At 64.0% G+C, this 114,685-nt stretch carries 104 protein-coding genes and 3 tRNA genes (2 of these 107 cut by a window edge); 79 read left to right on the top strand and 28 right to left on the bottom strand.

Annotation, left to right across the window (positions count from 1 at the left end; translation table 11 throughout):
* Window positions 1-834: the 5' portion of a LysR family transcriptional regulator gene (locus tag IFU00_05530; protein MBD8541747.1), read on the bottom strand. Its footprint begins 63 nt before the window's first position; only the first 834 of its 897 coding nucleotides appear in the window; the start codon lies at window positions 832-834; its stop codon lies off the left edge, out of view.
* A gap of 183 nt (window positions 835-1,017) precedes the next feature.
* Between IFU00_05530 and IFU00_05535 the strand changes: the two genes are divergently transcribed.
* Both IFU00_05535 and IFU00_05540 read left to right on the top strand, forming a co-directional pair.
* On the top strand, window positions 1,018-1,971 hold the full coding sequence (locus tag IFU00_05535; protein ID MBD8541748.1) for an aromatic alcohol reductase: 954 nt from the start codon (window positions 1,018-1,020) through the stop codon (window positions 1,969-1,971).
* 465 nt (window positions 1,972-2,436) lie between these two features.
* Window positions 2,437-3,105, top strand: coding sequence for a PEP-CTERM sorting domain-containing protein (locus IFU00_05540; GenBank protein MBD8541749.1), 669 nt, complete (start codon window positions 2,437-2,439; stop codon window positions 3,103-3,105).
* A gap of 258 nt (window positions 3,106-3,363) precedes the next feature.
* Here the strand turns inward: IFU00_05540 and IFU00_05545 are convergent, their stop codons facing one another.
* From IFU00_05545 to IFU00_05565, 5 genes are read right to left on the bottom strand one after another with little or no spacing between them, the layout of a single operon-like run.
* The gene (locus IFU00_05545) at window positions 3,364-4,707 is read right to left on the bottom strand and encodes a flavodoxin domain-containing protein (GenBank protein ID MBD8541750.1); all 1,344 of its coding nucleotides are present in this window, start codon (window positions 4,705-4,707) and stop codon (window positions 3,364-3,366) included.
* Window positions 4,704-5,711 (bottom strand): FAD:protein FMN transferase, encoded by a 1,008-nt coding sequence (locus tag IFU00_05550; protein ID MBD8541751.1) that lies wholly within the window; start codon window positions 5,709-5,711, stop codon window positions 4,704-4,706. Before IFU00_05550 ends, IFU00_05545 begins: the two co-directional genes overlap by 4 nt.
* Window positions 5,712-5,726: 15 nt before the next feature.
* Entirely contained in the window at window positions 5,727-6,545 is an 819-nt protein-coding gene (locus tag IFU00_05555; GenBank protein MBD8541752.1) for a DUF4198 domain-containing protein, read from the bottom strand.
* Window positions 6,546-6,566: 21 nt separating this feature from the next.
* Complete coding sequence (locus IFU00_05560; GenBank protein MBD8541753.1) at window positions 6,567-7,076, bottom strand: DUF2271 domain-containing protein; 510 nt, start codon at window positions 7,074-7,076, stop codon at window positions 6,567-6,569.
* Window positions 7,077-7,108: 32 nt separating this feature from the next.
* On the bottom strand, window positions 7,109-7,741 hold the full coding sequence (locus tag IFU00_05565) for a PepSY-associated TM helix domain-containing protein (GenBank protein MBD8541754.1): 633 nt from the start codon (window positions 7,739-7,741) through the stop codon (window positions 7,109-7,111).
* A 411-nt stretch (window positions 7,742-8,152) separates the two neighbouring features.
* Between IFU00_05565 and IFU00_05570 the strand changes: the two genes are divergently transcribed.
* The 6 genes from IFU00_05570 (at window position 8,153) to IFU00_05595 (ending at window position 16,114) form a co-directional block, all read left to right on the top strand.
* Window positions 8,153-11,008 (top strand): 2-oxoglutarate dehydrogenase E1 component, encoded by a 2,856-nt coding sequence (locus IFU00_05570; protein ID MBD8541755.1) that lies wholly within the window; start codon window positions 8,153-8,155, stop codon window positions 11,006-11,008.
* Window positions 11,009-11,083: 75 nt separating this feature from the next.
* Window positions 11,084-12,355, top strand: coding sequence for a 2-oxoglutarate dehydrogenase complex dihydrolipoyllysine-residue succinyltransferase (gene odhB / locus IFU00_05575; protein ID MBD8541756.1), 1,272 nt, complete (start codon window positions 11,084-11,086; stop codon window positions 12,353-12,355).
* 54 nt (window positions 12,356-12,409) lie between these two features.
* Window positions 12,410-12,763 carry a PspC domain-containing protein gene (locus tag IFU00_05580; GenBank protein MBD8541757.1) on the top strand — a complete coding sequence of 118 codons (354 nt, stop codon included), beginning with the start codon at window positions 12,410-12,412 and terminating at the stop codon, window positions 12,761-12,763.
* A gap of 15 nt (window positions 12,764-12,778) precedes the next feature.
* Window positions 12,779-14,209 carry a dihydrolipoyl dehydrogenase gene (gene lpdA, locus IFU00_05585; GenBank protein ID MBD8541758.1) on the top strand — a complete coding sequence of 477 codons (1,431 nt, stop codon included), beginning with the start codon at window positions 12,779-12,781 and terminating at the stop codon, window positions 14,207-14,209.
* A 91-nt stretch (window positions 14,210-14,300) separates the two neighbouring features.
* The gene (locus IFU00_05590) at window positions 14,301-15,398 is read left to right on the top strand and encodes an AFG1 family ATPase (protein ID MBD8541759.1); all 1,098 of its coding nucleotides are present in this window, start codon (window positions 14,301-14,303) and stop codon (window positions 15,396-15,398) included.
* A 29-nt stretch (window positions 15,399-15,427) separates the two neighbouring features.
* Entirely contained in the window at window positions 15,428-16,114 is a 687-nt protein-coding gene (locus IFU00_05595) for a hypothetical protein (protein ID MBD8541760.1), read from the top strand.
* Here IFU00_05595 and IFU00_05600 read toward each other — a convergent pair.
* Entirely contained in the window at window positions 16,111-16,875 is a 765-nt protein-coding gene (locus IFU00_05600) for a serine/threonine-protein phosphatase (protein MBD8541761.1), read from the bottom strand. The genes IFU00_05595 and IFU00_05600 overlap by 4 nt on opposite strands.
* Before the next feature lie 193 nt (window positions 16,876-17,068).
* Here IFU00_05600 and IFU00_05605 point away from each other — a divergent pair, with 193 nt between their 5' ends.
* The 7 genes from IFU00_05605 to rlmD all read left to right on the top strand — a co-directional run bounded on the left by IFU00_05605 (window position 17,069) and on the right by rlmD (window position 24,617).
* Window positions 17,069-17,269 carry a DUF465 domain-containing protein gene (locus IFU00_05605; protein ID MBD8541762.1) on the top strand — a complete coding sequence of 67 codons (201 nt, stop codon included), beginning with the start codon at window positions 17,069-17,071 and terminating at the stop codon, window positions 17,267-17,269.
* A gap of 120 nt (window positions 17,270-17,389) precedes the next feature.
* Window positions 17,390-19,420: an ATP-dependent DNA helicase gene (locus IFU00_05610; protein ID MBD8541763.1), complete on the top strand. Its 2,031-nt coding sequence runs from the start codon at window positions 17,390-17,392 to the stop codon at window positions 19,418-19,420.
* A gap of 184 nt (window positions 19,421-19,604) precedes the next feature.
* Complete coding sequence (surE, locus tag IFU00_05615) at window positions 19,605-20,354, top strand: 5'/3'-nucleotidase SurE (GenBank protein MBD8541764.1); 750 nt, start codon at window positions 19,605-19,607, stop codon at window positions 20,352-20,354.
* Window positions 20,351-21,199 (top strand): protein-L-isoaspartate(D-aspartate) O-methyltransferase, encoded by an 849-nt coding sequence (locus tag IFU00_05620; protein MBD8541765.1) that lies wholly within the window; start codon window positions 20,351-20,353, stop codon window positions 21,197-21,199. The genes surE and IFU00_05620 overlap by 4 nt, the downstream gene beginning before the upstream one ends.
* Before the next feature lie 53 nt (window positions 21,200-21,252).
* Window positions 21,253-22,131, top strand: a complete 879-nt coding sequence (locus IFU00_05625) for a peptidoglycan DD-metalloendopeptidase family protein (GenBank protein ID MBD8541766.1) — start codon at window positions 21,253-21,255, stop codon at window positions 22,129-22,131.
* A 6-nt stretch (window positions 22,132-22,137) separates the two neighbouring features.
* Window positions 22,138-23,133 (top strand): RNA polymerase sigma factor RpoS, encoded by a 996-nt coding sequence (rpoS, locus tag IFU00_05630; protein MBD8541767.1) that lies wholly within the window; start codon window positions 22,138-22,140, stop codon window positions 23,131-23,133.
* A 113-nt stretch (window positions 23,134-23,246) separates the two neighbouring features.
* Window positions 23,247-24,617 carry a 23S rRNA (uracil(1939)-C(5))-methyltransferase RlmD gene (gene rlmD, locus IFU00_05635; protein ID MBD8541768.1) on the top strand — a complete coding sequence of 457 codons (1,371 nt, stop codon included), beginning with the start codon at window positions 23,247-23,249 and terminating at the stop codon, window positions 24,615-24,617.
* A gap of 269 nt (window positions 24,618-24,886) precedes the next feature.
* Here rlmD and IFU00_05640 read toward each other — a convergent pair whose 3' ends face one another.
* A complete protein-coding gene (locus IFU00_05640) occupies window positions 24,887-25,570 on the bottom strand; it encodes a Bax inhibitor-1/YccA family protein (protein MBD8541769.1) in 684 nt (227 codons plus the stop codon).
* 252 nt (window positions 25,571-25,822) lie between these two features.
* Between IFU00_05640 and ndk the strand changes: the two genes are divergently transcribed.
* The 18 genes from ndk to IFU00_05730 all read left to right on the top strand — a co-directional run bounded on the left by ndk (window position 25,823) and on the right by IFU00_05730 (window position 45,428).
* A complete protein-coding gene (gene ndk / locus IFU00_05645) occupies window positions 25,823-26,248 on the top strand; it encodes a nucleoside-diphosphate kinase (protein MBD8541770.1) in 426 nt (141 codons plus the stop codon).
* A 126-nt stretch (window positions 26,249-26,374) separates the two neighbouring features.
* The gene (gene rlmN, locus IFU00_05650; protein ID MBD8541771.1) at window positions 26,375-27,544 is read left to right on the top strand and encodes a 23S rRNA (adenine(2503)-C(2))-methyltransferase RlmN; all 1,170 of its coding nucleotides are present in this window, start codon (window positions 26,375-26,377) and stop codon (window positions 27,542-27,544) included.
* Complete coding sequence (gene pilW / locus IFU00_05655; GenBank protein ID MBD8541772.1) at window positions 27,544-28,353, top strand: type IV pilus biogenesis/stability protein PilW; 810 nt, start codon at window positions 27,544-27,546, stop codon at window positions 28,351-28,353. Before rlmN ends, pilW begins: the two co-directional genes overlap by 1 nt.
* 27 nt (window positions 28,354-28,380) lie before the next feature.
* Entirely contained in the window at window positions 28,381-29,379 is a 999-nt protein-coding gene (locus IFU00_05660) for a helix-turn-helix domain-containing protein (GenBank protein MBD8541773.1), read from the top strand.
* 23 nt (window positions 29,380-29,402) lie between these two features.
* Window positions 29,403-30,704: a flavodoxin-dependent (E)-4-hydroxy-3-methylbut-2-enyl-diphosphate synthase gene (gene ispG / locus IFU00_05665; protein ID MBD8541774.1), complete on the top strand. Its 1,302-nt coding sequence runs from the start codon at window positions 29,403-29,405 to the stop codon at window positions 30,702-30,704.
* A 46-nt stretch (window positions 30,705-30,750) separates the two neighbouring features.
* Complete coding sequence (gene hisS / locus IFU00_05670) at window positions 30,751-32,103, top strand: histidine--tRNA ligase (protein MBD8541775.1); 1,353 nt, start codon at window positions 30,751-30,753, stop codon at window positions 32,101-32,103.
* Between the two features lie 47 nt (window positions 32,104-32,150).
* Window positions 32,151-32,834: a tetratricopeptide repeat protein gene (locus IFU00_05675; protein ID MBD8541776.1), complete on the top strand. Its 684-nt coding sequence runs from the start codon at window positions 32,151-32,153 to the stop codon at window positions 32,832-32,834.
* 85 nt (window positions 32,835-32,919) lie between these two features.
* The gene (gene bamB, locus IFU00_05680) at window positions 32,920-34,074 is read left to right on the top strand and encodes an outer membrane protein assembly factor BamB (GenBank protein MBD8541777.1); all 1,155 of its coding nucleotides are present in this window, start codon (window positions 32,920-32,922) and stop codon (window positions 34,072-34,074) included.
* A 6-nt stretch (window positions 34,075-34,080) separates the two neighbouring features.
* Window positions 34,081-35,418, top strand: a complete 1,338-nt coding sequence (der, locus tag IFU00_05685) for a ribosome biogenesis GTPase Der (protein MBD8541778.1) — start codon at window positions 34,081-34,083, stop codon at window positions 35,416-35,418.
* Between the two features lie 147 nt (window positions 35,419-35,565).
* Window positions 35,566-35,805, top strand: coding sequence for an RNA chaperone Hfq (gene hfq / locus IFU00_05690; protein MBD8541779.1), 240 nt, complete (start codon window positions 35,566-35,568; stop codon window positions 35,803-35,805).
* Window positions 35,806-35,810: 5 nt separating this feature from the next.
* Entirely contained in the window at window positions 35,811-37,061 is a 1,251-nt protein-coding gene (gene hflX, locus IFU00_05695; GenBank protein MBD8541780.1) for a GTPase HflX, read from the top strand.
* A gap of 4 nt (window positions 37,062-37,065) precedes the next feature.
* Window positions 37,066-38,352 (top strand): FtsH protease activity modulator HflK, encoded by a 1,287-nt coding sequence (gene hflK / locus IFU00_05700; protein MBD8541781.1) that lies wholly within the window; start codon window positions 37,066-37,068, stop codon window positions 38,350-38,352.
* Window positions 38,352-39,230: a protease modulator HflC gene (hflC, locus tag IFU00_05705; GenBank protein ID MBD8541782.1), complete on the top strand. Its 879-nt coding sequence runs from the start codon at window positions 38,352-38,354 to the stop codon at window positions 39,228-39,230. The genes hflK and hflC overlap by 1 nt, the downstream gene beginning before the upstream one ends.
* 271 nt (window positions 39,231-39,501) lie before the next feature.
* Window positions 39,502-40,656, top strand: coding sequence for an ATP phosphoribosyltransferase regulatory subunit (locus tag IFU00_05710; GenBank protein ID MBD8541783.1), 1,155 nt, complete (start codon window positions 39,502-39,504; stop codon window positions 40,654-40,656).
* Between the two features lie 3 nt (window positions 40,657-40,659).
* Complete coding sequence (locus IFU00_05715) at window positions 40,660-41,976, top strand: adenylosuccinate synthase (protein MBD8541784.1); 1,317 nt, start codon at window positions 40,660-40,662, stop codon at window positions 41,974-41,976.
* A 24-nt stretch (window positions 41,977-42,000) separates the two neighbouring features.
* The gene (locus tag IFU00_05720) at window positions 42,001-42,540 is read left to right on the top strand and encodes a phosphoribosyltransferase (protein ID MBD8541785.1); all 540 of its coding nucleotides are present in this window, start codon (window positions 42,001-42,003) and stop codon (window positions 42,538-42,540) included.
* A gap of 171 nt (window positions 42,541-42,711) precedes the next feature.
* Entirely contained in the window at window positions 42,712-43,308 is a 597-nt protein-coding gene (locus IFU00_05725; protein ID MBD8541786.1) for a MarC family protein, read from the top strand.
* Window positions 43,309-43,406: 98 nt separating this feature from the next.
* Window positions 43,407-45,428 (top strand): PAS domain-containing protein, encoded by a 2,022-nt coding sequence (locus tag IFU00_05730; protein MBD8541787.1) that lies wholly within the window; start codon window positions 43,407-43,409, stop codon window positions 45,426-45,428.
* Window positions 45,429-45,449: 21 nt separating this feature from the next.
* Here IFU00_05730 and uvrB read toward each other — a convergent pair whose 3' ends face one another.
* Entirely contained in the window at window positions 45,450-47,537 is a 2,088-nt protein-coding gene (uvrB, locus tag IFU00_05735) for an excinuclease ABC subunit UvrB (protein ID MBD8541788.1), read from the bottom strand.
* Window positions 47,538-47,656: 119 nt separating this feature from the next.
* Here uvrB and IFU00_05740 point away from each other — a divergent pair, with 119 nt between their 5' ends.
* The 4 genes from IFU00_05740 (at window position 47,657) to IFU00_05755 (ending at window position 50,028) form a co-directional block, all read left to right on the top strand.
* On the top strand, window positions 47,657-48,868 hold the full coding sequence (locus IFU00_05740; GenBank protein MBD8541789.1) for an aspartate/tyrosine/aromatic aminotransferase: 1,212 nt from the start codon (window positions 47,657-47,659) through the stop codon (window positions 48,866-48,868).
* A gap of 116 nt (window positions 48,869-48,984) precedes the next feature.
* Window positions 48,985-49,060, top strand: a tRNA-Asn gene (locus IFU00_05745).
* A gap of 76 nt (window positions 49,061-49,136) precedes the next feature.
* On the top strand, window positions 49,137-49,895 hold the full coding sequence (locus IFU00_05750; GenBank protein ID MBD8541790.1) for an alpha/beta hydrolase: 759 nt from the start codon (window positions 49,137-49,139) through the stop codon (window positions 49,893-49,895).
* 57 nt (window positions 49,896-49,952) lie between these two features.
* A tRNA-Asn gene (locus tag IFU00_05755) sits at window positions 49,953-50,028 on the top strand.
* Window positions 50,029-50,084: 56 nt separating this feature from the next.
* On the opposite strand, the gene purT is transcribed toward IFU00_05755, so the two are convergent.
* On the bottom strand, window positions 50,085-51,296 hold the full coding sequence (gene purT, locus IFU00_05760; GenBank protein MBD8541791.1) for a formate-dependent phosphoribosylglycinamide formyltransferase: 1,212 nt from the start codon (window positions 51,294-51,296) through the stop codon (window positions 50,085-50,087).
* Window positions 51,297-51,428: 132 nt separating this feature from the next.
* On the opposite strand from purT, the gene IFU00_05765 reads away from it, so the two are divergent.
* Window positions 51,429-51,504, top strand: a tRNA-Asn gene (locus IFU00_05765).
* Window positions 51,505-51,566: 62 nt separating this feature from the next.
* Here IFU00_05765 and IFU00_05770 read toward each other — a convergent pair.
* A complete protein-coding gene (locus tag IFU00_05770; GenBank protein MBD8541792.1) occupies window positions 51,567-51,881 on the bottom strand; it encodes an HNH endonuclease in 315 nt (104 codons plus the stop codon).
* Between the two features lie 165 nt (window positions 51,882-52,046).
* Between IFU00_05770 and IFU00_05775 the strand changes: the two genes are divergently transcribed.
* Window positions 52,047-53,696 (top strand): response regulator, encoded by a 1,650-nt coding sequence (locus IFU00_05775; protein MBD8541793.1) that lies wholly within the window; start codon window positions 52,047-52,049, stop codon window positions 53,694-53,696.
* Here the strand turns inward: IFU00_05775 and IFU00_05780 are convergent.
* Window positions 53,678-54,133 carry a response regulator gene (locus IFU00_05780; GenBank protein MBD8541794.1) on the bottom strand — a complete coding sequence of 152 codons (456 nt, stop codon included), beginning with the start codon at window positions 54,131-54,133 and terminating at the stop codon, window positions 53,678-53,680. The two genes, IFU00_05775 and IFU00_05780, sit on opposite strands and share 19 nt — an antisense overlap.
* Entirely contained in the window at window positions 54,126-56,384 is a 2,259-nt protein-coding gene (locus IFU00_05785; protein MBD8541795.1) for a GAF domain-containing protein, read from the bottom strand. The genes IFU00_05780 and IFU00_05785 overlap by 8 nt, the downstream gene beginning before the upstream one ends.
* Before the next feature lie 158 nt (window positions 56,385-56,542).
* Here IFU00_05785 and IFU00_05790 point away from each other — a divergent pair, with 158 nt between their 5' ends.
* Entirely contained in the window at window positions 56,543-57,103 is a 561-nt protein-coding gene (locus IFU00_05790) for a DUF2325 domain-containing protein (protein MBD8541796.1), read from the top strand.
* Between the two features lies 1 nt (window position 57,104).
* Here the strand turns inward: IFU00_05790 and IFU00_05795 are convergent, their stop codons facing one another.
* Both IFU00_05795 and IFU00_05800 read right to left on the bottom strand, forming a co-directional pair.
* Window positions 57,105-58,304, bottom strand: a complete 1,200-nt coding sequence (locus IFU00_05795) for a hypothetical protein (GenBank protein MBD8541797.1) — start codon at window positions 58,302-58,304, stop codon at window positions 57,105-57,107.
* A 137-nt stretch (window positions 58,305-58,441) separates the two neighbouring features.
* Window positions 58,442-59,713 (bottom strand): prolyl oligopeptidase family serine peptidase, encoded by a 1,272-nt coding sequence (locus IFU00_05800; protein ID MBD8541798.1) that lies wholly within the window; start codon window positions 59,711-59,713, stop codon window positions 58,442-58,444.
* Window positions 59,714-59,911: 198 nt separating this feature from the next.
* Between IFU00_05800 and IFU00_05805 the strand changes: the two genes are divergently transcribed.
* From IFU00_05805 to IFU00_05850, 10 genes are all read left to right on the top strand, one after another.
* Window positions 59,912-61,594, top strand: a complete 1,683-nt coding sequence (locus IFU00_05805) for an MFS transporter (protein ID MBD8541799.1) — start codon at window positions 59,912-59,914, stop codon at window positions 61,592-61,594.
* Between the two features lies 1 nt (window position 61,595).
* Window positions 61,596-62,687, top strand: a complete 1,092-nt coding sequence (locus IFU00_05810; GenBank protein MBD8541800.1) for an HlyD family secretion protein — start codon at window positions 61,596-61,598, stop codon at window positions 62,685-62,687.
* Entirely contained in the window at window positions 62,684-64,063 is a 1,380-nt protein-coding gene (locus tag IFU00_05815; protein MBD8541801.1) for an efflux transporter outer membrane subunit, read from the top strand. The genes IFU00_05810 and IFU00_05815 overlap by 4 nt, the downstream gene beginning before the upstream one ends.
* Entirely contained in the window at window positions 64,045-64,740 is a 696-nt protein-coding gene (locus IFU00_05820; GenBank protein ID MBD8541802.1) for a DTW domain-containing protein, read from the top strand. Before IFU00_05815 ends, IFU00_05820 begins: the two co-directional genes overlap by 19 nt.
* A gap of 57 nt (window positions 64,741-64,797) precedes the next feature.
* Window positions 64,798-65,175 (top strand): DUF393 domain-containing protein, encoded by a 378-nt coding sequence (locus IFU00_05825; protein ID MBD8541803.1) that lies wholly within the window; start codon window positions 64,798-64,800, stop codon window positions 65,173-65,175.
* Entirely contained in the window at window positions 65,172-66,209 is a 1,038-nt protein-coding gene (locus IFU00_05830) for an NAD(P)-binding protein (protein MBD8541804.1), read from the top strand. Before IFU00_05825 ends, IFU00_05830 begins: the two co-directional genes overlap by 4 nt.
* Window positions 66,206-66,928: a bifunctional 2-polyprenyl-6-hydroxyphenol methylase/3-demethylubiquinol 3-O-methyltransferase UbiG gene (gene ubiG, locus IFU00_05835; GenBank protein ID MBD8541805.1), complete on the top strand. Its 723-nt coding sequence runs from the start codon at window positions 66,206-66,208 to the stop codon at window positions 66,926-66,928. Before IFU00_05830 ends, ubiG begins: the two co-directional genes overlap by 4 nt.
* A gap of 76 nt (window positions 66,929-67,004) precedes the next feature.
* Window positions 67,005-68,198, top strand: coding sequence for a PA0069 family radical SAM protein (locus IFU00_05840; protein ID MBD8541806.1), 1,194 nt, complete (start codon window positions 67,005-67,007; stop codon window positions 68,196-68,198).
* Between the two features lie 135 nt (window positions 68,199-68,333).
* The gene (locus IFU00_05845; GenBank protein MBD8541807.1) at window positions 68,334-69,752 is read left to right on the top strand and encodes a S41 family peptidase; all 1,419 of its coding nucleotides are present in this window, start codon (window positions 68,334-68,336) and stop codon (window positions 69,750-69,752) included.
* Between the two features lie 89 nt (window positions 69,753-69,841).
* Entirely contained in the window at window positions 69,842-70,444 is a 603-nt protein-coding gene (locus tag IFU00_05850) for a hypothetical protein (protein ID MBD8541808.1), read from the top strand.
* 110 nt (window positions 70,445-70,554) lie between these two features.
* Here the strand turns inward: IFU00_05850 and IFU00_05855 are convergent, their stop codons facing one another.
* The gene (locus IFU00_05855) at window positions 70,555-73,449 is read right to left on the bottom strand and encodes a c-type cytochrome (protein MBD8541809.1); all 2,895 of its coding nucleotides are present in this window, start codon (window positions 73,447-73,449) and stop codon (window positions 70,555-70,557) included.
* Window positions 73,449-73,934 carry a (2Fe-2S)-binding protein gene (locus IFU00_05860; protein MBD8541810.1) on the bottom strand — a complete coding sequence of 162 codons (486 nt, stop codon included), beginning with the start codon at window positions 73,932-73,934 and terminating at the stop codon, window positions 73,449-73,451. Before IFU00_05860 ends, IFU00_05855 begins: the two co-directional genes overlap by 1 nt.
* Window positions 73,935-74,363: 429 nt before the next feature.
* Here IFU00_05860 and IFU00_05865 point away from each other — a divergent pair, with 429 nt between their 5' ends.
* The 5 genes from IFU00_05865 to IFU00_05885 are packed head-to-tail and all read left to right on the top strand — an operon-like array spanning window position 74,364 to window position 79,919.
* The gene (locus tag IFU00_05865; GenBank protein ID MBD8541811.1) at window positions 74,364-75,065 is read left to right on the top strand and encodes an Asp/Glu racemase; all 702 of its coding nucleotides are present in this window, start codon (window positions 74,364-74,366) and stop codon (window positions 75,063-75,065) included.
* Between the two features lie 10 nt (window positions 75,066-75,075).
* Window positions 75,076-75,900, top strand: a complete 825-nt coding sequence (locus IFU00_05870; GenBank protein MBD8541812.1) for an alpha/beta hydrolase — start codon at window positions 75,076-75,078, stop codon at window positions 75,898-75,900.
* Between the two features lie 30 nt (window positions 75,901-75,930).
* Entirely contained in the window at window positions 75,931-76,998 is a 1,068-nt protein-coding gene (locus IFU00_05875) for a 2,5-dihydroxypyridine 5,6-dioxygenase (protein ID MBD8541813.1), read from the top strand.
* Between the two features lie 2 nt (window positions 76,999-77,000).
* Window positions 77,001-77,618 (top strand): isochorismatase family protein, encoded by a 618-nt coding sequence (locus tag IFU00_05880; protein ID MBD8541814.1) that lies wholly within the window; start codon window positions 77,001-77,003, stop codon window positions 77,616-77,618.
* 27 nt (window positions 77,619-77,645) lie between these two features.
* On the top strand, window positions 77,646-79,919 hold the full coding sequence (locus IFU00_05885) for a xanthine dehydrogenase family protein molybdopterin-binding subunit (GenBank protein MBD8541815.1): 2,274 nt from the start codon (window positions 77,646-77,648) through the stop codon (window positions 79,917-79,919).
* Window positions 79,920-79,922: 3 nt separating this feature from the next.
* Here IFU00_05885 and IFU00_05890 read toward each other — a convergent pair whose 3' ends face one another.
* A complete protein-coding gene (locus IFU00_05890) occupies window positions 79,923-80,363 on the bottom strand; it encodes a winged helix-turn-helix transcriptional regulator (protein MBD8541816.1) in 441 nt (146 codons plus the stop codon).
* Between the two features lie 347 nt (window positions 80,364-80,710).
* Between IFU00_05890 and IFU00_05895 the strand changes: the two genes are divergently transcribed.
* The 3 genes from IFU00_05895 (at window position 80,711) to IFU00_05905 (ending at window position 84,685) form a co-directional block, all read left to right on the top strand.
* Window positions 80,711-81,751, top strand: a complete 1,041-nt coding sequence (locus tag IFU00_05895) for a porin (GenBank protein MBD8541817.1) — start codon at window positions 80,711-80,713, stop codon at window positions 81,749-81,751.
* 260 nt (window positions 81,752-82,011) lie between these two features.
* A complete protein-coding gene (locus IFU00_05900; GenBank protein ID MBD8541818.1) occupies window positions 82,012-83,166 on the top strand; it encodes an FAD-dependent monooxygenase in 1,155 nt (384 codons plus the stop codon).
* A 139-nt stretch (window positions 83,167-83,305) separates the two neighbouring features.
* Window positions 83,306-84,685, top strand: a complete 1,380-nt coding sequence (locus IFU00_05905; protein MBD8541819.1) for an MFS transporter — start codon at window positions 83,306-83,308, stop codon at window positions 84,683-84,685.
* Between the two features lie 29 nt (window positions 84,686-84,714).
* Here IFU00_05905 and IFU00_05910 read toward each other — a convergent pair whose 3' ends face one another.
* Both IFU00_05910 and IFU00_05915 read right to left on the bottom strand, forming a co-directional pair.
* A complete protein-coding gene (locus tag IFU00_05910) occupies window positions 84,715-85,317 on the bottom strand; it encodes a gamma-glutamylcyclotransferase (protein MBD8541820.1) in 603 nt (200 codons plus the stop codon).
* 54 nt (window positions 85,318-85,371) lie between these two features.
* Window positions 85,372-86,277 (bottom strand): LysR family transcriptional regulator, encoded by a 906-nt coding sequence (locus IFU00_05915; GenBank protein MBD8541821.1) that lies wholly within the window; start codon window positions 86,275-86,277, stop codon window positions 85,372-85,374.
* A 96-nt stretch (window positions 86,278-86,373) separates the two neighbouring features.
* On the opposite strand from IFU00_05915, the gene IFU00_05920 reads away from it, so the two are divergent.
* The 14 genes from IFU00_05920 (at window position 86,374) to IFU00_05985 (ending at window position 98,948) form a co-directional block, all read left to right on the top strand.
* Complete coding sequence (locus tag IFU00_05920) at window positions 86,374-87,399, top strand: fumarylacetoacetate hydrolase family protein (protein ID MBD8541822.1); 1,026 nt, start codon at window positions 86,374-86,376, stop codon at window positions 87,397-87,399.
* The gene (gene maiA, locus IFU00_05925; protein MBD8541823.1) at window positions 87,396-88,040 is read left to right on the top strand and encodes a maleylacetoacetate isomerase; all 645 of its coding nucleotides are present in this window, start codon (window positions 87,396-87,398) and stop codon (window positions 88,038-88,040) included. The genes IFU00_05920 and maiA overlap by 4 nt, the downstream gene beginning before the upstream one ends.
* A 66-nt stretch (window positions 88,041-88,106) precedes the next feature.
* The gene (locus IFU00_05930) at window positions 88,107-88,901 is read left to right on the top strand and encodes a uracil-DNA glycosylase (protein ID MBD8541824.1); all 795 of its coding nucleotides are present in this window, start codon (window positions 88,107-88,109) and stop codon (window positions 88,899-88,901) included.
* 205 nt (window positions 88,902-89,106) lie between these two features.
* Window positions 89,107-89,583 carry a Fe-S cluster assembly transcriptional regulator IscR gene (gene iscR / locus IFU00_05935; protein ID MBD8541825.1) on the top strand — a complete coding sequence of 159 codons (477 nt, stop codon included), beginning with the start codon at window positions 89,107-89,109 and terminating at the stop codon, window positions 89,581-89,583.
* Window positions 89,584-89,602: 19 nt separating this feature from the next.
* Complete coding sequence (locus tag IFU00_05940) at window positions 89,603-90,859, top strand: IscS subfamily cysteine desulfurase (protein MBD8541826.1); 1,257 nt, start codon at window positions 89,603-89,605, stop codon at window positions 90,857-90,859.
* A gap of 47 nt (window positions 90,860-90,906) precedes the next feature.
* Window positions 90,907-91,302: a Fe-S cluster assembly scaffold IscU gene (iscU, locus tag IFU00_05945; protein MBD8541827.1), complete on the top strand. Its 396-nt coding sequence runs from the start codon at window positions 90,907-90,909 to the stop codon at window positions 91,300-91,302.
* Window positions 91,303-91,336: 34 nt separating this feature from the next.
* Window positions 91,337-91,660 (top strand): iron-sulfur cluster assembly protein IscA, encoded by a 324-nt coding sequence (gene iscA, locus IFU00_05950; protein MBD8541828.1) that lies wholly within the window; start codon window positions 91,337-91,339, stop codon window positions 91,658-91,660.
* Window positions 91,661-91,666: 6 nt separating this feature from the next.
* Window positions 91,667-92,182, top strand: coding sequence for a Fe-S protein assembly co-chaperone HscB (gene hscB, locus IFU00_05955; protein ID MBD8541829.1), 516 nt, complete (start codon window positions 91,667-91,669; stop codon window positions 92,180-92,182).
* A gap of 130 nt (window positions 92,183-92,312) precedes the next feature.
* Entirely contained in the window at window positions 92,313-94,202 is a 1,890-nt protein-coding gene (gene hscA / locus IFU00_05960) for a Fe-S protein assembly chaperone HscA (GenBank protein MBD8541830.1), read from the top strand.
* Window positions 94,203-94,244: 42 nt separating this feature from the next.
* On the top strand, window positions 94,245-94,586 hold the full coding sequence (gene fdx, locus IFU00_05965) for an ISC system 2Fe-2S type ferredoxin (protein ID MBD8541831.1): 342 nt from the start codon (window positions 94,245-94,247) through the stop codon (window positions 94,584-94,586).
* 5 nt (window positions 94,587-94,591) lie between these two features.
* Window positions 94,592-95,476: an SAM-dependent methyltransferase gene (locus IFU00_05970; protein ID MBD8541832.1), complete on the top strand. Its 885-nt coding sequence runs from the start codon at window positions 94,592-94,594 to the stop codon at window positions 95,474-95,476.
* Window positions 95,477-95,484: 8 nt separating this feature from the next.
* Window positions 95,485-96,519 (top strand): low-specificity L-threonine aldolase, encoded by a 1,035-nt coding sequence (ltaE, locus tag IFU00_05975; protein MBD8541833.1) that lies wholly within the window; start codon window positions 95,485-95,487, stop codon window positions 96,517-96,519.
* Window positions 96,516-97,205 (top strand): RNA-binding protein, encoded by a 690-nt coding sequence (locus tag IFU00_05980; protein MBD8541834.1) that lies wholly within the window; start codon window positions 96,516-96,518, stop codon window positions 97,203-97,205. Before ltaE ends, IFU00_05980 begins: the two co-directional genes overlap by 4 nt.
* 93 nt (window positions 97,206-97,298) lie before the next feature.
* A complete protein-coding gene (locus IFU00_05985; GenBank protein MBD8541835.1) occupies window positions 97,299-98,948 on the top strand; it encodes a choice-of-anchor I family protein in 1,650 nt (549 codons plus the stop codon).
* Here the strand turns inward: IFU00_05985 and IFU00_05990 are convergent.
* From IFU00_05990 to IFU00_06015, 6 genes are all read right to left on the bottom strand, one after another.
* Complete coding sequence (locus IFU00_05990; protein MBD8541836.1) at window positions 98,945-99,958, bottom strand: SDR family oxidoreductase; 1,014 nt, start codon at window positions 99,956-99,958, stop codon at window positions 98,945-98,947. The two genes, IFU00_05985 and IFU00_05990, sit on opposite strands and share 4 nt — an antisense overlap.
* 92 nt (window positions 99,959-100,050) lie before the next feature.
* Entirely contained in the window at window positions 100,051-102,123 is a 2,073-nt protein-coding gene (locus tag IFU00_05995; GenBank protein MBD8541837.1) for a PAS domain S-box protein, read from the bottom strand.
* A gap of 155 nt (window positions 102,124-102,278) precedes the next feature.
* On the bottom strand, window positions 102,279-102,872 hold the full coding sequence (locus IFU00_06000; GenBank protein ID MBD8541838.1) for an RDD family protein: 594 nt from the start codon (window positions 102,870-102,872) through the stop codon (window positions 102,279-102,281).
* Window positions 102,859-103,638, bottom strand: coding sequence for a DUF3106 domain-containing protein (locus tag IFU00_06005; GenBank protein MBD8541839.1), 780 nt, complete (start codon window positions 103,636-103,638; stop codon window positions 102,859-102,861). Before IFU00_06005 ends, IFU00_06000 begins: the two co-directional genes overlap by 14 nt.
* Window positions 103,635-104,021 (bottom strand): DUF3619 family protein, encoded by a 387-nt coding sequence (locus tag IFU00_06010; protein MBD8541840.1) that lies wholly within the window; start codon window positions 104,019-104,021, stop codon window positions 103,635-103,637. The genes IFU00_06005 and IFU00_06010 overlap by 4 nt, the downstream gene beginning before the upstream one ends.
* Window positions 104,018-104,590 carry an RNA polymerase sigma factor gene (locus IFU00_06015; protein ID MBD8541841.1) on the bottom strand — a complete coding sequence of 191 codons (573 nt, stop codon included), beginning with the start codon at window positions 104,588-104,590 and terminating at the stop codon, window positions 104,018-104,020. The genes IFU00_06010 and IFU00_06015 overlap by 4 nt, the downstream gene beginning before the upstream one ends.
* A gap of 221 nt (window positions 104,591-104,811) precedes the next feature.
* On the opposite strand from IFU00_06015, the gene IFU00_06020 reads away from it, so the two are divergent.
* From IFU00_06020 to IFU00_06035, 4 genes are read left to right on the top strand one after another with little or no spacing between them, the layout of a single operon-like run.
* Window positions 104,812-105,687 (top strand): TauD/TfdA family dioxygenase, encoded by an 876-nt coding sequence (locus IFU00_06020; GenBank protein MBD8541842.1) that lies wholly within the window; start codon window positions 104,812-104,814, stop codon window positions 105,685-105,687.
* A 17-nt stretch (window positions 105,688-105,704) separates the two neighbouring features.
* Window positions 105,705-106,709: an ABC transporter substrate-binding protein gene (locus IFU00_06025; protein MBD8541843.1), complete on the top strand. Its 1,005-nt coding sequence runs from the start codon at window positions 105,705-105,707 to the stop codon at window positions 106,707-106,709.
* A gap of 1 nt (window position 106,710) precedes the next feature.
* Entirely contained in the window at window positions 106,711-107,547 is an 837-nt protein-coding gene (locus tag IFU00_06030) for an ABC transporter ATP-binding protein (GenBank protein ID MBD8541844.1), read from the top strand.
* Window positions 107,544-108,404: an ABC transporter permease gene (locus IFU00_06035; GenBank protein MBD8541845.1), complete on the top strand. Its 861-nt coding sequence runs from the start codon at window positions 107,544-107,546 to the stop codon at window positions 108,402-108,404. Before IFU00_06030 ends, IFU00_06035 begins: the two co-directional genes overlap by 4 nt.
* Window positions 108,405-108,422: 18 nt before the next feature.
* Here the strand turns inward: IFU00_06035 and IFU00_06040 are convergent, their stop codons facing one another.
* Both IFU00_06040 and IFU00_06045 read right to left on the bottom strand, forming a co-directional pair.
* Complete coding sequence (locus IFU00_06040; protein MBD8541846.1) at window positions 108,423-109,745, bottom strand: chemotaxis protein CheW; 1,323 nt, start codon at window positions 109,743-109,745, stop codon at window positions 108,423-108,425.
* Between the two features lie 3 nt (window positions 109,746-109,748).
* Window positions 109,749-111,176 carry a PAS domain-containing methyl-accepting chemotaxis protein gene (locus IFU00_06045; GenBank protein MBD8541847.1) on the bottom strand — a complete coding sequence of 476 codons (1,428 nt, stop codon included), beginning with the start codon at window positions 111,174-111,176 and terminating at the stop codon, window positions 109,749-109,751.
* 537 nt (window positions 111,177-111,713) lie between these two features.
* On the opposite strand from IFU00_06045, the gene IFU00_06050 reads away from it, so the two are divergent.
* The 3 genes in view from IFU00_06050 to ilvC are tightly spaced (at most 47 nt apart) and all read left to right on the top strand, a layout consistent with a single transcriptional unit that may run on beyond the window.
* Complete coding sequence (locus IFU00_06050) at window positions 111,714-113,441, top strand: acetolactate synthase 3 catalytic subunit (protein ID MBD8541848.1); 1,728 nt, start codon at window positions 111,714-111,716, stop codon at window positions 113,439-113,441.
* Window positions 113,442-113,933: an acetolactate synthase small subunit gene (gene ilvN, locus IFU00_06055; protein MBD8541849.1), complete on the top strand. Its 492-nt coding sequence runs from the start codon at window positions 113,442-113,444 to the stop codon at window positions 113,931-113,933.
* 47 nt (window positions 113,934-113,980) lie between these two features.
* A protein-coding gene (gene ilvC, locus IFU00_06060) for a ketol-acid reductoisomerase (GenBank protein ID MBD8541850.1) crosses the window boundary here: on the top strand, window positions 113,981-114,685 show its 5' portion. It continues 312 nt past the right edge of the window; 705 of the gene's 1,017 nt are visible here — the first part of the coding sequence; it begins with the start codon at window positions 113,981-113,983; its stop codon lies beyond the right edge, outside the window.

Consider the following 114,685-nt stretch of genomic DNA (forward strand, 5'->3'; position numbering starts at 1 on the left):
AAAGCGGCGGTGGGGATAAAGTAGTGACACAGGAACAGGTGCTGGCCGCCAGTCGGCCAGCACCTCGACTAACTCTCCGCTCCGCAATTGTTCCGCTACCAGGATCTCCGCCAACTGAATCAGGCCGCGTCCGTCGATTCCAAGCTTGATGTAAAGCCCAGTCTCGTTGACGGCAACCTTGCCAGCCACCGGAACGGCGACGCAATGCCCGTCTTCGACAAAATGCAGCTCACTTCCCCGCCGCGTCGTGCTGGAAAAGTAGTGGACAGCCTGGTGTGCCTGCAGATCCAGCAGTCTCTTGGGAGTCCCCTTTTCTTCCACATAGGACGGCGCCGCGCATGTGACCCAGCGCAACGCCCCCAAACGACGTGAGACCAGCGTCGAATCATTGAGGTTGCCAGTACGGATCACGCAATCGACGCCATCCTGGATCAGGTCCACCTGACGATCATTTATACCGATCATGAGATAGATATCGGGGTAGCGCTGCTCAAATTGCGCCAGACGCGGCAGGATCAAGGCATGCGCAATGCCCCCCGGCATATCCACCCGCAGTTTCCCTTGCGCGCGCTCGGCAGAGCCGTTCAGGCTCGCTTCCGTGTCGTCAATCAGGTCGAGTATCTCGCGGCAACGGTAGAAGTACTGCTCACCTTCCGGTGTCAAGCTGAGCTTCCTGGTTGAACGGTTCAGCAACCGAATTTGCAAATGCTTTTCAAGCCTTTTAACGATACCGGTGACGGATGATGGCGGTAAGCCGAGCGTCTGCGCTGCGCGTACAAAGCTCTTGCCTTCGACGACTCGGACAAATACCTGCATTGCTTGTACGCGGTCCATATATCGGCCTGATACCTATAAGGAAAACGGCACTATAACCCACCATTGTTCGCATTTTCTGCACAATGAAAACCTACAGGACCACTTTTTCCGCCTCGTTGCGCCGCCTATAGTGCAGGTATCAACGCTAAAGGAGAAATCAACATGTCCAACCAAATCCGCCAATTATCGGTACCGCTAACCATGAACCGGGCAGACCCTGACGCGATGTCTAAAAAGATTCTTGTGCTCGGTGCCGGGGAACTCGGGATGCCGGTACTGCGCAGTCTCGCGCAACGCGCGAAGGACGTCGACGGTGTGACCATCAGCGTGTTGCTGCGCGCAAGCGCTGCCGCGTCCAATGTGCCAGACAAGCAGCGTGATGTGGCCGAAATCCGAAACCTTGGGATCGACATCATCATCGGCGATCTTGTGAAAAGTTCGATCGACGAGCTGGCTGCGGTATTTGGCCGATACGACACAGTCATAGGGTGTGCTGGCTATGCAGCGGGTATCGACACGCCAATGAAATTGGCGCGTGCTGCCCTGCAAGCGCAAATTCCCAGGTACTTCCCATGGCAGTTCGGCGTCGATTTTGACGTCATCGGTCGCGGCAGTCCGCAGGACATCTTCGACGCACAGTTGGACGTGCGCGAATTGCTGCGGGGGCAGCACCAGACTGAGTGGGTCATCATCTCGACCGGTATGTTCATGAGCTACCTGTTTGAGCCAGAATTCGGCGTCGTCGATCTCAAAGAACATGCGGTGCACGCTCTTGGCAGCCTCGACACTGCTGTCACGCTGACCACGCCAGATGATATTGGCGTTCTGACTGCCGAGGTCGTTTTCACGCAACCCCGTATCCGCAACGACATCGTTTATTTGGCTGGCGACACGGTGACGTATGGGGAAGTGGCCGACAAGCTGCAAGCGGCGCTAGGCAAACCCTTCAGCCGTTCGGCGTGGAGCGAGGAATACTTGCTGGGCGAGTTGGCCCGCGACCCACATAACATGATGCGCAAGTATCGCGCCGCCTTTGCGCAGGGGAGGGGTGTTGCTTGGGATAAAAGTGGCAGTTTCAATGCCCAGCGCGCTATTCCGGTTACCGACGTGGCATCGTGGATCAATGCAAACTTGATTTCTGGCCGAAGCAATTAGTATTCATTCACAGGGCTTAGGCACCGACCGTCATTGGCGGTGTCAGGTCTGACATCTGGACACATGCTCTACTTACTTGAGAGCATTTCAAATAGACCTCTGGCTCCTCAAGATGCGCTTGAAAATCGATATGCCGGATCATCGCAGAGCTCGTGTCTGAATGTCAGACCTGACCCCGTTATTCGTTGACCCCGTTACTCGTTACTTGCGTTGACTCCATTACTTGCGGCATGACCCAGTTAATTGCGACAAGCACGGTGCAATGACATACAAGCGCCACTTTTCCTTAGCGCATTGAATCATGCGATGAAACTCCATGAATTTAATTGTCGAATTTTTTTACACTAGGACCACGCAAACCTTGAGGTTTATCAGCATGTGCTTGATTAACAACATAAATTTTCTTCTGGCATTGTAATTGCTAGTTACAAAGCACAACAACTAATCCTCAAAGGGGAATCCTGAATGAAAAAATTGATCCTTGCACTCGCCCTGAGCGCATCCTTCCAGGCACACGCCGGGGTGACGACCTTTACGTTGAACGACATCGGTACGTTCGCTGGATACACCAGCAACGACACGTCGCAAACGTTTGCCGGCAGCGGTTTCGTTGGCATGTACAACACGCAATGGGCGCACCTGTTTGGCCTCGAAATTTCTTCGTACTCGCGTACCTTGGCTCAGGTAAACATCGGCTCGCTGGCAGGCAAGCAGATTAACAGTGCAATGTTGAGCTTCTCCCTACTCGACGGCGACACCAATTCGCAATTGGCAACGGTTACCGGCTTCAATGGCGGCAGCGGAAATCTTGCATTCAACTTCAATGCACCGGGCACCAATTACGGGTCGGTTAACGCAACGGTCAGCGGCGGCGCCAATGCACTCGACATCACCGATTTGCTCACGGCCAGTGTTGCCGCGAACGATGGCTGGCTGGGACTGCATTTCCAGGGCTCTGATCTCTATCAGTGGACCTACACCACTGAGGGATTCGGTAGCAATCGTGCTAATCTTCAGTTGACGGTCGACTTTGCCGACACTACCGATGTACCGGAGCCAGCCAGCCTCGGCATGTTGGCCATCGGCGCCCTGGCCTTGGCAGCTGCACGCCGCAAAACCCGCCACGCCGCCTGATCACAGATAGTTGCCGGTAAATCGCAGCCCCGCTTGTCGGGGCTGTTCTGTTTCAGACTGGCGAAGCAGCGTGCCCCTAGGCTGGCATGGTCGGCGTGCACGCCAATCACTGGTTCATCGCCAGTACATCGCCGATCAAGCCCTAGCGCCAATCGCCCAGCGCTTTCACTATGCCCTCCGACGAACAACACGATGCGAGTCAAGCTGGCTAATGCTGCTCGTCGCCAGCGACAGCCTCTCGCCAACAGCGACAGGACATCAGTACACGTCGCGCCGATAGCGCCCATCGCCCATCATGGCCTCAACCGTGGCCGCGCCCAGCACCTCGACCAACGCATCATGCACACCACCGGCCATCCCCTGCAGGCTGCCGCAGACATAGATCGCCGCGCCATCATGCACCCACTGGCGCAAGAGGTCAGCTTGCGCAGCAACCAGATGCTGAACATAACGCGCGGTGCTGCCGTCACGCGAAAACGCCAGGTCGAGCCGCGCAAGGGCGCCGCTGTCGCGCCATGCTTCGAGTTCGTCCTGGCACAGGAAGTCATGGGCGGCATTGCGTTCGCCAAACAGCAGCCAGTTGTCGTGGGTGCCAGCGTCGATGCGCGCCTTCAGCAGTGCGCGCAGGCCGGCCAGCCCGCTGCCGTTGCCGATCGCAATCAGTGGCCGCAGCGTATTCTCACCCAGCCGGAAGCGTGCATGCGCGCGCACCCGCAGCTGGATCGTGTCCGTCGCGAGCGCGTCCGTGCAGAGCCAACCCGACGCCGTGCCCGGTGTCCCGTCGGCGCGCTGCTGCAATCGCACCAGCAACGTGAGCTGGCCTTCTGCTGGTACCGAGGCAATCGAATACTCGCGCGGATGCGTCGGGTCGGCCGGCGCGCTCACTTGCGCCAGGTCGCCCGCCTCCCACGCTGGCAGCGCGCCATCCTGCGGCGTCAACGCGAGGCGGTACAGTGGCGCGCCAGCGCTGCCGGGATTGAGCAGCGTGCGTTCGGCGATGCGCCACGCGCCGTAGGCGGGTGCTTCCCAGTCCGGTGCGTCGCTCGTGCCGGCCAGGTGGCTCAGGTGGTGCTGCCATGCGGCCAGCGCGTCGGGCGCGCCGCGGTCGACGTCGATGCGCTCGAACAAGCTCGTTGCGCCGCGCTCGCGCAGCCAGGCATCGAGCGCGCGGCCGAAGCCGCAGTAGTTGGTATACGTGATGTCGCCCAGGGCCAGCATGCCGAAGTGCAGCTGCGACAGGTCCGGCACCGCGTCCATCGTCTGCGTGGCAAAACGCGCGGCGGGATCGGGCGCGTCGCCTTCGCCGTAGGTGCTGCAGACGAACAGGATGCGGCTGGCGCTGGTCAACGTAGCCAGGTCGAGCGTCGAGATGCAGGCCGCGCGCGCGTCCAGGCCTCCGAGCGCCAGCGTGGCGGCCGTCCGTTCGGCCAGAAATTCTGCGCTGCCGGTCTGGCTCGCATAGACCACAAGCCAGTCGGCTGCCACGCTACTGGGACGCGCCTTGGCCAGATGCATGCGCCACAGGCCCAGGCACATCGCAAGATAGGCGCCGGACAGCGCCAATGCGCTGCCCCAGCGCAGCGGTTCGATTGTCAGCATCATTGGAGCATCGAGCGCCAGGCGCCCGTCGTGGTTTCTTTCAAGCCGGATCCGGCGCGCACGAGAAAGCGCGCCGCAATCCCGCGTTGTTCCGCAAAAGCGAGCCCATCGTCAGGTCCGAGCACCGTCAGCGCAGTGGACAGCGCGTCGGCCGCCATGCAGGTTGGCGCCAGCACCGTGACCGAGGCCAGGTCGTGATCCACCGGGTAGCCGCTGCGCGGATCGAGCGTGTGCGCCATACGCCGCATGCCATATTGAAAGCTCCGACGGTAGTCGCCCGAGGTGGCGATCGCCAGCCCGTGCAGGGCAACGATCGTCTGTCCGACAGCCTCGCAATCCGGCACGCCCTCGACCTCGACCCACCACGGCTGGCCATCCGGCTTGACCCCGGCGCCGCGCAATTCGCCGCCCGCTTCGACGACGAAATGGCGCACGCTGCGCTCCTCGAGGCAGGCGGCCATGCGATCGACTGCATATCCTTTGGCGACCGACGAGAAATCCAGAATCGCGCCGCCCGGTTGCAGCAGGCGCCGCCCGGCATGGTCAAGCACCGGCTGGCGCTCGCCCCGGCGCACGATAACATCAGCAACCAGCGCAACCTGCGGCGCCTGGAACCCCGGCTGGTCGTAACGCCCGCGGGCGCCGAAGCCCCACAAATCGACGAGGGCGCCGGCAGCCGGATCGTAGGCGCCGCCGCTGTCGGCCGCCACCTGCAGCGCATGCTCGGCGACGGCAAAAAACTGCGGCGGCAGCGCGTGCCAGCTGCCAGCCGGCGCGCGGTTGTAGCGCGACAGCAAGGAGTCTTCGTCCCAATGGCTCATTTGCGCAACGATCTCGTCCAGCTCGCCTTGCAGCGCGCGGGTGACTACGGCGCCATCGGCGCCCGGCGGCAGCATCAGCCGCGCCGACCAGGTCGTGCCCATCGACGTGCCGGATGTGGTGAACAGCGTGCTGCCGCCGGGCGGCATGGCCGCGTCGACGTTCAGGGGAACAAGAATGGTGCGCATCGAGCCTTTTCGCTCTTATTGCGGCAGGACGTCGAGCGTGGCCGTGTAGCTGTAGCGCTTGGCGCCCGGCGTTGGCGGCCCTTTTGGCGTCTCGAGCGGGAACTTGGCCGAGAGCCAGTACATATTCGCGTCCGGCACCGTGAACTTGACCTCGCCCTTGGCGTCGGTGGTAAAGCGCAGTTCGCCCAGCGTGCCGCGGTACTTGACGGCGCCCGGCACCATGCTGAACGGGAAGTTCGGCAGTGGCTTGCCATCGAGCTGGAAGCGGAAGGTGATCGGCTCGCCCGCACGCAGGTCGGACGGATTGGTGACCGGGACCATTTCGAGGCCGACGCCGCTTGGCTTGAGCGCCGTGTCGTTCATGTCATTGGCCGAGACGAAGGTTTCCAGGCGCGTGTGCGTGGTGCTGGTGGTGACGTCGGTGGCGCCGGCCGGCACTTGCGCGCCCGGTGTGCCTTCGACGCCGCGGAAGCGCTTGACCTCGCCGCCGAGCTTGTAGCTGCCCATCACGTTGTTGCTGACAATGGCCAGGCGGTAGGTGCCGTCCTTCGGGAGGCTGATGTCGATCGTGCTGCGGAATTTACCGAGCACGGCGCCTTCAGCCTTAGTCGTCACGCCATCGGGCCCCGTGATCGTCAGGTTGTCCAGGCGCAGCGGCACGTGGTGGAATTCGAACAGGCCTTCCGAGATCGCGCCGTCCAGCGTGACCCACGGTTCCTTCGCTTCGACCATGGCCGTGCTGGGCAACAGCCAGCCGCGGTGCGCCTGCGCGCTCATCGACATGCCGGCCAGGGCCAGGCCGAGCAGGGCGCCCTTGAGGATACGGTTGTGCATGGGATTCTCTCTTGATTGTTGTTATTGGAGCTCGAGGGCGACGGCGCCCAGTTCTTCCTTGCCGGCCGCATTCGCTGCGACCTTGCCCTTGCCGGTCCACGTGAACGGCACCTTGACCAGTTCACGCCCGCCCGCTTCGCGCGATGCTTCCACGACCAGCTTGTAGTCGCCGGCCGGGAGTTTGTCGAGGCCGTGCTTGGCGCCGTCGAATTTCATCGTCTGGCTGCCCGCCGGACGGGTCGCGCCGCTGACGCCATCGAGCGGGAATTTGGCGTCGCGCCCGGCCTTGCGCCACCACGTACGCAGGTCCTTGACCCATTTGTCGCCGGCAGCGTCCTTCTTCAGGTCGTACAGCACGGCGAGATTGGCCGCGACGCTCTGGTCGGCGCGTTCGAGCCAGATCGCCACATACGGCTTGTGGTATTCGGCCACGTTCAGTTGCGGCAGGTCGAATTTGACGGACAGGTCGGCGGCCACGGCCCAGCCGGAAACAAGCGGCAGGGTCAGGACGAGCGAGTGGGACAGTTTCATTCTTGGTCTTCTCTCAGGTTGGAAATAAACGATCAGTGGACAAACAACAACGCCAGCACGGCCGGCAGCACGATGCCGAAGCCGATCACCGGCCAGGTCGACGGCCGGTTGGCCGCGTGGTATTTCATGATCAAAAAGCCCGTGATGCAGAACACGATGCAGGCGACCGAAAAAATGTCGATGAACCAGCTCCAGACGGCGCCCGTGTTACGGCCCTTGTGCATATCGTTGAGCCACGAAATCCAGCCGCGGTCGGTGCGCTCGAATTCAGCGCTGCCGTCGACGGCGATACGCAGCCAGGCGTCGCCGCCGGGGCGGGGCAGGGCGATGTAGGCGTCTTCCTCGGTCCATTCGGCGCGCTGGCCACGCACATCGACAGGGAATGCGCTGTTGGTCCAGTCGGCGATGCTGCTGGGCAGCGGCACCTTGGCGTCAGCGTGTTCTTCGGCCCACTGCTTGAATTGCGGAAGCAGTGGCGCCGGCAGCGTGGCTTTCAGGCGCGTGACCTCGGGCGTGGCCTTGATCAGTGCCGCGTTGTTCAGCGTCAGTCCCGTAAAGCTGAATAGCAGCATCGCCATCAGGCAGATTGCCGAGCTGATCCAGTGCCATTGGTGCAACTGCTTGAGAAACATGGCGCGGCCCGCGCCCGGGAGGCGCTGGGGCATGCCACCGGCAACGGGGGCGGGCGTACTGGTTGCTTTGGCCGATGCCGGTAACAACGGCTGGACGACATCAGGGGACGGGGCGGAGGTAGACATGCGTTAAATGATAACGATTATCATTTACAACGTCAATGTGGTATTGACGACAACCGCACATTTGCCGGTTGGCAGCGAGTGTTCAAAAACACATTTGGAAATAAATTATTCTAGGAATGTAATCTGCCCCGCATGGGATCATGCGTTACAATCATGAGCGCAAACAGGCAGGATTTTGCACATGTATCGGTACTGAAACAGTCCTTCCCCCACAACTTGATGTCTTGAAGTGCAATCCGCTAAACGGTCAGGCCGTGTCGCGGAAGGTTAAATAACCCGCCCAACCCTCGCGAAGCGCGAAAAGAAAGGTGAGCAAGAATGATGCAACAACAAAACGCCAACTCATACCTGTTCGGCGGCAATGCCCCGTACGTGGAAGAGTTGTACGAGGCCTATCTGGACAATCCGACGTCGGTGCCAGAAAACTGGCGCGCCTACTTCGACCAGATGCAGCACGTGCCGGCCGTCGATGGCTCGAACCGTCCTGACGTCGTCCATTCATCGGTCATTGCGTCGTTCGCCGAACGCGCCAAGCAAGGCCCGATCCGCACCGTGGTCGCTTCGGCTGACTCCGAATTGGGCCGCAAGCGCGTCGCCGTGACCCAGATCACCGCCGCCTACCGTTACCTCGGTTCGCGCTGGGCCAACCTGGATCCGCTTCAGCGCCAGGAACGTCCACTGCTGCCAGAACTCGATCCTGCGTTCTACGGCTTCACCGAGTCCGACATGGACACGGTCTTCAACATCACCAATACGTATTTCGGTCAAGACACCGCGCCCCTGCGCGATATCCTGAACATGCTGCGTGACACGTACACCCGCTCGATCGGTGCCGAGTTCATGTACATCAGCGATCCGACCGAAAAACGCTGGCTGCAAGAGCGTCTGGAATCGATCCGTTCGACCCCGACCTTCTCGGCCGAAAAGAAAAAACACATCCTCGAGCGCCTGACCGCGGCCGAAGGCCTCGAGCGCTACCTGCACACCAAGTACGTCGGCGCCAAGCGCTTCTCGCTCGAAGGTGGCGAATCATTCATCGCGTCGATGGACGAAGTCATCCAGCGCGCCGGTGAAAAGGGCGTCCAGGAAATCGTTATCGGCATGGCCCACCGCGGCCGCCTGAACGTCCTGGTCAACACCCTGGGCAAGAGCCCGGCCGACCTGTTCGAAGAATTTGAAGGCAAGCACGCCGACGACCTGCCAGCCGGTGACGTCAAGTACCACCAGGGCTTCTCGAGCGACATCACCACGCCAGGCGGTCCGGTTCACCTGTCGCTGGCCTTCAACCCGTCCCACCTCGAGATCGTCAACCCGGTTGTCGAAGGTTCGGTCAAGGCGCGCATGGAACGCCGTGGCGACCGCAAGGGCAAGGAAGTGCTGCCGATCCTGGTGCACGGCGACGCTGCATTCGCCGGCCAGGGCGTGGTCATGGAAACCCTGAACCTGGCGCAGACCCGCGGCTACGGTACGGGCGGTACGGTCCACATCGTCATCAACAACCAGATCGGTTTCACGACGTCGGATCCGCGCGATGCGCGCTCGACGCTGTACTGCTCGGACGTCGTCAAGATGATCGAAGCGCCGGTGCTGCACGTGAACGCCGACGATCCTGAAGCCGTCGTGCTGGCGAGCCAGATCGCGCTCGACTACCGCGCCGAATTCGGCAAGGACGTCGTCGTCGACATCATCTGCTACCGCAAGCTGGGCCACAACGAGCAGGATACGCCAGCGCTGACCCAGCCGCTGATGTACAAGAAGATCGCCAAGCACCCGGGTACCCGCAAGCTGTACGCCGAAAAGCTGGCAGCGCAGGGCACCATCGAAGCCGATGGCGGCGACAAGCTCGTCGCTGCGTTCCGCGATGCGATGGACGCCGGCAAGCACACGGTCGATCCGGTGCTGACCAACTTCAAGAACAAGTACGCCGTCGACTGGGCGCCGTTCCTGAACAAGAAGTGGACCGACGCGGCCGATACGGCTGTGCCGCTGACCGAACTGAAGCGCCTGGCGCAACGCATCACCACCACGCCAGAAAACTTCAAGCCGCACTCGCTGGTCGACAAGGTGCTGGCTGACCGCGCCAATATGGGCCGCGGCGAAGTCAACCTCGACTGGGGCATGGGTGAACACCTGGCCTACGCGTCGCTGTTGTCGTCGGGTTACGCCATCCGCCTGTCGGGCCAGGATGCGGGCCGCGGCACGTTCGTGCACCGCCACGCCGTGCTGCACGACCAGAACCGTGAACGTTGGGACCAGGGCATCTACCTGCCGCTGGCCAATGTGTCCGAGAACCAGGCCAACTTCACCGTGATCGACTCGGTGCTGTCCGAAGAAGCCGTGCTCGCGTTCGAGTATGGTTTCTCGACCGCCGAACCGAACACGCTGACGATCTGGGAAGCCCAGTTCGGCGACTTCGTCAACGGCGCGCAAGTCGTCATCGACCAGTTCATCGCCTCGGGCGAAGTGAAGTGGGGCCGCGCGTCGGGCCTGGTCATGATGCTGCCACACGGCTACGAAGGCCAGGGTCCGGAGCACTCGTCGGCACGTATCGAGCGATTCCTGCAACTGTGCGCAGACAACAATATGCAAGTGGTCCAGCCAACGACCGCCGCCCAGATCTTCCACCTGCTGCGTCGCCAGATGGTGCGCCAGTTCCGCAAGCCACTGGTGATCTTCACGCCGAAGTCGCTGCTGCGTAACAAGGATGCCGGTTCGCCGCTGACCGACCTGGCCAAGGGCGGTTTCCAGACCGTGATCGGCGAATGCGACGAGAAGATCGACGCATCGAAGGTCAAGCGCGTGCTGGTCTGCTCGGGCAAGGTCTACTTCGACCTGGTCAATGCACGCAAGGCGCGCAACGTGACCGACACCGCGATCATCCGCATGGAACAGATGTACCCGTTCCCGCACAAGTCGTTCGGCGCCGAACTGAAAAAGTTTCCGAACGCCGGCGAAGTGGTGTGGGTGCAGGACGAGCCGCAAAACCAGGGTCCATGGTTCCAGATCCAGCACAACATCTTCGAAGGCATGGAAGATGGCCAGCGCCTGGCGTACGCCGGCCGCGCCGCCTCGGCGTCGCCTGCGGTCGGTTATGCCGACAAGCACATCGCGCAGCAGAAAGAACTGCTGGAGACGGCGTTCTCGAAGCTCAAGGGCTTCATCCTGACGAAGTGATCACCAATAAGTAAGACCACGACCCCGGCGCGACGCGTCGGGGTTTCTTGCAAAGAATAATTACTGGAGTTTTAAATGGCACAAATCGAAGTCAAGGTCCCTGTATTGTCGGAATCGGTTGCTGAAGCGACCCTGCTGTCCTGGCACAAGAAAGTCGGCGAGTCCGTCGATCGCGACGAGAACATGATCGACATCGAGACCGACAAGGTGGTCCTGGAACTGCCAGCGCCAAGCGCCGGCGTGATCGTGCAACTGCTCAAGGCCGACGGCGCAACCGTCGTCGCCGGTGAAGTCATCGCCGTCATCGACACCGAAGCATCGGCGCAGACCAGCCCGCTGCCAGTGAAAGCCATTCCATCGGCCGCGCCAAACGCACCGATCGCTGCCGCGCCATCGCAAGCGGCTCCGGAAGCTGCCTCGAACCAGTCGAAGGCTGGCGTCGCGATGCCTGCCGCTGCCAAGATCCTGGCTGACAACAACATGAACGCCGCTGGCGTCGATGGTTCGGGCCGTGATGGTCGCGTGACCAAGGGCGACGCCCTGGCCGCCGTTGCCAACAAGCCAGCCGCTGCACCAGCACCAGCTGCCGCACCTGCCAAAGCGCCACTGCAGCAAGTCGCTGCCGCCGCGCCTGCCAGCCAGGGCGACCGTCCGGAAGAGCGCGTGCCGATGAGCCGCCTGCGCGCCCGTATCGCCGAGCGCCTGCTGCAATCGCAGTCGACCAACGCCATCCTGACCACGTTCAACGAAGTGAACATGGCGCCAGTCATGGACCTGCGTAACAAGTACAAGGACAAGTTCGAGAAAGAGCACGGCGTCAAGCTGGGCTTCATGTCGTTCTTCGTCAAGGCTGCCGTTGCCGCACTGAAGAAGTACCCAGTGCTGAACGCGTCGGTCGACGGTAACGACATCGTCTACCACGGCTACTTCGACATCGGTATCGCTGTCGGTTCGCCACGTGGCCTGGTGGTGCCGATCCTGCGCAACGCCGACCAGATGTCGATCGCCGATATCGAAAAGAAAATCGGTGAATTCGGCCAGAAAGCCAAGGAAGGCAAGCTGACCCTGGACGATCTGAACGGCGGTACGTTCTCGATCTCGAACGGCGGCGTGTTCGGTTCGATGATGTCGACCCCGATCATCAACCCGCCACAGTCGGCCATCCTGGGCGTGCACGCGACCAAGGACCGCGCGGTCGTCGAAAACGGTCAGATCGTGATCCGTCCGATGAACTACCTGGCCATGTCGTACGACCACCGCATCATCGACGGCCGCGAAGCCGTCCTGGGCCTGGTCGCGATGAAGGATGCGCTGGAAGACCCGGCCCGCCTGCTGCTGGACCTGTAAGTCTCAACCTGGCCGGCGCCCCGTGGCGCCGGTCATAGTTTGCCGGAGAACGACATGCTGTCAGACGAAATCAAGCGGCTGCACGAGCTGCACCAGGCGGGCGCGCTGTCCGACGCCGAATTCGAACAGGCCAAGGCGCGCATTCTGTCCGGCGCGTCTACCGTCAGCCTGACGAAGGAGAGCGCATTCACGAGCGGCTCGTCGTTCGACACGCACCGCGATGATCTGCTGAGTGGCCTGCGCCGCACGCGGCTCGATCGCTGGCTCGGCGGCGTGTGTGGCGGCCTGGCGCGCACCTATGGCCTCGAGTCGTGGGTCTGGCGCCTGATCTTCGTGCTGTTCGTCCTGACGTTCGGCTTCGGCATCCTGATCTACCTGCTGCTGTGGGTATTTGTTCCGGAAGAATAAAAAAGGAATCATGTAATGAGCGATAAACAATTTGACGTCGTCGTCATCGGCGGCGGTCCTGGCGGTTACATTGCTGCCATCCGCGCAGCCCAGCTGGGCTTCAAGGTTGCCTGTATCGACGAATGGAGCAACGCTGCCGGCAAGCCTGCGCCGGGCGGCACCTGCACCAACGTCGGCTGCATCCCGTCGAAAGCACTGCTGCAGTCGTCCGAGCACTTCGAGCACGCCGGTCACGCGTTTGCCGACCACGGCATCAATGTCTCGGGACTCGAGCTCGACCTGGGCAAGATGCTGGGTCGCAAGGATACGATCGTCAAGCAGAACAACGACGGCATCCTGTTCCTGTTCAAGAAAAACAAGGTCAGCTTCTTCCACGGCCGCGGCGCGTTCGCCGGCACTGCCGAAGGCGGTTACACCATCAACGTCAGCGGCCCGACCACCGACACGCTGACCGCCAAGAACGTGGTCATCGCGACCGGTTCGAACGCACGCCAGCTGCCAGGCGCCGAATTCGACGAGAAACTGATCCTGTCGAACGCCGGTGCACTGGCCATCGATGCAGTCCCGGGCAAGCTGGGCGTGATCGGCGCCGGCGTCATCGGCCTCGAAATGGGCAGCGTCTGGCGCCGTGTCGGCGCTGACGTCACCGTGCTCGAAGGTCTGCCGACCTTCCTGGGCGCCGTCGACGAGCAGATCGCCAAAGAAGCGCACAAGCTGTTCGTCAAGCAGGGCCTCAAAATCAACCTCGGTTGCAAGATCGGCGCGATCACCAAGGGCGAGAACAACGTCACCGTGGCGTATGCCGACAGCACCGGCGCCGAGCAGAGCACCACGTTCGACCGCCTGATCATCTCGATCGGCCGCGTGCCGAACACGATCGGCCTGAACGCCGAAGCCGTGGGCGTGCAGCTCGACGAGCGCGGCTTTGTCGTCGTCGACGACGAGTGCCGTACCAACCTGCCAGGCGTGTGGGCAGTGGGCGACGTCGTGCGCGGCCCGATGCTGGCGCACAAGGCCGAAGAAGAAGGCGTTGCCGTGGCCGAGCGTATCGCCGGTCAGCATGGTCACGTCAACTTCAACACGATTCCTTGGGTCATCTACACGTCGCCAGAGATTTCGTGGGTCGGCAAGACCGAGCAGCAGCTCAAGGCCGAAGGCATCGCCTATAAGGCCGGTACCTTCCCGTTCATGGCCAACGGCCGTGCGCGCGCGCTGGGTGACACGTCGGGTATGGTCAAGTTCCTGGCCGATGCCACGACCGACGAAATCCTGGGCGTGCACATCGTGGGCCCAATGGCGTCCGAGCTGATTTCGGAAGCCGTCGTCGCGATGGAGTTCAAGGCCTCGGCCGAAGACATCGCGCGCATCTGCCACGCGCACCCGTCGCTGTCCGAAGCCACCAAAGAAGCCGCTCTGGCGGTGGACAAGCGTTCGCTGAACTTCTAAGCAGCAGAAACTTCGCCGGCATGCTTGCCGGCGCGTGAACTCCATGGGGTGGTCGGCGTCGCCGTCCACCCCATGTTTTTATCGGTATCCCATGAACGTTCAAGAATATTATGTGCACGAGCTTAACGCGCGTGGTTTCACGTCCGACCCCGCGCAGCAAATGGCAGTGGACCGCCTGCAGCAGGCGTACGACGACTGGGTCGCCTACAAGGCCCAGCGGTCGTCCGCTTTCAAGCGTCTGATCAACCGTCCCACGGTGCCCAAGGGCGTCTACATGTGGGGCGGGGTGGGGCGCGGCAAATCGTTCCTGATGGACTCGTTCTACTCGGTCGTGCCGGTGGTGCGCAAGACGCGCCTGCACTTCCATGAATTCATGCGCGCTGTCCACGGGCAACTGGATGAACTGAAGGGCGTGGCCGATCCGCTCGACGAAGTGGCCAAGCGCATCGCCAAGAAATACCGGCTGATCTGCTTCGATGAATTCCACGTCTCGGACATCGCCGACGCGATGATCCTGTACAACCTGCTCAAGGCGCTGTTCGACAATGGCGTCAGCTTCGTGATGACGTCGAACTACGAGCCGTCGACGCTGTACCCGGACGGCCTGCACCGCGACCGCATGCTGCCCACCATCGCGCTGCTGCAGGCCAAGCTGGACGTGCTGAACGTCGATGCCGGCAACGATTACCGCAAGCGCGCGCTCGAGCAGGTCGAAGCGTATTACACGCCGCTCAATGCCGCATCCGACCGCGCCTTGCGCGATGCCTATGCCAAGGTGGCCGACATCGCCGACGAAGCGCCGATCGTGCACATCGAGAACCGCGAAATCCGCGCGCTGCGCCGTGCCGGCGGCGTGATCTGGTTCGATTTCGCCACGCTGTGCGGCGGCCCGCGCTCGCAGAACGATTACCTGGAACTGGCCAGCCAGTTCCACACGGTGGTGTTGTCCGGTATTCCGGCGATGTCGGCCTCGCAGTCGTCCGAAGCGCGCCGCTTCACCTGGCTGATCGACGTGTTCTACGACCACAAGGTCAAGCTGATCATGTCCGCGGCGGTCGAGCCGGAAGAACTCTACACGCAAGGCCAGCTGGCCAATGAATTCCACCGGACCGTATCGCGTATCATCGAGATGCAGTCGCGCGAATACATGCTCTCCGAGCGGCGCGGCGCGGCCGACAAGATCGCCTGATACGGCCAGGCACGACAACAAGGATCCACATGACACGCATTACCACGCTGCGCGCAGGCGCGCTGCTGGCCCTGGCAAGCCTGCTGGCGGCCTGCTCGACGACACAGCCGGCCGCGCCGGAGGTGCCGCCGCCCGCATCGACCTCGACCGCGCAGGCCCAGCAGCGCCTGGAAGCCGTGGCCGCCGAGCGCCGCGCCATCGAAACCCGCTACGCCGAACGCGAAGTGGTCTGCTACGACAAATTCTTCGTGACCCGTTGCCTGGACGAGGCAAGCGAGCAGCAGCGCGTGGCGCTGCTGGAGCAGCGCGCCATCGAGATCGAAGCGTCGCGCTACCTGCGCCAGGCCAAGGTCGATGAACGCGACCGCGCGCTGGCCGTGTCCGAAGCGGCCTTCCAGAAAGAAGAAGCCGAGCTGGCGGCCAATCCACCGGCCGTCAAGGCGCCACCAAGTACTGCCTTGCCAGCGCCGCGCACGACGCCGGCGGAGTCGCGCGCAGCCCGCACCAAACGCCTGCAGGAGAACGCGGCCCGCACCCAGAGCGCCCAGGCGAGGGCAGCCCAGAATGTGGCGGCGGCCGAAGCACGGCGTGTGGAATCGCTCGAGCGTCAGAAGCAGGTCGCGCGTCGTGTCGCCGAGCGCGAGGCAAAGGCCGCCAAGCGCGCCGCTGACGACGCGGCAAAGAAGGCGGGCCAGCCGCCTGCAGCGAGCAACTAGGCGCTGGGCGGTTTGACCAGTTTGACGATGGCCATGGTGCAATTACCGCCCTTGCCCTGAGAACGCTCACCGGCTTTGCTGATGAGCTTTTCGGCGGCCTGGCGCGGCGTGGACTTGGCGGTTACGGCGGCCAGTTCGGCGTCGGTGAAGAAGTGCCACAGGCCATCGGAGCCCAGCAAAAAGCTGTCGCCGGCGACCAGCCCCGTGTGGCTGCCAGTCGTAACGAACGGCTCCTTGCGGCTGTTTCCCAGTACATTGAGCAGCAGCTTGGAGCGGCGGTGGTTGCGCGCCGCATCGGCAGGCAGGCGGTCGCTCGAGATCAGGTGCTCGACATAGGCGACGTCGCTCGTGCGCATCGCGCACTTGTCGTGCTCGAAGCGGTACAGGCGCGAGTCGCCCACGTGGGCCCAGACCGCCTCACCATGCGGACTGATGACCAGGCCGACGAAGCTGGCATGGAGTTCGGTTTTGCCGGCGACGGCGTTCATCTTGATTACCGTGTGGGTTTCGCTGATGATCTCGTGCAGAAGCTGCGCGAGGCGCTCGATGTCCGGATGGTCGCCCGGCTTGAATTCGTCGAATACCTGGCGCGCCGTGTGCAACACCTGTTCGGCCCCGGCCGGGCTGGCGATGCCGTCAGAGAGCACCGCGAGCACATAGCCGGGCGCGCGCGCGCCCGTAAACAGGGCGGCGCGATCGTTTTGTTGGGGACGGTTACCGATGTGTTGCGCGGTACCCGCTTCGATCCTGTAGGAAGTCATAAATGCTTGTTTTCTTAGGCCTGACGCCAATCTTTGTTGGCGGCAATGACCGCGTGGATTAAACTATGCACCGAGAACCAACCAACAAGCAAGAAGATTTGCTTACGGCAATACTGGAAGGCCCGCTGCGCCAGCGCCGACCGGCTCCCATTCCCACAATCCCATCTGTAAACACTGTTTGGAACAGACCATCATGATCGATGTCCAGGACATCCAGCGCCGTATTATTGAACTCGATGTGGAACACCGCGACCTCGATGCCGTCATCGCCATGTTGACGGCGGACGGTCACGCCGACGGGTTACAACTGCGCCGCCTCAAAAAGCGTAAACTGCAGCTCAAAGATCATATTACGCTGCTGAAGATGCAGCTGGTCCCCGATATCCCGGCCTGAGCCATTGCTGCAAGCCACGTTTCTTCAAGATAAGTTACGACACATACATTGACCGACCATCTCCCTGTTCCCGGCCCTGCCGCAGAGCCGGCCGGGACGGCTGGGTCGGCCACTGGCGCCGTGGAAGCACATTCCGCCGCGTCGACCGACTCTGCTACCCCTGCCGGCAAGTACGACGCTGACCTCGACCGCCTGTTCGGTGCGGGCGGCCCGCTCGCGCCCGCCGTCGGCACCTTCAAGCCACGCCAGGCCCAGACCGAGATGGCCAAGGCCGTCGCCCACGCCATCGACAACCAGCAAGTGCTCATGGCCGAGGCCGGTACGGGCACCGGCAAGACCTTCGCCTACCTGGTCCCGGCGCTGCTGTGGGGCGGCAAGACGATCGTCTCGACCGGCACCAAGAACCTGCAGGACCAGTTGTTCATGCGCGATATCCCGACCATCCGCGCCGCGCTGCGCGCACCGGTCTCGGTGGCGCTGCTCAAGGGCCGCTCGAACTACGTCTGCCATTTCCATCTCGAGCGCACGCTGCAGAATGGCCGTCTGACGTCGCGCGATGACGTCGGCCACCTGCGCGAAATTTCGCGCTTCATCAAAATGACCAACTCGGGCGACAAGGCCGAGCTGGCCAAGGTGCCCGAAACCGCCACGGTCTGGAACCTCGTCACGTCCACGCGCGACACCTGCATGGGCGCCGAATGCCAGTACTACCAGGACTGTTTCGTCATGAAGGCCCGGCGCGAAGCGCAGCAGGCCGACATCGTCGTCGTCAACCACCACCTGTTCTTTGCCGATGTGGCCCTCAAGGACACCGGCGTGGCCGAGCTGCTGCCGTCGGCCAACACCATCATCTTCGATGAGGCGCACCAGCTGCCCGACACGGCGACGCTGTTCTTCGGCCAGTCGGTGTCGACCTCGCAGGTGCTCGAACTGTGCCGTGACGTGCTGGCCGAAGGCCTGGCGCATGCGCGCGGTGGCCCGGACTGGGCCAAGGTGGTGACCGTGGTCGAGAAAGCGGCGCGCGACCTGCGCCTGGCGTTTGGTGAAGGCAATCTGCGCCTGTCGCTGCCGCAGATCATGCCCACGTCGCAGTTCTTCCCGGCGCTCGACAAGCTCAAGGCCGAGCTGGCGGGGATGATCACCGTGCTCGAAGAAAACGCCGCGCGCGCCGAAACGATCGAAGCCTGCCGCGTGCGGGCGCACGACCTGGCCGCCGCCATCGACGGCTGGAAGCCCGACGCCAAGGCCCCTGCCGCTGAGCAGGCGGTACTGTGGGCCGAAGCGTTCGCGTCGTCGCTGCAGTTGCACAAGACGCCGCTGTCGATCGCACCGATCTTCTCCAACCAGCGCGAAGGCACGCCGCGCAGCTGGATCTTCACGTCGGCAACGCTGGCAGTCAAAAACGACTTCAAGCATTTCTCCGACCAGCTTGGGCTGACGGGGGAGCCGGCCAAGACATGGCCGAGCCCGTTCGACTACGTGAACCAGGGCTTGCTGTACGTGCCGACCGGCTTGCCGGAACCGCAGGCCGCCGTCTACACCGATGCTGTCGTCGATGCCGCGCTGCCGGTGATCAAGGCCGCTGGCGGGCGCACGTTCTTCCTGTGCACGACGATTCGCGCCGTGAACAAGGTGGCGGAACGCCTGCGGGTGGAGTTTGCCGAGCGCGGCTGGGATTTCCCACTGTTCGTGCAGGGCGAGCGGGGCCGCACTGAATTGCTCGATTCGTTCCGCACCGCCGGCAATGCCGTGCTGGTGGGCAGCCAGAGCTTCTGGGAAGGCGTCGATGTCCGCGGCGATGCGCTGTCGCTCGTGATCATCGACAAGCTGCCGTTCGCACCGCCGGACGATCCGGTGCTGGCCGCGCGTATCGAGGTCATGGAAAAGCAGGGGCTCAACGGCTTCATGCACCACCAGTTGCCCGAGGCGATCATCACGCTCAAGCAGGGGGCAGGGCGCCTGATCCGCGACGTCGACGACCGGGGCGTGTTGATGATCTGCGACCCGCGCCTCATCACCAAGCCGTACGGACGCCGCATCTGGCAGAGCCTGCCGTCGTTCAAGCGCACGCGGGTGCAGGAAGACGTGCTGCGCTTCTTCGATCCGGCGGCAGCAGAGGACGATGACAGCGGCGTCGGCACGGATGCTTGAACCTCAGCCCGGGAGCGTGGTTGTTCGGCTGCTGCCGCTCTTGCCACGCTGCTTGTCAATTCGATAAGACATCCTTCCTGGTGGCGTGTCAAAGCGGCATCCAGCGTCTCGGATCATGAAATCCGGCCGCATTTTTCCGCCACCAGGTGTCGATACAAGCGTTGCTTCAGGTAAAATCGCCTCCATGCGGATACTGATTAGCAACGACGATGGCTATCTCGCGCCTGGCATCCAGGCGCTGGCGGACGCGCTCGCGCCAATCGCCGAGATCGTTGTCGTCGCGCCCGACAGCAACCGCTCGGGCGCATCCAACTCGCTGACACTCGACCGTCCCCTGTCGGTCCACAAGGCGGCCAACGGCTTTTACTTCACCAATGGCACGCCGACCGATTGCGTGCACATCGCGCTGACCGGGATGTCCGACGCGCTGCCCGACCTCGTGGTTTCCGGCATCAACAATGGCCAGAACATGGGCGACGACACGCTGTATTCCGGCACCGTGGCTGCGGCCACCGAAGCGTATCTGTTCGGCGTGCCGGCCATCGCGTTTTCTCAGGTCAACAGCGGCTGGGCCCACGTGGACGATGCGGCCCGCGTGGCACGCGACATCGTCGAGCGCTTCGCGGCGGGCGGGTTTGCCGCCTTGCCGTCGCCGTTCCTGCTCAACGTGAACATCCCGAACCTGCCGTACGAGCAGATCGGCCCGCTGACGCCGGCCCGCCTTGGCCGCCGCCACCAGGCCGAACCCGTCATCCGCGCCCAGGATCCGCGCGGGCGCGAGATCTTCTGGATCGGCGCGCCCGGCGCCTGCCTCGATGCGGGCGAGGGCACCGATTTTCACGCCACGTCACAGGGGCGGGTGTCGATCACGCCGCTGCAGATTGACCTCACCCACAAGACCCAGCTCGATCTGCTGGCTGGAGCCTTGCCATGAAGGACGCGCGTCCGAACTTCCCGTTGCCCCTCTCATCGACGACCAGCGGCATGCGCAAGCCCGGCGCGCCAGCGCCGGTGTTCACGCCACAGACCGCGACCCGCAACGCCGCCAGCGGCAGCAAGGCGCCGCCGGAGGCCGGCCCGGCCGCACGCGCGCCTGGCTATGTGCAGGCCGCGACCGGTGCGCCGACCGCCCAGCGTTCGGACCTGGCTGCCACCGAAGCGGTGCGCCGCGCGATGGTCACGCGCATCGCGCGCCAGGGCGTCAACGATCCGCAGGTGCTGCGCGCCATGGAAATCGTGCCGCGCCATCTGTTCCTCGAGCCCGCGATGTCGGGCCAGGCATATGTCGATGCCTCGCTGCCGATCGGCCATCAGCAGACAATGTCGCAGCCCTACATCGTGGCGCGCATGATCGACATGATGTGCGCTGGCCGCAAGCTCGAACGCGTGCTGGAGATCGGCACGGGCTGCGGCTATCAGGCCGTGGTGCTGTCGTTCGTCGCAAAGGACGTGTATTCAATCGAGCGCATCAAGGCGCTGCACGAGCTTGCCAAAACCAATCTGCGCCCGATGCGCATATCGAACCTGCGTTTGCAGTATGGCGATGGTATGTTAGGCTTGCCGCAGGTGGCGCCGTTCGACGGTATCATTCTCGCGGCCGCCGGCCTCGATGTGCCGCGCGCGCTGCTTGAGCAGCTGGCCATCGGTGCGCATCTGGTCGCGCCCGTTGGCGCCGAGGTGCAGCACCTGCACCGCATAACCCGCACCGGCAAGGCCGAGTGGACCAGCGAAACGCTGGAAGCGTGCCACTTCGTGCCCCTGCGCCCGGGCACCATCTAATTTCAATCTGGGCCGCCAGGCCCGCAGTACGCCGACAAGACTAAAGAATGCCAATGACACAAGCACCGCGTTTCGCCCTCCTGACGATCATCATCGGCCTCGTTGCCGGCTGTTCCACCACGACCCGCCAGGCGCCCGTCGTCGAGCGCGGTACCGCACCCGTCCAGACCCGCCCGGCCCCGGTGCGCGTCGATGATACCCCCAAGCACGACGAGCGCGGCATGTACACCGTGCGCAAGGGCGACACGCTGCTGCGCATCGCCTTCGACTTCGGCCAGAACTACCGCGACCTGGTGGACTGGAACAAGCTGGCCAATCCGGACGACATCAAGGTCGGCCAGGTGCTGCGCGTGAGCCCGCCGGGCGGGGAGCGCACGGCCAACGTCCAGACCCAGCCGATTCCGATGCCGCCGGCCGCCAGCGCGCCGCGCAAGACCGAGCCGCGCGTCGACAAGAAGCCAGCCACCGAGACCACGGTGGCCGATACGCGCCCGAGCGTCCCGGCTGTCACGCCGGTCGTGCCGGCAGCGCCAGCAGCCCCGGTTGCCGGTGCAAGCGACGAAGCGCGCCTGAGCTGGATGTGGCCATCGGAAGGGCGCGTCATCGCCACCTTCGACGACGGCCGCAACAAGGGCCTGGACATCGCCGGCAGGGCTGGCCAGCCCGTGGTGGCCGCCGGTTCCGGCAAGGTCATGTACGCTGGCAGCGGGATTCGCGGTTATGGTAACCTCGTCATCGTCAAGCATAGCAACAGCCTGTTGTCGGCCTACGCGCACAATCGCAAGATTGTCGTGAAGGAAGGCGACAACGTGGCCAAGGGCCAACTGATCGCCGAAATGGGCGATTCCGACGCCGACCTGGTCAAGCTGCACTTCGAAATTCGCCAGCAGGGCAAGCCGGTCGACCCGACGAGGTTCCTGCCCGTTCGATAGGATGGTATGACACAGCCGCCGCACTCGCTCGATTCGCAGGACACCGACGAGTTTCCGGATGACCCGGAAAGCGAGCCGGTGGCTGCTGCGGGCGACGGCGAGCCACTGGCGGTTGCCGTCGTCGTCGATACGGTCGACGAGCTGCGCAAGGTCTTGCAGGCCGAGCTCGCGACCGATACCACCCAGCATTACCTGAACCAGATCGGCACCCGCGCGTTGCTCACCCACGCCGAGGAAGTCCATTTTTCCACGCTGGCCAAGGCGGGGGACTTCGGCGCGCGCCAGACGATGATCGAGCACAATCTGCGCCTGGTCGTCTCGATCGCCAAGCATTACATCAATCGCGGCGTGGTGCTGCTCGACCTGATCGAGGAAGGCAATATTGGCCTGATGCGCGCGATCGACAAGTTCGAGCCCGAGCGGGGCTTTCGTTTCTCGACCTACGCCACCTGGTGGATTCGCCAGAGCATCGAGCGCGCGATCATGAACCAGGCGCGCACGGTGCGCTTGCCCGTGCACATGGTGCGTGAACTCAACGGCGTGCTGCGTGCCAAATATCACCTCGAAGCGCAAACCCACGACGGCAAGGAAGCCTCGAGCGAGGATATCGCCAGCCTGGTCGGCCGTCCGGTCGAGGAGGTGCAAGACATCCTGATGCTGTCCGAACATCCTACTTCGCTCGACGCGCCGCTCGACAACGATCCGCAATCGAGCCTGATGGACGTGCTGCCCGATGACGGCGAGAGCAGCCCCGACGCCCATGCCGAGCAGCAGGAAGCCGCGCTCTTGGTGCGCGACTGGCTGGCGCGCCTGCCTGACAAGCAGCGCCTGGTCGTCACGCGCCGCTTCGGCCTGGACAACGACGAGCCGGCCACGCTCGAGACGCTGGCCGACGAGCTGGGTGTCACGCGCGAGCGGGTGCGCCAGATCCAGCAGGAAGCGCTCGTGAAACTCAAGCGGGCGATGGCCGCCCGTGGCGTGGTCCGCGACGCGCTGTTATGAACCATCGGGGCAGGTTGTAGCGCCTCATCGGTTTCCTTGCTATCATGCGCGCGCCTGTGCGGCCGCGCCGCCAGCGCATCCTCCCCTCGACGCTCACTCCTTTCTGATCGCCCATGCACGACATTTTCATCGACATCAAATCCCTCGACATGGACGGGCGCGGCGTTGGCCACCTCGAGAACGCCGACGGCTCGCCCGGTAAAGTCGTCTTCGTCGAAGGCGCGCTGCCGGGCGAGCGCGTCAGCTACGAGACGCTCAAGAAAAAGAAGAACTGGGAAGCGGGCCGCATGGTCACGCTGCAGCGCGCGTCGTCCATGCGGGTCGAGCCGAAATGCATCCACTTCGGTTACTGCGGCGGCTGCTCGATGCAGCACCTGGAACCGGGCGCGCAGGTCGCGATGAAGCAGCGCGTGCTCGAAGATAACCTCAAGCACATCGCCAAGGTAAAGGCCGAGACCATCCTGCGGCCGATGTACGGCCCGACCTGGGATTACCGTTACCGCGCGCGCCTGTCGGTGCGTAATGTGCCGAAGAAAAACACGGTGATGGTGGGCTTTCACGAGAAAGCCTCGGCGCTGGTGGCCGACATCGTCACCTGCGAGATCCTGCCCGACCACGTCGCGCGCCTGATCGTGCCGCTGCGCGATCTGATCGCAGCGCTGTCGGTCATCGACCATGTGCCGCAGATCGAGCTGGCGATCGGCGAAGAATCGACCGTGCTGGTGCTGCGCATCATGGCGCCGCTCAGCCGCAAGGACGAAACGCTGCTCAAGGCATTCGCCGACACATGGAAGATCCACTGGTGGCTGCAGCCGAAGGGGCCCGATTCGGCGCATCCGTACTATCCGCTGGGCACCGACCTGTACTACACGCTGCCCGAATTCGGCATCCGCATGCCGTTCAAGCCGACCGACTTCACGCAGGTCAACCACCAGATCAACCGCGTGCTGGTCTCGAAGGCGCTGCGCCTGCTCGACGTGCAGCCGACCGACCGCGTGGCCGACCTGTTCTGCGGCCTGGGAAACTTCACGCTGCCGCTGGCAACCCAGGCGCGCGAGGTGGTCGGCATCGAAGGCAGCACCGCGCTGACCGAGCGCGCACTGGACAATGCCCGCGCCAATGGCCTGGCGGCCAAAACGTCATTCTCGACCCGCAACCTGTTCGACGTGACCAAAGAAGACCTCGTGGCGCTGGGCCGGTTCGACCGCATGCTGATCGACCCGCCCCGCGATGGCGCGATGGCGCTGGCGCAGTCGCTGGCCGAGCTGCGCACCACCCACGAGCACCTGATGCCGCAGCGGATCGTGTACGTCTCGTGCAGCCCGTCGACACTGGCGCGCGACGCCGGCATCCTCGTGCACGAAGCCGGCTACGTGATGACGAAGGCAGGCGTCGTCAACATGTTCCCGCACACCTCGCACGTAGAATCCATCGGCGTGTTCGAGCTGGGCGAAAAGCCAGCCCCAGCAGAAGAATGGATCTGAAAAGCCGGGGTCAGGTCTGACATTCGGACACGAGCTCGACAGTCGGGCAGTGGAAGCTAGCCGGCATCGTGCCATGCTAATTTTGAGCGAGACACCGTTGGAGATGGCTAAGGCTGAGGTCGTGTCTGAATGTCAGACCTGACCCCGGCTGTGGAGGTGATCAAGGCTGAGCCCGTGTCCGAATGTCAGACCTGACCCCCGCTTTTGGTAGGGAAGTGGGCGAAAAAAAACCGGCCAGTGGCCGGTTTTTTTATTGGGACGGAGGACGATCAGTCGTCGCCGCCAATGATGCCCAGCAGGCGCAGCAGGCTGGAGAAGATGTTGAAGACGTTCAGGTAGATCGACAGCGTGGCGGTGACATAGTTGGTTTCGCCGCCGTTGACGATGCGCTGGACGTCATACAGGATGAAGGCCGAGAAAATACCGATCGCCAGGATCGAGATCACGATCGACAGCACCGACATCTGCAGGAAGATGTTGGCGACGACCGCCAGCAGCAGCACGACGACACCGGCCATCAGCCAGCTGCCCATGCCCGAGAAATCGCGCTTGGTCGTGGTGGCGATGCTGGCCATCACGGCGAACACGATCGCGGTGCCGCCGAAGGCGGTCATGATCAGGCTACCGCCGTTCGAATAGTTCAGCGTGTGCGTCAGCAGCGGGGCCAGCATCAGGCCCATGAAGAACGTGAAGCCCAGCAGCAGGGCAACGCCCAGGCCCGAGTCCTTGTTCTTTTCAATCGCCCACATGAAGCCGAATGCGACTGCCATGAAGATCACGAAGCCGAGGATGCCGCTGAACAGCGCCACACCCATGGACACGCCAAGGAAGGCGCCTGCCACGGTCGGGATCATCGACAGCGCCAGCAACCAGTAAGTATTGCGTAGCACTTTGTTACGCGAGGCCTGGCCACCTTTGGTCAGGTCGATGGTACTTTGGGTACTAGGATACATAGTGCCTCCGGAGAAATGAATAACTGCAGGTACTGTACAGCAACTACCTATCATCCTATAACACGTGACTTAAACGAGCATGAAGTTTGATCAAGAAGCTGGACGTAGATTTGCCGCCACTGTACCACCTTGCCGACCGCCACCGCAATATGAGCTTTTCGGGGCGGATATGGTAAAATTGAAGGTTAATTGAGTCCCAAAGTTTGTTTACATCGCTCAGTTCTAAACCTTTCATTTTATTGGAGTTTTCTCATGGCAATCGAACGCACCCTGTCCATCATCAAGCCTGACGCAGTCGCAAAAAACGTGATCGGCAAAATCTACAGCCGTTTCGAAGAAGCTGGCCTGAAGATCGTCGCTGCACGCATGGTGCAACTGTCGCGCGCTGAAGCCGAAGGCTTCTACGCTGTGCACGCTGCACGTCCATTCTTCAAGGACCTGGTCGAGTTCATGATCTCGGGTCCAGTCATGGTCACCGCCCTCGAAGGCGAAGGCGCGATCCTGAAAAACCGCGACCTGATGGGTGCAACCGATCCAAAGAAAGCTGCCGCCGGCACCATCCGCGCTGACTTCGCTGATTCGATCGATGCCAACGCTGTTCACGGTTCGGACGCTGCCGAAACCGCTGCTGTGGAAATCGCTTACTACTTCCCGGCACTGAACGTCTACTCGCGTTAATTAGTAAGGGGGAGCGCAGTCCGGGCGCGCCCCGGAGCATTCTCCCCGGACTAATGCAATGAGTAACCCGCTCGCCTGCGGCCAAGGGCTGACGCGAGCGGGTGCTGAAACTGAGGAATTTTTGCCATGACGACGCTCACCAACCTGCTGGACCTCGATCCCGCGCAACTCGTCGCTTATTGCGCCGACTTGGGTGAGAAGCCGTTCCGCGCCAAGCAACTCCAACGCTGGATTCACCAGTTTGGCGCCGCGGACTTCGACAGCATGACCGACCTGGCCAAATCGCTGCGTGAAAAGCTGAGCACGCGCGCCGAAGTGCGCGCGCCAGCCATCGTCAGCGACAACACGTCCACCGACGGCACGCGCAAGTGGCTGGTCGATGTCGGCAATGGCAATGCGGTCGAAACCGTGTTCATCCCGGAAGAAAACCGCGGCACGCTGTGCATCTCCACGCAAGCCGGCTGCGCCGTCAACTGCCGCTTCTGCTCGACGGGCAAGCAGGGCTTCAACCGCAACCTGACAGTCGCCGAAATCATCGGCCAGCTGTGGATGGCCGAGTTCGAGCTGCGCCGCACCAAAGGCATCGAGCCGGGCCCGAAGGGCGAACGCCAGATCACCAATGTGGTGATGATGGGCATGGGCGAGCCGCTGCTGAACTACGAACCCACCGTTACCGCGCTCAAGCTGATGCTCGACGATAACGCCTACGGCCTGTCGCGCCGCCGCGTGACCCTGTCGACCTCGGGCGTGGTGCCGAACATCGACAAGCTGTCGCAGGACGTGCCCGTGGCCATGGCCGTGTCGCTGCACGCGTCGAACGATGCGCTGCGCGATATCCTGGTGCCACTGAACAAGAAATACCCGCTGCGCGAACTGATGGCCGCCTGCAAGCGCTATCTCGAGTTTGCGCCACGCGATTTCATCACTTTTGAATACTGCATGCTCGACGGCTTCAACGACAGCGACGAGCACGCACGCGAACTGATCGCACTGGTCAACGACCCCGTCGTCGGCGTGAACTGCAAGTTCAACCTGATTCCGTTCAATCCGTTCCCCGAGTCCGGCCTGTTCCGCTCCAAGAATCCCCGCATCAAGGCGTTTGCCCAGGTGCTGATGGATGCCGGCATCGTCACCACCGTGCGCAAGACGCGCGGCGACGATATCGACGCCGCCTGCGGCCAGCTGGCCGGTGAGGTCAAGGACCGCACCCGGGTAGTCGAGCGCATGGAAAAAATGGCCGAGTACCAGAAAAAGTTTGGCGCCGACTTCGGGCGCATCGTGGAGATCCCGACCTGATGAAGCTTGCCGCCGCCGCGCTTGCACTCGCCTCGACCCTGACCCTGCTGGCCGGATGCGCCAGCAACGCGGGCAGCGGGTCGGGTACCACCGGCGAGCTCAAGACGGCGTCGGACCAGACGGCGGGCGAGAAGCGTGCGTCGATCCGCATTCAACTGGCGGTCGGTTATTATCAGCAGGGCAAGTACGAGATCGCGCTCGACGAAATCAAGAAGGCGCTGGCGGCCGATGCCGCCTATGCCGACGCGTACGGCTTGCGCGCGCTGGTCTACACGTCAATGGGCCAGTATCCGCTGGCTGAAGAGAACTACCAGCAGGCGCTGCGCCTGCGCCCGAACGACCCCGAGTTTTCGAACAACTTCGGTTCGTTTTTATGCCAGTCGGTCAACCGTCCGGCCGAGGCAATGCGTTATTTCGATGCCGCACTGAAGAACCCCACTTACCAGACGCCGCTCAGTGCGCTGGTGAATGCGGGCGTGTGCAGCATCAAGAACCAGAACAACGATGCGGCCGAGCGTTATCTGCTCGAAGCCTTGCGTCTGAACCCCGGTCTGCCAACGGTCAATACCGGATTGGCGCGGGTGTACTACGAGCGGCGCGACCTTGAGCGCGCCGGTTTTTTCATCAACCGTCTGCTCGAGACAGCCAAGCTCGAGACGCTGTCGGCCGATGCGCTGTGGCTTGCCATGCGCATCGGCCGCAAGGCGGGTGACCGGACCCATGAAGCGTCGCTGGCAGCCCAGTTGCGGCGCCGCTTCCCCGGTTCGCCCGAGTACGCAGCGTACGAGCGCGGGGCGTTTGGTGAGTAAAGAAGAACAAGGACAAGGACAAGGACAATGAACGAGCAAGCAGACCAGCCAGCCGCACCGGGCAACGCGTCCGGCATCCCTGGCAAGACCCTGCAATCCCAGCGCGAGACCATGGGCTGGAGCGTCGAGCAGGTTGCCGACCAGCTCAAGCTGGCGCCGCGCCAGGTGCTGGCGCTGGAAGCAGGCGATTACGCGTCGCTGCCCAGCCCGGCCGTTACGCGCGGCTTCGTGCGCGCCTACGCCAAGCTGCTGCGCATCGACGCGGCGCCACTGGTGTCGATGATCGAACTGAACATGCCGCCGGAAGCCCGCGCTGGCGCCCAGTCGGCGATGGCTGCTGCGCGCCGTGAACAAAAACCGGCGGCGTTCTCGGAAACCCGGTTCCCGATCAATGGCAAGCGCCGCAGTCTGCCACTGGGCTGGATCGCCGCCGTGGTCATCGTGGCCGGCGCCGCCGTTGCGGCCTGGCAGTTCGACCTGATACCAAGTCTGAACCGCGATGTCGAATCGGGCGATACGATGGTGCTCGAGAATCCGGCTGCCGGCGTCGTGGCACCGGGTACTGCCGCGCCGGTCCAGCAGGGCCTGATCAATCCGTCGGTGCCGCTCATTTCGGTGCCGTCGCCATCGAGCCAGGGCACGGCCCCGGCGGGCGCGCCAACGACGGCGCCAACGACGGCGCCGACGACGCCGGCCGCACCCGCAGCGGCGCCTGCCGCTGCGCCGGTCACTGCACCGGCTACCGCCACGCCGGCACCAGTTGCTGCGGCACCGGCTGCCGCAGGCGTCAACACGCTGGTGCTGAACGTGCGCGCCGATTCGTGGATCGAAGTGCGTCCGAGCGGCGGCGGTCGTCCGCTGATCTCGCGCCTGGTCAAGGCCGGCAGCACCGAGTCGGTCGAGGTCGCCGGCCCCGTCAACCTGACCGTCGGCGTGCCGGGTGCCGTGACCGCGACCCTGCGCGGCGCCAATGTCCCGCTGCCACAGCAGCCGGGCAAGACCATCGCACGCGTGGCCCTGAAATAAGCTGATCACTCGCTGGAACCAACATGAATTCCTTGAACGAAGCCCCAATCCCCGAGTACGCATCGGCCGCCGCCATTCCATCGGGCCCAATGGCCCGCCGCGCCAGCCGCAAGGTCCTGGTCGCGCACGGCGCGCGCCAGGTGTGGGTCGGTGGCGATGCGCCCGTCGTCATCCAGTCGATGACCAATACCGATACTGCCGACGCGATCGGTACCGCGATCCAGATCAAGGAGCTGGCACGTGCCGGCTCCGAGATCGTGCGCATCACGGTGAACACGCCTGAAGCAGCAGCGGCCGTACCGGCGATCCGCGCCCAGCTCGACCGCATGGAAGTCGATGTGCCGCTGGTCGGCGACTTCCATTACAACGGTCACCTGCTGCTGCGCGACTATCCCGAGTGCGCGCAGGCGCTGTCGAAGTACCGCATCAATCCGGGCAATGTGGGGCAGGGCGCCAAGCGCGATACCCAGTTCGCCCAGATGATCGAGATCGCCGCCAAGTACGACAAGCCGGTGCGCATCGGCGTGAACTGGGGCAGCCTGGACCAGTCGCTGCTGGCGCGCATCATGGACGAGAACGCATTGCGCGCCAATCCATGGTCGGCGCAGGCCGTCATGTACGAAGCGCTGATCACGTCGGCCATCGAAAACGCCATTCGCGCCGAAGAAGTGGGCCTGGCGCGCGACAAGATCATCCTGTCGTGCAAGGTCTCGGGCGTGCAGGACCTGATTGCCGTGTACCGCGAACTGGCCCGCCGCTGCGATTACCCACTGCATCTGGGCCTGACCGAAGCGGGCATGGGCAGCAAGGGCATCGTCGCCTCGACCGCTGCGCTGTCGGTGCTGCTGCAAGAAGGCATCGGCGACACGATCCGTATTTCGCTGACACCGGAACCGGGCGGCGACCGCACGCGCGAAGTCATCGTCGGCCAGGAAATCCTGCAGACGATGGGCCTGCGCAAGTTCACGCCGATGGTCATCGCGTGCCCGGGTTGCGGCCGCACGACGTCGACCGTGTTCCAGGAGCTGGCGGACAATATCCAGACCTTCCTGCGTGACCAGATGCCAGAATGGAAAAAGACCTATCCGGGCGTGGAAGGCATGAACGTGGCCGTGATGGGTTGCATCGTCAACGGGCCGGGCGAATCGAAGCACGCGAACATCGGCATCAGCTTGCCGGGCACGGGCGAATCGACGGCGGCGCCGGTGTTTGTCGATGGCCAGAAGTTTGCCACGCTGCGCGGTGAGCGAATCGTCGAAGAGTTCCAGACGATCGTGCTCGATTACGTGAAGAAGAATTACAGCCGCGAGTCGGTCGCACAATAAAATCCGCCGCGGCGCCAGCACGCGGTGATCGAAGAGTTTACTTACCATGTCCAAACCAGAAAAAATCGTCGCCATCAAAGGCATGAACGACATCCTGCCCAGCGATGCACCGCTGTGGGAATTGTTCGAGAACACCACTGAAACGATCCTGAAAAGCTACGGCTACCAGAAGATCGTCACGCCGATCGTCGAGCAGACGAGCCTGTTCTCGCGCGCCATCGGCGCCGTGACCGACATCGTCGAAAAAGAAATGTATTCGTTCGAGGATTCGATGAACGGCGACCAGCTCACGTTGCGTCCTGAAGGCACGGCCAGCGTCGTACGCGCCGTGCTCGAACACAATCTGGTCTACGACGGCCCGCGCCGCCTGTGGTACAAGGGCCCGATGTTCCGCCACGAGCGTCCGCAGCGCGGCCGCTATCGCCAGTTCTTCCAGTTCGGCGCGGAAGCCATCGGTTTTTCGGGCCCGGACATCGATGCCGAGCTGATCATGATGTGCCGCCGCCTGTGGGATGACCTGGGCATCGAGAATGTGCGCCTCGAACTGAATTCGATCGGCAATGCCGAAGAGCGCCAGCGTCACCGCGCCGACCTGATCGCCTACCTCGAACAGCACGAAAGCATCCTGGACGCCGAGGCCAAGCGCCGCCTGCACAGCAATCCGCTGCGCATCCTCGACACCAAGAATCCTGCCATGCAGGAAATGGTCAACGCGGCCCCGCGCCTGCTTGATTACCTGGGCGAAGAATCGCTGGCGCACTTTAACGGCGTCAAGTTCTTGCTGGACCAGAACGCGGTGCAGTACACGGTCAACCCGCGCCTCGTGCGCGGCCTGGACTATTACAACCGCACCGTGTTCGAGTGGGTCACCGATGCACTCGGCTCGCAAGGCACGATCTGCGCTGGCGGCCGCTACGATCCGCTGGTCGAAACGTTTGGCGGCAAGGCCACCCCGGCCGTCGGTTTCGCGATGGGCATGGAGCGTATCATCGAGCTGATGAAGGCGATGGGCGAGCCGGCCGAGCCGAACCAATGCGACGTCTACATGGTCCATCAGGGCGAGAAGGCGCAGCTGCAAGCCTTCATCCTGGCCGAGCGCATTCGGGATGCCGGGCTGGATGTTGTGTTACATTGCGCAACGCCGTCGGGTGCCGGCAGCTTCAAGAGCCAGATGAAGAAGGCCGACGGGTCGGGCGCAGCGTTTGCCGTGATCATTGGCGAGGACGAAGTCGCCAACGAAACCGCGGCCGTGAAGACGATGCGCGGCGAGATCGGCGAGCAGCAGCAGAGCACCGTGCCGTTCCTGGAAGTGGTCGATTATCTGGTCGACCAGATCACCGGCGCGCACGTGCATGACGAACACTGCGGTCACGATCACGATCACATCCATAAGCACTAAACCCCGTCGTACAACGCATTCCATCCACTCACTACAAGAACACGCACATGGCATACGATCACCAAGAGCAGGAACAACTTGATTCCTTCAAGGCGTTCTGGTCGAAATACGGCAACATCATCGTCTGGGTCCTGATCCTGGCGCTCGGTTCATTCGCCGGCTGGAACTTCTGGAAAACCCACCAGGCCAACAAGTCGATTGAAGCCTCGGCGCTGTACGACGAACTGCAGACGTCGCTGCTGGCCAATGACAATGCCAAGGTGCAGCGTATCGCCGGCGACATCCGCAGCAAGTACGAGAATTCGCCATACACGCAGATGGCAGCCCTGGCCGCGGCCAAGACGTCATTCGAAGCGAACGACCTGAAAACCGCCAAGGCCCAGCTGCAATGGGCGGCCGACAACGGCAACGACGAATACAAGTCGATTGCCAAGCTGCGTCTGGCTGGCGTGCTGCTCGATGAAAAAGCCTTCGACGAGGCCCTGAAAGTCTTGAATGGCACCTTCCTGCCGCAGTTCACCGCTGAAGTGAACGACCGCAAGGGCGATGTGCTGGTCGGCCAGAACAAGCTGAACGAAGCGCGTGCTGCGTATGTCGCCGCACTGGCCGCGATGGATGCCGCCAGCCCGGCCCGTCAACTGGTGCAGGTCAAGCTCGAAGCCATCGGCGGCACGGTGCCGGCAGACAAGAACGGCCAAGCGCCAGCCGCAGACCAGAAAGCGGCTGCGTAAATTTTTCGCATGAGATGGCCCGCGTCCGCCTTCGAGCGGCCGCGGGCTTTGCGTCCTTTATAGTCCAGGAACAAGGTAGAACATAATGCGTATTAGCAGCAAGCTTGTTGGCGTCGGCGTACTGGCCCTGATGACGGGTTGCTCGACCCTCAATTCGCTCAATCCATTTGCATCCGACAAGAAGGGCGATCAACCCGCCAAGCTCGTCGAACTCAAGGGCAGCATGGCCGTGCGCACCGCATGGAAACTCGACATCGGCAAGGCGAAGGGCTACCAGTTCTCGCCGGCGCTGAGCGGCAACACGCTCGTCGTGGCCGCGGCCGATGGCGCCATTGCGCGTGTCGATGCCGCCACCGGCAAGCAGCTGTGGCGCGTCAAGGCCGACAGCGAGCTGTCGGCGGGCGTGGGCACGGATGGCAACCTGATCGTCGTCGGTGCCGAGAAGGGCATCCTGATGGGCTACGACATGGACGGCAAGCTGCTCTGGAAAACGCAGCTGTCGAGCGAAATCCTGTCGGCGCCGGTCGTGTCGCAAGGCATCGTCGTCGCCCGTTCGATCGACAACCGCATCGTCGGTGTCGACGCGACCGATGGCAGCAAGAAATGGACCGTGCAGAAGGTCGCGCCACCACTGACCCTGCGCAATGCGCCGGGCATGATCGTGGCCGGCACCGACGTCATCGTCGCGCAGCCGGGCGGCAAGCTGTCCGCACTGATCATCGCCACCGGCGCACCGCGCTGGGATGTCGAGGTCGGCATTTCGCGCGGCGCGACCGAACTGGAGCGCGTTACCGATATCGGCGGCGCTCCGGTGCTGTTCGAGAACGAGGTGTGCGCCGCTTCCTACCAAGGGCGCGTAGGCTGCTTTGACCTGGTGACCGGTTCGGCGCGCTGGACGCGCGACCTGTCCTCCAGCGTCGGCGTGGCCGTCGACCAATTGTTCGTGTTCGCACCGGACGACAAGGGAGCACTCAATGCATTCACCCGCGACACGGGCGCCAGCAGCTGGAAGAACGACAAACTGTCGTTCCGCCGCCTGTCGACCCCGCTGTCGTATGGCCGCGCCGTCGCGGTTGGCGACTACGAAGGCTATGTGCACTTCCTGTCGCGCGAAGATGGCTCTTTCCTGGCGCGCGCCGCAACCGACGGGAGCCCGATTGTGGGCACGCCGCTGGTGGCCGGCTCAAACCTGATTTTTCAAACACAAAACGGAACTGTGACCGCCATCGCGGTCGAATAAGAAAACATGAAGCCGGTAATCGCACTCGTAGGTCGACCCAACGTCGGGAAATCGACCTTATTTAACCGCATGACCCGTTCGCGCGACGCGTTGGTGGCCGACATGCCAGGCCTGACGCGCGACCGCCACTACGGCGAAGGCCGCATTGGCGAACGACCATTCCTGGTCATTGACACGGGCGGTTTCGAGCCGGTCGCCAAAGAAGGCATCATGCACGAAATGGCGCTGCAAACGCGCCAGGCCGTCGCCGAAGCCGACGTGGTCGTGTTCATCGTTGACGGTCGCCAGGGCTTGACCCCGCACGACAAGACCATCACCGATTTTCTGCGCAAGAGCGGCCGCAAGGTCATGCTCGTCGTGAACAAATCCGAAGGCATGAAGTACACGGCCGTCACCGCCGACTTCTACGAACTCGGCATGGGTGACCCGTACGTCATTTCGGCCGCCCACGGCGACGGCGTGACCGACCTCGTGGTCGAAGCCCTCGACGCTGCATTCGCCGCGCGGCCGGACGAGCCGGCTGAACTCGAGCACGTCGACCATGGCATCAAGATCGCCATCGTCGGCCGCCCGAACGTGGGCAAGTCGACCCTGATCAATACGCTGGTCGGCGAGCAGCGCGTGATCGCCTTCGACATGCCGGGCACCACGCGCGACTCGATCGAAGTACCGTTCGAACGCGACGGCAAGAAGTTCACGCTGATCGACACTGCGGGTATCCGCCGTCGCGGCAAGATCTTTGAGGCCATCGAGAAGTTCTCGGTGGTCAAGACGATGCAGTCGATCGCCGACGCCAACGTCGTCGTGCTGCTGCTCGACGCCCAGCAAGACATCTCGGAGCAAGACGCGCACATCGCCGGCTTCATCCTGGAGTCGGGCAGGGCGCTGGTGGTCGCTGTCAACAAATGGGATGGCCTGAAAACCGACGAGCGCGACGAAGTCAAAATCGATCTCGACCGCAAACTCGATTTCCTCAGCTTCGCCAACACGCACTTCGTCTCGGCACTGCGCGGCACCGGCATCACGCAACTGATGAAATCGGTCGAGGCGGCCTATGCTGCAGCCACTGCCAATCTGTCGACGCCGCGCCTGACGCGCGCGCTGCAAGAGGCGGTAGAGAAGCAAGAGCCGAAGCGCAAGGGCTCGGGCCGTCCAAAGATGCGCTACGCCCACCAGGGTGGCCAGAACCCGCCGATCATCGTCATCCACGGCAATGCCCTGGATGGGATCAGCGAGCCTTACAAGCGCTATCTCGAGAAGCATTTCCGCGAGACGTTCAGCCTGGTCGGCACACCGCTGCGGATCGAGCTGCGCAGTGGCAAGAACCCGTTCGCGAAGCCGTAGCAGTACGACAAAAAGTGGCGAAACAGGTTACAGTAGTTCAGGGCCGCATTCGCTTTGGCAGAATATGGCCTCACCCATGTGGCATGACTACTTGAAAATCGGCAAATCGCCTCAAACTTTTAACTACAACAACATCACGGAGCTGTTATGAGCAACAAAGGGCAACTGTTACAAGACCCATTCCTCAACGCCTTGCGCAAGGAACACGTCCCTGTCTCGATCTACCTGGTCAACGGTATCAAGCTGCAGGGTCATATCGAATCCTTCGACCAATACGTCGTCCTGCTTCGCAACACCGTGACCCAGATGGTCTATAAACACGCCATCTCTACCGTCGTGCCGGCCCGCGCCGTCAACCTCAATCTTGACTCCAGCGAAGCCGAGTAAGGCCGATGGCTGACGCCCCCGGCACGCCGCTCATGCGCGCAGCCCTGGTCGGCATCGACTTCGGGACTGGCGACTTCAACGCCAGTCTCGAAGAGTTGTCCCTGCTTGCGAAGTCCGCTGGCGCCGAACCGATCACCACGATCACGGCCAAGCGCTCGAGCCCCGATCCCGCACTCTTCATCGGCAGCGGCAAGGCCGATGAAATCGCCCTCGACGCCAAGGCACTCGGCGTCGACATCGTCATCTTCAATCACGCACTCTCGCCTGCCCAGCAGCGTAACCTTGAGCGTCGTCTCGAGCTGCGCGTCGTCGACCGTACCAGCCTGATCCTCGATATCTTCGCGCAGCGCGCCAAGAGCCACGAGGGCAAGCTGCAGGTCGAGTTGGCCCAGTTGCAGCACCTGGCCACGCGCCTGATCCGCGGCTGGACTCACCTTGAACGGCAAAAGGGCGGTATCGGCCTGCGCGGTCCGGGTGAAACCCAGCTCGAGACCGACCGCCGACTCATTGGCGAACGCGTCAAGGCGCTGCGCGCGCGGCTGGCCAAGCTGCGCAAGCAGCACGAGACCCAACGCCGTCAGCGCGGCCGCAACAACACGTTCTCCGTTTCGCTGGTCGGCTATACCAACGCCGGAAAGTCGACGCTGTTCAACTCGCTGACCAAGGCCGGCGTCTACGTGGCGAACCAGCTGTTTGCCACGCTCGACACGACCAGCCGCCGCATGTATCTGGGCGACGAGGTAGGCAGTGTCGTCATTTCTGACACCGTCGGCTTCGTGCGCGACTTGCCGCACCAGCTGGTGGCGGCATTCCGCGCCACGCTCGAAGAGACGATCCACGCCGACCTGCTGCTGCACGTGGTCGACAGCGCGTCACCGACGCGCATGGAGCAGGTGGAGCAGGTCAACGAGGTATTGCGCGAGATCGGCGCCGATCATGTTCCCCAAATTCTGGTCTGGAACAAGATCGATGCTGCGGGCCTGGAGCCCGGGGTCGAGCGTGATGAGTATGATAAGATCAACCGGGTGTTTATCAGTGCCCATAGCGGCGCCGGCCTGGATCTGCTGCGTTCGGCGATCGCCGAAACGGCCAAGTCCGGACCTGGTCAAAGCTATCGAGCCACCCCGGAAAACGAAGAACAGGACGACGCTTTCGAGCTCGCCGAGGTCGATGCGTCGGTGGACGCGCTGCCTGGCGCGCTACCCGAAGGTCCTGCCGACCATCTGCCAACTTCCACCCTTGTCGGGCCACGCTAAGCCTATGTTTGTTTCCATACTAAAAAGATTCGGCGTCAAACTGTCGCTGAACGACCCACGCTGGGGCCGCAACCCAGAAGATGACCGCAAGGCCCAGGACGGTCGCCGTCCGGGCGACGGTCCGCCCGACCTCGACCAGATGTGGCGCGATTTCAATGCGCGTCTCAACAAGATGTTTGGCAACCGTGGCAATAACAACGGTGGCGGCGACAGCGGTGGTCCGAACCGCGAAATGCGCGGCGCCGGCATCGGTGCGGGCGTCATTGCCATCATCGTCGGCTTCATCTGGCTGGCTTCCGGCGCGTTCATCGTGCAAGAGGGTAGAACCGCTGTCGTCACGACCTTCGGCCAGCTGAGCCATACGACGACGCCTGGTTTCAACTGGCGCTGGCCGTATCCGATCCAGGCCCACGAGATTGTCGATGTCTCGACCATCCGTACGGCTGAGATCGGCTACCGTGGCACGGCAAGCAACAAGCAGCCGCTGGAATCGCTGATGCTGACCGACGACGAAAACATCGTCGACATTCAGTTTGCCGTGCAATACACGCTGAAAGACCCGGTCGCATGGGTGTTCAACAACCGCGATCAGGACGACACCGTGCGTCAGGCAGCCGAAACGGCGATCCGCGAAGTGGTCGGTCGCAGCAAAATGGACTTCGTCCTGTACGAAGGCCGCGAGAAAGTCGCGGCTGATGTGCAGACGCTGATCCAGACGATCACCGATCGCTACAAGCTGGGCGCCCTGATCAGCAACGTGACGATGCAGGGTGTGCAACCGCCGGAGCAGGTCCAGAGCGCGTTCGATGACGCCGTGCGCGCCAGCCAGGATCGTGCCCGCGCCCGCAACGAAGGTGAAGCGTATGCCAACCAGGTGATTCCGGCTGCACGCGGCCAGGCGTTCCGCCTGCAACAGGACGCCGAAGCGTATCGCTCGATGGTGGTTGAAAACGCGACCGGTAACGCGTCGCGCTTCGATCAGGTCGTCGCTGCCTACGCCAAGGCCCCGGGCGTGACCCGTGACCGCATGTACGTCGACACGATGCAGCAGATCTTCTCCAGCACCACCAAGGTGATGATCGACTCGCGTGCCAACAACAATATGCTGTACCTGCCTCTCGACAAGCTGATGCAGCAGGTTGCAGCCAACGATGCCCAGGTCGGCAGCAAGTCGGGTCCGGTGCAAGTGCCAGGCACTGCCCAGCCAGCCGAAGTGACCCAGGCCCTGGAAGCGGTGCGCCAGCGTGATGAGCGCAGCCGTGATTCCTCACGTGATCGGGAGACCCGTTAATGAACCGCCTCGTTACCATCTTCGTGGCCGGCTTCATCGCACTGATGCTGCTGTCGTCCACCATTTTCGTTGTCGACCAGCGCCGCTTCGCGATTGTGTTCGCGCTTGGCCAGGTCAAGGAAGTGATCGACAAGCCGGGCCTGCACTTCAAACTGCCGCCACCGTTCCAGAACGTGGTCTACATGGACAAGCGCATCCTGACGCTCGACACGCCCGACGTGAACCGCTTCATCACGTCCGAGAAGAGCAATGTGCTGGTCGATTCGTTCATCAAGTGGCGCATCAGCGATCCGCGCCTGTACTACGTCAGTTTCGCGGGCGATGAAACGCGCGCGCAGAACCGGTTGTCGCAGGTCATCAAGGCGGCACTGAGCGATGAGATCACCAAGCGCACCGTGCGTGAAGTGATTTCGGGCCAGCGCGCAGCCGTGATGGCAGCAGTGCAGGCCAAGCTCGTTGCTGAAGCCGCGGAAGTTGGCATCGGCATCGTCGACGTGCGCCTCAAGCGTGTCGAGTACACCGAGCAAAACATCAATTCGGTGTACGAACGCATGCGCGCCGAGCGTGTTCGCGTCGCCAACGAATCGCGTTCGACCGGTGCTGCTGAATCCGAGCAGATCCGCGCCGACGCCGATCGCCAGCGCACCGTGATCATCGCCGAAGCGTTCCGCGACGCCGAAAAAGTCAAGGGTGACGGCGATGCCAAAGCATCGGCCATCTACGCAGACGCCTTCGGCAAGAACCCGGAATTCGCGCGCTACTACCGTTCGCTCGAAGCATACCGCGCGAGCTTCAAGGATCGCAGCGACGTTCTCGTCGTCGATCCGAACTCGGAGTTCTTCAAGTACTTCAAGGCGCCTGCAGGCGGCGGCAAATAACGCTGTTCCCGCCTTGCTGCGGGGGTAGTTGAACAATCTGGGGGAGCAGAGCCATCGGCCTTGCTCCCCCAGTGTCGTCTGCGGCAGGCATTACCCGTACTGTCCGGCATCGTGGCAGATTATCAACCTTGACCCCCGCCAGTCCCGCTTTCGCTGCCTCAATCTGGTGGTTTTCGGTTAAAATCACCGATTCGGCGTTCGCGTCGTGCGCTGGCACGCCTGTCGTACGACGCTTGCCATTGACTATCCCAAACCCATAACGTCGTTGCCCATGCCGAATTGGCTATTGCCTGAAAATATCGCCGATGTCTTGCCGTCCGAAGCGCGCAAGATCGAAGAGTTGCGCCGACTGATGCTCGACAACTTCCGGCTCTACGGTTACGAACTGGTCATGCCGCCGCTGCTCGAGTATCTCGACTCGCTGCTGGCCGGCGCCGGTGCCGACACCGACCTGAAAACCTTCAAGGTCATCGATCCGCTGTCCGGCCGCCTGCTTGGCCTGCGCGCCGACATGACCACGCAGGTCGCGCGCATCGACGCGCACCTGCTCAACCGCGACTCGATCACCCGCCTGTGCTACGCCGGCAGCGTGCTGCATACCCGCCCGTCGGGCCTGCACGCCACGCGCGAGCCGATGCAGATCGGCGCCGAGATCTACGGCCATGCCGGCCTCGAAGCCGATGCCGAGATCCAGGAACTGGCGCTGGGTTCGCTGGCCCTGGCCGGCTTCACGAATGTTCGCTTGGACCTGGCCCACGTCGGCGTGCTGCGCGCACTGCTCGACGACGACCCGGCAGCCAAGCGCGACGAGAACCAGCTCTATTGCCTGCTGCGCGCCAAGGATGCGCCGGGCCTGGACGCCATCTCGCAGAATTACTACCCGCAGACCCGCAAGGCGCTGCTGGCCTTGCCGCGCCTGTACGGCAATATCGACGTGCTGGCCGAAGCCCGCGACGCACTGCCGGCGCTGCCGGGCGTGCAGCGTGCGCTGGCCGAACTGGCGGCGCTGGCCGCCGGCGCGCTGGGTCGCGCCGAGATCGCAATCGATCTGGCCGACCTGCGTGGCTACCAGTATGAAAGCGGCGCCATGTTCGCGCTGTACGTGACGGGCTTGCCGAACGCAGTTGCGCGCGGCGGCCGTTACGACCATGTGGGCGAAGCGTTCGGCCGTGCGCGGCCCGCAACGGGCTTCTCGCTCGACCTGCGCGAGCTGGCCCGGCTGTTGCCGATGGCAGAGCGCAAGCATTCCATTCGCGCGCCGTGGGGCAATGCCCCCGAGCTGAAGGAAAAAATCGCTGACCTGCGCAAGGCAGGCGAAGTCGTGATCCAGAGCATGCCGGGTCACGACAATGTTCAGGACGAGTTCGAGTGCGACCGCGTACTCGTCCTCGAAAGTGGAAATTGGATTCTCAAAAACTTAGGTTAAGTGATGTCAAATACTAACGTGGCAAAGAACGTCGTTGTCATCGGCACCCAGTGGGGCGATGAAGGCAAGGGCAAGATCGTCGACTGGCTCACCGACCACGCCGCTGGCGTGGTGCGTTTCCAGGGCGGCCATAACGCTGGTCACACCCTGGTGATCAAGGGCCAGAAAACCGCGCTGCAGCTGATCCCTTCGGGCATCATGCGCGAAGGCGTCGCCTGCTACATCGGCAACGGTGTCGTGGTCTCGGTGCCGGACGTCATGCGCGAAATCGACAAGCTGGCCGCGGCCGGCGTCGAAGTCGTCTCGCGCCTGATGATCTCGGAAGCCTGCCCGATCATCCTGCCGTACCACGTCGCCATCGACAAGGCACGCGAACTCAAGCGTGGCGAGAACAAGATCGGCACCACGGGCAAGGGCATCGGCCCGGCCTACGAAGACAAGGTCGCCCGCCGCGCCATCCGCATCGCCGACCTGCTCAACGCAGAGCGCTTTGCCGAGAAGCTCAAAGAGAACCTCGACTACCACAACCATGTGCTGGTGAACTACCTGGGCGCCGAAGCGATCGACTTCCAGACCACGTTCGACGACGCGATGGCCCTCGTGCCACGCCTGCGTCCGATGGTCGGCGACGTGTCGTCCGCCCTGTACGCGGCGCACAAAGCCGGCGGCAAGCTGCTGTTCGAAGGCGCGCAGGGTTCGCTCCTGGACGTCGATCACGGCACCTATCCGTTCGTCACCTCGTCCAACTGCGTGGCCGGCAATGCCGCTGCCGGCGCTGGCGTCGGTCCGAACATGCTGCACTACATCCTGGGCATCACCAAGGCCTACACCACCCGCGTCGGTTCGGGCCCGTTCCCGGCCGAACTGCCAACCGACGCTGGCGTCGGCGAGCACCTGTCGCGCGTGGGCCACGAGTTTGGCACCGTCACGGGCCGCGCCCGTCGCTGCGGCTGGTTCGACGCTGCGCTGCTGCGCCGCTCGGTCCAGATCAATGGCGTGTCGGGCATGTGCCTGACCAAGCTGGACGTGCTGGACGGCATCGAGTCGCTCAAGCTGTGCACCGGCTACAAGATCGACGGCCGCGCGGTCGACATCTTCCCGGTCGGCGCTGAAGACGCAGCCCGCTGCGAGCCAGTGTACGAAGAGATGCCAGGCTGGACCGAAAGCACCGTCGGCGCCAAGTCGATGGAAGAGCTGCCGGCCAACGCCCGCGCCTACATCCAGCGCATCGAAGAACTGGTCGGCGTGCCGATCGACATGGTCTCGACCGGTCCTGACCGCGAAGAAACGATCGTGCTGCGCCACCCGTTCGCGGCATAACGACAAAATCTGGAGTCAAAAAAGATGAATTCCCCTGTATCGACGGAAAAAGACCTGTGGGTCTCATGGGACGAATACCACCGCCTGATCGAGCGCCTGGCGCTGCAAGTGTATGAATCGGGCTGGAAGTTCGACCAGGTCCTGTGCCTGGCGCGCGGCGGTGTGCGTCCGGGCGACGTGTTCTCGCGCATCTTCGATGTGCCACTGGCGATCCTGTCGACCAGCTCGTACCGCGAAGAAGCGGGCACCAAGCAAGGTGACCTGGACATCTCGAAGTACATGACGATGACCAAGGGTCCACTGGCCGGCCGCGTGCTGCTGGTCGACGATCTGGCCGACTCGGGCGTGACGCTGCGTAAAGTCAGCCAGCACCTGACCGAGAACTACCCGCAGGTCACCGAAGTCAAATCGGCGGTCATCTGGGTCAAGGGCACGTCGTCGATTCGTCCGGACTATTTCCTGGACGATCTGCCGCACAACCCATGGATTCACCAGCCGTTCGAAGAGTACGATGGCCTGCGTCCGCATCAGCTGGCGGCCTGGCTGAAAAAGTTCGAGAAATAATCGTTCGAGAAGTAGCCCGTTCGTTCATCGAGCGGTCGAAGCGGGGACAGGCAGCAGCCTGTTCCCGCTTTTTTTATGCCACAGTCGGGCGCCAAGAAGCTGTCTATGCAACCATGCCCTCTGGTAAGATTGCGTCTGTCCCAAAGTCGGTCAACCCAACAATAACAAGCCATGACCCAAAGCTTTTTCTCCACCTTCATCCTGCTCATCCTCGTGACCGACCCGTTCGGTAACGTCCCGCTGTTCGCGGCCGCCCTGAAAGACACCCCGCTCGAGCGCCGCAACCGCATCGTGATTCGCGAGTGCGCGATTGCTTTCGTGCTGTTGCTGGTGTTCATGTTCTTCGGCAAGCACTTCCTGGAAGCACTGCACCTGAGCCCGATCGCGCTGCGCATCGGCGGCGCCGTGATCCTGTTGATGATCGCAATCCGCATGATCTTCCCGCACCCCGATGGCGTGCTGGGCAAGAGCGAAGGGGGCGAGCCGTTCATCGTGCCACTGGCGATTCCTGCGCTGGCCGGCCCATCGGCGCTGGCCACCGTGCTGCTGCTGTCGGCCACCAGCTTTACTGAAACGATGGTCCACGTGGCCGCACTGGCGGCAGTCGGCATCGTCTGGCTGGCCGTGTTCCTCAGCGCCGAGAAGCTGCAGCAAAAGCTCGGTCCGCAGGTCATGACGGCGTTCGAGCGCCTGATGGGCCTGATCCTGACTGCAATGGCGGTCGAGATGCTGCTGGGCGGTATTCGCGAGTTTGTGCGGACGCTGTAACGCTCGCGTCACGCTCGTTTTACGCTGGCGTGCGTGAGCGAAGCGGCAAATCTGGCACACTTCGCTTGCGCGATGTGCGCGGATCAACACGAAGCATCATGGGTATGAATCAGGTAGTGGGAGCGCCGACGGACGTGCGGCAAGAACCGTCATTATTCCTCGGCGACGGCACGGTGCGTGCGCTGATGCGCGAACACGACTGGACTACTTCGCCACTCGGGCATCCGCGCGACTGGCCGCAGGCGTTGCGCACGACCGTTGCACTGATGCTCGACTCCAAGTTTCCGATGTTCGTCGCCTGGGGCGACGAACTCGGCTTCCTGTATAACGATGCCTACAGCGTGATCCTGGGCGCCAAGCATCCGGCGTCGCTCGGCCTGCGTTTTTGTGATGTGTGGCCCGATATCTGGGACGAGATCGCGCCGATGGTCGCGCGCACGATGGACGGCGAGTCCATCTACCTCGAGCGCTTTCCGTTGACCGTGCGCCGCCACGGGTACGACGAAGAGACCTGGTTCCGCTTTTCGTATTCGCCCGTGCGCGGTGATGACGGCATGGTCGTCGGCATGTTTTGCGCCTGCGTTGAAATCACCAACGAAGTGCTGGCACAGCGTTATCGCGAAGAAGAAAACACGCGCCTGGTGAATCTGTTCGAAGAAGCGCCCGGCATCATCGCCGTGTTGCGCGGCCCCGACCATGTATTTGAACTGACCAACCGCTCCTACCTGACGCTGGTCGGCCATCGCGATCTGATCGGTAAATCGGTGCGCGACGCCTTGCCCGAGGTGCAGGGGCAGGGCTACTTCGAGCTGCTCGACCAGGTATATGCCAGCGGCCAGCCGTTCGTCGGCCATGCCGTGCCGCTGCGCGTGCAGCGCGAACCGGACGGCCCGCTCGAGGAATGCTTTCTCGATTTTGTCTACCAGCCGATCCGCGACCAGCAGGGCAGGGTGACGGGTATTTTCCTGGAAGGCAGCGACGTCACGGTGCGCAAGCGCATCGAGGACGAGCTGCGCGAAGCCAACCGCCAGAAGGATGACTTCCTGGCGATGCTTGCGCACGAACTGCGTAATCCGCTCGCGCCTATCACCACTGCCGCGCAACTGCTGCAGCGCGGCCAGATGGACGTGCCCGGCATTGCGCGCGCCAGCGCGATCATCGCGCGCCAGGCCGAGCACATGACGGCGCTCGTGAACGATTTGCTGGACGTCTCGCGCGTCACGCGCGGGCAGGTCACGATGGCGCAGGAACCCGTGGCGGTCGAGCCGCTCGTGCACGAAGCGGTGGAGCAGGTGCGGCCGATGCTCGACAGCTGCCACCATGAGCTGTTCCTCGACATCGAACCTGGTCTGTACGTGCTGGGCGACCGCACGCGCCTCATCCAGGTGCTGTCCAATATCCTGAACAACGCTGCCAAATACACACCTGCCAGAGGCCGCATCGTGTTGAGCGTGCGAATGGATGGCAGCGACGTGCGCATTGCCGTGCGTGACAATGGCCAGGGTATCGAGCCGCCGATGCTGCCGTATATCTTCGACCTATTCACACAGGCCGAACGCACGCCCGATCGCTCGCAAGGCGGGCTGGGCCTGGGACTGGCGCTCGTCAAGAGCCTGGTGGTGTTGCATGGCGGCCGCGTCGATGCGCTCAGCGATGGGCTGGGCGAGGGCAGCGAATTTGTCGTCTACCTGCCGTTGCTGGAACCGGTCGTGGAGGCGCCAGCCCCGGCGCCAGCCGCCTCTGTGCCTGACGCATCAGGCATGCGCGTGCTGGTGGTGGACGACAACGTCGATGCCGCCGAGATGCTGGCTACGCTGCTGCAGATGAATGGGTACGAAGTCCGCGTCGAATTCGATGGCGCGAGCGCGCTGGCGACGGCATTGCGCGAACCGCCCACCGTGGCGCTGCTCGATATCGGCTTGCCCGATATGGACGGCCACGAACTGGCCCGTCGCCTGCGTGCACAGCCGGCGACAGCGGGGGCCGTGCTGGTCGCGCTGACAGGCTACGGCCAGGCCGAAGACCAGCAGCGTGCACAGCAAGCTGGCTTCGACCATCACATGGTCAAGCCGGCCGACCTGGACCGGTTGCTGACGTTGCTGGCCAGCGTAGAACGCTAAGCCGGCAACGCACTGCTGGCCTTACTTGCCCAGCATCGAGACGACGTTGTCGGCGCCCGGCGCGCCGAACGCCTGCTGCTTGAGCACATGCAACTGGTCGCGCACCTGCGCGGCTTTCTCGAACTCCAGGTTCTTGGCGTGATCGACCATGAGCTTTTCGAGGCGCTTGATCTCCTTGCTGATCTGCTTCTCGCTCATCGACTCGATCTTCGCCGTTTCCTTGGCGTCTTGCAGCACCTCGCGCTCCGTATTCGGGTTGTACACGCCGTCGATCATTTCCTTGATCTTCTTGTGCACGCCTTTTGGAATGATGTTGTTCTCGAGGTTGAACGCGATCTGCTTGGCACGGCGGCGTTCGGTTTCGTCGATGGCGCGCCGCATCGAATCGGTGACGCGATCCGCGTACAGGATCGCCACGCCGTTCAGGTTACGCGCCGCGCGGCCGATCGTCTGGATCAGCGAACGTTCGGAGCGCAGGAAGCCTTCCTTGTCGGCGTCGAGCACGGCTACCAGCGACACTTCCGGCAAATCGAGACCCTCGCGCAGCAAGTTGATGCCGACCAGGACGTCAAAGGTGCCCAGGCGCAGGTCGCGCAGGATTTCCACGCGCTCGACCGTGTCGATATCGCTGTGCAGGTAGCGCACCTTGATGCCGTGGTCGCCCAGGTATTCGGTGAGCTGCTCGGACATGCGCTTGGTGAGTGTCGTCACCAGCACGCGCTCGTCTTTGGCGATGCGGTCGTTGATCTCGCCCATCAGGTCGTCGACCTGCGACAGGGCAGGGCGCACGATGATCATCGGATCGACCAGGCCCGTAGGGCGCACCACCTGCTCGACGACGTTGTCGGCGCGGCCCTGTTCGTACTCGGCCGGCGTGGCCGAGACGAAAATCGTCTGGCGCATCTTGCCTTCGAACTCGACGAACTTCAGCGGCCGGTTATCCAGCGCCGATGGCAGGCGGAAGCCGTACTCGACCAGGTTTTCCTTGCGCGACCGGTCGCCGTTGTACATCGCGTTGAGCTGGCCGATCATCACGTGTGACTCGTCCATGAACATCAGCGCGTCTTTCGGCAGGTAGTCGATCAGCGTCGGCGGCGGCTCGCCCGGCATCGCGCCGGACAGGTGGCGCGAATAGTTCTCGATGCCCTTGGTGAAACCGATCTCGGCCATCATCTCGAGGTCGAAGCGGGTGCGTTGCTCGAGGCGTTGCTCTTCGATCAGCTTGTTCTGCTGGCGGAATTCTTCGAGACGATCGCGCAGCTCGGCCTTGATCGACTCGACCGCACGCAGCACGGTCGAGCGCGGCGTGACGTAGTGCGAGCCCGGATACACGGTAAAGCGCGGGATCTTCTGGCGCACACGACCCGTCAGAGGATCAAACAGTTGCAGCGATTCGATCTCGTCGTCGAACATCTCGACGCGGATCGCCAGTTCGGCGTGCTCGGCCGGGAAGATGTCGATCGTGTCACCGCGCACGCGGAACGAGCCGCGCGAGAAATCCATCTCGTTGCGCGTGTACTGCATCTGGATCAGGCGCGCGATGATGTCGCGCTGGGCCACTTTGTCCTTGTGGCGCAGCGTCAGAATCATCTTGTGGTATTCGTTGGGATTACCGATACCGTAGATCGCCGAAACGGTGGCGACGATGACGACGTCGCGCCGCTCCATCAGCGACTTGGTGCACGACAGGCGCATCTGCTCGATGTGCTCGTTGATCGACGAGTCCTTTTCGATGAACAGGTCGCGCTGCGGCACGTAGGCTTCAGGCTGGTAGTAATCGTAGTACGAGACGAAATACTCGACCGCGTTTTGCGGGAAGAATTCGCGGAACTCCGAATACAACTGCGCCGCCAGCGTTTTATTGGGCGCAAAAATGATCGCGGGCCGGCCGGCCTGCGCGATCACGTTGGCCATCGTGTAGGTCTTGCCAGAGCCCGTGACGCCCAGCAGCGTCTGGTACATCAGGCCGTCGTCGATGCCTTCCATCAGGCCCTTGATCGCGGTGGGCTGGTCGCCCGCCGGCTCGAACGGCTGGTGCAGTTTGAACGGCGAATCCGGGAACGTGATGACGGTCGGTTCGGGAGAAGTTGCGATGGATAATTCAGCCATGCTTACAGACCTTTGTTAGAATGAGAATCCGCTCGCGGCCCCGCAGGTTCAAGGGCCGCTGTCTATACAATTGCAAACCCCGCCGCTGTCAATCCAGCCAACAAAACCGAGTTTATCAGATGACTTCCACTGCCTCCGCCAGCCTGTTCAGTGCCATTGAAATGGCCCCACGCGACCCGATCCTGGGCATCACCGAAGCCTTCAACGCCGACACGAACACCGCGAAAATCAACCTCGGCGTGGGTGTCTATTATGACGACAAGGGCAAAGTGCCGCTGCTCGAGTGCGTGCAGAAAGCGGAAGCGAAACTGATGGAGCACCCAACCCCGCGAACCTACCTGCCGATCGAAGGTCTGGCAGCGTATGACAAAGCGGTGCAAGAGCTGGTATTTGGTGCCGACAGCCCCGTAATTCAAGAGAAACGCGCGCTGACCGTGCAAGCCATCGGCGGCACCGGCGCGCTCAAGATCGGCGCCGACTTCCTCAAGCGCTTCCTGCCAGCGTCCGACGTGTACATCAGCGACCCAAGCTGGGAAAACCATCGCGCGCTGTTCGAGAGCGCCGGTTTCACGGTCCACAACTACGCGTACTACGACGCAGCCACCCGCGGCGTGAACTTCGACGGCATGCTGGCCGCACTGAAAGCCATGCCGGCCGGCGCCATCGTCGTCCTGCACGCGTGCTGCCACAACCCGACCGGCGCCGACCTGACGCAAGACCAGTGGGATCAGGTGATTGCTGCTGTTCAGGCCGGCAATCTGGTGCCATTCCTCGACATGGCCTACCAGGGCTTTGCCAACGGCATCGATGAAGACGGCGCCGTCGTGCGCCGCTTTGCCGCAACTGGCATGGCGATGCTGGTGTCGAATTCGTTCTCCAAATCGTTCTCGCTGTACGGCGAGCGCGTCGGTGCGCTGTCGATCGTGGCCACCACGAGCGAAGAAGCCACGCGCGTGCTGTCGCAACTCAAGCGCGTCGTGCGCACCAACTACTCGAACCCGCCAACCCACGGCGGCAAGGTGGTCGCCACCGTGCTGGCAACCCCTGAGCTGCGCAAGCTGTGGGAAGAAGAACTGGCCGGCATGCGCGTGCGCATCCGCGAGATGCGCGGCGCGATGGTCGAGAAGCTCAAGGCCAAGGCACCAGGCCACGACTTCGAATTCGTGCGCCAGCAGGTCGGCATGTTCTCGTACTCGGGCCTGACCAAAGAGCAAGTGGGCAAGCTGCGCGACGAATCGATCTACGCCGTGGACACGGGCCGCATCTGCGTCGCTGCGCTCAATTCGACGAACATCGATCGCGTCGTTGACGCCATCGCCAAAGTTCTCTAAAATCCTGGCTCTCTTGATCGCTGCAAGCGCGCAAGAGAGCAGCAGCAGATGGAAAACGAAACGCGTGTTCTGATTTGACAGAAACGTTTCATGAACCATATAATGCCAGCTTCAATTCCCTGATAGCTCAGTTGGTAGAGCGACGGACTGTTAATCCGCAGGTCCCTGGTTCGAGTCCAGGTCGGGGAGCCAGAATACAAGAAGGCCGCATCGAAGGATGCGGCCTTTTTCGTTATGCGGCGTTATGTCGTCTTTTTGGAGAGTTCGCGTGAAGCAACCACTCAAGAGCCACGCCACCCTGATCGAAGGGCAGATGTTCCGCTTCGCGCGAGCCGGGCAGGGCAGTCCCTCGATCGTGCTGATCGGCGGCGCTGGCGGCCCGCTCGATGGCTGGTTCAAGCTGTATCCCGAGATCGAGGCGCTGGGCACCGTGTTCAGCTACGACCGGCCGGGTACGGGCGGCAGTCCGAAGCCGACCGAGGCGCAGTATGGCGAGACCGTCGTCGCGCAGCTGCGCCTGTTGCTGCAGTTCGCCAAGGTGCCGCCGCCGTTCGTGCTGGTGGCGCATTCGTTTGGCGGCCTGCACGCCAACCTGTTCGCGCGCGAGTTCGCCGATGAGGTGGCAGGCGTGCTGTTCATCGAGGCGACGGCGCCGCAGGACGTCGACAATCTGAAGCAGCACCAGTCGGCGCTGCAGCGGGGCTTCGTCAAGCTGCTCGACCGCGTGTCGCCGCGTGATGCGTTCGACGAGCTGCGCAACGAGCGCGAGACCGTGAGGGATATCCTTGAGGCGCCGGCGTTCCCGCCCGTGCCGGTGACGGTGCTGTCGGGTACGAAGCGCCTGCCGAGATGGTTGGTGCCGGCAGCGCTGGTGCGTGAACGGGAGCGTTCGCAGCTGGCGCTGGCCGCCTTGTCGCCGTTGGGCGAGCGGGTCGTGGCCGAGCGCAGTGCGCATTTTCCGCAGTTGTCCGAGCCGGAACTGGTGATCGATACACTCAAACGCCTGCTGGCGCGGATCCCTCGCTAGATTTTCTTGTCGAAAAATTTGCGAAATCGACACCAGCAGGTATAATGCGGCCTCAATTCCCTGATAGCTCAGTTGGTAGAGCGACGGACTGTTAATCCGCAGGTCCCTGGTTCGAGTCCAGGTCGGGGAGCCAGAATACGAAGGGCCGCATGCAAATGCGGCCCTTTTTGTATTGGGGCCTGGATTGGCTTATTTGCCCGACACCGGCTTGACCTTCGCCGCTGCCTCAAGCGCATGTTCACGCGCCGTGGCGATATCGTCCGCCGTCGCCAGCGCCACGCCCATGCGCCGGCGTGCAAACGACTCCGGCTTGCCAAACAGGCGCACATCGGCGCCCGGCACCTGCAGCGCCTCGGCCACGCCCTCGAACGCAATACCCGTTTCATCGAGCTGACCGTAGATCACGGCCGATGCGCCCGGTGCGCGCAGGGCCACGTTCACTGGCAAGCCGAGAATCGCCTTCGCATGCAGTTCGAACTCGCTCTGCACCTGGCTGGCCATCGTCACCATGCCCGTGTCATGTGGGCGCGGGCTCACTTCCGAGAACCACACCATGTCGCCCTTGACAAACAGTTCGACGCCGAACACGCCCAGCCCGCCCAGATTGCCTGTGACCTTGGCGGCGATGTCGCGCGAACGTTCCAGTGCCAGCGGCTGCATCGGATGCGGCTGCCACGATTCGACGTAGTCGCCCTGAACTTGCTTGTGCCCGATCGGATCGCAGAAGCTCGTTACGACCTCGCCATCCGCGCCCAGCGAGCGCACCGTCAGCAGCGTTATTTCGTAATCGAAGTCGATGAAGCCTTCGGCAATCACGCGTCCCGCGTCAACCCGTCCGCCACTGGCAGCGTAGGCCCAGGCCGCGGCCACATCATCCGCGCTATCGAGCTTCGACTGGCCCTTGCCCGACGACGACATCACCGGCTTGACCACGCACGGAAAGCCCACGGCAGCGCAGGCATCCTGCAGTTCGTCCAGGCTGCTGGCAAACTGGTAGGGCGATGTGGCCAGGCCCAGTTCTTCGGCGGCCAGGCGGCGGATGCCTTCGCGGTTCATTGTCAGTTGCGCTGCCCGTGCGGTCGGGATGCAGGTGATGACGCCCGCCGCTTCCAGTTCGGCCAGCTTGTCGGTGGCGATCGCTTCGATTTCCGGCACCACGAGGTGAGGGCGTTCCTGCGCGATCAGCGCTTCGAGCGCCGCGCCATCGGTCATGTCGATCACGTGCGCGCGGTGCGCGACCTGGTGGCCTGGCGCGTTTGGATAACGGTCGACGGCGATCACCTCGACGCCCAGGCGCTGCAGCGAGATGATCACTTCCTTGCCCAGTTCGCCCGAGCCGAGCAGCATGACGCGGATTGCGGAAGGGGAGAGTGGGGTGCCGAGGGTGCGTGAAATGGTCATGGTCGTTCGGGGATCAAGGAGGTGGTGGGAAGCTGCGACTATATCAAAAGCGCCCTTTGGCAGCGGCCAGCCAGCCGATTCACACACTGCTCTGGTCAAACCGCAAATGCCCGGCTATAATATTGCCTCAATTCCCTGATAGCTCAGTTGGTAGAGCGACGGACTGTTAATCCGCAGGTCCCTGGTTCGAGTCCAGGTCGGGGAGCCAGAACAAGAGAAGGGCCGCATGCGAATGCGGCCCTTTTTGCATTTCCGGCGCCGGTTACTCCGTCAGCGCCCCTTCTTCTTGTTCGCGGTGTACGTGCGCGTATAAAACCCAGCCGGCTTCTTCTCCACCCACGCGATGAACGCCGCGATATCCGCATGCCCGCGCAACGATTCCCACGTGTGATAGGTCTGCAGCAGTTCGCGCTCGGTGAACGCCGAGTGGATTTTACGATGGCAGATCTTGTGGATCGGGTACTGGTCGCGCCCCTTGAACGTCTTCGGGATCAGATGATGGCGGTCGACGTGCTCGGTCCCCAGCGGCCGTCCGCACAGTGGGCAGGGGTCATCGGGCGTGGTAGTGGCTTGGTGATGTGGCATGCGCGTCATATGCAGGGCGATTTTTTACCGCACAAGTCTTGACCCGTGTTTGCCAGAATGATACCAAGCGGGACGAACCCTTGTTAAATGGTATTAGTGTAGAATTAACCCTGAATTCTCGCGCAGCACGTTACCCCTCCAGCCCTGAAAGCGACGCAGTTTGCAATGATCGAAGACAACTCCACCGTTTGTTCCGTGCTGTTGATCGACGACGAGTCGTTTGCCCAGGACATCATCGCCCATGGCCTCAAGAGCTGTGTTGGCCATCAGCTTCGTTATGAGTCGAGCCCCTCGCGCGCCGTCGAGGTTGCGCGCGATGTCGCTGCGACGGTGGTGATCGTCGATTTGCGCATGCCTGGCGGTCTGGATGGCTTTGATGTGATTGCGATGCTGCGCGCGCATCCGGACACGCATGACGTGCCGGTCATCCTGCTTTCTTCCGAAGACGACCCCGACACCAAGGCCAAGGCCTTTGCCATCGGCGCCAACGACTACATGGTCAAGTGGCCCGATCCGCGTGAGCTGGTGGCGCGTGTGCGGTATCACAGCGGCGCCTGCGTTGCGCGGCGTGAACGTGATGAAGCCTTCGCATCGCTGCGCCTGAGCCAGGAACAACTGGCAGCGAGCCAGATGGCGCTGCACCAGGCGCAAAAGATGGAAGCGATCGGCCAGCTCACCGGCGGTGTGGCCCACGATTTTAATAATGTCCTGCAAATCATCGGCGGCAATCTGCAATTGCTGAAGATGGTCGGCAACCTGAACGATGCTGCGCGTACGCGCGTCGAGATGGCGCTGTCGGGCGTCGAGCGCGGCGCCAAGCTGGCCGCGCACCTGCTGGCCTTCGCGCGGCGCCAGCCGTTGCAATCAGTCGTCATCGACCCGACCCACCTCGTGCGTGAGCTCGACGACATGGCGCGCCGTGTTCTTGGCGCCGGCACCCGGGTCGAGACCGAAGTCGCGCCCGAGCTGGGCAGCACTATGGTCGATCCCAATCAGCTCAACAATGTGCTGCTGAACCTGGTCATCAATGCGCGCGACGCGATGCCCGATGGCGGCACGCTGACCATCCGCGCCATCAACGCGACGGCCGACGACGATTTGCCGCCCGACGTGCCGCACAACGATTACGTGATGCTCGAGATCGCCGATACGGGCAAGGGCATGCCGCCCGACGTGCTGCGCCGGGCGTTCGAGCCGTTCTTCACCACCAAGCCGACGGGCCAGGGCACGGGCCTGGGGCTGTCGATGGCATATGGTTTCGTCAAGCAGTCGGGTGGCGAAATCGTGCTGCGCAGTGAGCCGGGCAAGGGCAGCAGCGTGCGTATCTATCTGCCACGCAGCACCGCAATCCCGGCCGAGCAAGCGGAGGCAGCCGTGCATCCGTCGCTGACGGGCGGCCTGGAAACCATTCTTGTGGTCGAAGACGAAGACGACGTGCGCTCATCGACTTGCGGCATCCTGTCGGCGCTGGGCTACGATGTGCTGGAAGCGCGCGATGCGGCCAGCGCGGCGGCGCTGGTGGAAGAGGGCCGGCATATCGACCTGGTGTTTACCGACGTGATCATGCCGGGGCCGCTGTCGAGCCTGCAATTGGGCGAGATCGTGCGGCGTCACCTACCGGAGTGCGAAGTGCTGTACACGTCGGGCTACGCCGAGGGCGTGCTGACCCACGAAGGCAAGCTGGACGCGTCGGTCCACCTGCTGCAGAAACCCTACCATCCGGACGCGCTCAGTGCGCGCATCCGTCATTTGCTGCGTCGTTCGCGGCGCGCCTCAGGCAAGCCGCAAACGGCCAGTCACTTCGGCTTGATGTAACGGTGCGAGCCTGGCGGCGGCTCGTTGAGCACCGCCCAGAAGATCCCCAGGTCGGCAATGGCGCGCACGAATTCATTGAAATCGACCGGCTTGACCACATACGCATTCACACCCAGCTCGTAGCTGCGGATCACGTCCTGTTCTTCCTTGGACGACGTCAGCATCACCACCGGCACTGACCGCAGTTCGGCGGTGGTGCGGATTTCCTTGAGCACTTCGAGTCCATCGACCTTCGGCAATTTCAGGTCGAGCAGGATCACGGCCGGATTGCCGAGCTGGCGGCCGTCGAATTCGCCGCGCCGGTGCAGATAGTCGAGCGCTTCGGCGCCGTCGCGTGCGACCACGACTTCGTTGGCCAGCTGGCTCTTCGACAGGGCGATGAGGGTGAGCTCCAGGTCGTGGGGATTGTCTTCTACCAGGAGGATGGGCTTAAGCATGGGTGCCTTGTTCTGTGATGGCTTGTTTGGGGAGGGTGAAGGAGAACGTTGCACCTTCGCCCAGGATCGAGTCGGCCCAGACGCGGCCATTGTGGCGTTCAATGATGCGGCGCACGTTGGCCAGGCCGATGCCGGTGCCCTGGAAATCTTCCATCCGGTGCAGGCGCTGGAACACGCCGAACAGCTTGTGCACGTAGTCGCGGTTGAAGCCGGCGCCGTTGTCGGCTACGTGGAACGCGATGTCGTCGCCGGCATCCTCGGCCCAGATCCGGATCACGGCCGGGTCACGCCCGCTGGTGAACTTGACCGCGTTGGACAGCAGGTTGAACATCGCCAGGTGCAGAAAGCTCGGATCGCCCTGCACGACGGGGAGGCGGTCGATGTGCCAGTCGACGCGGCGCTGGCCGATCTCGAGGCCCAGCTTGTCGATGCAGCCCGACACCAGGTCGGTCATGTCGATGCTGGTGGGGCGCAGCGCGGCGCGGCCCATCTGCGAGAACGACAGCAGATCGTCGACCAGCTTGCCGGCCAGGCGCGCCGACTCCTTGATGTTCTTTAAAAAGCGCTGGCGCAGCGCCACGTCTTCGCTGCCGGCCGATTCGAGCAGCAGGTCGGAAAAGCCGGCGATGTGGCGCAGCGGCGCGCGCAGGTCATGCGAGACCGAGTACGAAAACGCTTCGAGTTCCTTGTTGGCGCGGCCCAGTTCTTCGGCCAGTTCGGCCATCTGCTCGGCGCGCTCGAGCGCGATGCCCAGCAGCGCTGTGCGGAACTCGGTGGTCATTTCAATTTCAGCGGCGTGCCACGGCAGGCTGTGGCCGTGGATGGTTTCGCGCCAGGTGGCGAAGCTTTGGCGCGGCGACAACCGGCTCGGCGCACCAGGGGCGGCTTCCTTCTCGTATGGATTGCCGGCCCATTCCACGGTCTGGATCATTTCGGGGCGGAACCACAGCAGATAGTGCTGGTGGATGCGCGAGATCGGCAGCGCCAGCAGGCCGCTGGCATTGTGGAGAAAGGCGCTGGCCGGCGGGTACACGGCGGCGAGCTCGTCGGTGTGGAATACCTCGGTGTGGCCATGCACGGCAAGCCAGGTCGACAGGTCGCGAATAGCGGCGTCGTCCGGCGTATCGCCGTAAGTGAAGATACGTTCGTCTGCCACGATGGCCACGCCGCCGGCGCGGGCAAAGCGCAGCAGCTCGCCGGACACGCCGCGCAGATTGTCGATAAAGTCGGCGCTTTTGGTCAGGCGGCCAAGGATTTCGACCATGATGCGGCGCACGTCCAGGCGGAACTGCAGCTCCGCGCTGTCTTCGCGGCTCTCGACGCACAACGCGAGGATCTGACCGAGCTGTTCACAGGCCGTGCGTTTTTCGACCGATACCGCGCACGGGGCGGCGTTATGACACCCGATCAGCCCCCATAGCTTGCCCTTGACGATCAGTGAGACCGACATCGAGGCCTGCGTGCCCATATTGCGCATGTATTGCAGATGCACGGGCGAGACGCTGCGCAGCGCAGCGTACGTCAGATCGTTACGGGTGCCCGTGGCGGGATTGACCTCAGGTACCAGCGGTGAGGCATCGTAGTCGGCATTCTGGATGACGCGGATCGGCGAGCTCAGGTACAGCTCGCGCGCTTGGGATGGAATATCGCTGGCCGGAAACGACTGATTCAGATACGAGTCGTAGTCGGGCGCTTTGGCTTCGGCCATCACGCGGCCGTGGCCATCGGGGTCGAACCGGTACACCATCACGCGGCCGTAGCCGGTGACGGAACGTATATGGTGGGCCGCCAGCTCGGTCAGCGCAGGGATCGATGCCTGTTCGCCGACCTTGGCGAGAAAATCGGTAATGAGCGGATACAGGTGCCGAAAATCGGCGGGCTCGGCGCGATCGACAGCTTCAAACTCGGCGATCACCAGGCCGTCCCAGACGTGGCCCATCACATCGAAATGGCGGTCGTTGCCAAGCGTGACGGTGCCCAGATACATCGGACGCTGACCAAGCTTGTCGGTGGCCAGTTCGCGCGCCATGCGCTCGCCACAGGCCTTGCCGATGACGGCTGCCAATGGCAAGCCGATCGCCGCTTCCGCCGCCAGACCGGCCAGCGGTAGCAGGTTGGCGCTGGCCTGCAACACGTCGAGTGCAGGCGATAGCGTCAGCATGAAGCCGTGGGGCTGGATACCGCCAGGCGTGCGGATGGGCTCGCTGGCACAGCTGGAAATGTCGAGTTGGTCGGGAGATGCCTGGGTCATGGGCCGTTGGGGTAACGCACAGGTGAGCAGGGCCATATTGTATCGTGAAAGTTTGTTCTCACGTCACGATGTGTCGATTTGTCCCCCCTTCGACGCGCCCTTGAAATGAGAATCGTTCTCATCTAAGATGGGTGTTGGTTCAGGAACAGGAGGCGCAGATGGCCGCATACCGGGAAGCCGACGGCTTGGCTGGCGAACACGTAACGTTGCTACGTGCACATGCCGACGCGCAGGCGCGCTGCAGTGTACTGCTGCAGGAACAGGCCGCGCGCATCGCCACCATGGAGGCGCAGTTGATCCGCGCGCGGGGCGCGACGATCCGCGCTGCGACGGCACTGGCGTGGGAACGCGAAGACCGCGCCGCCCTTGATGCGGCGCTACCGGGCCTGGGCCGACGCGTGGCCTTGGGCCGCCAGGTGGCCACGTTGCAGGCGCGCGTGCATGAGTTGATGCGCGCACTACAGCGCCGTGAGCTGGCCGGGCAGACGGGCAGCGCGGGTCACTCGGCGCACACGCCGGCCGGCTTGGCCGCGGACCTGGAAGCAAGCCTGCAGGCCGCCGATCTGGTGATCTGCCAGACCGGCTGCATGAGCCACGGCGACTACTGGCGCGTGCAAGACCATTGCAAGCGCACCGGCAAGCTGTGCATGCTGGTGGACCAGCCCGACGGCTTGCAGATCGTGCGCATCCACCGGCCCCACGAGGTGTTGTCATCCTGAGCTACAGCGCAAAGAGGATGTCGCTGATCCGGTCGTACAGCGGATCAGCCGATGGCCCTTGATTGGGCCAGTTCAGGATATCGAAGTGGTCGTATCCCGGGTAGTTGCCGAGAAAGTTCCATGTTCCGCGCAGCGCCGTGCCGTTGTAGTCGCGCACCGGATGCCCGCCGGGCGCGCGCATGCTGACGGTGTTGACGACGCCGTCGCTCGGGAACCAGTCGCTGTCGATGCGCACCCGGTTTGGCACATTGACGGTGTAGCTGCCCATGCCGCGCTGGGCGGGCGAGGGCACGATCCACTCGCCGGCGAACGATTTGAAGTAGGGCATCATGTCGGCGCGCGCGTACTGGAACGCCGTTGTCTGGATCGGTGCGATCGCGCGGTCAGTGCCGTTGCAGCACCAACTGCCGCTGGCGGTGGCGAGGGTGCCCACTGAAAAATAGTAGACGCTGGGCGAAGTCAGCGCCCACCGGTTGAATTCGCGGGCGCCGTCCGGCGCGAGTTCCCAGCTGGCAGCCCGGCTGCGCAGGATGTCGCGCAGCACGATGGGCACATTGGGCAGGATATTCAGGACCGCATCACTGAGCGTGGTGCCATCGTGCGGCGCCGAGATGGTCGTCGCGCTGCGGATCCAGCCCTTCTTGCCGCCCTTGAACAGCGCGCCGTCGCCTTCGTCCATCATTGCACCGTGCTCCAGCAGCTGGATCAGGGCGCGGATGGTCATGCCACCCTGGCTGTGGCCGATCATGTGGATCGGATGGTCACGGCCCCATCGCGGGTGCAGCGCCGGCGGATACCCTTGCGGATTGTCGCGGGGATCGGCGGCCCAGCATTTGCCGGGCGGCTTTTGCACCTGACCGGGCACGCCCTGCGCGGCAACGTGCGCCTTGCCGTAGTCCACGCAACCGCCCTTGATTTGCGCATACAGCTCGGCGGCGCGGTCCCAGTTCGACGCGATCGGGCTGACGGCGGCGGCAACCACCGTGTGCGGGCCGCGGTAGACCTGCATGTGCGCCGCGATGTCGCCATAGCCGCCCCAATAATTGAAGCCGCTCTTCTGGAATTCGTCGGGGCCGAAGCCCAGAAAGCCGTGCACCAGCACGACGGGATCGTTGTTCGCGCCATGGGCGACGGGCGCGGCCAGCAGCCCGAAGACGACGACGAGGAGCGCGGCAGCGCAGGCGTGAACGAGACGAACCATGGGTATGCTCCGGACAATGCGACAGCCGCATTGTCTGATGCATCACCAAGCGGCGGTTTGCGCTGGATCGACCTGACGCACAGTAAAGCGAACTCATGCAGGAAGAACTGCGCAGGCCGCTTGACAAGCCTGCGCGATCAGCGCGCGGTCGTACTGCCCACCGACGTCGTCGGATCGGAGTCGGCTATCGGGTTCGGCGCCAGCATCAGCGCCGCCGTGGCTGCTGCTTTCTCGGCCCGGTCGATGCGCTCGTCATGCCAGACCACATAGTCGTCGACCGAGTACAGCCGGCAGGGCTCCTTGCTCTTGGCAGAGCAGGTCGCCAGTGCGCGTCCGTCCGGATCTTCGCCTTCTTCGGCCCAGGTCCAGCCGCCGCTGGCCGACACGGCAAACGCGCGCGGCGTCATCTTGGTCAGGTAGTCGCGGTAGGCGCGGCGGCCGGTCTCGGACAGGAACGGTACGGCGGCAATATCGTCGACCCGCGCATAATCGGTGCGCGCCGGGCTGGGCGGGGCAGGGACGTCGACCACGACGGCGGTCGGCATGCCGATCTCGCGCAGGAACTGTTCGGTATCTTGCAGCCAGACTTTTTCGCCGTCGCGGCTGGCCAGCATGCCGTGCGCGTCGCGCTTGAAGGCGGGGAATTCGACCAGACGGCCACGGCCGCCGGCCGCGGCATAGGCAGCGTGCATGCGGCTGGCCAGCTCCGGGCCGAACAGCGAATCGTTCTGGCCGTACATCCACAGGCTTGGGACTTTGGCTTTGGCGCCGTAATCGGCAAACGCCGCCACCAGCTGCGAGCGCCATGCGCAGCGGTTGCTGTCGTCGCGCAAGCCGCCCGCAAAATTGATCAGGCCGCGCACGCCCGGCAGCGCTTCGGTGCCCAGTGCGATGGCGGCCAGCCCGCCGTATGATTGGCCGGCCACGATCATGCGCGCGCCGTCGATCCACGGTTGCTGGCGTGCGTAGGCGAGGGTGGCGCGGATGTCTTCGGCCTGGGTATAGCCATTGGCCGTCATGTCGCAGCCGCGATCGCGGTAGCGTCCGCCCGACTTGGAAAAGCCCTGGCGCATCGGCACCATCACCGCGTAGCCACGCTTCACGAACACGGACGCCATATGATAGAAGCGGTCGCGCGACTGCAGGCTCGGGCGGCCCGCATCTTTGCCGTGGTTGATGACGATCAAGGGGAAGGGCCCGGCGCCATCGGGCTGGAACACCGTGGTTTCGAGCAGCACGTCATCTGGCCCGGCCGGTACCTGGATGACGCGCTCGTTCATCCGGTAGTCAAGCGTGCTGGTGACGGACGTCGATGCCGGCAGTGCCTGCGAGAAGCCGACTGCGGGCAGCATGGCCAGCGAGATAATCGAAGCGGAAATCAGGGTGCGGATGGCGTGGATGTTCGACATGGCTGACTCTGGAAATGCTGCCATACGAAACTATTTCCGTACGGCACAATCTGAGTCTAGGACCAATAAATCCGTAGGGCAATATCCGATTGGCCAACTTTCGCATTAAATGTTGCGGGTGTGGCGAAAGCGTCATCCGACGTGAAGTCGAGCAAAGGCGTAAGATAGCGAGCCTGACAATTACGGTGAAACAGCAGGATGAGCAAGTACGCGCCACGCGAATGGGCACCCGACGAAAAGCCGATGCTGCCCGGCTCTCCGTCCACGCCAGCGCACACGACAAAGCTGCGACTGGCTTATCTGGCGGTCGGCATCCTGGTCACGATCACGGGAGGCCTGGGCAACGCGCTGGTTGCCGTCAACCTGATCAATCTGCAGGGGGTGCTGGGCGCCTACCAGACCGAAACGGCCTGGCTGCCAGCCGCGTACGTGATGGCCAACGCATCGATGAACCTGCTGCTGGTGAAATTCCGGCAACAATTCGGCCTGCGCCTGTTCACCGAGTGTTTTCTGGTGCTGTACGCGCTGGTTACGCTGGCCCACCTGTTCGTCAACGATCTCGGCTCGGCCATCGCCGTGCGCGCCGCCCACGGCATGCTGGCCGCTGCAGTCAGTCCGCTCGGCCTGTATTACACGCTGCAGGGATTCAAGAAGGAGTGGCGCCTGAAAGGCATCGCGATCTCGCTTGGTACGGCGCAGTTGGCGTTGCCGTTGGCCTATATTTTCTCGGGCGACCTGCTGCGCATTGCCGAGTGGCGCGGGCTGTACATGTTCGAGCTGGGCCTGGCGCTGGTGTCGCTGGGCGCCGTGCTGCTGCTCAAGTTGCCGCCGGGTGACCGCATCAAGGCGTTCCGCCCTACCGACTTCGTCACGTTCGCGCTGTTTGCGCCGGGCATGGCGCTGCTGTGCATGGTGCTCACGTTCGGGCGCATCTTCTGGTGGACCGAGCAGGCGTGGATCGGCGTGGCGCTGGCGGTGTCGATCTTCCTGCTTGCGGCCGCGATGTGTGTCGAGCACAACCGTGCCAACCCGCTGCTCAACTTGCGCTGGCTGACCAACCGCAGCATCCTGCGCGTGGCGCTGTCGTTGCTGCTGGTGCGCATCGTGCTGTCCGAGCAGAGCGTCGGCGCGGTGGGTTTCCTGCGCGCCGTGGGGCTGGACAATAACCAGATGCAGTCGCTGTTCCTGTGCGTGCTGGCGGCCACGGTCGCCGGCATCGTGGTGTCGGCCCTGACGGTCAACGTCAAGCACCTGATGGCGCCGCAGGTCATTGCGCTGCTGCTGATGGCGCTGGGCGCCTGGATGGACGCGCACGCCACCAACCAGACCCGCGCCGAGCAGATGTACCTGAGCCAGAGCCTGCTCGCATTTGGCGGCACGCTGTTCATCGGGCCGTCGCTGATTTCGATGATCGTCACCGTGATCGGCAATCCCGGCGCCCTGATCAGTTTCTCGGTGCTGTTCGGCCTGACCCAGAATCTGGGCGGCCTGATCGGCTCGGCGCTGGTCGGCACGTTCCAGATCATGCGCGAGAAATTCCACTCGTCGACGATTGTCGAGGGCCTGAGCTTGCTCGATCCGCTGGTGGCCGGGCGCATCCAGTCCGGTGCGGCGGCGGCAGGGCAATTGCTGGCCGATCCGGCCGCGCGCACGCGCCAGAGCCTGGCATCGCTGGCCGCCAGCGCCACGCGCGAAGCCAACATCCTGGCCTACAACGACGTGTTTTTGATGATCGCCCTGATTGCCGCCGTGAGCGCGACCTGGATTTTCCTGCACGCCGTCTGGATGCATTACAACCTTCCGGCTACCGCCCCGGCTGCTGCACCCACACCCGCCGCACCTGTCAACAATACTCCCGCACCCATTACCGTCACCGATTGATATGTCAGAACCTGTTCCCACCCCCGCGCGCCCGAAGCGCAAGATCATCCTCAGTGCGCTGGCCTTTGCCGCCATCGCGCTCGCCGGCATCCTGATCGTGCTGTACGCCTGGAACCTGCCGCCGTTTCGCAGCACGCTGCAGGCGACCGAGAACGCGCTGGTGCGCGGTCAGGTGACGATCATCAGTCCGCAACTGAGCGGCTACGTTACCGAGGTGCGCGTGCAGGATTTCCAGACCGTCAAACAGGGCGAACTGTTGCTGCGCATCGATGACCGGATCCCGATCCAGCGGCTGGCGCAGGCACGGGCCGAACTGGCCAACCGCAAGGCGGCGCTGGCCAATTTCGCGCAAACGAACGCCAGCGCCCGCGCGACCATCGCCCAGAACCAGGCGCTGCTGGCCTCGAACGAAGCCCAGGCACGGCGCAGCAGCGCTGATTTGCGCCGCGTGGAAGAGCTGGCGGCCGACGGTTCGCTGTCGGCGCGCGAACTCGACGCCGCGCGCGCCACCCGCGCCCAGTCCACGGCCAGCCGCGACCAGGCGCGCGCCTCCGTCGAAATCGCACGCCAGAACCTGGCGTCGGTCGGCGTCAACCGCGCCGCCCTGGAAGCCGCGGTTGCCAGCGCCGAAGCGGCCGTCAAGCTGGCCGAGATCGACCTGGCCAATACCAACATCACCGCGCCGCGCGACGGCCAGCTGGGGCAAGTGACCGTGCGTCAAGGCGCTTTTGTGAATGCCGGCGCGCAGCTGACCGCGCTGGTGCCGAACCAGATGTGGATCATCGCCAACCTGAAGGAAACGCAGATGGCGGGGGTCGCCGTTGGCCAGCCGGTCAGTTTTAGTGTCGACGCGCTGGGCGGCGCCAAGCTGCGCGGCCACGTCGAGCGCATCGCGCCGGCCACCGGTTCGGAGTTTTCGGTGATCGCGCCGGACAACGCCACCGGCAACTACGTCAAGATCGCCCAGCGGATTCCGGTGCGCATCAGCATCGACCCGAACCAGCCGCTGGCCAACCGCCTGCGGCCCGGGATGTCGGTGGTGACGACGATCGATACGGCTGCTGCCACTACGGCGAACGCGGGGCAGCGGTGAAGCGGCGGTTAGTGGTTCTGGCGGCGCCGTTGCTGCTGGCTGCCTGCGCGATGGCGCCGCAGCCGGCGCCGCCGTCCTCGGTGACGGTGCCACTGGCGTGGCGCACGACCTTGCCTGGCGCGAATGCCAGCGTCGAGCGCGACTGGTGGCGTGCGTTCGGCGATCCTGCGCTGGACACCCTCGTGCAACAGGCGCAGGCGAACAATGGCGATCTCAAGGTTGCCCGCGCGCGACTGCAGGAATACCAGGCGCGCATTCGCGTGGCTGACAGCGCGCGCCTGCCGGCGCTGAACCTGTCGCTGGCGCCGACCCGGGCGCGCGCCATCGGCCCGCAAGGCACGCCGATCGAATCGACGTCGCTCGTGGGCGCGGTGCAGGCCAGCTACGAGCTGGACCTGTTCGGCCGCGTGGCCAACACCGTCGAGGCGGCGCGGTTCGAGGCGCTGTCGCAGGAGGCGGCGCTGGAAGCGGCGGCGCTGGCGGTGGCGGCCAACACGGCGTCGGGCTACCTGAATCTGTTGGGCCTGGACGCCCAGCTGGCGCTGGCCAAGGCCACGCTGGCCTCGCGCGAGCGCTCGTACAATCTGGCGCGGCATCAGTTCGAGGTGGGCTACAGCTCGCGCCTGGAAATGTCGCAGGCCGAGGCCGAATTGCACGCGACGGCTGGCACCGTGCCGCAGCTGGAGCGGCAGGTGGCGCAGCAGGAACAGGCGCTCAATCTGCTGCTGGGTGCGAGCCCGGGCGCGATCGCGCGCGGTACCGATCTGCTGTCGCTGCGAGAGCCGACCCCGGGCGCCGGCTTGCCGTCGGAACTGCTGCGGCGCCGGCCCGACATCGCCCAGGCCGAGCAGGCCATCGCGGCGGCCGACGCCAGTCTGGCCGTGGCGCGCGATGCGCTGCTGCCGTCGATCCGGCTGACGGCGTCGCTCGGGGCAGGGGCGGGCGGCATCACGCAATTGCTGCGTTCGCCAACGGAATTGTGGAGTATCGGCGGCAGTGTGCTTGCGCCCTTGTTTGACGCGGGCCGCCTGCGTGCGCAGGCCGAGATCGCCAGCACGGTGCGCGATCGCGCCATTTATGGTTATGAAACCGTGGTGCGCACGGCGTTTGCCGAGACCGAGAATGCCCTGGCGTCGATCGACGGCTTGCAGCGGCAACTGGTGGAAGCCGAGGCACGGCGCGCGGCGGCCGGTGAAGTGCTGCGCGTGGCGCACAACCGCTACACGAATGGTTATGCGTCGTACCTGGAAGAGCTCGACGCGCAGCGTACGGCGTTCAGTGCCGATCTCGCAGCGCTGCAACTACGCACGAGTTTGCTGGCGGCGCATGTCGACCTGTACCGGGCGCTGGGCGGTGGCTGGACGCCGGCGCCGTGAACGGTGTGGCTGGCTTCAAACGCGCTGTCTGCACGACGTGCCTGCGGGCGCAGTCGGCCTGCATCTGTCGCTGGATCACGCCGATACAGGCGCAGGCGCACTTGCTGATCCTGCAGCATCCGCTGGAAGTGGGCAATGCCAAGAACAGCGCGCGCTTGCTGCATCTGTGCGTGAGCGGCAGCGTGATGGCGACCGGCGAAGCCTTCGATGCGGAGGTGCTCGATGGCTTGTTGCATGTGGATGGGCGCACGCCCGTGCTGCTGTATCCGGCCACACCAGATGATGCCGGGCTGCCCGCACCGCCGCCGATGCCGGCGCTGCCTGCCGAGGCCCTGCGGCTGGTGCTGCTCGACGCCACCTGGCGCAAGAGCCGCAAGATGCTGTACATGAACCCGGCGCTGCAACGGCTGCCGCGGCTGGCACTGACCGACGTAGCGCCGTCGAACTACCGCATTCGCAAGGCGCACGCGCCGCATCAGCTGTCGAGCCTGGAAGCGGCGGCGCAGGCGCTGGGGCAGCTGGAACGCGCGCCCGGGCGTTTCAGCCCGCTGCTCGACGCCTTCGACGGGTTTGTCGCACAGCAAGCGGCCTATGTACGCACTTGCGCTGCCGGATCACTCGCAGGCGACGCAAGTCAGTCTGATGAACAGGGCGTGAACCGTTTAGCGGGGCATTAAACCGAAACACCCGTGACGGTGAACCGCATTTTGACCTGTTTCCTGTATGATCAAATCATGCAAGAACAATCCTTCACCTCCCCCACGGTGTACTACGACGGCGGCTGCCCGGTATGCACCCGCGAGATCGCCCTCTATCAGCGTCAGGACGGCGCAGACCGGGTGTGCTGGGTCGACGTCGCCCACTGCGCGCCCGAAGCGCTTGGCCCGGGACTGAACCGCGAGGCCGCCATGGCGCGCCTGCACATGCGTCGTCCCGATGGGACCCTGGCCAGTGGTGCGGAGGCATTCACCCTGCTGTGGCGGTCCCTGCCGCGCTGGGCCTGGCTTGGACGGCTGCTGGGGTCCAGGCTCGCATTGGCGGTGCTGGAGCCGGCCTACCGCCTGTTCCTCGTCATGCGGCCGCTGTGGCGCGGCCGCGGCAGCAAGCGATGAGTGGCACGAGCCTGCGGGTGGCAGTGGTGGGGGCGGGCATTGCCGGGGCCACCTGCGCGCGTGCGCTGGCCGATGCCGGTCATGCGGTGCAGGTGTTCGACAAGTCGCGCGGCGTAGGCGGGCGGATGTCCACCAGGCGTGTGACGCTCGATGGCGCCGATGCCGATGCCGTGCTGGGCCTGGATCACGGGACGCCGTGCTTTGCTGCCACGGGCGCCGACTTCCTGGGTTTCGTGGAAGAGGGGCAGCGCGCCGGGCTGCTGGCGCGCTGGACGCCGCGCCTGGCCCCACACAGCGCAGCCCTGCCTGGCGGCGCGATGTGGGTGGCCACGCCCGACATGCCGGCCCTGTGCCGCACGTTGTTGACGGACCTGCCGTTGCATACCCTGTGCACGGTCGATGGCATGCGTCGCAGCGGTGCAACGTGGTCTCTGGAGAGTGCCGGTGTGACCGTGGCCGATGGCTTCGATGCCGTGGCGCTGGCAATCCCGTCGCAACAGGCGGCCGCGCTGCTGGGCGTGCATCGACCGGATTGGGCCGCGCGCGCGCAGGCCGTGCCGATGTTGCCCGTCTGGGTCTTGATGGGAATGACCGACGCGCCCGCAACGGGCTGTGACTGGGACCTGGCGCTGCCCGCATCTGGTCCGCTGGCGCTGGTGGTGCGCAACGATGCCAAGCCGGCCCGGGCAGTGCTGGCGGGGCAGGCCCAGTGGGTTGTGCACGCAACGCCCGACTGGACCGGCGCGCATCTGGACACGCCGCCCGACCAGGTGCAGGCGATGCTGCAGGCGGCGCTTGCCGATTGTGTCGGCGGCGCTCTGGCCTGGCGTTTCGCGGCTGTGCATCGCTGGCTGTATGCAACGCTGGCAGCAGCGCCCAATGACGAGCCGGCCACTGGTGCCTGGTGGGACGCGGGCATGGGGCTTGGCGTGTGCGGCGATGCCCTTGCCGGCGGCGGTGTGGAAGGCGCCTGGCGCTCCGGTCGCGCGTTGGCCGCCTTGTTGTCCGCTGCTGCGAACGGGGGCCGGGCATGAGCGCGCTTGCAGACGAAATCGCCCGCTTCGACCGACTCGGCGCCACCTGGTGGGACCCGAACGGACCGATGCGGCCGTTGCATGTCACGAATGCGCTGCGCCAGGCTTATCTGCTGGCGTGCATGGCGTCGCATTTCGGCCGCCCCGATATGTCGCTGGCGGGTCTGCGCATCCTCGACGTCGGCTGTGGCGGCGGGCTGCTGTCAGAACCGCTGGCGCTGCGTGGCGCGCAGGTGGTCGGCCTCGACGCCTCGCCAGGCAACCTGGCAGCGGCGCAACGTCACGCCAACGCCAGCGGCGCGGTCGTCGATTATCGCCTCGGCGAACTGGAATCCGTCCTGCAGCCCGACGAATGCTTCGACGTCGTATTGGCGCTTGAGGTGGCCGAGCATGTGGCCGACCCCGACGCCTTCATCGAAGAGGTAGCTCGGCGCGTTGCGCCCGGTGGTTTGCTGCTGGCGTCGACGATCGACCGCAGCTGGAAGAGCTACCTGTTGGCCATCGTGGCCGCGGAGTACGTGTTGCGCGTGCTGCCGCGTGGCACACACCAGTGGCATCGCTTCGTCAAACCCGCCGAGATGCTGGCTGCAGCCACCGGGGCCGGGCTGCAGCGGATCGACTTGCGCGGCATGCGTTACCTGCCGGTGTTGCATCGGGCCTCATGGTGCAGCGATACGAGCGTGAACTATCTTGCGACCTTTGCCCGTCCGCACAACTAGCGGCTTGCGTGCGTCTTGAATTTGGTGGGGTGGCGGCGTAATATACTGTATAGACATACAGTATGGAGCAGCGGCCATGATCGACACCGATGAGCCCATCCGCCGCGAGCGGGTAGAAGAACACATCATGCTGGCGCCACCGCGCGTTGCACGCAAGGGGCGTGGTGCGGTGTCGAATATGCAGGGACGCTACGAGGTCAACGATCGCGAGCGTTTTGACGACGGCTGGTTCGATGCCGATTCTGAATCGGCTGTTGATTCGACCGGTGAATCGGCTGCGTTCAAGACGGTGGTCACCGACGAGTTCGCCAAGACTATCCTGTCGCGCAATACGTCGCCCGATATTCCGTTCAGCGTGTCGCTCAATCCCTACCGGGGTTGCGAGCACGGCTGCATTTATTGCTTCGCGCGGCCCACGCACAGCTATCTCGGCCTGTCGCCGGGCCTTGATTTTGAATCCCGGCTCTTCGCCAAGGTGAATGCTCCCGAACTGCTGCGGCGCGAACTCGCTAAGCCCGGCTACGTCCCCGAACATATCGCCATCGGCGTGAATACCGATGCCTACCAGCCCTGCGAGCGTGAGCGTCGGATTACGCGTCAGGTAGTGGAGGTCTTGTCCGAATGCCGCCACCCGCTTGGCCTGATCACCAAGTCGTCGCTGATCGAACGCGATATCGACCTGCTTGCGCCGATGGCGGCCAACAACCTGGCCTGCGCGGCAGTAACGCTCACGACGCTCGACGCGCAGATTTCGCGCACGCTCGAGCCGCGCGCGGCCGCGCCAATGCGCCGCCTGCGCACGATCCGCACACTGACCGACGCCGGCATTCCCGTCAGCGTGAGCGTGGCGCCGATCATCCCGTTCGTGACCGAGCCCGAGATCGAACGCATCCTCGAGGCGGCGCGCGACGCCGGCGCGGTCGGTGCGCACTACACGGTGCTGCGCCTGCCGCACGAAGTCAATCCGCTGTTTCAAGAGTGGCTGCAGGCGCATTTCCCGGATCGCGCGCAGCGGGTGATGAACCGCATCCGCGAGATGCGCGGCGGCAAGGATTACGATGCCAACTTTGCACAGCGCATGCACGGTGACGGCGTGTGGGCCGACCTGATCCGTCAGCGTTTTGAAAAAGCAGTCGAGCGCCTTGGCTTCAAGTCATTGCGCGGGCGCTTCGGGCGGCTCGATCGCTCGCAATTCAGGCGACCAGTGGTGGTGCCCGCGACGACACGCCGCGGCGGTGCGCAGGGGGCAGGGCAACTGGACCTGTTCTGAGAATGCAGCTGCAGCTGATGCGCCAGCGCTGAACGCAGATCTGCACAGCCTCCTGCTTACACCTGCTTACAAGCGCTTAACCGCACACAACACGCGGTCAGCAGAGAATCGGTCGATCATCAAGGACACCGACTCATGAAACGACTTCGCGCCACCATTCTTTGCCTTCTCTTTCCCCTTGTCGCCGCAAGCACCTGCCAGGCAGGCGAGCCGGTCGTGGTTCCCGCTGCCGAATTCCAGGCCTTGCTCTCGGCCTATGCGCTGGTAAAAACCCGGTACGTCGAAGCGCCGGACGACAAGAAGCTGCTCGAAGGGGCGATCGCCGGCATGCTCGCCTCGCTCGACCCGCACTCGGGCTTTCTGGACAAGGACGAACTCGATGCCCTCCGCAAGGACGAGGCTGGCGAGTACACCGGCATCGGCATCAGTGTCGACTTCGCTGCCGCCGACATGGTGGTCACGGCGGTCACCGCAGACTCGCCGGCGTACCTGGCCGGCATCGAGCCGGGCGATACGATCGCCTCGATCGACGGCGCAACGATCTCGGGCATGCGCTTGCCCGACATTGCGCGGCGCATGCGCGGCGTGCCCGGCAGCGCGCTGGACATCGCGTACCGGCGGGGCGGCAGCGGCTCCGTTCGTACCGCCAGGCTGCACCGGGCGGCGTTACTGGCGCAGACCGTCACGACACGTGCAATGCCAAACGGCGTCGCGTGGATCCAGGTATCGGCATTCGAAGGGCGCACCGCGCAGGACCTGGTTGCGGCCTTGAAAACGCTCGATGCAAGCGGGGCGCCGCGCGGCATCGTGCTCGACGTGCGCAATGATCCGGGCGGCCTGGTGTCGGCCGCGGTCGGCGTGGCCGGGGCATTCCTGCCGCCAGGGACGCCGTTATTTTCGGCGCGCGGGCGTGCCACCGCTGCTGATCCTGCTGCCGAAGCCGCTGCCGCTGCCGAAGCCACCGTCACGGTCGATGCGCGGTTCTACCGGCGGCCAGGCGAGCCGGACGTACTGGCCGACCTGCCCCCTTGGGCGCGAACGGTGCCGCTGGCGGTGCTGGTCAACGGTGCGTCGGCCTCGGCCGCCGAATTGCTGGCCGGCGCATTGCAGGATCACCGCCGCGCCACCGTGCTTGGTTCGCGCACGTTCGGCAAGGGCTCGATCCAGAGCATCTTTCCGCTGACCGGTGACAGTGCCGTCAAGATCACGGTGGCGCGCTACTTCACGCCAAACGGCCACGAAATCCAGGCGCGCGGGATCACGCCGGACGTGATCGTGGCGCCGGATCCCGCTCGTAACGATGCGCTGGGACTGGCATTGCGCGAGGAAGATCTGGCGCAGCATCTCGCCGCGATCCTGCCTGCACAGGATGACGCATTGCCCACGACACGCGCCGGGGTGGAAAGCACGCGCATGTTCGGCACGCGTGACGACAAGGCGCTGGCGGCCGCCGTCAGCTTGCTGGGGCCGGGGCAGGCATCCCGTGCCGACAGCGTGCTGGGCGCACTGTCCCCAAGCCTGAAGCAACTTGGTGCAGCACTGAAACGATGGTGACGCGCCGGGTAAGTTTCGGTAAAGCAGCACGACAGCCAACTGGCGTGCGCCTATATTCGTGATCATCCTTTTCTGACCATGGGTGTCGTATGCCAATTCAAACCACGTTCTCGCGCTTGCCTTGCTGGCTGCGCACCTGCCTGCTGTCACTGGCTCTGGCCACGGCCGGCGCCGGCACGGCGCATGGCGTACCACTGACCGATCTGCGCGCCGAAGATCTGCTGCCAATGGCGGGCGACCTGAAACAGTCGCTCGGCCTGAGTCCCAACCAGCAAACCCTGTGGAACAAGGCCGAAGGGGCGTCACGCACGATCCTGCGCGATCGCTCCCGGCGCCGCGCCGCGCTGCAGGAATGGGCCAGGACCCTGCTGGCCAGCCCGGACGCCGACCTGCGCAAGCTCGACGCAGCCACCGACGCCGAAAGCGCGACAGCGAACGCGGAGGACCGGCAACTGCGCGCGCGGTGGCTCGACGTGAACGATGGCTTGGACGATCACCAGCGCCGTCAGGTTGCCAGCCGACTCGGTGAGCAGTTGCTGCGCGTGGTGCCTGACGGCAGCCAGCGCAGTGGCGCGCCGGCTGGACCGCGTGACGAGCAGAACCGACGCGGCGGGCCTGGCAACGGGCGTAGCCCCGGTGCCGGTCAGGGACCGGGTGGGCCGGGCGGCGCTTCTCTGAACTTCGGCGGCTGACCGACAGCGTGCACGCGATCATCTGCGATGATCGCGGCGTTATCCGGCCTGCGACGACGGCGGTGCCGGCACCAGCAGAGAGCAGCCTTTGTGCGCGCGGACCTGGTCTCTCAGTGCGCTGTGCGCAGCCGCGCTGACGCCACGTCTTTTTCCAGGTTGCTCCAGGCGGGCTTGTCCCCGGCGAACGTGCTGCGCACATAGACCAGCAAATCGGCCACCTGCTTGTCGCTCATGCTGTCGGCAAAGCCCGGCATATAGCCCAGATCGGCGTTGGCGGGTTGCTGGATGCCGTTCAGGATCACGTGGATCAAATTGTCGGGCTTGTCGCTATGGACGCTGGTGTTGACTTTCAGTGACGGGCGCACGCCGAACAGGGTCGGGCCGCTGTTCTCCATATGGCACGCAGCGCAGGCGCCATGGAACAGGCGCTTGCCATTGGCCATGCCAACCGTCTGCAGAGGGTTGACCGCCGCAGCCGGCGGCATGGCCAACGGCGCAGCCGGTTCTGGCGCAATGGCGGCACCGGCCTGGTCATTCAACGACGCCAGATAATGCGCCATCGCCCGCACATCGTCACTCGGCAACTGTGCCAGTTCCGCCACCACCGGCGCCATCGGGCCGGCGGCAATCCCGTGCCGTGCGGAGAAACCCGTGCGCAGATAGGTAAACAACTCATCCTCGGTCCACGCTGTCGGTGCTTTCGAATTGCCCGTCAATGACGGTGCTTCCCAGCCATCGACCACACCGCCGGTCAGGTGATGCAGGCCTTTCTTTTCCGCGCCCATGGCGTTGCGGGGCGAGTGGCAGGCGCTGCAATGTCCGGCCCCTTCGACGAGATACGCGCCGCGGTTCCACAGCGTCGAGCGATCCGGGTCCGGCTGGAATACCTCGGGCTTGTGAAACAGCGCATTCCACCCCGCCAGCAATGGCCGCATATTGAACGGAAAACGCAGGCTCGACGCCGGTACATGTTGCTCAACCGGTGTTTGCACCATCAGGTACGCATACAGCGACTGCATGTCCGCGTCGCTCATCTTCGCGTAAGCGGTGTACGGAAACGCCGGATACAGGTTGCGCCCGTCGCGGTGGATGCCTTCGCGCATGGCGCGCTCGAAGGCCGCAAACGACCAGTTGCCGATGCCGGTTTTTTCGTCTGGCGTGATGTTGGTGGTGTAGATCGTCCCGAAGGGGGTGTCGAGCGCATGGCCGCCCGCATTGGTCACGCCGCCGCCCGGGGCCGTGTGGCATACGACGCAGTCGCCGGCCAGCGCCACCAGGCGGCCGCGCTCGATCGTCGCGGTCGAATACAAGTCCGGTGACGGCGGGGCGACCGGCGCGATCGCCGCACGCCATGGCATCGCCAGCGTCAGCGTGGTGCCGATCGCGGCGAGCGCGCCACCGATCCAGCCTGCTGTTTTGAGGCGGCGCCAGGCGGTCGGTGTCTGCTGCGCGGTCAGCGCCTGCTTGACCTGCGCACCCGAGAATGGCGCACTGCGCAGGCGCACGCCGGTTGCATCATGGATCGCATTGGCCACCGCGGCTGCCGCCGGCAGCGCGAATGCGCCACCGGCCTTGAGCTGCACATCCTTCGACTGCAGCCCGGCCGGTGGGCCGATCACGTCAACGGCCGAGGTGATCGGCCGGACCACGATCTGCGTTGCCGGGCCCGGGCTGCCCGACGCCCAGTCATCAAACCCCGTGCCCGGCGTAATCAGGTGCGACACGGCCAGCCTGGCCTGCGTGTCTGGCGCGCCGGCGCCGAGCGCCGCCTGCGCACCGTCAAGCGCGGGCATACCTTGCAGATCGTGGCCGGCGATAGCGCGTGTCACGCTCAACTCGCCCGATGCCGGGTCGTATTCGACGTCCGCCACCCAGGCCGACCAACTCTGCACCGGTTGCCCCGCTTCGTGCTCGATCGTCGTGGCGTAGCCGAAGCCGCGCCCGCGCAGCACGCCGCTCGTGCCAGCCCGGCTGGCAACCTCACCCGTGGTGCGTGCCTGCCAGTGCGCCGCCTGTGCGACCGACCGGATCAAGCGCGCGCCGCGTGGATCGTCCACGTGTGCGAGCCGGTACGCCACCGGGTCCTGGCCCGCCTGGTTGGCGAGCTCGTCGACGAACGACTCCTGCGCGAACGTCACTGCGGCTGGCGCGATGTCGTCGCCCGTGCCGATGCGCCTGACCTCGACCGCAGGCCAGTCATACGGCGGCGCCAGCGTCTCTGCCGGCGTGTGACTGACGTCGCCAAGATCATGGGCGCGTCCGGTCAGCAGCCAGGCCAGCGGCGGCGTGGCCGCCGGCTGGTCGACGTCGAGGCGGTAGTGGTGCAGCCCGTTGCTGTCGACCCGTGCGCCCGCATGCAGCAGTGTGGTGCGCGGCGTTGTCGCACCGGCTTCCAGCGTCAAAGAGACTGCGCAACCCAGCTCGAGGCAGAGCAGGGCGGCGACGCCTGCTGCATCGATGGCCGCGCGCGCTTCGCCATCCGATTGCGCCGCGCGCACCGCCTGTACGGCGATCCGTCCGGGCGCGACGCGCAGCAGGTCGGCCAGTTCACGGGCCACCGCGCCCGCGGCAAAAGGCAGGTCGATCTGCATGCCTTCAGGGACCGGCGTGGCCTGCACCGTCACGGCGCCGGGCGCGCCATCCGGCATGCCGGGCTGCCAGCGATACGACGATGCCAGCGTGTCGGCTGCATCCGCATTCGGATCAATCGCGCCGCGTCCGAACAGTCGCCTGGGCAGCGCCACGCGCGGCAGCCTGGCGTCGTTCGCGTGATTGTCCGATCCTGCGCTCCAGGCGCAGCGCACCAGCGGCCGCGCCGCGCGCGCTGCGCCGTCCGACGTGGCAATGACAGCCACCAACTGCTTGAGGACGACCACCTGCTGCACGCCGGACTGGCCCAGCGCGCGCGTCGTATCGATCCGTTGCAGGCGCGCGCCGCAATACCGCTCGCCGTTCCAGGCCAGTGCTGGCGGAAGTACCAGCCGTGCGTACAGGGGAGGTGTCATCAGGCGACGTCTCCACGCGTCAGCTCCACCGCGCGCAGTGCGCAGCGCATGATCTCGACATGGGTGCCGCAGCGGCACAGATTGAAATCGAGCTCGTTGCGGATCTGCTGTTCGGTCGGCGCCGGGCAGCGCAGCAACAGCGCCTTGAGCGTCATGATCATGCCGTTCATGCAGTAGCCGCACTGCGCACCCTGTTCATCGATGAAGGCCTGCTGCACGGGGTCGAGCGTGCCGTCGCGTTCCAGGCCGTCGAGCGTGATGACTGCGCGCCGGGCCACACCGGCCAGCGGAATCACGCACGAGCGCGCGGCCACGCCGTCGATGAGCACCGTGCAGGCGCCGCATTCGCCCAGGCCGCAGCCGAACTTGGGACCGTTCAGGCACAGATCGTTGCGCAGAACATTCAGCAGGGGCGCGTCGCCCGCGATGTCGAGGCTGACGGGTTGACCGTTGACGTAAAAAGCGATGGGGACCGTGGTGTGCATGTTCATGGATATGCTGCGACAACAGTTTCAGAGATTAACCCAGCCTGGGTAGTTCAGCCTGAAAAGCGTGCGGCCAACCGCTCTCATGGCGATCGGGCAAGCCTTGAATCAGGATGCTCAAATCGAGTGTACACGATGGAAAATTTCACGACAATGTGAAATTTTATGGCCCCTGCGGATTGCCGCCTGGTGGTGCGTTATGACAGCTCCTGCGCGCGTTTTCGGTGCTGCGCTGCACCCGTAACGGGATTTTTACATGACAGGAAGACGCTGAAAAAAAGCTTGTTGCAAAACGGCTGAAACTGGTTAACTATAGTGTATGCGCTATAAATTATGCGGCTTCGCAAGCGCCATCGACCATCAAGGAGAGCAGCAATGCAGCAACGTCTTTATCGTATCGGGCAAATCGTCCCAAGTTCCAACACCACCATGGAAACCGAAATCCCGGCGATGCTGACGGCGCGCCAGGCAATCCGGCCCGAGCGGTTCACGTTCCACTCCAGCCGTATGCGGATGAAGAAAGTGGTGAAGGAGGAACTGGCCGCCATGGACGCCGAATCCGACCGCTGCGCTGTCGAGCTGAGCGACGCCCGCGTCGATGTACTGGGCTATGCCTGCCTGGTCGCGATCATGGCCATGGGCCACGGCTACCACCGCGTATCGCAAGAGCGCCTGGCGGGTTTGACGGTTGCCAACGGCGCCCGTGCGCCCGTGGTGACCAGCGCCGGTGCCCTGATCGATGCCCTGGCCGTCATCGGCGCCAAAAAGATCGTCGTCGTCGCGCCCTACATGAAGCCGCTGACCGAACTGGTGGTCGATTACATCCGCAACGAGGGCTATGACGTGCTCGACTATCGGGCCCTCGAGATCCCCGATAACCTCGACGTTGCGCGCCACGACCCGGCCAACCTGCCGGCGATCGTCGCGCAGATGGACACCAGCGGCGTCGATGCGATCGTGCTGTCGGCCTGTGTGCAGATGCCGTCGCTGCCGGTCATCGCGCAGGTCGAGGCCATGACCGGCAAGCCGGTGATCACGGCGGCGGTGGCCACCACCTACGCCATGCTCAAGCGCCTGGATCTGGACCGCATCGTGCCGGGCGCCGGCGCCTTGCTCTCCGGCGCCTATTAAGGAGATGGCCATGACCAGCACCTTCCGGTACGGCGCCAACATCCACGCCAACGGCATCCGCCAGCACTATCTGCGTTACGGCGGCCAGGAGGGCGAGCGCGCCAGCCGCGACGCCGTCATCATCGTGCCGGGCATTACCAGCCCGGCGATCACCTGGGGCTTCATCGGCGAGCGCTTCGGCCAGCAGTTCGACACCTATGTGCTGGACGTGCGCGGGCGTGGCCTGTCGTCGGCTTCCGATACGCTCGACTACAGCCTTGATGCGCAAGCGCAGGACGTCATCGCGTTTGCCGAAGCGCTGGGCCTGGACCGGTATGCGGTGGTCGGTCATTCGATGGGTGGCCGCATCGGCATCCGCGCCGCGCGGGCACAGCCGCGTAGCCTCACCCGCCTGGTGATCGTCGACCCACCGGTATCCGGCCCGGGCCGGCGCGCTTATCCATCCAAGCTGCCGTGGTACGTCGATTCGATGCGCCTGGCGCGCGAAGGCTGCTCGGCCGAGCAGATGCGCGACTTCTGCCCGACCTGGACCGACGACCAGCTGCGCCTGCGCGCCGAGTGGCTGCACACCTGCAACGAGCGCGCCGTAATCGAGAGCTTCAAGGGCTTTCACAGCGACGACATCCACCAGGACCTGCCGTCGCTGGCACTGCCCACGATGCTGATGGTGGCCTCGCGCGGCGACGTGCTGCTGCCGGCCGATATCGCCGAATTCAATACGCTGGTACCGCACCTGGCCGTCTCCCGTGTCGAGAATGCGGGGCACATGATCCCGTGGGATAACGAAGAAGGTTTCTACGCGGCGTTTGGCGACTTCCTTGGCGCCCGCCTGTGACGCCGCGCCCGATCATTACTGGAGAACGTTATGGCCGTCAGTGACCACGACTTGATTCAAGCCTGGAAACAGGTCTTCACGCTGTCGAAGCTCGAGCCGGGACAGATCGTCACCGTCCTCACCAGCACCAGCACGCACCCGCAGACGCTGTCGACGGCGCTCGTCGCCGTTGGCCTGATGGGCGCCACCGCCAACCGGCTCGATCTGCCGCCGGTAAATGGCGAAAAGGCGCTCAGCCGCGATTCGCTGGCCTTTCTTGGCACCACGCCGCTGACCGGCAACCGGGCGGCGATTGCCGCGCTCAAGGAGAGCGATCTGGTGCTGGATCTGATGACGCTGCTGTTCTCGCCCGAGCAGCACGAGATCCTGGCGGCTGGCACCAAAATTCTGCTGGCAGTCGAGCCGCCCGAGGTGCTGGTGCGCATGGTGCCAACCCTTGATGACAAGGCCCGCGTGGCGCAGGCCGCGCAGCGCCTCGACGGCGCGCGCGAGATGCACATCACGTCCGCTGCCGGCACCGATCTGCGCTGTCAGCTGGGCGAATTCCCGGTCATCCAGGAGTACGGCTTCGTCGATGCGCCCGGCCGCTGGGACCACTGGCCAAGCGGCTTCGTGCTCACGTGGCCGAACGAGCGCCAGACCGAGGGCACCCTGGTGATCGACCGCGGCGACATCCTGCTGCCGATGAAGCGCTACGTCCAGGAGCCGATCCGTGTCCGCGTGACGCAGGGTTTCGTGACCGCGATCGACGGCGGCCTGGATGCAGAGCTGCTCAGCGAGTACATGGCTTCGTTTAACGATCCGGAAGCGTATGCGATGTCGCACATCGGCTGGGGCCTGCAGCCACGGGCGCAGTGGACTACGCTGGCGATGTACGACCGCGAGGCGACCATCGGCATGGATGCGCGCGCGTTCGAAGGCAACTTCCTGTTTTCGTTCGGGCCGAACAACGAGGCGGGCGGTTCGCGCACGACGGCCTGCCATATCGATATTCCACTGCGCCGCTGCACGGTGGCCATCGACGGCGAACCGGTGGTCCGCGACGGCAAGGTACTCGATGGCTTCGTGTATGGCAGCGCCGATTGCTCAGGAGAATGAGCATGCACCACGAAGCCGCAACCTACGAGCGCCAGGGCTTTGGCCAGACGCTCGACATGACGCCGCCCTACGGTCTGCTGATCGTCGATTTCGTCAACAGCTTCGCCGATCCGCAGCAGTTCGGCGGCGGCAATATCGGCCCAGCGATCGCGCGCACCACAACGCTGCTGGCGCACGCCCGCAGCCAGGGCTGGCCGGTGGCGCACAGCCGCATCGTGTTTGCCGACGATGACGCCGACTGCAATATTTTCGGCCTGAAGGTGCCGGGCATGGTCACGCTCAAGGAAGATTCGCCCGGCAGCGCGATCGTGCCGCAACTGGCGCCGCGCCAAGGAGAACTGGTGGTGCGCAAGACGGTGCCGTCGGCGTTCTTCGGCACGTCGCTCGCGCCGTGGCTGACCCAGCACGGCGTGCAGACGCTGCTGGTGGCCGGCGCCGTCACCAGCGGCTGCGTGCGCGCCAGCGTCGTCGATGCAATGTCGTGGGGCTTCCGACCGCTGGTGGTGGCCGATTGCGTGGGTGACCGCGCCATCGCGCCGCATGATGCGAGCCTGTTCGACATGGCGCAGAAATACGCGACCGTGGCGCCGCTCGATGAAGCGCTGGCCCTGCTGCGGTAACTGACAAGCAGGCCGGCGCACCCCATGATGACAGCGATGAACGACTTGACTGCGCCAACGACCCCGAAAGATGCACGCCGCGCGCTGCTGGCGCGGGACGACATCCTGCTTGTGATGCGGCCTGCGCAACCGGGGGCGACGCCGTCACCAGGCCAGCCGGGTGCTGCGTCGTCCTACCTGCAGCCGTTGCCCGACGTGTTCATTGCGATGCTCGCCGAAGGGCAGGTACTGGCCTTCAATGGCCATGTCGATCTGGGCACCGGCATCGGCACGGCGCTGGCCCAGATCGTGGCCGAAGAACTCAGCATCGACATGACGCGCGTGCGCACGGTGCTGGGTCACACCGAATCCGCACCGAATCAGGGGCCGACGATTGCCAGCGCGACGATCCAGATTTCCGCCATCCCGCTGCGCAAGGCGGCGGCGCAGGCGCGCGAACACTTGCTGGCGCTGGCAGCCCAGGTGCTGCAGGCCGATGCAGGCGCGCTGGTGCTGGACGATGGGCAGATCCGCGTGCGCACCGAGCCGGCGCGCTCGGTCAGTTACTGGTCGTTGCTGGCCGGGCACCGGATCGAACTGCTGCTCGATGCCGGGGACGTGCCGCTCAAGCCTGCCAGCCAGTACACGATCGTGGGCAGGAGCGCGCCGCGCGTCGACATCGCGCGCAAGGTCAGGGCCGAGGCGCTGTATGTGCACGATGTGCGCGTGCCCGGCATGCTGCACGGGCGCGTCGTGCGCCCGCCGTATCCGGGGCGCGACGGTGGCGATTTCGTCGGCACGAGCCTGATCGCCGTCGACCGGGCGTCGGTGGCGCACATTCCGGGGATCGTCGCCGTGGTCGTCGAGGGCGACTTTGTCGGCGTGGTAGCGGAGCGCGAAGAGCAGGCGCAGCGTGCCATGCGGGCACTGTCGGTCCAGTGGAAACCGGTTGCGCCACTGGCGCCGATGGACGACCTCGAAGCGCGTCTGCGCGCGCTGCCGGCAACGCGCCGCGAACTGGTGCGTCAGGGCGACACGGCCCACGCGCTGCGGGCCGGCCAGTCGCTCGACGCCACCTATGTCTGGCCATATCAGCTGCACGCGTCGATCGGTCCGTCGTGTGCGGTGGCGGATATGCGTGACGATGGCCTGACCGTCTGGTCGGGCACCCAGAATCCCCACGTCATGCGCATCGACCTGGCGCGCCTGTGCGATCTGGACGAGGGTCGCATCGAAGTCGTGCGCATGGAGGCGGCGGGTTGCTACGGCCGTAACTGCGCCGACGACGTGGTGCTCGACGCCGCGCTGCTCTCGCGCGCCGTCGGCCGACCGGTGCGGGTGCAGCTCACGCGCGAGCAGGAGCATGCGTGGGAGCCCAAGGGGGCGGCCCAGTTGATGGATGTGCGCGGCGCCATCGATGCGCAGGGTGCGCTGGCGGCGTACGAATTTGCCACGCGCTATCCGTCCAATGACGCTCCGGCGCTGGCCTTGCTGTTGACCGGGAAGATCCCGGCCACGCCGCGCGTGCTGGAAATGGGCGACCGCACGGCAGTGCCGCCGTACGCGTACCCGAATACGCTGGTGGTGTGCGATGACGTGGCGCCGATCGTGCGCGCCGGCTGGCTGCGCGGCGTCTCGGCCTTGCCCAATTCGTTTGCACATGATTGCTTCATCGACGAGCTGGCGCAGTTGGCCGGGCGCGACCCGCTGGCGTACCGCCTGGCGCACTTGCCGGACGAGCGCGCCTGTGACTTGCTGCGCGCGGTGGCGGCCAGGGCGAACTGGCAGCACGCTGCACGCGGTTCGCGCGGGCAGGTTGCGGCCGATGGCTTGCTGCACGGACGCGGCATCGCCTACGCCCGTTACATCCACAGCAAATTCCCCGGTTTTGGCGCGGCCTGGTCGGCATGGGTGATCGATATCACCGTCGATCCGCGCGATGGGACGCTGGCCGTGACGTCGATCGTGGTCGGCCAGGACACCGGCCTGATGGTCAACCCGGCCGGCGTGCGCCATCAGATCCACGGCAACGTCCTGCAGTCGCTCAGCCGCGTGCTCAAGGAAACCGTGCGCTTCGGCGCACAGGGCGCTACCAGCCTGGAGTGGGGCGCCTATCCGATCCTGCGCTTTACCGAGGTGCCGCCGATCGAGATCGTCCTGATCGACCGGCCGGATCAGCCGCCGCTCGGCGCGGGCGAATCGGCATCGGTTCCGAGTGCGGCGGCACTGGCCAATGCGTTGTTCGATGCGACCGGACTGCGCCTGCGGCAGCCGCCGTTTACCCCCGAGACCATCTTCGCGGCGCTGCAGGGCAATGCCTGACGGTCAGCTGTCGATCATTTTTCGCAGCAGGAATACCAGCGCCACGCGCTCGCCCGGATTGAGGTTGCCGTAGGTCGCTTCGGTGATCGTCGCCGCAAACGGCACCGTTTCGGTCACGAGCGCACTGCCGGTGTCGCTCAGTGATACGAGCACCTTGCGCTTGTCGTTGGCGTCGTGCGACAGGAGGATCAGGTGGCGCGATTTGAGGCGTTCGATAATGCCGCGGATCGTGCCCTGGTCGATGGCCGTCACCTTGACGATCTCGCTCAGCGAGCAGGTCTGCATGTCGCGGATCGCGCACAGGGTCACGAACTGCGCTGCGGTGAGCTGTGAATCGAGAATGTGCTGCTGGAAGATGGCCGTGTGGTGCTGATAAGCCCGGCGCAGCAGATGGCCGATCTGGTCGGAGAAATGGTAGTCGCGGATCGCGGATTTGTCGGTCATGGATGCAATGTTAGCGCGGCTTGTGGCCGGTGTGTATTTGATGTTGATGACGTAGCGCGGCAGGCGCCGCTGCACCCAATGCGGTGCAATTGGCGGGTGCGTCGTGCACTCGCAATGTGCATGCGTGCACTGTCCATAAATAGCGCGTGCACATTATAAGTTAGTCGCCACTGTCGATGCCGGTAAAACGCAGAATTCGCCACATTTACTCTAAAAATAAGGCGATGCCACAGCCGTGCGGCGCTGGTACGGATCGTGCTCAAGATAAGTTAAAGAGTGTCTACACCATAAATTTCTGAGTAATGTTCTTCACGCAGTTCACCACACCACTAACAGGGATCGCAATCATGAAAAAAATGTTGGCCGCAGGCGCCGTGGGCATTGTCTGCGCAGGTAGTGTCCAGGCCCAGTCGAATGTCGTCATCTACGGGGTGCTCGACACGTACGCCGGGTATACCAATGCCGAAGGCACCGGCAATGTGGCGACTGTGGACAGTGGCGGTTACCAGGCCAGTCGCATCGGCCTGCGTGGCGCCGAGGATCTCGGTGGTGGCGTCAAGGCCACCTTCACGCTCGAAGGCGGCATCGCTTCGGACACGGGTGCGATGCACGACAGCAGCCGCCTGTTCAACCGCCAGGCCTGGGTGGGCCTGAGCAGCGGGTATGGCGAACTGCGTTTCGGTCGTCAGAATTCGTCGAGCTTCCTGATGATCGCGCGGCTCGATACGTTCGCCGGTGCCACCTACGGCTCGTTCCTGAACAATACGTCAGCCTACACGCCGCGCTATGACAACGTGATCGGCTACATCTCGCCGGTGATGAAGGGCTTCAAGCTGCAGGCTTACTACAGCCTGGGCGAGCGCAGTGACGACAGCGACGGCCTGCGCACGATGATCCTGGCCGGTGAATACGAGCGTGGGCCGCTGTATCTGGGGGTGAGTTCATCGCGCCAGAACACCGCGAACGGCGAGGCGTCGATCACGTCCACGTTTGCCGGCGGTTCGTACGACTACGGTCGGGGCAGGCTGTATGCCGGCGTCTACCGTGGCAACAACCTGGGCGCCGTGGCCGCCACCAATATCGCCGGCGCGTACTACACGTCGTACTCGATTTCTGGCAACTACCGCCTGAGCGATCGCGCAACCATCGGCGCCGGCTATGGCTGGGGTGAAAGCGGCACCAGTGTGGCCCGCGACGCGCGGCAGATCAGTCTGATCGGCATGCTTGACCTGTCCAGGCGCACGCTGCTTTACACGACCTATGCCCACATGATGAACAAGGATGCGGCCAATTACACGTTCAGTGCTGCCGCGCCGATCACGAGAAATGTGCCGACCGCCGGCGGCACGGTCGACGGCCTGCAATTCGGAATTCGTCACTTGTTCTGAGTGCGCTAAAAATACAATGTGTACGCTTTAAAGGTTGGGTGGGCCGGCATGGTGAGGCCGCGGCAAAATTTGCACCACTAAAGTGATTAAGCTCTGCATAAATCGATGTTTTTGCACTGCGGTGCAGCATGAAAAATTTAGCCATCATGACGTCTTTCATTTAAATAAATGAGCGTGTACACTTTAAATCACTCGCACACGACGCCGCCCATCCGGCCTTGCGCCGCGCGCGTTTCAACCATTTTTGCAAGGAGAACACCGTGTCCCAATCCCCCCGTATCGCCGTCGTCGGCGCCGGCTTAGGCGGAGCGGCAACCGCTGCGTTGCTGCTCAAGGAAGGCTTCAATGTGCGCGTCTACGAGCAGGCGCCGAGCTTCTCGCGCCTGGGCGCCGGCATCCATGTCGGGCCGAACGTGATGAAGATCCTGCGCCGCATCGGCATCGAGGATGCGCTCAACGCTCAGGGTTCGCATCCCGACTTCTGGTACAGCCGTCACTGGCAAACTGGCGACGTGCTCGCGCAGATTCCGTTGGGCGAGCATGCCGTCAAAACCTATGGCGCTTCGTACCTGACCGTGCACCGCGGCGACTTCCACGACCTGCTGGTCAAGGCGCTGCCCGGCGATGTGGTCGCCTTCGGCAAGAACCTCACGCATGTGGAAGACCGTGGCGACGACGTGCTGATGCACTTTGCTGATGGCACCACCGAGGTGGCCGATATCGTGATCGGCGCCGATGGCGTCAATTCGCGCATCCGTGAAGAGTTGCTGGGACCGGAAGAGCCGAAGTATGCCGGCTACCTGGCGCACCGCGCCGTGTTCCCGACCCCACAGGTCAAGGCCGGCATGCTGCCTTTTGATGCGTGCGTCAAGTGGTGGAGCGACGATCGCCACATGATGGTGTATTACGTCACCGGCAAGGCCGACGAGCTGTACTACGTTACTGGGGTCCCGGCCGACAAGTGGGACCTCAAGGACCGCTGGCTGCCGTCGAACAAGGACGAACTGCGCGCGACCTTCGATGGCTGGCACCCGACCGTACAGGCCCTGATCGACGCCACCGTGGACGTGACCAAGTGGTCGCTGCTCGAACGCGATCCGCTGCCATTGTGGAGTCGTGGCCGACTCGTGCTGCTGGGGGATGCCTGCCATCCGATGAAGCCGCACATGGCGCAGGGCGCGGCAATGGCGATCGAAGACGGCGCCATGCTGGCGCGCTGCCTCAAGGAAGTCGGCGTGAGCAACCACAGCGACGCGTTCGCGCTGTACGAGGCCAACCGCGCCGCGCGTGCCAGCAAGGTGCAGCGCATTTCGCACGACAATACCTGGCTCCGTACAAATGAAGATCCGTCCTGGTGCTTTGGCTACGATGTGTTCAACGTTCCCCTTGTCTCGCCGGTAAAAGCCGCAGCTTGACGATGGACCTGCGGCGCACCCGTTCGTTACTGGACCGGTGCTGGACCATTCCTTGCTCGCGTATGCTGGCAAGGTGAACGTTGCGGCGCGCAGGCGGGTCCGGGCAATACTCAATTTTGACTATGTGAAGGCGATACAGATGGCAACTTCAGTCACAGCAATGGGCGGCGCTGTACCAGGCCCGTCGGCAGGGAACGCAGCGTCGGGGGCAGCAGGCATGTCGGTGGAAAAAGCATTGCAGACAGCCGGCGTCGGGAAGTTTCAGTATCGCCTGTTCCTGATCTTTGGCCTGGTCTGGCTGGCCGATGCGATGCAGGTGCTGTCGATCGGCTTTTCCGCGCCGTCGATCTCCAGGACGTTCGGCATCACGATGCCGCAGGCGCTGCAGACCGGCACGTTCTTCTTCATCGGGATGCTGATCGGCGCGTTCGTGTTCGGGCGGCTGGCCGACCGCATCGGACGGCGGCCCGTGCTGCTGATGGCGGTGGTCATCGACGCCTGTTTCGGTGTGGCCTCGGCCTTTGCGCCGGACTTCACCTGGCTGCTGGTGCTGCGCTTCATGACGGGCATTGGCGTGGGTGCGACGCTGCCGGTCGACTACACGATGATGGCTGAATTTTTGCCGAGTGACCGTCGGGGCCGCTGGCTGGTGCTGCTCGAATCGTTCTGGGCCATCGGCACCATCCTGCTGGCGGTGCTGGCGCTGTATGCCGTCAACTGGGGCGACGATGCCTGGCGCGTGATCTTCTTCGTGACCGGCCTGCCGGCGCTGATCGGCCTGGTGCTGCGCTTCTATGTCCCCGAGTCGCCCATGTTCCTTAACCGCAATGGCAAGTCGGCGCAAGCGCAGGCGGTATTGCAGCGCGTCGCCAAGACCAATGGCAGCGATGTCGTGATTCCTGCGCTGCAGCCCGAAGTGCCGGTCAAGACCTCGATCCTGTCGCTGTTCAAGGGGCAGTTGCGCCGTCGCAGCATTGCACTGTTCATCGCCTGGGGCCTGATCTCGGTGGCGTATTACGGTGTGTTCGTCTACCTGCCGGTCAAGCTGAGCGCGGAAGGGTTCGGCTTCATGCGCGGCCAGGAATTCCTGATCCTGCTGGCACTGGTGCAGTTGCCGGGCTTCGCCTTGTCGGCCTATGGCGTCGAAAAGTGGGGGCGCAAGCCAACGCTGGTGGGTTTCCTGCTGCTCAGTGCGGTAGGCTGCCTGTGCTACAGCCTCGGCAGCGCGCCAGCCGTGGTGATCGGTTCGACGCTGTTGATGAGCTTTGCGTTGCTCGGTACCTGGGGCGCACTGTACGCGTTCACACCGGAAGTCTATCCGACCAGTCTGCGTGCCAGTGGCATGGGCATGGCCGGCGCGGTGGCGCGTTTCGGTGGTCTGTTCGCGCCGCTGATCATTGCGCCCGTCATGGCAACCCAGTTCACACTGTCACTGCTGATGCTGTCGGGCTTCCTGCTGGTGGGCGCGGTGGCCATCCTGTGTGTCGATCTGGAGTCGCGTAACCGCGCGCTCGACTGATCGTTGGTGCATCAGCGCAGCCCCGGTGTTCAGTCGAGTGCCGGGGCTGTTTGCGTATCGCGCTGCATCACCCCGAGCGCCGCCAGATGCCGCTCGATCTCGAACACGTGCGGATCGGGTTTGCCCAGCGCGCGCAGTGATTGGGCCAGGCCCAGCAGGTAGTCGCTGTTCGGGCCGCTCGGGCCGCGCGCCGTGGCAATCTGGCGCGCAATGGCGTGCTCGTCGGCCGGGCCCAGGTAGGCCGCGTTGTCGTGCGTGGCGATATACACGATGCCTTCGTCGCTGCTGCCGTCATCGAATTGCATTTGCGTGGCCAGACGCAGGTAGCCGTTCTTTTCGCGGTGGTCGAGATGCGCGAATTCTTCGGGCGTGACGAGAAACGCCATGCCGTGGCAGACAGCATCGGGATCCGGTACCAGCGTTACCACACGCCCCGGCGCCGTCTCGGTGCCGCGGTGGTCGTGCGAGCCTTGCCAGAAGCGGCGCGTCCAGCCCTGGATGGACGCCGCGCGCTGTTCAAGAAACGGGAAATCGGGTTTGAAGATCAGGGAGCCGTAGCCAAACAGCCAGACGCTGGCATGGCCATCGAACTTGTTCATCTGGCGGTTGATCGCGATGGTATCGTGGGACATCGTGGGTCCGATAAAAAAAGACACGGTTCATTGTAGCGTGCCTTTTTGTGAGAATCAGCCTTCCGCTTGCGCCCGTTTTACATATGCAAAGAGGAAATCCACATAACTCTCGGCGGCCGGCGACAGCGACCGGCCCGGCCGCGTGTAGACGAAAAAGCGCCGCTGCAGCGTCGGTGCATCGAGCGGGCGCATCGTCAATCCATACAGCGTGGCCAGCGGCGCCGCGTAGGGCAGGCACACCGTGACGCCCAGGCCCGCGCTGACCATGGCCAGCGCTGTCGTCATGAACGTCACCTCGTGCGCCGGCGTGAGCGCAATGCCCGTGCGCGAGGGCGGCACCGCGTCGAGCAGCAATTCGGTGAACTGCCCCTGCAGCGAGATGAACGGATAGGCCGCCGCATCCTGCCACGTCACCCGCTCGAGCGCGGCCAGCGGATGCTGGTGCGGAAGCACCAGCGCGAACGGCATGGTGAACAGTTCACGCGCCAGCAGTGGCGGCGCGGGCGTGCGCTCCGGACCGATCCCGACATCGGCCTCGCCCGACAGCACGCGCGTAATGACGCCCTCGACTTCGGTATCGGCCAGGCGCACGACGATCTCGGGGTGCTGCGCGCGGTAGGCGGCAATGCTGGGCGGCAGCAGCGTGCACGCCATCAGCTGTGGCGCCGCGATGCGCACGACGCCTTTCTTCAGGCGCGTGTGGTCGGCCACGTTAGCCAGCGCACCGTCCAGGTCGTCGATGATCTGGCTAAATAAGGGCAGCAATTCGCGGCCGATGTCGGTCAGGCCGATCCGGCGCGTGCTGCGGTCGACGACCCGGGCGTCCAGTGTCTGCTCGAGCTCCTTGATCAGGCCCGAGAGTGCCGATTGCGTCACGTGCAGTGTCTGCGCGGCCAGCGTGAAATTGCCGGTGCGGGCCAGCGCAACGAAGGCGCGCATTTGTCGTAACGTTGGATTCATCAGATAAGCTTATAAATCGAGCTGAAAATATCGTTTGTATGATAGTGCGTTTTACCTTGTAATGGCGGCTACTCAGCAATAACAAAAGGACAGTCCATGAAACTCGCCACCCTCAAAGCCGGCGGCCGCGACGGTACCCTGGTCGTCGTCAGCCGCGATCTGGTCACCTGCCAGCAAGTCCCGACCATCGCGCGCACGCTGCAGGCCGCGCTCGACAACTGGGATGCGTGCAAGCCGCAGCTCGAAGACGTCTATGCCCAGCTCAACGACGGCAACGCCGAGGCGGCCGAATCGTTCATCGAAGCAGATTGCCACTCGCCGCTGCCGCGCGCCTACCAGTGGGCCGACGGCTCGGCTTACATCAACCACGTCGAGCTGGTGCGCAAGGCGCGCGGCGCCGAGGTGCCGGCGTCGTTCTATACCGATCCGCTGATGTACCAGGGCGGTGGCGATTCCTTCGTCGGTCCGACCGACCCAATCGCCGCCCTGACCGAAGACTGGGGCATCGATCTCGAAGCCGAGGTAGCCGTGGTCACGGGCGACGTGCCGATGGGCGCCGACGCAGCCGAGGCCGCTAGCGCCATCCGTCTCATCATGCTGGTCAACGACGTGTCGCTGCGTAACCTGATCCCGAACGAACTGGCCAAGGGCTTCGGTTTTTATCAGTCCAAGCCGGCCAGTGCGTTCTCGCCGGTGGCGGTCACGCCGGATGAGCTGGGCGACGCCTGGCAGGGCAACAAGCTGCACCTGCCGATCCTGGTCACGCTCAACGGCGCCGCGTTCGGCAAGCCGAACGCCGGTGAAGACATGACCTTCAGCTTCGCCCAGCTGATCGCGCACGCGGCGACCACGCGCGAACTGTGCGCCGGCAGCATCATCGGCTCGGGCACCGTGTCGAACAAGCAGGGCGGGCTGTATGGCTCGAGCGTCGAGCATGGCGGCGTGGGCTATTGCTGCCTGGCCGAAGTGCGCATGTACGAAACCATTGAAGGCGGCGCCCCCAAAACGCCGTACCTGTCATTCGGCGACACAGTGCGCATCGAGATGCAAGATGCGAGCGGGGCCAGCATTTTTGGCGCCATCGATCAGGAAGTCGTCCGTTACCACGAGAGACAACCATGAAACTGTATACCTACTTTCGCAGCTCGGCCGCGTATCGGGTGCGCATTGCCCTGAACCTGAAAGGGCTGGCCTACGACGCCGTGCCGGTGCACCTGCTCAAGGATGGCGGGCAGCACCTGCAGGACGACTATCGCCAGATCAACCCGAGCGGCCTGGTGCCGGCGTTTCAGGATGACCGCATCACGCTGTCGCAGTCGCTGGCCATCATCGAGTATCTCGAAGAAGTGTATCCGGACGTGCCGCTGCTGCCGAAGGATGCGCCGGGCCGGGCGCGCGTGCGCGAGCTGGCCCAGATCATCGGCTGCGACATCCACCCGATCACCAATCTGCGCGTGCTCAATTACCTGGAGCGCGAGATCGGTGTGCCCGACCAGGCCAAGAGCGAGTGGTACCGTCACTGGGTGATCGAGGGGCTGCAATCGCTTGAAGCCCATCTGGCGCGCGATCCGGGTGCGGGGCCGTTCTGCCACGGCGACCATCCGACCATCGCCGACTGCTACCTGGCGCCGCAGGTATTCAATGCGCAGCGTTTCAATATCGATGTGGCGGCCTATCCGAACATCGAGCGCATCAATGCGCTGTGCATCGCGTTGCCCGCGTTCCAGGCAGCGCACCCGTCGCGCCAGCCCGACTCCGAATAGCGCGCGGGTGGATGCGAAGGGCGGCGGCGCGCTACAATCGCCGCCTCATTCCATTGCCATTTCGCCATGACCGCCACCGCCGCGCCCCCCTCCAGTCCCATCGCTATCCCTGCACCGATCCTGCGGGCCCTCGACCTGGCCGATGCCTCGTGGCGTCCGATCCTCGAAGCGGGGCTGCAGGCGGTGGCCCGCGCCAATCCTGATTATTTGCCCGCGCTGGCGCAGGACGATTACGTCCCCACGGAACACCGCATGTTCGCCGCCTTCGCCCAGCCGCTGGACAAGGTGCGCTACGTGCTGGTGGGGGAGGGGCCGTACCCGCGCGCTGCAAGCGCTACCGGCGTGAGCTTCATGGATGGCGCCGTGGGTGACCTGTGGAGCGATGCCGGCCTGTCCAAGCCGGTGAACCGGGCCACGTCACTGCGCAACTTCATGAAAATGCTGCTGGTGGCAAGCGGCCAGTTGCAGCCCGAGGCGACGAGCGGGGAGGCGCTGGCGCCGATCGCCCGGGCCGCGCGGGTTGATGGCGCGATCCAGACCTTGGCGCACTTGCAGGACAATCTGATGCATGAGGGCTTCTTGCTGCTCAATGCCGCGCTGGTGTTTCGCAAGCATGTCAAGCCGGTCATCGATGCGCGTGCCTGGTTGCCGTTCCTGCAGACGGTGCTGAGGGCGCTGGCCGCCCAGCCGCAGGCGCCGACGCTGGTCCTGTGGGGCAAGATCGCCGAACAATTGCAGAAATTGCCAGAAACGACCGCCTTCCCGCAGGCAGTGGCCGAACATCCTTACAACCTGAGCTTCATCGGGCATTCGGGCATGCAGGCGCTATTCGGGCCGATGGCGTTGCTGCGGGCCCGTTGAGGGGCGTGGAAACCGCACATTCGTCATGAACATGACCCGCCGTTTTTGGGGTGGTCCAAGACAAGATCATTGCGATTTGCTATACTTGACTAAATCGTTCAACTAATCAGGTCTTTCCCCGCTCCCAGAGGGAAACGTGCTGCAGGATGCAGTGCCGACTTGGGACTTGGACAAGAGAAATATTTTATCACTTACCGGGGTTGAAATGCGTCTGACCACCAAAGGCCGTTTTGCTGTCACTGCGATGATCGACCTTGCCATGCGTCAAGGCAATGGTCCGGTTACGCTGTCGGGCATCAGCCAGCGCCAGGCCATTTCGCTGTCGTACCTCGAGCAGCTGTTTGGCAAGCTGCGCCGCCACGAGATCGTCGAATCGATCCGTGGGCCGGGCGGCGGCTACAGCCTGGCCCGCGCGGCGGGCAAGGTGACGGTGGCGGACATCATCATCGCCGTCGACGAGCCGCTCGATGCAACCCAGTGCGGCGGTAAAGAGAACTGCCATGGCGCCCACACCGACGGCGCCCGCTGCATGACCCACGAACTGTGGACCACGCTGAACGAAAAAATGGTCGACTACCTCGATTCGGTATCGTTGCAAGACCTCGTCGACCAGCAGCGCCAGAAAGAACAGAACGTCGTGCACGTGCACCGCGGCGCCCCCGCCGCAGTCGGACATAACTAAAGCTACCGGAGTAAATCAGATGAACGCGCCTATGGACAAGACCACCGAGCAGAGCTTCGCGCCAGCTCCCCATTTTCCGATCTACATGGATTACTCGGCCACGACGCCGGTCGATCCACGCGTCGCCGACAAGATGATCCCGTTCCTGCGCGAGCAGTTCGGTAATCCTGCGTCGCGCAGCCACGCCTACGGCTGGAACGCCGAAGCGGCCGTCGAAGAAGCACGCGGCCACGTTGCCGCGATCATCGGCGCCGATCCGCGCGAAATCGTCTGGACCTCGGGCGCGACCGAAAGCAACAACCTGGCGATCAAGGGCGCGGCCCAGTTCTACAAGACCAAGGGCAAGCACATCATCACGGTGAAAACCGAGCACAAGGCCGTGCTGGACACCGTGCGCGAACTCGAACGCGTCGGCTTCGAAGCGACCTACCTCGAGCCGCAAGCCAATGGCCTGATCACCGTCGAGCAGCTGGCAGCGGCAATCCGCCCTGACACGATCCTGGTGTCGGTCATGTTCGTGAACAACGAAATCGGCGTCGTGCAACCGATCGCCGAAATCGGCGAACTGCTGCGCTCGAAGGGCATCATCTTCCACTGCGACGCAGCCCAGGCTGTCGGCAAGGTCGAGATCAACCTCGAAGTCCTGAAGGTCGACCTGATGACCTTCACCGCGCACAAGGCCTATGGCCCGAAAGGCATCGGCGCGCTGTACGTGCGTCGCAAGCCGCGCGTGCGCCTCGAAGCGCAGATGCACGGTGGCGGTCACGAGCGCGGCATGCGTTCGGGCACGCTGCCGACGCACCAGATCGTCGGCATGGGCGAAGCCTTCCGCCTGGCCAAGGTCGAGATGGACAGCGAGCTGGCGCGCGTGCGCGCACTGCGCGATCGCCTGGCCCGTGGCCTGATGGAGATCGAAGAAGTCTATATCAACGGCGACATGGACCACCGCGTGCCGCATAACCTGAACGTCTCGTTCAACTATGTCGAAGGCGAGTCCCTGATCATGGCGATCAAGGATCTGGCCGTGTCGTCCGGTTCGGCCTGCACCTCGGCCAGCCTGGAACCATCGTACGTGCTGCGCGCCCTGGGCCGCAGCGACGAGCTGGCGCACAGCTCGATCCGCTTCTCGATTGGCCGCTTCACGACCGAAGAAGAAATTGATTTTGCCGTCAACCTGCTCAAGAGCAAAGTTGGCAAGCTGCGTGAACTGTCGCCGCTGTGGGACATGTTCAAGGACGGGATCGACATCAGCTCGATCCAGTGGGCTGCACACTGATCTGCTCATACCGAGCGCGCATTTTCTAAACATACTGGAGCATCACCATGGCATATTCGGACAAAGTACTGGACCACTACGAAAACCCACGCAACGTCGGCGCGTTCGACAAGGGCGACGATGACATCGGCACCGGCATGGTCGGCGCGCCGGCCTGCGGCGACGTCATGAAGCTGCAGATCAAGGTCAACGACCAGGGTCTGATCGAAGACGCAAAGTTCAAGACGTATGGCTGCGGTTCGGCCATCGCATCGAGCTCGCTGATCACCGAGTGGGTCAAGGGCAAGAGCCTGGACGAAGCACTGGCCATCAAGAACACGCAGATCGCCGAAGAGCTGGCACTGCCGCCGGTCAAGATCCACTGCTCGATCCTGGCAGAAGACGCGATCAAGGCCGCTGTGGCCGACTACAAGGCAAAGCACGCCGACAAAGCAGCAGCGTAATTCCTGGAATAGAACAGAGCTGGAGAAGCACAACATGGCAATCACCCTGACCGAAAAAGCTGCAAAGCACGTCAACCGTTACCTCGAACGCCGGGGCAAGGGCATTGGCTTGCGTTTCGGTGTGCGCACCACCGGCTGCTCCGGCCTGGCCTACAAGCTCGAGTACGTCGATGAAAGCGCCAATGAAGACAGCGTCTTCGAATCGCATGGCGTGCAGGTATTCGTTGATCCGAAAAGCCTGCCGTACATCGACGGCACCGAGCTCGATTTCGCCCGCGAAGGCCTCAACGAGGGCTTCCGCTTCAATAATCCGAACGTCAAGGACAATTGCGGCTGCGGCGAGAGCTTCCGCATCTGATCGCGCATGCAGAATCACTTCGAACTGTTTCAACTGCCGGCCCGTTTCGAGGTCGATCAGAGCGCTCTGGATGCCGCCTACCGCGAGATCCAGGGCCGCGTGCATCCTGACCGGTTCGTCGGCAGCAGCGACGGCGAAAAACGCGTGGCCATGCAATGGGCGACGCGCGCCAACGACGCCTACCAGACCCTGCGCAACCCGCAAAAGCGCGCGCAGTATCTGTGCGAGCTGAACGGCGTCGACCTGCAGACCGAATCGAATACCGCGATGCCCACTGCGTTCCTGATGCAGCAGATGGAATGGCGCGAAGAACTCGGCGATGCACGTGCGGGCAAAGATGCCGCCGCGCTCGACGCGCTCGATGCGCAGGTGCGCGCCGAACGCAAGCAGATGCTGGTCACCGTAGGCCAGCAGCTCGATGCGGGCGACTACGCCGCTGCCGCACAGGGCGTGCGCTCGCTGATGTTCCTCGACAAGTTCGGCGACGAAGTGCAGTACGCCTTCGAAGCGATCGAGGCATAACCTTCCTGCACTTCACCGTGGGCGGCAGCGTCGTCCACGCCACGTCACGCAACGCCACGCTATTCCGGCCGGACGCGTAAAATAGCGTCCGCACCATCCCGGCACGCAAAATAACACTGGTATCACGACTATGGCACTCCTCCAAATCGCCGAACCCGGCATGTCCACCGCCCCGCACCAGCACCGCCTGGCCGTGGGCATCGACCTGGGCACCACCAATTCGCTCGTTGCCACCGTTCGCAGCGGCATCCCCGAAGTGCTCAGCGACGAGGAGGGCCGCTCGCTGCTGCCGTCGATCGTGCGCTACCTGGATAACGGCCACGCGCATATCGGCCACAAGGCGCGCGCGCACCAGACCACCGACCCGAAGAACACGATCGTCTCGGTCAAGCGCTTCATGGGCCGTGGCCTCAAAGACATTACGCACGCAGAAAACCTGCCGTACGACTTCGTCGATGGCGAGGGCATGGTCCAGCTGAACACCGTCGCGGGCGTGAAAAGCCCCGTTGAAATCTCGGCCCAGATCCTGGCCACGCTGCGCCAGCGCGCCGAAGATTCGCTGGGCGACGACCTGGTCGGTGCCGTGATCACGGTGCCGGCGTACTTCGACGATGCACAGCGCCAGGCAACCAAGGATGCGGCCCAGCTGGCCGGCCTGAACGTCCTGCGCTTGCTGTCCGAGCCGACCGCGGCTGCCATTGCGTACGGTCTCGACCAGGGCAAGGAAGGCGTGTACGCCGTCTACGATCTGGGCGGCGGCACCTTCGACATCTCGATCCTCAAGCTGTCAAAAGGCGTGTTCGAAGTGCTGTCGACCGGTGGCGATTCGGCCCTGGGCGGCGACGATTTCGACCATCGCCTGTTCTGCTGGATCATGGAAAAAGCGCGCCTGGCGCCGCTGTCGGACCAGGATACCGCGACGCTGATGGTCAAGGCCCGCCAGGCCAAGGAACTGCTGTCGACGAACGAAGAAACGACGATCGAGGCAATCCTGAAGTCGGGCGAGCTGGTGCAGGTGACGATCACGGCCAGCGAGTTCGTCGAGATCACCAAGCACCTGGTCGGCAAGACGATGAATGCGATCCGCAAGGCGATGCGCGACGCCGACACGAGCGTTGAGGACGTCGACGGCGTGGTGATGGTCGGCGGCGCGACGCGCATGCCGCATGTGCGCCGGGCAGTGTCGGAATTCTTCCAGACCATCCCGCACGCCAATATCGACCCGGACCGCGTCGTGGCGCTGGGCGCGGCGATCCAGGCCAATCTGCTGGCCGGCAACCGCGCTGATGGCGAAGACTGGCTGCTGCTGGACGTGACCCCGCTGTCGCTGGGCATCGAGACGATGGGTGGCCTGGTCGAAAAGATCATTCCGCGCAACTCGACGATCCCGGTCGCGCGCGCGCAGGAATTCACGACCTTCAAGGATGGCCAGACGGCGCTGGCAGTGCACGTGGTGCAGGGCGAGCGCGAGCTGGTGTCGGACTGCCGCTCGCTGGCGCGCTTCGAGCTGCGCGGCATCCCGCCGATGGCGGCCGGTGCAGCGCGCATCCGCGTGACCTATCAGGTCGACGCCGATGGCTTGCTGGCGGTGGCCGCGCGCGAAATGCGCTCGGGCGTCGAAGCATCGATCACGGTCAAGCCGTCGTACGGCCTGGCCGACGATCAGGTGGCGCGCATGCTGCAGGATTCGTACACGTCGGCCTCGAGCGACATGCAGATGCGCGCACTGCGCGAAGAGCAGGTCGAAGCCGAGCGCATCCTGCTGGCAACGCAGTCGGCGCTCGACAGCGATACCGATCTGCTCTCACCTGACGAGCAGGCCGCCATTGCCGGGCAGTTGCAAATGGTGCGCGATGCGGTGGCGATGTCGAACGACACGACGCTCGAACCGGGCCTGCGCCAGAACGTGGTGCACGATGCGGTCCAGGCGCTGGCGCACGGCACCGAAGAATTCGCGGCGCGCCGCATGGACAAGAGCGTGCGCAAGGCCTTGTCGGGCAAGTCGCTGGACGAAATCTGATCTGCACAGCGCAAACTACAACAATCAACCGAGGTAACCCAAGTGCCACAAATCGTCATCCTTCCCCATCCCGTGCTGTGCCCAGAAGGCGCCGTGCTTGACGCGCCAAGCGGCAAATCGGTCTGCGACGTCCTGCTCGAAAACGACATCGACATCGAACACGCCTGCGACCGCGTCTGCGCCTGCACCACCTGCCACGTGATCGTGCGCGAAGGTTTCAATTCGCTGAACGAACAGCAGGAGCAGGAAGAAGACATGCTCGACAAGGCCTGGGGCCTGGAGCCCAATTCGCGCCTGTCGTGCCAGGCGATCGTCGCCGACGAAGACCTCGTCGTCGAGATCCCGAAGTACACGATCAATCACGCCGCTGAAAAGAACCACTGATCTTCATGAAGCGTGTCGAGAACGTCAAGAAAGCCCCGGCCGCTCCGGAGCTGCCACCCGAGGTTCGCCCGGGCCAGTCGATCGAGCTGCTCAAAGAGCTGCACATCCTGACCCGTGACGGCAAGTTGAACCAGGACAGCCGCCGCAAGCTCAAGCAGGTCTACCACCTGTACAACTTCATCGAGCCGCTGCTGCGCGATGTGCAGGCGGACAAGGGCAGCGTGTCGCTGGTCGACCATGGCGCCGGCAAATCCTACCTCGGCTTCATCCTGTACGATCTGTTCGTGAAAGCCCAAACCGAGGGTTCGCACATCTACGGCATCGAGACGCGCGAAGAGCTGGTCACCAAATCGACCGAGCTGGCCGCGCGCCTGGGTTTCAAGGGCATGTCGTTCCTGCCACTGTCGGTGGCCGAATCGACCACGTCGAGTGCGTTGCCGGAAACAATCGACATCGTCACGGCGCTGCACGCCTGCAATACCGCCACCGATGACGCCATCGACTTCGCGCTCAAGAAGAACGCGAAGCACATGGTGCTGGTGCCGTGCTGCCAGGCCGAAGTCGCCACTGTCCTGCGCAAGAACAAGGGCAAGGACGTGAAACGCAGCGCGCTGACCGAAATCTGGCGCCACCCGATCCACACGCGCGAATTCGGCAGCCAGATCACCAATGTGCTGCGCTGCCTGCAGCTCGAGGCGCATGGCTACCAGGTCACCGTGACCGAGCTGGTGGGCTGGGAGCACTCGATGAAGAACGAACTGATCATCGCCACCTACAAGAACCTGCCGCGCCGTCGCCCGACCGAACGCCTGCACGAGGTGCTGGGTGAACTGGGCCTGGCAGAAATGACCGAACGTTTCTACGCCCCACAAGCCGCCACCACGGAGTGACAACAAGCATGAGCGACAACACGCAAGGCTGGATCGACCTGCGCAGCGACACGGTGACGCAGCCAAGCGCCGCGATGCGCGCCACGATGGTGGCTGCGGGCGTCGGCGACGATGTGTATGGCGATGACCCTACCGTCAACCGCCTGCAGGATTACGCGGCGGAGCTGTTCGGTTACGAGGCCGGCATGTTCGCCCCGAGCGGCACGCAGACCAATCTGATCGCCCTGATGACGCACTGCGGCCGCGGCGACGAATACCTGGTCGGCCAGGAAGCGCACACCTACAAATACGAAGGCGGCGGCGCCGCAGTGCTGGGCAGCATCCAGCCGCAGCCAATCGCCAACCAGCCGGACGGCTCGATCCTGCTTGCCGATATCGAGGCATACATCAAGCCCGACGACATGCACTTCGCGCGTACGCGCCTGCTGGCGCTGGAAAACACGATCGGCGGCCGTGTGCTGAGCCAGGAGTACGTGGCTGCGGCCACGACGCTGGCCCACGAGAAGGGCCTGGCCACGCACCTGGACGGCGCGCGCATCTGCAATGCCGCCGTCAAGCAGGGCATCAGCCTGGCGGACGCCGTCAAGGGCTTCGACACCGTCTCGGTGTGCATGTCCAAGGGCCTGGGCGCACCGGTCGGCTCAGTGCTGCTGGGTCCGAAAGCCTTCATCGAGCAGGGCAAGCGCTGGCGCAAGATGCTGGGTGGCGGCATGCGCCAGGCCGGCGTGATCGCCGCTGCCGCGCACTACGCGCTCGAACACAATGTCGCGCTGCTGGCGCAGGACCATGACAACGCCGCCGAACTGGCGCGCGGCCTGGCCCTGATCCCGGCGCTCACCGTCAGCACCCCGCAAACGAATATCTTCTGGATCGACGTGCCGGCTGGCGCCTGCGCACCGCTGCGCGCGGCGCTCGAACGGGCGCAGATCCGCGCCACGGTCGGCCCCAGAATGCGTCTCGTGACGCACCTCGATGTCTCCGCGCGCGACGTACAGCGCACGGTCGACGTCTTCACCGCATTTTTTACTGATTGGCGTGCATGACAACTGAAGAAGCAATCCGCCTGGCCAAGCGCGTGGCCGACGTGGCAGGGTGCTCGCGCGCCGATGCCGAGCGTTATATTGCCGGCGGCTGGGTCAGCGTCGACGGCGCCGTGGCCGAAGATCCCGCCACCCGCGTCACGCCGGAGCAAAAGGTCGAGCTGCTGCCGGGTGCAACGCCGGTCGAACCGGACCCGGTAACGATCCTGATGCACAAGCCGGCCGGCATGGAAATCGAGGCGGCGCTCGCGAGCATCACCGCCGAGAACCAGGTGCTGGAACACGGGCGCGGCAAGCCGTTTCTGCGCCGGCACCTGTTCAAGACCACGGCCGCCACGCCGCTGGAAACCATGGCCTCGGGCCTGATCGTGTTCAGCCAGGATTTCCGCGTGATCCGCAAGCTGGTCGACGATGCCTCGCGCAACGAGTCTGAATACGTCGTCGAGGTCGACGGCCAGATCGCCGACAATGGTATGGCCAAACTCGGGCGCATGTTCAAGGCCAGCTGGCAAAGCGAGCAGCGCCTGCGCATCGCCGGCAAGAACATCCAGCGTGGCCAGATCGAGCGCTTGTGCGGCGACGTGGGCCTGCGCGTGACGGCATTGCGCCGCCTGCGCATCGGCCGCATCTCGATGGGCCCGATGCCGGCCGGCGGCTGGCGCTTCCTGCGCGACACCGACCAGTTCTGATCCGGTGACGGGGAACGTGTTGATGACATGTCATGCTGCTGTCATCGGCGCGTCCTATGCTGGCGGTTTTTCATCCCTGGAAAACCGACCATCATGCTGCACCGCGCCCCTGCTGCCCCTGCTACTTCCCGCTACCTTCCGATGATTGCCTCGATTGCGCTGGCCTGCACGCTTGCTGCCTGCGGCGGCGATCATGACGATGAACCGACGCCCACCACACTGACGCTGGAAAAAATCGGCAGCTACAACGGCGGCGCCGTTGGTGCGGCCGAGATCACCGCCTACGATGCGGCCAGCAAGCGCCTGTTCGTCGTCAACGGCGCGAATGGCACGGTCGACGTGCTGGACCTGAGCGCACCGACTGCGCCCAAGCTGCTGGGCACGATCAGCGTGGCGGGCATCGGCAAGGCCGTCAACAGCGTCGCCGTGCATGACGGACTGGTGGCACTTGCCATCGAAGCGGCGGTCAAGACCGACCCGGGCACCGTGGCGTTCTACAATGCCGCTGACCTCAAGCTGATCAACAGCATCAAAGTCGGCGCGCTGCCCGACATGCTCGTATTCACGCCGGATGGCAGCAAGGTGCTGGTCGCGAACGAAGGCGAGCCAAGCGGCTACGGCGTGGCCGGGACGAGCGATCCGGAAGGCGCGGTCAGCATCATCACCGTGAATCGTGGCGGCGCACCAAGTGTCGCCACCGCAGACTTTCGCAGCTTCAATGGCCAGGAAACGGCGCTGCGCGCGCAGGGCATCCGCATCTTTGGCCCCAACGCCACGGCAGCGCAGGACTTCGAGCCGGAATACATCACCGTCAGCGAAGACGGCAAGACGGCCTGGGTCACGCTGCAGGAAAACAATGCCATTGCCATCGTTGACGTCGCGAGTGCGAAGGTCACATCGATCAAGCCGCTCGGCTTCAAGGACCACAACGTCGCCGGTTTCGGTCTGGATGCGTCGGACGAAGATGGCGGCACCAATACCAACAGCGGCACGCCGGCCACGAAGATCGGTCCGCAGCCCGTCAAGGGCATGTACCTGCCGGACGCGATTGCGGGCTACACGGTCGACGGCAAGCATTACCTGCTGACCGCGAATGAGGGCGATGCCCGCGCCGACTGGCCGGGCTTCAATGAAGAGACGCGCATCCGCGCCCATTGCACGGCAGGGCTGGACCCGAGCATGTTCGCGAACCCCGGCAACGCAACGTTCGACTCGAACCTGGGCCGCCTGCGCGTGACGACGACGCCGAATGGCGGTGGCATGACCGGCAAGAACGCCGCCGGCCAGTGCACCGAGCTGTACACGTTTGGCGGGCGTTCATTCTCGATCTGGGACACGGACATCAAGCGCGTCTACGACTCGGGCGACGAGTTCGAGCGCCGCACGAGCACGCTGCCGAACGCACGCTTCAATGCCAGCAACGACAACAACAATCTGGAAGACCGCAGTGGCTCGAAAGGCCCGGAGCCGGAAGGCGTCGTGGTCGGCAAGTTCGGCGACAAGCAGTATGCGTTTGTCGGCCTGGAGCGCATCGGCGGCGTGATGGTCTACGACATCACGAAACCGGCGTCAGCGTCGTTCGTGACCTACCTGAACACGCGTGATGGCGACAAGGGCGACCTGGGACCGGAAGGCCTGACGTTCATCCCGGCGCACAAGTCACCGAACGGCAAGCCGTTGCTGATCGTCGGTAACGAGGTCAGCGGAACGACTGCCGTCATGCAGGTCAATCTGACGTATTAATTGTCCGACTGATCCCCGCTGCGCTTGCCCAGCAGGCTGACACCGATCGCGGCGGCGATCAGCACGGCGCCCACGGCGAGCGTCCGTTCATTCGACGGCGCGCCACTCGGGATGTCGCGGCGTGGCCGGGCAGGGCGCTTCACCATGCCGCTGTGTACGCCGCTGGCGCCCTGCTGCGGCTCGTACAGCGCCCCTACTGTGTTACCGGTCGGGTCGGCACGCCTGGCCCAGGTTTCCATGAAGCGGTTCATGCCGGACGCGATCAGATCCGGCGCCAGTTGCGTCAGCTTCTTGGTCACGTCGGGCGCGCCCAGCACGGTGACGGGCCGCGGCTTGCGCACCAGGGCAACGACGGCATCGGCCACTTTCTCAGGGGCCAGTACGCCCGGCGGATACGACAGCCTGGCACCGGTGTAGTTGGCCACGTGATGAAAGCCTGGCGTGTCGACGAAGGTCGGGTAGATGTCGCACACGTGGATGTCGCGCTGCTTGCCAAGCTCGGCGCGCAACGCCTCGCTGAAGCCGCGCAGCCCGAACTTGCTGGCGCCATAGGCCGACGCATACGGCATCGCCACGAAGCCGCCCGACGAAATCATGTTGACCCAGATACCGTAGTTCTGTTCCAGGAAGATCGGCATCACGGCGTGCGCGTCGTTCATGTGCGTGATCAGGTTGGTCTCGATGACCTGGCGATGGTGCGCGATCGGCACGTCGGCGAACTTGCCAACGACGCCGCTGCCCACATTGCTGAACCAGAGGTCGATCTGGCCGAGAAGGTCGCGTGCATCCTGTGCGAACGCAGCCACCGCGTCGGCATCGGTGGCGTCGACGACCAGCACGTCGGCATGGCCGCCAGCCTGGCGGCAGCGCCGGGCGATGTCGTCAAGGCCGTCCTTGCCGCGCGCGCCGAGCACGAGGTGGGCGCCCTGGCGGGCGAAGGCGATGGCAGTGGCGGCGCCGATGCCGCTGGAGCCGCCCATGATGACGACGCGAAGATGGGATTGGTGCATGGCGTACCCTTATTCAATAATTGACGAGTTCGTAGATCGTTCAATTATTGGGGTATTCCTGCGACGACGTATTTCGAATTCCGCGTGACAAGTTAACGCTGTTGCAAGCGCAGCGCATCCGTCGCATCGACGGCGCCGGTGACCGTGTCGGCAATCGCGAGCCGGACCGTGAAGGTGCTGCCGCGGCCGATGCCGTCGCTGGCGGCGATGACGTCGCCGCCATGCAGGTCGATGATGCTCCTGACCAGGGCCAGCCCGATACCGAGGCCGCCCTGGGCCCGGTCCGGCGAGCGTTCGGCCTGGGTGAACAGGTCGAACATGCGCGGCAACAGCGACGCATCGATGCCAACCCCGTTGTCGTGCACGGTGATGGCCACGGTCTTCGCTTCGCGCGCCACCGTCAACGCAATGCGTCCGCCGTGGGACGTGTACTTCGCTGCGTTGTTGAGCAGGTTGGCCAGCACCTGGACCAGGCGGTGCGCATCGCCGGCGATGTGGGCGCCGGCGGCATCGCCCGTCACGCTCAAGGTATGGCCGCGCGCCGTGATCAACGGCTGCGACTGCTCGACGGCATTGGCCACGAGCTGCATCGGGTCGAGCAGCGCCCGGTCCAGCTTGATCAGGCCGCGGGTGACGCGCGACACGTCGAGCAGGTCGTCGACCAGCGACGTCATGTGGCGCACCTGGCGGCTGATCACTTCGCTCGAGCGCCGTACCCGTTCTTCGTTGGCGGTGCCGAACTTGAGCATCTCTGCGGCCGCGGCGATCGGCGCCAGCGGGTTGCGCAGCTCGTGCGCCAGCATGGCCAGGAACTCGTCCTTGCGACGGTCCTGATCCTGCAGCGAACCGTACAGCCGCGCATTCTCGAAACCGGTGGCGGCGATCGACGCCAGTTGCACGAGAATGGCTTCGTCCTCGTCCGTGAAGTCGCCCTCGAACCGGTCGGATGCCTGGATCAGGCCGATGTTCTTGCCCATGCGGTCGATCAGCGGCACGGCCAGCCAGCCGCGCAGCACCGGATGGGCACCGGCATGCTCGCCAAAGCCGCGCCAGGCCGGATGCGCTTCGAGCTGCGCTTGCGTGAGGCGCATCACGCGGTTGTCGCGGCACACCTGCGCGTAGATTCCGGAGCCGTCTGTTTTGGCATCGTAGCCGCGGTAAGCGGCGTACTTGTCCGACAGCGAGACGGCATTGATGGCCTGCTTCCAGCCACCCGCTTCGGTCAGCGAAACAACTGCCTGGTGGGTCTGCAGGATGTCGCGCACGGCCGTCACCAGCGCCTGCGCGATGTCTTCGGCCGCCAGCACCGTGTGCAGCGTGCGGGCCGCCTGCGCGACCTTGGCCAGCAGGGCGCTGTTGCGTTTTTCGCGATCGAGCCGCTGGGCCAGTTCGAGTTCGGCCGCGATCATGTCGTGGATGTCGGTGTTGGCGCCGATCCACTCGCGGATCGTGCCGTCGTCGGCCAGGATCGGGATGCCCTTGACCGCGGTCCAGCGGTAGCTGCCGTCGGCGCTGCGCAGCCGGTATTTTGTCTCGAACACCGAGCGCGCGGCAACGCAGGCCAGCCACAGAGACTGGGCCGGTGCGCGATCGTCGGGGTGCAGGGCATCGACCCAGCCGAAATCCTTCCATTCGTCGTAGGTCTGGCCGGTATAGGCGCGCCAGGACGGCGAGTCTTCCAGCACGCGGCCATCCGGGGTATTCGACCAGACGATCTGCGACGTGGCCATCACGAGCGAGCGGAAGCGCTGCTCGCGCAGGCGCAGCGCACTGTCGGCCGCCATGCGCTCGGTGATGTCCTCGTGCATGAGCATCACTTCAAGCGTGTTGCCGGCCTTGTCCTTGATGGGCCGCGCCTTCGCGGTAACCCAGCGCTTCGGACCGTGACCATCGAGCGCGCTGACGTCGTACAGCGCAGCCGGCAATTCAACCGGTTCCCCCTGCAGCGCCCGCGCCAGCAGCGCGCCGATGCCGTTGTCGGCCAGTTGCGGATCGTGCAGCACGTTGTAGTCGCCCAGCACGTACGCCATCAGCGGCGTGCCTTCGTGGATCTGCCACAGGCTTTCCCAGGCCTTGTTGACACGCGTGGTGTGCCCGGATGGCGCGAGGATCTGGATGCTGATTGGCGCCTGTTCGAACAGGGCCTGGAAACGGGTGTCGGGCATGCTGGCTGATTCTGCTTCTAATCCTGATTCGGGGAACGTACCGCGCGCAGTGGAAGACAAAGCGCACGTGGACTGATGTTTGTTGTTGGAACCGCATGATGTCACAGCGTGGCCGTCTTGATGCAAGATTATCGGGTCGCGCCGGCTCGGGCGTGTCAGGGCAGCTTGCCCTTGCCGTTTCCCTTGCCGTTTCCCTTGCCATTACCCTCACCGGACATGGGCTTCGGCAGGCCGATCTGGCGCGTGCCGGCCAGGCGGTCATGCAGGAACTGCCGGTCGCGGTCGAGCCAGGCCGTTGCTGCCCAGGCAGCAACGCCGAGTGCGAGTGCGATCGCGATGTCGGCCTTCGCATGCAGCCCGAAGGCCGCGCAGACGATCAGCGCGGGCGCAAACCAGCCCCAGGCGGCCAGGTAGCGCACGATGGCGACGCGCCAGGGCAGGCGGGCATGGCCCGGCTTGACGAGCTTGATGCGCCAGGTCTTCATCGCCAGCGTGTGCCCGCTGTCGCGCCAGCACCAGGTGAAGTACAGGCCCGTGATCACGAACAGGTACACCTTCAGACCGTGCTGGAAGAGGGGATCCTGGCGGTTGCCGGTAACGAGCAGATACAGCAGGACGGCCAGCATCTCGACCGCGAACAGCAGGAAGAATTCATAGATCATGACGGCCAGGCGCCGCTTGATCGTGGGCGTGCCGGCGGCCGCCAGTGCAGCCTCGGGCAACATGACCGGTGGCTCAGTTGCCGGCATTGGCGGCCTGCGCGGTACCGGGCTGGACGCCTGATGTGGCGACAGCGCCGCCATTTGCGGGCGCTGCCGGGGCAGGCGCGAGCGGCGGCACGGTGCTCGGTGTTGGCGCAACGGGCGCCGGCACGACGGCAATCGCCGACGGCGGCGGCGTATCGGGCGTGCCGATCAGCACGCACTCGGCGCCGCGGCGCGTCGTGTTTGCCGCGCACGGCATCGGCACGACCAGTTGCGGAGCGTCCGGCAACGCGATCGGCGCACTCTTTTGCAGCGTGGAGGGCTTGCTGGCCAGCTTGCGCTTTTCTTCGGCCGACAGCTGCTTGTAGTTTTCCCAGTTGGCGGCCTTGTCGCCCTGCGCCAGCTTGTTGGTCTTGCTGAAGTTTTCGCGCGCCAGGTCACGCTGCTGGGGCGTGAGTTTCATCCACTGGCGCATGCGTTCCTGCACGCGTTGCTGCTCGGCCGGGGCCATCGAGGCAAAGCGGGCCGAGACCTCGATCCAGCGGCGCTTGCGCGCGCCTTCCATGCGGTCCCATTCGGGCGCGAGCGGTGCAAGCGCCACCTGTTGCGCACTGCTCAGGTCGCGCCACAGCGGCTTGTCAGGGGCCTTGCGCAGCGGGCGCACGCTCGCGATCGTCTCGGTGGCTGCCGGCAGGATGGACGGCGTCTCGAGGCGATCGACGATCACCCAGGCCAGCGCAGCAGCGGCCACCACGCCGATGACGGTCTTCAGCACGGGGAAACGCGATCTCGAGACGTTCTTCTTGGTCATTGCTGGCGCTGCTGCGACTCCAGATAGGCGTTGAAACCCGGGTCGAGATAGGCCGTCAGCGGCAATTCGTCGGCCAGCACAGCGGCGTCGATGTCAGCCAGTGCGGCCAGTTGCTGCTGTTGTTCATGCTCGTAGAAGCCGCCCATGCCAATGACCAGTGCCAGGAGCGGCACGGCGATGGCCAGGCGCGACACGGCCGGCCCGGCAAGAAATGCACCCAGCCCGCGCCAGCCGAAGCCGGCCCTGGCGTCGGGCTTCTTGCGCGCCATGGCCGCCGCGCGTGCGGCGGCCAGCCTGTCAACCGTCGAGGCCGGCAGGTGGTCGAGCTGTTCGTCCAGCGCGTGGCGTATCTTGTACGCCAGATTGATGTCGTCGATGTTCATAGTGTGATTCCCTTGGCCTGGAGCGCTGCCGCGAGGGCGTGGGTGGCGCGCGAGCAATGCGTTTTGACGCTGCCCTCCGAGCATCCCATTGCTGCCGCCGTTTCGGCGACGTCCATATCTTGCCAGTAACGCATGAGGAAGGCTTCCCGTTGACGCGTCGGGAGTTTTTGTACTTCGTCATCGATCAAGCGCAAGGTCTGGGTACGCTCGACCTGGTCCGCGCTCGACTCTGCGGCCGCCGAACCCTGCTCGGCCTCGAGTGAGGCGAGTATATCAAAGTCATCATCGTCGTTTCCGTCGCCCCGCCCGAAGCCCGAGAACAGGCTGACCCAGGTATTGCGCACTTTCTCGCGGCGGAAGTAATCGAGGATCGTCGTCTGCAGGATGCGCTGGAACAGCATCGGCAGCTCGGCTGCCGGCTTGTCGCCGTATTTTTCGGCGAGCTTGATCATCGCGTCCTGCACGATGTCCAGCGCCGATTCGTCCTTGCGAACCGCATAGACCGCCTGCTTGAACGCGCGCCGTTCGACATTCTGCAGAAAGTCGTTAAGTTCTTTGTCTGTGGCCATGCAGGTTCAGGGGGAGGCGCGCAAGTGGGTCGTGCTTTAGGGAAAACTGTCGCATCCTAGCAAAAAACCATCCGGCCTGCATCGGAATCGCTCAGCCGCCAGTTCTGCCATGCCGCTTGCATGGGGTGCAAAAACTGCATGACGATAGCTGAAATCATTCGTTGTTGGGGCTGTCAGGCGTGGCTATCGTAACAACACGATCATTCAGCCAGGCCATCGCCATGCCACTCGATTCTGCCCGTCAATCCTTTGCCATCCATCCGTTTCCCGGCGCGCCACTGGGCGCCGAAGTCGTCGGCCTCGACCTGTCGCTGCCGCTAGCCACGTCCGATCTTGCGCGGCTGCACCGCGCGCATCTCGACCATCACGTGCTCGTGTTTCGCGACCAGCACATCACGCCCGCGCAGCAGGTGGACTTCAGCCGCCACTTCGGCGCGCTGCAAATCCACGTGCTGCGCAATTTCCAGTTGCCCGGGCAACCCGAGGTGCTGGTGATTTCGAATATCCAGCAGGACGGCAAGCCGGTCGGGCTGGGCGACGCCGGCCACTTCTGGCATTCCGACCTGTCCTATAAAGAGACGCCGAGCCTGGGCTCGATGCTCCATGCGCAGGAGTTGCCGGCCGTGGGCGGCGACACGTTGTTTGCCAACCAGCATACAGCGTGGGACGCGTTGCCAGATGACCTCAAGCGTGAGGTCGAAGGATTACAGGCCGAGCACTGGTACCTGGCGCGCTATGACGAACTGCGCCAGCGCAACCCGTACCGGCCGCAGCTGACCCAAACCCAGATCGACGAAGTCAAGCCGGTCAGCCACCCGGTGGTGCGCACGCACCCCGAGACGGGCCGCCGCGCGCTGTTCGTCAGCGAGCATTTCACAACGCGCATCCTGGGCGTGTCCGAACAGCGCAGCCGTGAACTGCTCGATTTGCTGTTCGATTACGGCACCCGTGCCGAACATGTCTATCGCCACCAGTGGCAGCCCCACGACATGGTGTTCTGGGACAACCGCTCGCTGATGCACCTGGCCGCCGGTTGCCCGGACCACCTGCGCCGCAAGCTGTACCGCACGACGATCGAAGGCGACGTGCCTTTCTGACCCATTCCAGGATACCCATGAATCTCACTACAAAATTGTTGGCACTGGCCGCAGCGCTGACGTTGGCGCTGCCGTCAATGGCCCAGGCCGAAGGCAAGATCCGCGTGGCCGAGCAGTTTGGCGTGGTCTATCTGCTGCTGAATGTGGCGCAAGACCAGAAGCTCATCGAAAAGCATGGCAGGAAGCAGGGGATCGATGTCGACGTGGACTGGGTCAAGCTGTCGGGTGGCGCGGTCGTCAACGACGCGCTGCTCTCCGGCTCCATCGACGTGGCCGGCGCCGGGGTCGGCCCGTTGATGACGATCTGGGATCGCACCAGGGGCCGCCAGAACGTGCGCGGCATCGCGTCGCTGGGGAGTTTTCCGTATTACCTCGTCAGCACCAATCCGGCCGTCAAGACGATTGCCGACTTCAGCGCGAAAGACCGGATTGCGTTGCCGGCCGTGACGGTGTCGGTGCAGGCGCGCATTCTGCAAATGGCGGCGGCGAAACAGTGGGGCCTGGCCGGGTTCAAGAAGCTCGATCCGCTCACGCAGACGGTGCCGCATCCGGATGCGGCCGCTGCCCTCATCGCCGGCAAGACCGAATTGAATGCGCACTTCGCCGCGCCACCGTTCCAGCAACTCGAGCTGGCGGGCAACCCTAATGCGCACATCGTGCTCGACTCGTACCAGGTGCTGGGCGGGCCGTCGTCGGCCACGGTGCTGTATGCCACCGAGAAGTACGTGAAAGACAATCCGAAGACCTATCGCGCCTTCATCGATGCGCTGGCCGAAGCGGCCCGGTATATTGCGGCCAATCCGGAAGGCGCGGCCGATGCCTATCTGCGCGTGAACAAGGGCAGCGTCGACCGGGCGCTGCTGCTCAAGGTCATCAAGGACCCGAAGACGCAGTTCGGCGTGGCGCCGCAAAACACGCTGGGCCTGGCGCAGTTCCTGCATCAGGTCGGCGCCATCAAGAACAGGCCGTCATCGTGGCGCGATTACTTCTTCGCGCATCCGGCCATTGCCAACGGAAGCTGATATGCGCGCCATTGCCCCCTTTAATCTGGTGCCGCCGGAACCGTTGCTGCGAGCCCAACATGTCACGCTGGAATATGCCAGCGAGCGCGGCGTCGTGCGCGCGACCGACGATGTGAGCTTCGATGTCTACCGGGGCGACCGCTTCGTGCTGCTGGGGCCGTCAGGCTGCGGCAAGTCGACGCTGCTGAAAGCCATCGGCGGCTTCATCGCGCCACGCGCAGGTAGCCTGCACCTGGGCGGCACGCCCGTCACGGGGCCGGGCCCGGACCGCATCGTCGTGTTCCAGGAATTCGATCAGCTGCCGCCGTGGAAGACAGTGAAGCAGAATGTCATGTTCCCGATGCTGGCCGGTGGTATTGCGCGGGCCGAGGCCGAGGCGCGTGCCCGCCACTGGCTGGGCAAGGTCGGGCTGGCGCGGTTTGCCGATGCGTATCCGCACACGCTGTCGGGCGGCATGAAAGCGCGTGTGGCGATTGCGCGCGCGCTGGCGATGCAGCCGGCCGTGCTGCTGATGGACGAGCCGTTCGCCGCACTCGATGCGCTGACCCGGCGCAGCATGCAGGAAGAGCTGCAGGCGCTGTGGGACGAGATCGGCTTCACGATGCTGTTCGTGACGCACTCGATCGAAGAGGCGCTGGTGGTGGGCAACCGTATCCTGCTGCTCTCGCCGCACCCGGGCCGCGTGCGCGCCGAACTCAATAGTCACCAGTTCAGCCTGGCCAGCGCGGGCAGCCACGAGTTTCAGGCCGCCACGCAGCGCATCCACGCGCTGCTGTTCGGTGCAGATGATGCTGCTGCGCCGGCCGTGCAACCACAACCGGCGCAGGTGCAACCATGAGCGCCGTGCATGAACCACCGATCCGGCCCGAATACGTCGCGCCACAGCGTGCAGCGCCCGCGCCTGCCCTGGTCAGCACCGGGCCGGTCAACCGCTGGGGCTGGCTGAGCAAGCCCGCGATCCTGCTGGCGCTGAGCATCCTGTGGGAGTTGCTCGCGCGCTGGGTCGACAACGATTTACTGTTGCCGGGCGCGCTGCAGACGGCTCGCGCATTTGTCGACGGCATCGCGTCTGGCGAACTGATCGGTTATGTGACGGTATCGCTGACCATCCTCGTGCAGGGATTCCTGTTGGGCGTGGCCATCGCGTTCCTGTTGACCTGGCTGGCCGTGTCGAACCGCTTCGGGCGCGAGTTGATCGACACGTTGACGTCGATGTTCAACCCGCTGCCGGCCATCGCGTTGCTGCCGCTGGCGCTGCTGTGGTTCGGCCTGGGCAAGGGCAGCCTGCTGATGGTGCTGGTCCATTCGGTCGTGTGGCCGCTGACGCTCAATGCCAGCGCGGGCTTTCGCGCCGTGCCCGAGACGCTGCGCATGGCCGGGCGTAACTATGGCCTGGGCGGCCTACGCATGGTGCTGCAGATCCTGGTGCCGGCGGCGCTGCCGTCGATTCTGTCAGGCCTGAAGATCGGCTGGGCCTTTGCCTGGCGCACGCTGATCGCGGCGGAGCTGGTTTTTGGCAGCACGTCGGGGCAGGGCGGCCTGGGCTGGTACATCTTCCAGAACCGCAACGAGCTGTTCACCGATAAAGTGTTCGCGGGCCTGGCCACGGTGATCCTGATTGGCCTGGCGATCGAGCGCTGCGTGTTTCAGACGCTGGAGCGCGTGACGGTGCGGCGCTGGGGCATGCAGCGCTGAAACGCAAGGCTGCCTGGCTCAGTTCGCCGCCTGCGGTGCGCCCAGTGACGCAATCCGGTAAGTGGCTTTCTGTCCGCCGTCGTCGGTCATGATGAACTCGGTGCCGTCAGCGCCCATGTTGAACATGCGGCCGGCCCCCGCAGGAATCAGGGACTGCACGCTGCGCACGACGTGACCGGCCAGCCCCTGCGCGCCCTGCGCCACCAGCACCGTGCCATCCGCGCCTGGCGCATCCCCGCGCAGGTCGATCAGCGGGATGGCCGCGCCATGCCAGGCCATCGTCGTGCCGTGCGGTGCGTCCAGCGGCACGATCTGTTCGATCGCCGCGAGCGGCAGCGCCTGCAGGCCGGCGGCATCGAACACGACATAGGCTTCGGCATTGCCGGTGCCGGTGCCGGCGGACGCGGTGGACGTGACGCTGTCGCCGCGCGCCAGCGCCGCCTCGGGATGCCGCGCCAGCAGGCGCGCGACATCGACCAGCAGCACCGTTGCGCCGCTGGCATCGATCACATTCTCGCCAACCCCGTCCGTGCTGGGTACGCCAGGACCGAATTCTTCGAGCCGCAGAACGGCCTGCACCGGCACGCCAAGCATCAGGTCGGCCTGCTGCAGCACGGCGAGCAGGGGCGCAGCAGCGACGCGCGTGTCGACGCCAGGCGCCTGGAACAGCGCTGTGCTGGCAATCAGCGCGAGCTGGTTGTCGTTCCAGCGGCACCAGGCGCTGCTGCCGATGTGCGTCAGCGGGGGCAAGGCCAGCACTTCGGCCAGCGCGGCCGGCGGCACGCCGATCAGGCCGTGGCCAGTGTCGAGCAGCGCGTAGCAGGTGCGTTGCAGCGTGTCGGCCACGGGCGGGGCAACGGACGCAGCGGCCGTGGTGGCCGCCGGGTCCGTGCTCCAGCACAGCGCCAGATCGGTCAGCCGGGTCACTTCCAGCAGGCTTAGAAGCACGCCGTTCCCGACCGGCACGGCGCTATGAAACACATCGTTCGGATCGTCGCCGTGATGCAGGCGCTGCAGCGCCGCTGCCTCGACCTCGACCAGTTCCTCGAGCGCATCGACGCGCAGGCCGACCGTGCGGTCCCCGTCGCGCAGCAACAGCAGTTGCGGGACGGCGCCCGCCGGCGCCGCGCCGACGTCGAGCCAGCGCGCCAGGTCGACCACCGGCACGGCCATGCCGTCGTGGTCGACCATGCCGAGCAGGGCGTGGGTGCGCAGGGGCAGGCGACCGAGGGTCGCCGGCAGTGGCAGGGCCTGGAGCACGGCCTCGATCCGTACGCCGATCCCGACCTCGCCGATCCGGATGCGCGCCAGCGTCAGCGGCGCGCTGCAAGTGGCCGGCACGGCCTAGCGCTCGCGCGCCACTGCCTCGAGCTCGGCCAGCAGGCGTGAAGCGTCGCGGGTGGAGTCGGCCTGATGGTGGGTGGCACTGCCAATGCCTGCGATCGAACTGCTGGTAGCGGCGACCGACTCGAGGATGCGCTCGAATGCATCTTCCACATCGCCGGCCAGGCGGGTGCCTTCGTCGACGCGGCTGACTGTCTCGTTGATCAGCTTGGATATTTCGCGCGCCGCCAGTGCCGATTTCTCGGCCAGCTTGCGCACTTCGTTGGCCACCACCGAAAAGCCGCGCCCATGTTCGCCTGCGCGCGCCGCTTCGATCGCGGCATTAAAGGCCAGCAAGTGGGTCTGGCCGGCGATGCTCGTGATGGTGTCGATGATTTCGCGCACGTCGCCAGACGACGTCTGGATGGCTTGCATGGCGCCCTTGGAGCGTTCCAGCAGGCGGCTGCCGCTGGCCGCACCTTCCTGGGTACGCGCGGCCATCGCGGCGGAGTCACGCGCGCCGTCGACGATCGTGGTGATCGAGCGGCCCAGGCCGTCAAGTGCCGTACCGATGGCGTCGATCTTGGTGCTCACCAGTTCTTCGCGCCGCACCTGGGCCGTCACGTCCATCGCGAACTTGACGACCTTGTATGGTTTGCCGGTGGCATCGAGGATCGGATTGTAGGTGGCCTGGATCCAGATATCAGCGTCGTGCTTGCCACGGCGCTGGAAGCGTCCCGCCTGGAACCGGCCCTGGCCCAGATCGGCCCAGAAGTGGCGGTATTCGGCGCTTTTGGCCAGTTCCGGGTCGCAGAACAGCGTGTGGTGGCAGCCGACGATCTCGTCTTCGGTATAACCCATGGTGCGCAAGAAGTTTTCGTTAGCGGACAAGACATTGCCGCGCATATCGAATTCAATGACTGCCTGCGAGCGTCCGATCGCGTCGAGCTTGCCGCGCGATTCGGCGGCCAGCAGCTTCTGTTCGGTGATGTCGGTGGCGAACTTGACCACCTTGACCGGCTTGCCGTCGGCGTCAAAGATCGGGCTGTAAGTGGCCTGGATCCAGACCGGTGCGCCGTCGCTGCGGATACGCTTGAATTCGCCCGTGTGGAACTCGCCCTTGGCCAGGCTGTGCCAGAACATCTTGTATTCGGGCGAGCGCTGATAGGCGGGATCGCAGAACATTGCGTGCTGGCGCCCGATGACCTGATCCTGCTCGTAACCGAGGGTGAGCAGGAAATTGCGGTTGGCGTGCAGGATGCGGCCTTCGAGATCGAACTCGATCACCGCCTGTGCGCGGTCGATGGCCGTCATCGCGGCCATGGCCATTTCCTGAAGATTGTCGTGGGGCGCTTGCATAGCTGAATCCGGGGCAGAAGGTGAGCAAAAAAAACGGCATTTCCGAGGCAATAATCTTAAGCGTTTTTTTCTTTGGGACATGATTTCCATGTAGCAATAGATCAAATTTTACTGCGTTGCGCCCGATTTACAACACGTGCGCGCGACTTGCACCAAAAACGAGCGGGTCAGCACCGTGCGCGCTACGACGCAGTGCGGTGCTTTGGCTGCAGCAGCCACCCTGTGAGAGCGTCCTGCAGCTATTACGCCAACCATGGTCGCACCTTGTCGAAAGACAAAGCTTGACCAGAATGGTGCGGCGCGGTATGGTGTTCCTCACGCTTTGCACCCTCAAAGCATCAACGTCATGCGGGAGTCGCCCACAACGCCCCGTCCGCCATGGCACGCTTTCATTTGTAGGCAGTTTGCTCCGACCCGTGCCACAAGCGCGAGAGATGCGTCCAACCGCTACAAACACTCAAGCCTAACGAGTTGCGCCCAGCGTCAATGCGTACGGTCCCTACGGCGACCCGAACCATCGACGTGCACGCAGAAAGAAGTGGAGCCTGAGGGTTGTAAGCGCAGCACGCATATCGCCAGGAACGAGCATCCGATCAATCAACCCTATGGGTTTTGAAAGGAATGGTTATGAGTTTCGATCCAACAGTCCCCATCACGGGCGCTGAAATCGTTGTCCGTTGTCTGGCAGAAGAGGGCGTCAAACACGTCTTCGGTTATCCGGGCGGCGCGGTTCTGTATATCTACGACGCGATCTTCCAGCAAGATAAATTCCAGCACGTTCTCGTTCGCCACGAACAAGCCGCGGTGCATGCCGCCGACGCCTATTCGCGCAGCTCGAACACCGTGGGCGTTGCCCTCGTCACGTCCGGTCCGGGCGTCACCAATGCCGTCACCGGCTTGTCGACCGCTTATATGGACTCGGTACCGATGGTCGTGATTTCCGGCCAGGTGCCGAGCCACGCGATCGGCCAGGATGCGTTCCAGGAATGCGATACGGTCGGCATCACCCGTCCGGTGGTCAAGCACAACTTCCTGGTCAAGGACGTGCGCGATCTGGCGTCAACGATCAAGAAAGCCTTCTTCATCGCCCGCACTGGCCGGCCCGGTCCCGTGCTGGTCGATATTCCAAAGGACATCACGGTCAACAAATGCCTGTTCGAGTACCCGCGCGAGATCGAGATGCGCTCGTACCGTCCAGTTGACAAGGGCCATGCCGGCCAGATCCGCAAAGCGGTCGCGCTGCTGCAGAACGCCGAGCGGCCGATGATCTATGCGGGCGGCGGCGTCATCCTGGCCAATGCCTCGAATGAGCTCAACCGCATGGTCGAGACGACCGGCTTCCCGATCACGAATACGCTGATGGGCCTGGGCGGGTCGCGTTCGTCCGATCCGCACTTCGTCGGCATGCCGGGCATGCATGGCACGTATGAAGCGAACATGGCGATGCAGCACTGCGACGTGTTGATCGCCATTGGTGCCCGCTTCGACGACCGCGTGATCGGCAACCCGAAGCACTTCGCTTCGCATCCGCGCAAGATCATCCATATCGACATCGACCCGTCGTCGATTTCCAAGCGCGTGAAAGTGGATATCCCGATCGTCGGCAACGTCAAGGACGTGCTGATCGAACTGCTCTCGCAGCTCGAGGCCGGTACTGGTCACGCGAATGCGCCTGCGCTGCAAAGCTGGTGGAAGCAGATCGCCGAGTGGCGTGGCCGCGACTGTCTGGCGTATGCAAGCTCGGATACGCTGATCAAGCCGCAGTCCGTGATCCAGCAGCTGCACAAGGTCACCGGTGGCGACGCGTTCATCACGTCCGACGTCGGCCAGCACCAGATGTGGGCCGCGCAGTACTACCCGTTCGACAAGCCGCGCCGCTGGATCAATTCCGGTGGCCTGGGCACGATGGGCGTGGGCCTGCCATTCGCGATGGGCGTGCAGATGGCCAACCCGGATGCCACCGTGGCGTGTGTCACCGGCGAAGGTTCGATCCAGATGTGCATCCAGGAGCTTGCCACCTGCAAGCAATACCACCTGACGCCGAAGATCATCCTGCTCAACAACCGCTTCCTGGGCATGGTCCGCCAGTGGCAGCAGATCGATTACGGCTCGCGCTATTCCGAGTCGTACATGGATTCGCTGCCCGACTTCGAAAAGCTGGCCGAGGCCTATGGCCACGTCGGCATGAAGATCGAAAAACCGGGCGATGTCGATGGCGCGCTGCGCGATGCATTCGCCATGAAAGACCGCCTGGTATTCATGAACTTCATTACCGACCAGAGTGAAAACGTGTGGCCAATGGTCAAGGCGGGCCGCGGCCTGAACGAAATGCTGCTCGGCTCGGAGGACCTGTAAATGCGCCATATTATTTCTGTCCTGCTGGAGAATGAAGCCGGTGCGCTGTCACGCGTGGTGGGCCTGTTCTCGGCGCGCGGCTACAACATCGAAACGCTGACCGTGGCGCCGACCGAAGACGCAACGCTGTCGCGCATGACGATCGTCACGTCCGGCTCGGACGACATCATCGAGCAGATCACGAAGCACCTGAACCGCCTGATCGAGGTGGTCAAGGTGGTCGACCTGACCGAAGGTCAGCACATCGAGCGCGAGCTCATGCTGATCAAGGTACGGGCGGTTGGCAAGGAGCGCGAAGAAATGAAGCGCACCGCCGATATCTTCCGTGGCCGCGTCATCGACGTCACCGAAAAGACCTACACGATCGAGCTGACCGGCGCCAAATCGAAACTGGATGCCTTCATCGACGCCATCGACCGCGCCTCGATCCTCGAGACGGTGCGCACTGGCGGCTCGGGCATCGGCCGCGGCGAACGCATTCTGAAAGTTTGAGCAACGCTCAACATTACACAATTCAAATTCAATAACAGGACAAAAAAATGAACGTTTTCTACGACAAGGACTGCGACCTCTCCCTCATCAAGGGCAAGAACGTTGCCATCATCGGTTACGGCTCGCAAGGCCACGCGCACGCACAGAACCTGAGCGAATCGGGCGTCAATGTCACCGTCGGCCTGCGCCGCGGCGGCGCTTCGTGGGGCAAGGTCGAGCAAGCCGGCCTGAAAGTGGCGGAAGTCGATGAAGCAGTGAAGAACGCCGACGTCATCATGATCCTGCTGCCGGACGAAAACATCGCCGAAGTCTACAAGCAGAACATCGAGCCAAACGCCAAGCAGGGCGCCGTGCTGGCCTTCGCCCACGGCTTCAACGTGCACTATGGCCAGGTCGTCCCACGTGCCGACCTCGACGTGATCATGGTCGCGCCGAAAGCGCCGGGCCACACGGTGCGCGGCACCTACACGCAAGGTGGGGGCGTGCCGCACCTGATCGCCGTGTACCAGGACAAATCGGGCGCCGCCCGTGATATCGCCATGTCGTACGCGATGGCCAACGGCGGCGGCCGCGCCGGCATCATCGAGACCAACTTCCGCGAAGAAACCGAGACCGACCTGTTCGGCGAGCAGGCCGTGCTGTGCGGTGGCGCGGTCGAACTGATCAAGGCGGGCTTCGAGACGCTGACCGAAGCCGGCTATGCGCCGGAGATGGCGTACTTCGAGTGCCTGCACGAACTCAAGCTGATCGTT

The sequence above is a fragment of the Oxalobacteraceae sp. CFBP 8761 genome (assembly GCA_014841595.1).
In the GTDB taxonomy this organism is placed as follows: Bacteria; Pseudomonadota; Gammaproteobacteria; order Burkholderiales; family Burkholderiaceae_D; genus Telluria.

Excerpts from the sequence above, each read along its gene's own strand:
- rlmD (MBD8541768.1), top strand. The coding sequence starts at position 23,247 with ATGCACGACATTTTCATCGACATCAAATCCCTCGACATGGACGGGCGC.
- IFU00_05550 (MBD8541751.1), bottom strand. The coding sequence starts at position 5,711 with ATGCGCACCATTCTTGTTCCCCTGAACGTCGACGCGGCCATGCCGCCC.
- IFU00_06025 (MBD8541843.1), top strand. The coding sequence starts at position 105,705 with ATGAATCTCACTACAAAATTGTTGGCACTGGCCGCAGCGCTGACGTTG.
- ndk (MBD8541770.1), top strand. The coding sequence starts at position 25,823 with ATGGCAATCGAACGCACCCTGTCCATCATCAAGCCTGACGCAGTCGCA.
- IFU00_05605 (MBD8541762.1), top strand. The coding sequence starts at position 17,069 with ATGATCGATGTCCAGGACATCCAGCGCCGTATTATTGAACTCGATGTG.
- hflX (MBD8541780.1), top strand. The coding sequence starts at position 35,811 with ATGGCTGACGCCCCCGGCACGCCGCTCATGCGCGCAGCCCTGGTCGGC.
- surE (MBD8541764.1), top strand. The coding sequence starts at position 19,605 with ATGCGGATACTGATTAGCAACGACGATGGCTATCTCGCGCCTGGCATC.
- lpdA (MBD8541758.1), top strand. The coding sequence starts at position 12,779 with ATGAGCGATAAACAATTTGACGTCGTCGTCATCGGCGGCGGTCCTGGC.
- IFU00_05555 (MBD8541752.1), bottom strand. The coding sequence starts at position 6,545 with ATGCACAACCGTATCCTCAAGGGCGCCCTGCTCGGCCTGGCCCTGGCC.
- IFU00_05570 (MBD8541755.1), top strand. The coding sequence starts at position 8,153 with ATGATGCAACAACAAAACGCCAACTCATACCTGTTCGGCGGCAATGCC.
- IFU00_06000 (MBD8541838.1), bottom strand. The coding sequence starts at position 102,872 with ATGCCGGCAACTGAGCCACCGGTCATGTTGCCCGAGGCTGCACTGGCG.
- IFU00_05805 (MBD8541799.1), top strand. The coding sequence starts at position 59,912 with ATGAGCAAGTACGCGCCACGCGAATGGGCACCCGACGAAAAGCCGATG.
- hflC (MBD8541782.1), top strand. The coding sequence starts at position 38,352 with ATGAACCGCCTCGTTACCATCTTCGTGGCCGGCTTCATCGCACTGATG.
- IFU00_05875 (MBD8541813.1), top strand. The coding sequence starts at position 75,931 with ATGGCCGTCAGTGACCACGACTTGATTCAAGCCTGGAAACAGGTCTTC.
- IFU00_05910 (MBD8541820.1), bottom strand. The coding sequence starts at position 85,317 with ATGTCCCACGATACCATCGCGATCAACCGCCAGATGAACAAGTTCGAT.
- IFU00_05870 (MBD8541812.1), top strand. The coding sequence starts at position 75,076 with ATGACCAGCACCTTCCGGTACGGCGCCAACATCCACGCCAACGGCATC.
- IFU00_05990 (MBD8541836.1), bottom strand. The coding sequence starts at position 99,958 with ATGCACCAATCCCATCTTCGCGTCGTCATCATGGGCGGCTCCAGCGGC.
- IFU00_05535 (MBD8541748.1), top strand. The coding sequence starts at position 1,018 with ATGAACCGGGCAGACCCTGACGCGATGTCTAAAAAGATTCTTGTGCTC.
- IFU00_05880 (MBD8541814.1), top strand. The coding sequence starts at position 77,001 with ATGCACCACGAAGCCGCAACCTACGAGCGCCAGGGCTTTGGCCAGACG.
- IFU00_05590 (MBD8541759.1), top strand. The coding sequence starts at position 14,301 with ATGAACGTTCAAGAATATTATGTGCACGAGCTTAACGCGCGTGGTTTC.
- IFU00_05825 (MBD8541803.1), top strand. The coding sequence starts at position 64,798 with ATGCAAGAACAATCCTTCACCTCCCCCACGGTGTACTACGACGGCGGC.
- IFU00_05560 (MBD8541753.1), bottom strand. The coding sequence starts at position 7,076 with ATGAAACTGTCCCACTCGCTCGTCCTGACCCTGCCGCTTGTTTCCGGC.
- IFU00_05715 (MBD8541784.1), top strand. The coding sequence starts at position 40,660 with ATGTCAAATACTAACGTGGCAAAGAACGTCGTTGTCATCGGCACCCAG.
- IFU00_05785 (MBD8541795.1), bottom strand. The coding sequence starts at position 56,384 with ATGACCCAGGCATCTCCCGACCAACTCGACATTTCCAGCTGTGCCAGC.
- pilW (MBD8541772.1), top strand. The coding sequence starts at position 27,544 with ATGAAGCTTGCCGCCGCCGCGCTTGCACTCGCCTCGACCCTGACCCTG.
- purT (MBD8541791.1), bottom strand. The coding sequence starts at position 51,296 with ATGACCATTTCACGCACCCTCGGCACCCCACTCTCCCCTTCCGCAATC.
- IFU00_05845 (MBD8541807.1), top strand. The coding sequence starts at position 68,334 with ATGAAACGACTTCGCGCCACCATTCTTTGCCTTCTCTTTCCCCTTGTC.
- IFU00_05710 (MBD8541783.1), top strand. The coding sequence starts at position 39,502 with ATGCCGAATTGGCTATTGCCTGAAAATATCGCCGATGTCTTGCCGTCC.
- IFU00_05885 (MBD8541815.1), top strand. The coding sequence starts at position 77,646 with ATGACAGCGATGAACGACTTGACTGCGCCAACGACCCCGAAAGATGCA.
- IFU00_05915 (MBD8541821.1), bottom strand. The coding sequence starts at position 86,277 with ATGAATCCAACGTTACGACAAATGCGCGCCTTCGTTGCGCTGGCCCGC.
- IFU00_06045 (MBD8541847.1), bottom strand. The coding sequence starts at position 111,176 with ATGGAAATCATGTCCCAAAGAAAAAAACGCTTAAGATTATTGCCTCGG.
- IFU00_06035 (MBD8541845.1), top strand. The coding sequence starts at position 107,544 with ATGAGCGCCGTGCATGAACCACCGATCCGGCCCGAATACGTCGCGCCA.
- odhB (MBD8541756.1), top strand. The coding sequence starts at position 11,084 with ATGGCACAAATCGAAGTCAAGGTCCCTGTATTGTCGGAATCGGTTGCT.
- uvrB (MBD8541788.1), bottom strand. The coding sequence starts at position 47,537 with ATGGCTGAATTATCCATCGCAACTTCTCCCGAACCGACCGTCATCACG.
- IFU00_06015 (MBD8541841.1), bottom strand. The coding sequence starts at position 104,590 with ATGGCCACAGACAAAGAACTTAACGACTTTCTGCAGAATGTCGAACGG.
- IFU00_05660 (MBD8541773.1), top strand. The coding sequence starts at position 28,381 with ATGAACGAGCAAGCAGACCAGCCAGCCGCACCGGGCAACGCGTCCGGC.
- IFU00_05595 (MBD8541760.1), top strand. The coding sequence starts at position 15,428 with ATGACACGCATTACCACGCTGCGCGCAGGCGCGCTGCTGGCCCTGGCA.
- IFU00_05980 (MBD8541834.1), top strand. The coding sequence starts at position 96,516 with ATGACAACTGAAGAAGCAATCCGCCTGGCCAAGCGCGTGGCCGACGTG.
- iscU (MBD8541827.1), top strand. The coding sequence starts at position 90,907 with ATGGCATATTCGGACAAAGTACTGGACCACTACGAAAACCCACGCAAC.
- iscA (MBD8541828.1), top strand. The coding sequence starts at position 91,337 with ATGGCAATCACCCTGACCGAAAAAGCTGCAAAGCACGTCAACCGTTAC.
- IFU00_05890 (MBD8541816.1), bottom strand. The coding sequence starts at position 80,363 with ATGACCGACAAATCCGCGATCCGCGACTACCATTTCTCCGACCAGATC.
- IFU00_05540 (MBD8541749.1), top strand. The coding sequence starts at position 2,437 with ATGAAAAAATTGATCCTTGCACTCGCCCTGAGCGCATCCTTCCAGGCA.
- IFU00_05620 (MBD8541765.1), top strand. The coding sequence starts at position 20,351 with ATGAAGGACGCGCGTCCGAACTTCCCGTTGCCCCTCTCATCGACGACC.
- rlmN (MBD8541771.1), top strand. The coding sequence starts at position 26,375 with ATGACGACGCTCACCAACCTGCTGGACCTCGATCCCGCGCAACTCGTC.
- IFU00_05790 (MBD8541796.1), top strand. The coding sequence starts at position 56,543 with ATGGCCGCATACCGGGAAGCCGACGGCTTGGCTGGCGAACACGTAACG.
- IFU00_05855 (MBD8541809.1), bottom strand. The coding sequence starts at position 73,449 with ATGACACCTCCCCTGTACGCACGGCTGGTACTTCCGCCAGCACTGGCC.
- IFU00_05940 (MBD8541826.1), top strand. The coding sequence starts at position 89,603 with ATGAACGCGCCTATGGACAAGACCACCGAGCAGAGCTTCGCGCCAGCT.
- IFU00_06020 (MBD8541842.1), top strand. The coding sequence starts at position 104,812 with ATGCCACTCGATTCTGCCCGTCAATCCTTTGCCATCCATCCGTTTCCC.
- rpoS (MBD8541767.1), top strand. The coding sequence starts at position 22,138 with ATGACACAGCCGCCGCACTCGCTCGATTCGCAGGACACCGACGAGTTT.
- IFU00_05800 (MBD8541798.1), bottom strand. The coding sequence starts at position 59,713 with ATGTCGAACATCCACGCCATCCGCACCCTGATTTCCGCTTCGATTATC.
- hflK (MBD8541781.1), top strand. The coding sequence starts at position 37,066 with ATGTTTGTTTCCATACTAAAAAGATTCGGCGTCAAACTGTCGCTGAAC.
- IFU00_05995 (MBD8541837.1), bottom strand. The coding sequence starts at position 102,123 with ATGCCCGACACCCGTTTCCAGGCCCTGTTCGAACAGGCGCCAATCAGC.
- IFU00_05860 (MBD8541810.1), bottom strand. The coding sequence starts at position 73,934 with ATGCACACCACGGTCCCCATCGCTTTTTACGTCAACGGTCAACCCGTC.
- bamB (MBD8541777.1), top strand. The coding sequence starts at position 32,920 with ATGCGTATTAGCAGCAAGCTTGTTGGCGTCGGCGTACTGGCCCTGATG.
- IFU00_05850 (MBD8541808.1), top strand. The coding sequence starts at position 69,842 with ATGCCAATTCAAACCACGTTCTCGCGCTTGCCTTGCTGGCTGCGCACC.
- hscA (MBD8541830.1), top strand. The coding sequence starts at position 92,313 with ATGGCACTCCTCCAAATCGCCGAACCCGGCATGTCCACCGCCCCGCAC.
- ilvN (MBD8541849.1), top strand. The coding sequence starts at position 113,442 with ATGCGCCATATTATTTCTGTCCTGCTGGAGAATGAAGCCGGTGCGCTG.
- ubiG (MBD8541805.1), top strand. The coding sequence starts at position 66,206 with ATGAGCGCGCTTGCAGACGAAATCGCCCGCTTCGACCGACTCGGCGCC.
- der (MBD8541778.1), top strand. The coding sequence starts at position 34,081 with ATGAAGCCGGTAATCGCACTCGTAGGTCGACCCAACGTCGGGAAATCG.
- IFU00_05640 (MBD8541769.1), bottom strand. The coding sequence starts at position 25,570 with ATGTATCCTAGTACCCAAAGTACCATCGACCTGACCAAAGGTGGCCAG.
- IFU00_05730 (MBD8541787.1), top strand. The coding sequence starts at position 43,407 with ATGGGTATGAATCAGGTAGTGGGAGCGCCGACGGACGTGCGGCAAGAA.
- IFU00_05675 (MBD8541776.1), top strand. The coding sequence starts at position 32,151 with ATGGCATACGATCACCAAGAGCAGGAACAACTTGATTCCTTCAAGGCG.
- IFU00_06030 (MBD8541844.1), top strand. The coding sequence starts at position 106,711 with ATGCGCGCCATTGCCCCCTTTAATCTGGTGCCGCCGGAACCGTTGCTG.
- IFU00_05580 (MBD8541757.1), top strand. The coding sequence starts at position 12,410 with ATGCTGTCAGACGAAATCAAGCGGCTGCACGAGCTGCACCAGGCGGGC.
- IFU00_05905 (MBD8541819.1), top strand. The coding sequence starts at position 83,306 with ATGGCAACTTCAGTCACAGCAATGGGCGGCGCTGTACCAGGCCCGTCG.
- IFU00_05930 (MBD8541824.1), top strand. The coding sequence starts at position 88,107 with ATGACCGCCACCGCCGCGCCCCCCTCCAGTCCCATCGCTATCCCTGCA.
- iscR (MBD8541825.1), top strand. The coding sequence starts at position 89,107 with ATGCGTCTGACCACCAAAGGCCGTTTTGCTGTCACTGCGATGATCGAC.
- IFU00_05795 (MBD8541797.1), bottom strand. The coding sequence starts at position 58,304 with ATGGTTCGTCTCGTTCACGCCTGCGCTGCCGCGCTCCTCGTCGTCGTC.
- IFU00_05810 (MBD8541800.1), top strand. The coding sequence starts at position 61,596 with ATGTCAGAACCTGTTCCCACCCCCGCGCGCCCGAAGCGCAAGATCATC.
- ispG (MBD8541774.1), top strand. The coding sequence starts at position 29,403 with ATGAATTCCTTGAACGAAGCCCCAATCCCCGAGTACGCATCGGCCGCC.
- IFU00_05840 (MBD8541806.1), top strand. The coding sequence starts at position 67,005 with ATGATCGACACCGATGAGCCCATCCGCCGCGAGCGGGTAGAAGAACAC.
- IFU00_05895 (MBD8541817.1), top strand. The coding sequence starts at position 80,711 with ATGAAAAAAATGTTGGCCGCAGGCGCCGTGGGCATTGTCTGCGCAGGT.
- IFU00_05865 (MBD8541811.1), top strand. The coding sequence starts at position 74,364 with ATGGAAACCGAAATCCCGGCGATGCTGACGGCGCGCCAGGCAATCCGG.
- IFU00_05970 (MBD8541832.1), top strand. The coding sequence starts at position 94,592 with ATGAAGCGTGTCGAGAACGTCAAGAAAGCCCCGGCCGCTCCGGAGCTG.
- maiA (MBD8541823.1), top strand. The coding sequence starts at position 87,396 with ATGAAACTGTATACCTACTTTCGCAGCTCGGCCGCGTATCGGGTGCGC.
- hscB (MBD8541829.1), top strand. The coding sequence starts at position 91,667 with ATGCAGAATCACTTCGAACTGTTTCAACTGCCGGCCCGTTTCGAGGTC.
- IFU00_05625 (MBD8541766.1), top strand. The coding sequence starts at position 21,253 with ATGACACAAGCACCGCGTTTCGCCCTCCTGACGATCATCATCGGCCTC.
- IFU00_05920 (MBD8541822.1), top strand. The coding sequence starts at position 86,374 with ATGAAACTCGCCACCCTCAAAGCCGGCGGCCGCGACGGTACCCTGGTC.
- hisS (MBD8541775.1), top strand. The coding sequence starts at position 30,751 with ATGTCCAAACCAGAAAAAATCGTCGCCATCAAAGGCATGAACGACATC.
- IFU00_06005 (MBD8541839.1), bottom strand. The coding sequence starts at position 103,638 with ATGACCAAGAAGAACGTCTCGAGATCGCGTTTCCCCGTGCTGAAGACC.
- IFU00_05985 (MBD8541835.1), top strand. The coding sequence starts at position 97,299 with ATGCTGCACCGCGCCCCTGCTGCCCCTGCTACTTCCCGCTACCTTCCG.
- IFU00_05740 (MBD8541789.1), top strand. The coding sequence starts at position 47,657 with ATGACTTCCACTGCCTCCGCCAGCCTGTTCAGTGCCATTGAAATGGCC.
- IFU00_05780 (MBD8541794.1), bottom strand. The coding sequence starts at position 54,133 with ATGCTTAAGCCCATCCTCCTGGTAGAAGACAATCCCCACGACCTGGAG.
- IFU00_05770 (MBD8541792.1), bottom strand. The coding sequence starts at position 51,881 with ATGCCACATCACCAAGCCACTACCACGCCCGATGACCCCTGCCCACTG.
- IFU00_05720 (MBD8541785.1), top strand. The coding sequence starts at position 42,001 with ATGAATTCCCCTGTATCGACGGAAAAAGACCTGTGGGTCTCATGGGAC.
- IFU00_05775 (MBD8541793.1), top strand. The coding sequence starts at position 52,047 with ATGATCGAAGACAACTCCACCGTTTGTTCCGTGCTGTTGATCGACGAC.
- IFU00_05600 (MBD8541761.1), bottom strand. The coding sequence starts at position 16,875 with ATGACTTCCTACAGGATCGAAGCGGGTACCGCGCAACACATCGGTAAC.
- ltaE (MBD8541833.1), top strand. The coding sequence starts at position 95,485 with ATGAGCGACAACACGCAAGGCTGGATCGACCTGCGCAGCGACACGGTG.
- IFU00_05545 (MBD8541750.1), bottom strand. The coding sequence starts at position 4,707 with ATGATGCTGACAATCGAACCGCTGCGCTGGGGCAGCGCATTGGCGCTG.
- IFU00_05725 (MBD8541786.1), top strand. The coding sequence starts at position 42,712 with ATGACCCAAAGCTTTTTCTCCACCTTCATCCTGCTCATCCTCGTGACC.
- IFU00_05830 (MBD8541804.1), top strand. The coding sequence starts at position 65,172 with ATGAGTGGCACGAGCCTGCGGGTGGCAGTGGTGGGGGCGGGCATTGCC.
- IFU00_05565 (MBD8541754.1), bottom strand. The coding sequence starts at position 7,741 with ATGCCCCAGCGCCTCCCGGGCGCGGGCCGCGCCATGTTTCTCAAGCAG.
- IFU00_06050 (MBD8541848.1), top strand. The coding sequence starts at position 111,714 with ATGAGTTTCGATCCAACAGTCCCCATCACGGGCGCTGAAATCGTTGTC.
- hfq (MBD8541779.1), top strand. The coding sequence starts at position 35,566 with ATGAGCAACAAAGGGCAACTGTTACAAGACCCATTCCTCAACGCCTTG.
- IFU00_06010 (MBD8541840.1), bottom strand. The coding sequence starts at position 104,021 with ATGAACATCGACGACATCAATCTGGCGTACAAGATACGCCACGCGCTG.